Below are 115,343 nucleotides of genomic sequence, written 5' to 3' on the forward strand. Positions count from 1 at the left end.
CCACGGTGTAAACCGGTAACCCAAAGAAAGTGACAAAGAATGGAGCGATAATCGAGCCGCCGCCGATGCCGTAGATTCCTCCCACAATACCGACAATGAAGCTGAGGGCAAAGATGCCCCAGAATGAAACATCAAAAGATTCATCATAGAATGTGTACCCAAGTCGTTTTAAATTAAAATGGGTAACCTTGACGGTCGAGAAATCGGTATTCGTGAGTTCTTTATTGGCAATTTTTGTGCGCTGCCTGCGAACCATCTCTTGAAAACGACTCTCGCTGTTGGTTTTGTCAGTATTGTTTGATATTTTCTTAGCTAGATCCCTTACCATTTTGAAGCCGATATAGAACAGTACGGCTGCTGCAAATAATTTGAAGTATTCTGGGTTTGGCAGGTAGCTAACCCTTACGAAAGCACCAATGAACACCCCAGGTAAGGTTCCAGCCACCACCACCCAAGTGAGGGGCCAAACCATACGCCCTTCCCTCCAGTAGCGATAAACACCACTGGGAATGGCGACTATGTTAAACAGTTGATTGGTGGCACTCACCGAAGGGGACGTGTAACCCAGAAAAGTCATCTGGAAAGGTAATAGAAGGAAGGCGCCTGAGATCCCCCCCATAGAAGTGAAGAATGAAATCACGAAAGCGACCAGCGGTGGAATCCAGAGAGCGACTTCGATTCCTGCGGTTTGAAAGAACATACAACCCCCTTCCCGTGAGAGAGTAACTTGACGAGAGGTCACGAATATTATTATGTTCGTGACTGTATACCAGGGCGTACAAATAGGTGTCAAGATGATTTCGGGTGCTTAGCAGAGTGTGTATGCTAAAACAGTTTAATAAACAATTCTACGCCCCGGTAAACGGGAAAATAAGCCAGGATTAATGTTTTGGAGGTATCATGAGTGATGCTAAAAGCATGAAATCACGCTAAAACGTTTCTCATGTTCAACACGGAGCACGGATATCATTGTCAAAAAACAAAAACCACGGGCGCATCATCTCAACTCCTGACTTAGACCAATGTCTGGATGCCACTCAACTCAACCAGATGGAGCAATCATTTCGTGAATGGGTAGATGATTCATCTCGTGCCGATATTCGCTTTTCTCGTCAACGCATTTTGATAATTTTCCTCTTGATCCGCTACACTGGTGCTAAACTGAACGAGGTCTTGGTTCTGAATCCTTTTAAAGACATCGATTGGGTTCAACATACTGTATTTTTGCGTGGAAGCCCAACTGGTACGAACGCCAATCACAGAGAGGTGCAGATTTCAAAAACACTATCTATCGAGATACAGGGAACGTTAGCAGAGCTTTCTTTTAGGGAGTCGTTGGGGAATGTACTTGCTGTTGATCCTGGCTTTGTACGTCGTAAGTTTTACGAACGTGCCCAGGCATGTGGCTTTGACAAACGGCTAGGAGGTCCGGAGATAATTCGTAAGGCGCGGGCTGTAGAGCTAATGCAGAACAACATGCCGTTACCGGCAGTACAAATGATGTTGGGACATTCGACGCCTAACCTGACATCGTCTTATATTTCCTTTTCTAAAGATGAAATTCAGCAGGTCGCAAAGATTTTCCTTGAAAGGGAATCTATGCGCAAAACCAGTGCACGAAACTCTTTCTTTGGTAAAATTCAAAATATGCAGCGAGGCGATATACAGACAAGTGTAGACCTGACTACCATTGATGACCTTTCAATCTCCGCGGTGATTACCAACTATAGCGTAGAAAGGCTTGGCTTAAAGCACGGCAGGGTGATTACAGCCGAGGTAAAAGCACCATCTGTTATACTGCAAAGCGGCGACACAGAACCAATGTGTAGTGCTGAAAATCGGTTCAAAGGGATCATCGCGAGATTAACCAGAGGCAAGGTCAATACTGAGTGTGTTGTCCAAATTTCTGATGGGGTTGAGTTGTGTGCCATTGTTTCCACTGCTGGAGAGCGACACCTTAAACTAAAAGAAGGGGATAGCATTTGGGCGCTATTTAATTGTTTTTCCGTGGTACTGCATGTAGATTAATCGATTGTTATTTTGTGAAAAACGTAACGTTTTCTTATGGTTATTGAGAGTCATGATGATGCGGTAATATCCGGTTAGAAATCGTCGAGTTTTGATTTGCCAGAGTCTTTCGGTCTTCCCACTATTTTGCCGTTTTTTCTTGCCGGCGCTAATCTCAGCTTTGTCAGTTCTGCAATTGAATCGCGTTCTATCTCTGCAAATAGACCAAACATGGTAATCATTCTTTTGGTTTGAATATTCTGCTTGCCATTAATCTTAGTAGATTTCTTAACGGCGATGAGTCGAACGTGTTTCTTGATGAGTGCATCCGCGATTTGTATAAACTGTCCGACACTCCGGCCTAACCGATAATCCTCACTGACCAATAGCAAGTCTCCCGCTTATAAATTTTCTAGCATTTTATCAAATTTTTCGATCTTTTGTGGATTTTGACTGAATTTGAATTTCAACATTTAAAGCATTTATTGACTTCAATTCTCTCTACTTGCTGCTGGACACCATCAATACAATGTTGGAATAGAAACCCCTAAATTCTAGGCAACATCTTTTGGCGATATACCTTCCCTCAATAATATATTTTGCAGCTTCTAGATAGCTCAGATTACATGTGTTTTCTGGGGTATCAATATGTAAAGTAACAATTAGGTGAGTGATTGTGTTGATAGGTGGAGAAAAGGGGATACTACGATTTATAACATTGTCGAAGGGGATGGCCATTCCCATGGTCAAAACAGCTGGTGGAGGAGTTCAGGCTTCATTGTGCTGTTTTGACCAAGGAATAGGAGGAGGTTGTATACCTGTCAATTGCGGTCATCAATTAGACAGAACCTCATGGTATTGCTTTGTCATATCTGAGGGGGGCAGACTCCTCTCTGATATGTCAATATTCTGGAGCTGAAGCCAGAATGGGCAGTTATGGCCAGATCAGCCAGCAGTGAAAGTTAATTGCTTGTGGTCTTACTGCTCACTGGTCTGACCATAATATATTTTATCATGAGTCCAATGTCAAGAGTGATATTTGTCTTTCGGGTTTTTTGCCAATCTGCTATTGTGTATAAGATAAAATTCAGTTAGCACTCATTGCTAATTGAATGTTCGCTTAGCTGTGACTTGGTCAGACCAATAATGATTACCTGGTATTTATATGGACGCAGTGTTTAAAGAAGTAAAAGTTGAAAAGGTTTCGGACAAGATTGTCACTCAATTAATTGACCTTATCACTGAAGGCCGACTGTTGCCGGGCGAAAAACTCCCTAGTGAACGACGTTTGACTGAATTGTTTGGTGTCGGCAGGTCGTCGTTGCGCGAAGCGCTGAATACGCTTGAGACACTCGGCTTTATTGAGATCAAGAAACGCAAGGGCAACTACGTGAAAAACGTGGATGCGGCAGTGCCTCTCAGCCCGCTAAAAAAAATCATGCAGGTTGATCAGAAGCGGATTGTTGAATTGTATGAAGTTCGACGTAGTATCGAACAATCTTCTGCACGAGAAGCAGCAGAGATCAGAACTGAAGAGGATCTGGAGGCAATTTATCAGGCGCTTCAGAAGTTCAGGCTGGAAAGTGGGAAAACTGATTTTTCCTGGGAGAATGAGATAGCCTTCCATCTGGCTATTGCCCGGGCGTCTCATAATTTCCTGCGGCTGCACACCTTGAAATCCATTTTTGATTTTGCCCGTGAGTTTCTCCAACCCGTATTGCATAATTATATTTGCAGTGAAGAGCGAATGGCTGTTGTGCTTGAGCAGCATCAGCTTATCTATGAGGCTATCAGGGATCAGGATGCTGATTTGGCAAGGCAGTTGATGAGGGAACATCTTTTTGGGACAAATCAAAAACTGTCCGATTTCTTCGCGCGTACACAGCGAGGATAGCACACTTCTCAACACGAGAACGTCGCTGAAAGGTAAAGCTGTCACTATTGAGTGTCGCGATATGTTTAAGGACCTGCAAATGGATATTTGCAGGTCCTTTTTTTGTATCTTTAGAGATCTAACTCTTTTGTCAGCTCAAACACCAGGGGGTGTTTGCCGATACCTTTGGCTTTTCGTATTGCCGGGATGAATGTTATTTTTGTACCAAAGCTGCTTGGGCTTTTGAGTTTGAACCAGACAAGTCTGGGGCTTAGGTATGTGGCACCGTCGATTGCTTCTATTTCTGAGATGTCTATCTCTTCGGTTCTCAGGAAATTGGAGACCTGAATCGTTTTTTTTCCCATAGATACTTTTTTGACAGTACCTGTGGAAAAAAAGATAAAGACAGCGAATGAGGCCCATATGACTATGTACTGCAGCCATTTCGGATTATCGGGGCCATCAAGCAGAATTTCGTGGGTACCCAGCCCGAAGCCTACGATCCAGATAAGGATAAAGACAAACTTGTAAAAAAATGTGAATGGTGACGACAGTTCCTTCATGATTAGCATTCTCAGGTAAAATTAATATGATGCGCCTTCTGGTTGCCAGGGTGGGTGGTCTTTAGTGCCTGAACCCAAACTACCACATTATATCATAACTATCCCACCTTTTAGCGGCTGTGACACGAACTGTTATGCCTGGATTTTAAGAAAACTGTATCTGTTGCATTTTTCTGTTACATGTTTTCATATTATCTTCTCAGCACCGTGACGTGTTGTGTGAGTTGTCGTAACCTTTTAAAGGTTTGCTATTGTAAGAAGAAACGTAACTACGTATCAGGAAAGGGATGTAACAGTGCTTTCATCATTTTTACATGGAATGCGCCAGGCTATACCGATTGTTCTGGGGTATATTCCTGTCGGTTTTGCTTATGGTGTTCTGGCCCAAAAGAGTGGACTTGGCCTGCTTAATGCGGTGGCAATGTCCGTTATTGTTTTTGCGGGTAGTGCCCAGCTGATTGCTGCAGGTTTATTCGGTGCCGGTGCTGCTCCTCTGGCTATTATACTCACTACGTTTGTGGTGAATCTTCGTCATCTGTTGATGTCGGCAGCCCTTGCGCCTAAACTGAACGGTTGGAAGAAATGGCAGATTGCACTTTTCGGCTATGAACTCACTGATGAGACCTTTGCCCTGCATACTATGCGTATGGCAAAGTCTCAGCCACCCATTGCTGAGACATTCGGTGTTAATTTTACAGCACAAGCTTCATGGGTTATAGGCAGCCTGGCGGGATATCTGGCAGGTGGACAAATCGCGGATGTCAGACCGGTAGGACTTGATTACGCACTTCCAGCTATGTTTATAGCCCTTCTTGTGCCTCAGCTGGTAAAGCCGGTTTATCTTGTGATGGCGGTTCTGGCGGCAGTCATTTCTGTCACCTTGTGTCTGCTGGGTTTTAGTCAATCTCACGTAATTGCAGCCACGGTGATAGCTTCCACCGTAGGCCTTGGAGTGGAACAATGGATGAATCGCTCGTCTTTTTAACGCTACTGGGAATGGGGGCGGTTACCTACATTCCCAGACTGTTACCGATGTTACTGCTCTCCGGGAAAAATCTTGCACCCTGGATTGCACGCTGGCTAAGCTTTGTGCCGGCTACAGTGCTTGCGGCATTGCTAGCCCCTGGATTAGTCTGTAGTGAAGGCCGTCTAGATGTGAGCGTTCAGAACATCTATCTGCTTGCAGCCATTCCCACCTTTTTTGTTGCCTGGCGGTTTAAAAGCTTTTTTGGCACGGTTGCAACCGGAATGGTCTTGGTAGCACTAGTAAGGTATATCACTTAGAACTGCCATTTACCCCAAATCCTTCGTTTTTCCAGCATCATGCATAAACTGGCAGTGTGCGTTAGGACTTAGGTAAAAGGACTGAGTGTTTCAGAAACATAGTGCATTCTCAAAGCAATTTACTCAGTCCTAAACCCTTTAACCTCAGTCCTTTTGCTGTATTTTTAAGCACCCCACGTAATCTGTAAGGCTGATTTCCTGACTTAGGAATAATAGCCAGTTCTAGTCCATTGCCCTAGCCTGTTGCCTCAGTCCGAGCAAAGAGTGAAGTGTTAAGGCTCCAATCACAACAGAACCTCCGATAAGGGCAGCATCTGCAGGCCTTTCACCAATTATCCACCATATTAACAAAGGTCCCAGCACGGTCTCTAGCGGCATAAGCAGGCTGACTTCGGGGGCGGAAATATAGCGGGGCCCGAGGGTGAGCAGAGCAAAAGCTACTGAAAGTGTGAGGCTGAGGGTGACCAGCAGGAGTATAGTACGCATATCCAGCATGGTAAACTCAGCAGGGAAAAAGGCAAAAAGGGCAGTGAGCAGTCCGCTGATTGCTGTTGCAGGGATCATATTGCATGATCTGCTAAGCCGTGTGATTGTGAATGCCCCTGCCATAAACATCGAACACAATACTGCAAATATATCTCCGGTCAGTGTTCCTCCTCCTAGGCCGTCTGAGACAATATATCCGATAGAGGCGATAACGATGATCATGGTTATCATGGTTCGGAGTGGGATGTTCTCCTGCAGAAAGAGGCGACTGTAGAGTGCTGCAAACATTGAGGATGCGCTGATAATGATAAGTGTGTTGGCTACAGTGGTAAAATAAAGCGAGATAACGAAGCAGGTGGTGCTGAAGGAAAAAAGTATAGCAATCCACAATCCCGGTAGGCCAATCCTGCGGAACTGTTCCGGAGTGTTTTTCCCATGAATTATTGCGGTGAGCAGTGTGAGAAAGAGTGCCAGAGTAATCCCCCGGTAAAATAACAGGGACCATTTTTCAATAGCAAGAAGTCGTACGAGCAGTGTATCCGGTGAGATAGCCAGCACACCCGCTGTGGTAATAAGCAGCCCTTTGGCCTGGATGGAAAGTTTCAAAATAGTCCTGTCCTGAAGTGGATTAATGGAGCTGTTGAGTGCAGTCCTTTTTAGAGTCTTGACTAAAAATAGAAGTATCTTTTACGTCATTCAAGCTCTTGAGACATTAAAAAAATATCACTTCTTTTCCAGGTCAACGTAACATTCAGGTGTGAATCTCGGAGTGCAGAGAGCATAAAATATCAGGTCACTATCACCGATATTGGTGATGCGTTGGCGAACTTCAGAAGGGATTCTAACGACATCTCCATTGTTTACTTCGGTGGGTGGCAACGTGCCAACTTCTACCAGGCCTCTGCCTGAAAGAATGAGATACCTCTCTTCAACTCCTTTTAACAGATGCCAGGCTGTTGTAACTCCAGGCTCCACTCTTGCTCTGGCGATAGAAAGATTTTCATCATTGTGATCGTTTGATAATTCACTGATAAAGCATCGTTCTTCTGTAAAGAATTCAGCCGGATCAGTAGTGTGTTGTATTGACGTTTTCATGGTTTGTAAGAGAAATTTGAGTAATGCAGGTTAGGAGAGATATGGTTAGTTCACAACATCTGGCTAATATACCCTAAAAAAACTGAAAGGGCTGGTTTTGTCTGAGGGGCTATCGAGAGGTTGTTTCCATTCGATAGATCATTAGGAGGCTGTCTGAGAATGGCCTTATTCTCAAAATTCCTATTCCCGGAAAGCCTCCCCGATGGTTCATGATCCAGGCATGTTTTCGTTGTTTACCGAAGGATAAAAATTGAACACACAACGCTGATATTGAGCCAGTGGCGAGTTTTCGGTCAGGAACTATCAAGAAGGTCGGATACTTTTTATGGAAAGTAGTTGATAGAGCCAGGAAGGCTGAATTACACTGGTTCCTCCCTGGCTGTATGAGGTTAATCGGAGAGGAGTTTAAACGATAGCTGCATACGGGTTCTATAACAGAGCCCTTTTTCTCCTTCTATTTTCATGTCCAGTTTGGTGACTTCGGCGACGCGGAGGTCCCTTATGCTGAGTCCAGCAGATTCTACAGCGTTTTGAGCAGCTTCTTCCCAAGAAACAGGGCTGGTTCCTACCAGTTCAATCACTTTGTATACACTTGATGACATGAAGATTCCTCCTTTTACAGCTGTTTTCTGTGGTACCTGTTGCGGCATTCGTGTCGCAGGGACATGTGAAGGCTGTGTAGTGCCGAACAGGTTCATTTGCCGCGAGCTGGCGTGTTTAGCCTGCAAGGTGGTGCTGAATAAACTGACAAACATTTGGAGAACTATTTAATTATAGCGGTCTTGGTGATGAAAATGAAGATGAAAGGGAAGGCTATAGCGGATTGTTGCATTTGGGGCATGTGTTAGGTAGGGTTGGTGTCATATACAGGATGTATATGAAGCCTCCCGTCGGAAATATTGTGTCGACGGGAGGCTGCGGAGGAGATACATGCTACAGCGGATTTTTTATGACATTGTTAACACATCTTTTAATCTGAAACGCAAGTGCATCGTGAGTTACAGAGCGATCTCTACTGGTTGTCGTTCAGGCGCGGCCACAGAATTACTCAGCAGAGGTCTTTTGTTTTTTTAGAAACACAACTCCTTAAGAGGTACGCCTGCAAGTGTACTTGCCTGCTGCACGCCTTTAGGAAATAAATTGTAAAAATACTGCGGGGTACCTTTTTCAGCTCCATGCTTTTTGGCAATCTGGGCTGCAACAAGGCGTACCACAGGGTAGCGTTGACGCTCTTTGTAGGTAGCCCTGATATATTGCAGAGCGGTGTGGTGCTCATCCTGCAAGCTGATGTCTGCTTTTTCCGCTAACCAATTCAGGATGTCTCCGTCCCAGGCATCTATGTCCGAGAGTTGATTGTTGTTAGTGATTGTATACTCTTTGCCGTTGACTTCGATTGTGTACCTAGGGTCTTTCATTGCTGCCTCCTGTTTACTGAAAACTGCTTCGAAAAGCTTTACTTCAGAAAAAACGTTACAGATGTTACATGAAAATCCCTCCCTGAAGAGGGCGCCGAAAAACTGGTACTGATATTCATTGCTGCTATATCCTGACACGCTGTGGAGTGCTACTTACAGCATGTTATTTTCTTATGCACATTATTCGAATACCACTCCAAATGAGCAAATGCAAGAAAAAAACGACAAGGTACTACGCTGTGTAACCTATTATAATTCCGTGTAAAAATGGCACGACTGAGTGGTATGCTACGCTGTAATATTAACTGGAACAACTGTTAGGTATTGATGGCGAAACGGAGATGTCAGCGGTAGATTTGAGGTGTGGTGCCACCATCCGGTAAAGCTAAAAATCAGATAGGTGGCAGGCAGTTCACGGAGGGGAGCACAGTATAAAAACGATCAATTACGGAGTTGTTGCAAATATTTTTCAGCAATAGTGGGTGGAGAGGCATTTTCATACTCCTGGAGCGAAGAACTGCCTTCTGCATCTATTGTGTGTTCATATTCAACTCCCCAATCACGCATTTTAAGGAGAATCGGGATTAACTGAACACCCGGGGGTAATAAAGAGTATTCGACCTTTGGAGGGATTTCACGGTAAACTTCTCTATGAATCAATCCATCTTTTTCGAGTTCACGCAATTGGCGGGTGAGCATTCTCTCTGTCACGTCGGGAATTGAACGGCGGAGTTCACCAAATCGCATCACGTTTTCCAAAGCCAGCTGGTAAATAATGATCGGTTTCCATTTTCCGCCCATCACCTGCAGTGTAAGCTCAAAAAAACATCTGTATTCTTTTTCTCTATATTTCTTAACATTACAGGGTTTAACCATTGTACGAACCTCTATACTATACTTTTTGTCAGTACCTGCTAAAAATGACAGTACTTGTGGTGATTGATGACGGCTATTATATTCCCCCCGTATCTGAGTGCAAGAAACAAAACGGGTTCGAGTGGTATTGGATCAAAAAAAATCTAAATGGGTGAACAAATGTACGCATTAGCGATAAATGGAAGTCCACGTAAAGGTGGTAATACCGAAATATTATTGAAGTCCGCATTGGCACCACTCCAAGGTGCTGGTTGGGAAACAGAACTTGTACAGGTCGGCGGCAAGCCTGTTCGTGGATGTATTGCCTGTGGAAAATGCGGTGAGAGAAAAAATCTGAAGTGTGCCCTTGATAAAGATATTTTCAATGATGTGATGGCTAAAATGGTCAAGGCTGATGCGCTTATTCTTGGTTCGCCAACGTACTTCACAGACGTCAGTTCGGAGATGAAAGCGATTCTAGATCGTTCAGGCTATGTCGCTCTAGCCAACGGTAGCGCATTCAAAGGGAAAATCGGTGCAGCGGTTGTGGCAGTACGACGTGCGGGTGCAACACATGTTTATGACACCATTAATCATATGTTTTTGATAAATCAGATGATTGTGCCAGGTTCAACGTATTGGAATCTTGGAATCGGACGGGATAAAGGCGAGGTGGAGTCTGATGCGGAAGGATTACACAATATGGCTAACCTTGGCGAAGTCATCGCCTGGCTTGGTGCAGCAATACAGCCGCATAAAGAGACATTTCCTGAAACCAAATAGCAGATATCTGCAGTGAAAATTTCACATGCAGGTGTGTAAAATACAAGCGGCCACATCCAATACTGGACTGGCCGCTTTGGTGTTTAAATGACGTTGTAGCGCTGAGTCATGCAGCCGGCGGGATGCGTTTGTAATAATAGATGGTAAATGGTTCGGTTCCACCTGTATGGCGCTCTTTTGCGATTTCCTGAAAGTCATAATCTGAAAATTCAGGAAAATAGATATCTCCGTCTACAGCTCTGTCCAGAACTGTAAGGATAATATTGTCTGCAAAAGTGAGTGACTCTACAAAAATAGAATGGCCGCCAAGTATGAACACCTTTTCTTCGCTGCGAGCAATAGAAAGAGCAGACTCGAGTGAGGTCGCAGTGTCTGCACCTTCTATAGTGTAATCAGCGTTGTGACTGACAACGATATTTTGTCGTCCCGGCAATGGCTTCTTAATCGATTCGTAGGTAAGGCGTCCCATGATGACTGGATATCCCAAAGTTGTTCGTTTGAAAAATTTAAGTTCTTCAGGGATATGCCATGGTATGGTATTGTCGCGTCCAATGACCCGGTTGGTTGCCATAGCTGCGATAAGAATGACTTTCATATTTTCTTCATCTAACATGGTAGAGTTGAAAAAAATCTTGTAATTACTGAGTGTTCGGTTAAATATTACAACAACTATACATGCCGTAGAGGTTGTTTGTCAATACTGTCCGCAATTCCACGTGAGTGAGGTAGTTGAAGTTGTTGAGACATGCAACTTGCAGGTTCACTGATTAAACAGGTAAAAAAATCTGTCTCGATTAACTGTTATGTGATTTGAGCGTTGTCTCTTTAGGATACACTGGAGCAATGCGAAATGGTAGACCTATATCCCCCCTTTCCTGAATAAATGGTCGACGAATAGGTTGAGATGTTGTTCCAATACGTCGCTCAGTATGCAACCGACAGGTTGCATGCTATGACCGGTTTTCCGATGTAGCAGATATCTGTAAAAAGCAAGATTAGAAGATTGACAGCAGGTTGTTTATGCGCTGGGAGGAGTGTAATGAAGATGCAATGTCCCCATTGCGGGGTGAAAGGTTCGGTAGACGATTCCTACGAAGGCAAAAAGATGCGATGTCCCAAATGCACTGGGATATTCATAGCAGAAAAAGAACAGGCGCTGGTCGAAGACATTCTGCAGGAATTTACAGGCCATAACATCAAGCAACCTGTGAATCTGGTACAAACGTCTCCTGAGCAGGATGCCCAGGAAGAAGAAATTAATGACCTGTTGAATGAAGAAGCTATATCGGCAGAGATAGTGCAGGAGGGTATTTCTGTAGATGAGTCTGAGAATGCTGATGAACCTGAGATGGTTGAAGAGTCAATTGTTTTAGATGACCAGGATGATATCACAGAGCTTATGATGGAAAAAGACACCCTCACTGATGATGAGAGTGTTGAGGAAATATCCCTTAAAGAGCCTGCTGATTATGATCCTCCGCTGGCTAACTCTTTGCCGGATGAACCGATAGACAATTTTGACAGTTTTGAGGATGAGCAGGCACAGATAAATCTGACAGAACCACCAACATGCGGTCGTTGTGGTAAGGTAGCGGCAGGTAGAGAAGAATATCTTGAACTTGAAGGTAAGCTTTTCTGTCCCTTGTGTGCTCCGGAAGTTGAAGATGAACTGCTTACTGCCGCTCAGGCGGCAGGAGCTGTTGCGGGTAACGTTGGGACGCCGGTTGCAGGATTTTCCTCTGTAGCAGATTCAACCACCTCCGATGACTGGGAGAACTTTACAGTAGGTGAGGCACTGAGGCGTTCCTGGAAACTGACCAGTGGTGTTAAGTTGCCTATGTGGGGCAGTCTGCTGGTTATGACTCTTGTAATGATTGTGATCGGTCTTGGAATTGAGCTGGTTTCAAAGTTCGTCTCCTCTGATGTTGCGGGAGTTTTGGTGATAGTGGGGGAGATCGCCAACTACATAGTTTCTACCGTTCTCACCGCCGGCCTGATGTATATGGGAGTTAAGCGTGCAGCGCGCAGGCAGGTGGGATGGAAGGATGTATTCAGTGGTTTCAATGTTGCAGTGAAGATAACCATTGCTATGATTTTACAAACAATCCTTATCACTGTCGGTATGTTCCTGCTTATTTTGCCGGGTATTTATCTGATGGTAGGATATATGATGACTCTGCCGCTGATAATTGACCAAAACATGTCACCCTGGCAGGCAATGGAGACATCACGTAAGGCTATCCATAAGGTCTGGTGGAAAATTTCTGGCCTATATCTGGTGGTCAGCCTGATTGTCATGGTGTCAACAATACCTGCGGGTATTGGTCTTATCTGGACTATTCCTATGTCTATGGTTCTTGTAGGAGTTGTTTACCACTATCTTTTCGGCAAACAGAAAATAGCTGACTAAGCAACTAATAGATGCATAATAAAAAGAGGCGCAGGGAGTAGGCTGTATACTATTCCCAGCCTCTTTTTTTAGTTAGTGCTTGAATGAAAACCTGCAATTTTTTTCAAGTTCAAGACGGGCGATAATTTTAAGCGGAAGAATACACTAAGTATCTCGGAGTCTCGTGCCTCGCTTACCGGGAGTCTCGTGCCTCGCTTACCGGGAGTCTCGTGCCTCGCTTACTTAAGGGTTAAAATTTGAGACCAATGAAGAAATTGAGGGAAAATGGCTTTTTTTTGGTTGAGCATTAGTTAGACATGAGGAGAAAAAATGGATCTTAGTACACCAAGTTTATTCTGGTTTGTTGGCGGTATCGTTTTGTTTCTTCTTGAAATGTTTGTTCCTGGATTTGTGTTGTTTTTCTTTGGTACAGGAGCTTGCCTCACGGCACTTGTGACGTTAATTTTCGATCTGACCCTTAATGGTCAGATCCTGGTGTTTATCTTTGCCTCATTATTGTCGCTGGTTTTGCTTCGTCGTTATGTCAAAAACACCTTTATTGGTGATTCCGTGGCTTCAGGCAAAGATAGTGCGCTGGCTGCACATGGTACCAGAGTAGAGGTGATAGATGAAATTGTACCGCCAGCTGAAGGAAAAGTGAAATATTCAGGTTCAACCTGGCGGGCACGTGCTACAGAGAAAATCGAGGCTGGAGAGATTGTACAGATCATCGAACAGGATGGGCTGATCATGACTGTTAAAAAGCTGGAAGATGCATAGTTGAAAACCTTGCATTTCCTTGCAACACGGGGAGATTACCATGGAAGCAAATTTAATTGCTCTTGTAGTTCTATTAGTATTTGTAATTTTTGTACTTGTAAAGACTGCTGTGATAGTTCCTCAACGGACGGAAGTTGTTGTTGAGCGGCTTGGGAAATATCGAACAACATTGGATGCTGGGTTCCATATCCTCATTCCATTTATGGACAAAGTGGCATATCGACGGTCACTCAAAGAGGAACCGATTGATATTGCAGCTCAGACCTGCATCACTATGGATAACGTGACTCTTGAGGTTGATGGAATCCTCTATCTTCAGGTTGTGAATTCCAAAATGTCAGCATATGGAATTGAGGATTATCATTTTGCAGCATCTCAGCTGGCTCAGACCAGTCTGCGTTCAGCTATTGGTAAAATCACACTCGATTCAACTTTTGAGGCCCGCGAAACACTGAACGGCCAAGTTGTTAATGCACTTGACGAAGCGGCCTCAAACTGGGGCGTAAAAGTTCTGCGTTATGAGATTAAGGATATCCAGCCTCCACGTACTGTACTTGAGGCGATGGAAAAACAGATGAGGGCCGAACGTGAAAAACGGGCGGAGATTGCGCGATCTGAAGGTCAGAAGCAGGCAATCATTAATAAGGCTGAAGGTGATCGGGCAGAAGCTATCTCACTGTCTGAAGGTGAGAAAATGAAGCGAATCAATGAGGCGGAAGGTCGTGCTCAGGAGATTCTGCGGGTTGCAGAAGCTAACGCAGAGGGCATTCGCAGGATAGCCGAAGCATTGTCAGCTCCAGGTGGGCAGGAGGCTGCAAATCTTGATGTGGCCAAGAAGTATATCGAAGAGTTCGGTAAGTTGGCAAAAGAGAATAATACCATGATCGTTCCTGGTAATCTGACCGATATTAGCGGCATGGTTGCAACCGCAATGTCAACATTGAGTCATGTTAAAGGCACAGGAACAACAGGAACAACAGGAACCAGTCAAGGAGCTTGATGTACGTTATGCTTGAGGAGATTCAACGACCAGTTTTGGGGGAAATGTGCTGCATAGTAAGATAGGTAGAATTCATCCAAGGCCATTTATCCATCTCCTCATGGTTGTCAGTGCTATCCTCGTTTCCACATCGTTTACAGTTGGGGCTGCCATTGCCGCAAAGCTTGATCCGGCAGTCCTGACGTTGTTACGTTTTTCAATAGCAAGTGTTATTCTTGCTCCGCTCATCCACCATCGCTATTCTCTTCGTGTTTCCTGGTCAATGCTTGGCCGCTGTTCCCTTATCAGTGCCTGCCTGGTTATTTTTTTCTGGTGCATGTTTCTGGCTCTCAGATATACAACCGCCCTGAACACCAGCGTGATTTTTACGCTCGTGCCGACGATTTCATCGTTTTATGCTTTATTGCTGGTTGGTGAACGATTGCGAAAGTGGCAGGGGATTGCACTTTTGGTAGGGATGACCGGTGCGATATGGGTAATTTTTAAGGGAGATCTAGGCGCGCTACTCTCTATGGACTGGAACAGGGGTGATCTGATCTTTCTTGCAGGCTGCTTCTGTATGGGATTTTACACCCCCCTGGTCAAATGGCTGCACAGGGGGGAGTCGATGTTGCTTATGACTTTCTGGGTTCTTGTGACGGGTAGCGGATGGCTGGTGCTGTTTGGCGGCAGCCATCTTATCGCGGTGGACTGGGCATTGATTGAAGCGACAACCTGGGCAGGAATTCTCTATCTTGCCTTTTTTACAACGGTCATCACATTTTTCCTCACCCAGTACTGCATTCCGTATATCGGACCAACCAGATCAATGGCGTATTCGTATCTTTATCCGGGATTTGTGTTGTTGATTGATCTTGTGCTGGGAAATGGCCTGCCTCCATTGAACGTGCTGCCTGGGATCGGTGTTGTTCTTTTGGCAATGGTTGTTTTGCAGGTCCATTCCGGGGTGGCAGAGAACGAGTTGTAAGCCACTGCTCCGGATCACGTAAATTGTGCCTGAACGAAAACCTGCAAATTTTCTAAAGTTCAAGGCGGGCAATAATTTTAACTGCGAGAATATACTTCGTATCTCGGAGTCTCGTGCCTCGCTTACCGGGAGTCTCGTGCCTCGCTTACCGGGAGTCTCGTGCCTCGCTTACCTGAGCATTGAAATTTGAGACCAACGAAGAAATTGGGGAAGTTGGCGGTTTTCAGTCGGACACTAGAGAGAAAGTCGATTCTGAAGTGTGTGCAGCACCTTTGGCGGAAAGGGTGCTGCTGTATAGATGGAATCTGTCGACTGAAAAAGGCGGAGTCTCAAAAAGACTGTTTCCGGCAAGGAACTGTGTAACCCGTTTTATCGGGCTGTTTCTCAGTCTGGCAAGGGTTATGTGCGGGCTGAACTTCCTCGTATCTCTCGGAATGCCTATTTCCCAAAGTACTCTTTCTATATCATTTCTAAGTTTTATCGTCTCGATTACGGGATCAATCCCAACCCAGAGTACGCGTGGATTTCCTCGTGGAGGAAAATGACCGACATGTTTCAGGCATATCCTGAAAATGAGTTGGGAAACGGTTGCCAGTGCTTCATTGATATCCTCTATTAGACTGGTCTCCACATCACCTAAAAATTTCAGAGTAAGGTGGAGTTGATCTGTAGGGACCGTCCGTGAACCGGGAATAGAACTACCCATTCCGCAAATGAGCATGCGGATATCGTCGGGAATATCTATTGCAATAAAGAGCCGTTTCATGACTTGTCGGGTGTGAAAAGTGGTCCTGCTTCTGATGCGAGTTGCATAATGGCCTCGTTTGCCAGTGTCAGACCGAAAATACCGGTAACTGTGGGCAGGCTACCGAGTACGTTACGTTCCCGTCCTCTGTCTGAATGTGGTGTTTCACCAACCTGAACATCTTCGTTTGGCTGGGTGTAGTCAAAGTCAACCTTCTCAAATGAATAGACACAACTTATCCCGCGGTCAACCCCCCTTCGGCGAAGCCTCTTACGCACATGTTTTGCCAGGGGGCAATTGGTTGTAGAGAAAATATCGGCTATACGCACCTTTGTGGGATCTGTCCTAAGTGCCGCCCCCATTGAGGAAAGTGTCGGTATTTTTCGTTCATAGGCACCAACGAGCAACTGAACTTTCGGATTAAGTGAGTCGATGGCGTCTATGAGAAGATCAGGGGCTGGCTCAAGTATAGTATCAAGTGTTTCTTCTGCGGTGAAGATAGGAAGGGCTTCAACATTACAGGCTGGGTTGATAGCCAGTACCCGCTCTTTGGCAGCGACAGCCTTGAGCATTCCAAGAGTAGACTCAAGGGCAAGAATCTGCCTGTTTATATTGGTAGGCTGGATGGTGTCAAAATCAATCAGGCGAAGATTGCTGATACCGGCACGGGCAAGACCTTCGACAACATAGCCGCCGACAGCACCAAGGCCGACAACAGTAACAGTGCGGGATTGAAGTCGTTCAAATCGTTCCTGGCCAAGCAAGCGCTGAATTCGTGAAAAGCGTTCCATAAAATCACAATCGAATAAGAAAAATATAAAATATCGTGTTAACTGGTGTCTGGAGGTATGCTTCAGGCAAATACCGAACAGACATCTGTAAACTGTAAGGGTACAGGCCTATTCATTCCAGGAAAAAATCCGTGAGGCAATAAGCAGAAAGAGCAGGGTGGTAAGAGCAAGTACACTGCACTCCATCTGTACATCAGAAAATGTCGCCGCTTCGCTCATTACCTTTCTTGCTGCTTTAAGTAAATGGGTTAGCGGGAAAAGTTGAGAGAGGGTGTGAACCCATTCCGGCGACCCTTCCAGAGAAAACCACACCTCAGAAATAAACATCATTGGCAGGGATATAAAGTTTAATACACCACTTGTAAACTCTTCACTGGTTCCGCGTGCCGCGAGAATGAGTCCGATGGCCGAGAGGTTGAGTCCACCAAGGAAAAATATAAAAAAGAGTAGCGGGTACGAGCCGAGCATCTGGAAATCAAATATCATGTCGGCACCAATCCATACAACCACCAGCGTGAACATCAGAACAAATATCCGCGAGAGCATCAGGGCGGTAAGGTATTCGAAGGCAGTAAGAGGCGTTGCTTTCAGCCGTTTTAGTGTACCGTTTTTACGGTAACGTACAACAATATAGCCGACTCCCCATAGTGCGGAAAACATCATGTTCATGGCAAGAATACCAGGGAAAAGCCAATCGACATACCGTGTCTGCATGCCATCGATAACTTGTTTTTCTGCTACACTTTTGCCATCAAGAAACGAGACCAGAAAGAGTTTTTCGGCAAGGCCACCATTAGGCGAAGCATCATTTATCCAATACTTATGATCTGTTGAGTTACCGTCGAGAAGCAGGTCAATTTTATGTTTGCGCAACTTTTCGACTCCCTGTGCTTTATCGGCAATAGGGATAAACGTTATATGTCTGTCATCTTTGAAGGAATCAGGAACAGCTGTTTCTGCAAACGCAACGGATTCGCTTTGCTGCGGGAAAACACCTACTTTGAACTGCGTGTATTCTTTGCCTTCAAAAACAAGACCAATTCCGAGGATGAGCAGAAACGGAAAGGCAAAATTCCAGCCGAAAGCAGCTTTGTCCCTGAAAAATTCATGGTTCCTGGCAACGAAAATTGCCAGCATTCGTTTGATGGATGGAAGTTGCATGATCAGTCTCGCAATGTTTTTCCGGTGAGATGCAGGAAAACATCCTCAAGTGTCGGGGTGTGAATATTCATCCCGGAAAGTTGTATATTATTGCTGGTGAGCAGTTTGAGTGTGCGGTCGATGCTGTCTGTGTAGATAACGCCATTCCCGTCATGTACCTCCCAATGCAATTTAGCTGCTAATTCAGATGTGTTTTCGATACCATCAAAACTGTTGGCCGGGAGGGATAGCGTCGAGGTCTTGCAATGCGTTTCAATAAGTTCGCGGGGAGAACCCTGTGCGATTATCAGCCCACTGTCCATAATTGCAATTTCGTCGCATAAATGCTGCGCCTCTTCCATGGAATGCGTTGTCAGAATTATTGTTTTCCCTTCATCTTTAATCTGCTCAACGATCTGCCAGAGGTTATGGCGGGATTGCGGGTCGAGTCCGGTCGATGGTTCATCAAGAAAGATCAGGTCAGGATCATTTATCAGGGCAAGAGCGAGCATAAGGCGCTGCAGTTGCCCGCCTGATAGCTTGTCATTCTTTCTTTTCCTGAGTGAGCAGAGGTCACAACGCTTGATGAGTGGTTCAATATCGACAGGGTGTGCAAAGAGCTTGTGAAAACTTTTCAGGGTTTCCTCGACGCTGAGATAATTGAGCAGCGACGTATGCTGAAACTGAATTCCAATTTCCTCCCTGAATGAGGCAGTGCGTGGCGAACCTTTATAATAAATAGTCCCTGAGGTCGCAGGGATAATGTCTTCAACGATTTCTATGGTCGTTGTTTTTCCGGCACCGTTAGGGCCAAGCAATCCGAGACATACACCTCTGTCTACGCTAAACGAAACATCATGGACTGCAACGGTGTCCTTGTAGACTTTTTTAAGATTTCGAACATCAAGCAGAGGTACCATAACTGTAATGAATGTAGAGTGTTAGTAGCGAAAAAGCTTCTGTAGTTATTTCAATAATAGCAGATTTTTCAGTTTAATATACAGCCTGAATGTGAAGTTGGTAACATGGTAAATTTATATATGCAAGGAGTAGGTAGAAACAGTTAATGGGGCAAGGCAAGGTTGTGGGAATACAATCAAAGATATATTACGATTAAAAAAATATTGACTCGCAAACGATTCTCGTTTACATATAGTAATAATTATCAATAAGGGGATTCTATGCAGCTTCGAATGACCAACCAGCGGGAAATAATTCTCCGGGAACTGAAAAAGAGCCGAGAGCATCTTACTGCAGATGAGCTGTATGAGCGGGTTAAAAAGAGTATGCCCCGTATAAGTCTGGCAACAGTATACCGAAATCTGGAAATATTGTCTGAAGCTGGAATCATTGCAAAACTTGAAATGAGTGGTCGGCAGAAACGATTTGATTATGATGTTCGTGAGCATGACCACATTTATTGTATAAAATGCCAAAGGGTGGATAATCTTGAATTAGATCGAGATGCAATTCGCTCGGTAAACTATGAATCCGACAAAGGGTATTCAATTCAGGGGTATAGACTTGAGGTTGCCGGTATTTGTCCGGGATGTCAGCAAAAATTACGTTCAAAGGAGAACATGTCATGAGTTGTGGATGTGGAGCAAATACAGTTAGCGATGAGCAGAAGAAGATTCTTGAAGCATTAGTGAAAATTGACGGGCCGTGTGGAACCAAAGATGTCGTTGAAGAGACAGGTCTTGATAAAAAACTTGTCAGTGCGGCTATTACCAAAATGAAAAAGCAGGGTTTATGTGACAGTCCGGCTCGATGCAAACATGGTATCACTGATGATGGTCGTTCTGCTTTGAAGGCATAAGTATTGTAACTGGCAGTATGAATTACAAAAAGCCCCGGGAGTTTCTCCCGGGGCTTTTTGTCTTTACAGAGTGGTATAGATGATGCCGATACGGAGCTGATTATCCATCGGATTAAACAATTTGATCTATATGTCTGGTGCTCTATATTTGATACTTACTTCTTGTGAGCATTGTAAATGCGAACTTCATTCAAAGTAGACATGGTAAACTGCCGATATGCACGAATTGTCTTTACATGAAATCTCCCCCAAACTTGATGCACTGCCTACTTCGGGTATTGATACACTTTTCGAAAAAGGTACAGGTTTGCTTAACGAAGACGGTCAACTGGTAGGTGAACAGATTTATGGCGTTTTTGATGGTGCCACAAGTCTGAGTGGATCTATCTATGACGGACTTACTGGTGGGTATCTGGCATCACAGGCAGGGGTTGAAGTTTTTTCAGAAGACGACAGGTCGCTTACTGAGCTTGCTGCCTTAGCCAATACTACTATCTTTCATAAAATGGAGGGATATGGTGTTGATCTTGATCGAAAGGAAGAGCTATGGTCAACAAGTGCTGCTGTAGTTCGAACACAAGGTAACGAATTGGAGTGGTGTCAGGCGGGTGATTGCCGTATCCAGCTTATCTATACTGATGGATCAAGCCGCCAGCTTGTAGAACCACCCGATCATGATGCAGAGACTCTTGCGCTCTGGCAGAAAATAGCACCTGTCAGTCACCAGCCGATTCATGTTGCCCTCGCTGACAAAATTCTCGAAGTTCGCCGCAGGATGAATATCGACTATGGAGTGCTCAATGGAGAGCCTGATGCGCTTAAATTTGTACGTAGCGGCGTTGAGTCGCTAGATGATGTTTTCGCAGTTCTGCTTTACACTGACGGTTTGTATGTCCCTGATCTTTCATCCGGCAGATCCCACGCACAGGAAATCCTTTCACGCCTATTTATCATGGGTGGGCTTGAGGCTGTTCATCATCATATTAGATTACTGCAGGAAAGTGATCCTGATTGTCTTCTATATCCCCGCTTTAAAACCAGTGATGATATCAGTGCGATAGCACTATATCAATAATATTGAACACTATTTATAGTTAATTGCTGCTAATCCACCGATTTCGGTTGCGATTGGAGTGGTGTGCGCATTATAGTTTCAGGTTAAGAGCATTTGCCAGATGGTCGAAGTTGAACCCACTATTGAACGGCCATAAGCAGATAGGGAGTTTCCAGACAGCTTCTCGTGTCAGGAGCAAGTTGATAATCCGCAAATTCAATAACGATTCCGAGTGACCATGAAAAAGAAAGATGAAACGAAAGGTGGTGGACTGTTCAGAAAGATCAAAGCACGACTTTCCAATAGCGAGAAAGAAAAAATGAAGACCGTGCCTTTGGAGGAAGATTCTTCTGTTTCAGAAAACCTGCGAATGATGGAGGAATATTCATCTATCAAGCAAAACCCTGATCATATTACCGGATGGGATTTTGACCGGGCATTCGATTTTCTCGAGAACTATCCTGACTCTAGCTACGTTGCTAAGATAAAAGAAGATATGTATTCCACCAATAGCGAAACCTTGAAAGGATTGAGCTATCCGAGTGCCGTAAAAATACTCCAGCAAATGCCTGACCATCCTGGTGCTGCGTCTATTTTAAACGGTATGAGAAAGGTGGAGAAAGACTATATCCGCGAGTTGAAATCTGATACTATCGCCTTTATGCTCGAGGCTATTCCCGATCACCCGCTAAAGGTTGAACTGGCCACTGCACTTGCCACAAAGAACCTGACCAACGCTTACGACTTCATACAGAGCAATATCGATCACCCATGTACCAGAATCGTTATCCAGGCAATGTTTGAGCGCGATGCAAATATCGCGACACTGCTGTTGCATGAGAGTATGGATCACCCGCAGGTGGATGCAATATTCGAGGGTATGTATTCAATCAGCGAAGCAGCTGTTGCCAGGCTGATGCCTGACGCTATCATCTTCATTCTTGAGGTGGCATCTGATCATCCGTATGCCGATCAGCTTCTTGAAGCGCTTGTTGAAAAGAATTACATCAAGGCTTTCGACTTTGTTATCAGCAACCCGGATCACCAGCTTGCGGGTCAGCTCGCTGAGTTGATTGGTAAGAGAAAACCTGAACTCACAGCACTTCTGGAGAAAAACGCTAGCTAGTTTTTAACGCGCTAAACTAAAGCGCTTTAGAGCATGGGTTGAAAATAAAAATCCCCGACCATGAAATTCTGGTCGGGGATTTTTTTTGTTCCAATATCTATCACATGCTGAATGGTATGCGATAGATACAATGAAAGACAATTATTCTGCCATCATCTGTCGTAAGACAAATGGGAGGATTCCACCGTGTTCGAAATAGCTTACATCAACTTCGGTATCAAGTCGGGAGATAACGGTAAAAGAAACCTCTTTGCCATCTTGAGCGATGCTTCGTACCTTCAGCTCTTTTCGTGGAGCCATGTCTGCAAGGCCTTCTATAAAGAAGAGTTCATCCCCTTTGAGCCCCAGTGAACCAAGGGAGTCACCCGGGCTGAATACAAGCGGTAATACGCCCATACCTACAAGGTTGTTGCGGTGAATGCGCTCGTATGATTCGGCGATAACCGCTTTCACACCAAGCAGTGTACTGCCTTTAGCAGCCCAGTCACGCGACGAGCCTGTTCCGTATTCTTTGCCGGCCAGCACAATGAGCGGCACACCTTCCTGCTTGTATTTCATGGCGGCGTCGTAGTTGTACATCTCTGCACCCTCCGGGAACTTAAGAGTGAAGCTGCCCTCTTTTGGACTTACCATCAGGTTTTTTATCCTGATATTGCCAAACGTTCCGCGCATCATTACTTCATGGTTGCCACGCCGTGAGCCGTATGAGTTAAAATGAACCTGTTCCACACCCTGCTCGATCAGGTATTTACCAGCCGGATATTCGGGAGGAATGGCACCTGCAGGCGAGATATGATCGGTTGTAACGCTTTCGCCAAGCAGCAGAAATGCCCTGGCATCTTGCACATCGCCAGGCATAACCGGTTCCTGAGTGAAACCATCAAAGTACGGCGGCTTTTTGATATAGGTGGATTTTTCATCCCAGGTGTAGGTTGTACTCTGAGCTACATTCAGATTATCCCAGAATTGATCACCGGAGAAAATTTTACTGTACTGGAGAGCAAAGCTGCTCTTGGTTACATACTGTTTTACCAGCTTTTCAATATCTTCATGATCAGGCCAGAGCTCTTTTAGTAGCACGGGATTGCCGTTGGGATCGTAACCGACCGGTTCGGTGGTGAGATCAACATCAACTCTACCCGCCAGTGCAAAGGCCATTACCAGCATTGGGGATGCCAGATAGTTGGATTTTATTTTCTGATGGATACGTGCCTCAAAGTTCCTGTTACCGGAAAGCACCGCTGCGACGTTAAGGTCATGCTCACTGATTGCATCTTCAACTGCCGGATTGAGCGGGCCGCTGTTGCCTATGCAGGTGGTGCAGCCGAAGGCAGTAATATGAAAACCGAGTGCTTCATAGTACGGCATGAGCCCGGAGTCTTCGAGGTAGCTGCTCACGACGCGGGAGCCTGGGGCAAAAGAGGTTTTTACAAACCCCGGTACCTTTAATCCTCTTTTTACAGCTTCGCGGGCCATGAGTCCGGCCCCTACGAGAGCGTAAGGGTTAGATGTGTTGGTACATGAAGTGATGGCTGCGATGACAACACTGCCGTTACCAAGGTACTCCGGAGAGTTGTTCATGGTGATTTCGATAGCCTTGCCACGTGATGGAGGTGCTGTTGCATCAAGAATTGTGTTGAAGGCGGTTTTCATGCCTGAGAGCGCGATCCTGTCCTGAGGTCTTGCAGGTCCTGCGAGTGATGGTTCAACAGTGGAGAGGTCAATCTCAACCCGTGCAGTGTACTCTATCTCTTCTTCGCCATCATAAAACAGGCCGTTGGCTTTGTTGTAGATTTCAGTGAGTGCCGCCTGTTCTGATCGACCGGTTATCTCTAGATACTCAAGCGTCTTGTTGTCGACTGGGAAAAGGCCGAGAGTTGCACCATATTCAGGTGTCATATTCGAGACGGTTGCCCGATCAGGAATTGAGAGGTTTTGCAGGCCGGGTCCGAAAAATTCAACGAATTTCTCAACAACCTTGAACTCGCGCAGCATCTCTGTAATGGTCAGAACCATATCGGTTGCGGTAACGCCTGCGCGAAGACTACCGGTTAGGCGGACACCGATAACTTCTGGTATCGACATGTAATACGGCTGGCCAAGCATTACGGCTTCTGCCTCAATACCGCCAACTCCCCAGCCCATTACGCCGATTGCATTGATCATTGGTGTATGTGAATCAAGACCGACTACGGTATCGGGAAATGCAAGAGTCATGTCATCCATCTCATCAGCGATAACGACGCGCCCCAGATGTTCAAGGTTAACCTGATGACAAATACCTGAATTTGGTGGGACAACCTTGAAATTATCAAAACTTTTTTGAGCCCATTTCAAGAGGGTGTAGCGTTCGCTATTGCGTGAATATTCTTTTTCTACATTCTGGTCGAGGCTCTCTGTGGTACCTGAAAAGTCAACCTGAACAGAATGATCGACAACCAGTTCTACGGGGACCTGCGGATTGACCCTGGCCGGGTCGCCCCCGAGCTCCTTCACCGCATCACGCATGGCAGCAAGATCGACCACCGCCGGTACGCCGGTGAAGTCCTGCATCAGTACTCTGGCCGGGTGATAAGGAATTTCGAGCGGAGCATCGTAGCTTGTCTGCCAATTGGCGATGGCCTTTATGTCGTCTTCATTGACTATTTTGTCGTCATATTTTCGTAAGAGATTCTCGACAAGAATTCTGATGGAATAGGGCAGTCGCCCGATATTGCCAACGCCTTTGTTTGAGAGCTCGTGAATGTCGAAATAGGTATATTCTTTACCGTTGACCTGCAGTTTTTTTAGAAAATCGTTATGATTCATGGCAGTCCCCTTAGGTGAACCCGCTTCAGGTGGATGAGAGTCGAATGGATCGTGTTTTCAGAGAGAAACATGCTATAGTGATCATGATACTGAAAAACAGGCTGTAAGGCGAGTGGAATAGATAATTTCTTCAGGCGATTACCATGATTGATACCTTTATGAAGAGGATTGCCAGGGCGGCAGGTGATATCTGTATTCAGGAATCCCTTACTTTTGAAACTGACGATGTTGAGTATAAAGGTGTAACCGACCTTGTGACCCCTGTTGATCGAAAGGTTGAAGATTATTTACGTGATGAAATCACCAGGCACTATCCGGAACATACGATAATCGGTGAAGAGCGCGGCACATCACAAACTGGCAGTGACAGTTGCTGGATAATAGATCCGATAGATGGCACCACATCCTATGTACATGGACTGCCGGGATATACGGTTTCCATAGCCTTGCAGCAGGGAGGTGAGTTGGTTGCGGGGAGTGTCTATGCGCCGGTCCTCAACCAGATGTTTTTTGCGGAAAAGGGAAAAGGTGCAACTGTAAATGGTAATCCGATAGCTGTCTCAAGGCGACAGACCCTTATTCAGTCGGTGCTTACCACAGGCTTTGCCTGTATTCGTGACGGACAGGAAAAAAATAACCTCGAAGCCTTTAACAGGATTATGTTGAGGGTCCGGGATATCCGCCGTCATGGCTCTGCCGCACTCGACCTTGCCTGGGTCGCAGCCGGCAAGATGGATGGGTATTGGGAGCGGTGCCTGAATATCTACGATGTTGCTGCGGGGGTACTGCTTGTCAGGGAAGCGGGTGGGACTGTGTGTGATTTTTCCGGAGGCAAAGAATATCCAAAGAACGGTATTGTAGCAACAAACGGCCTGGTTCATTTAGAGCTTATGGAACTGCTCGCAAATGAGTAACGTTATTTAATTAAAGCGTATTTTATTAACAATTCGACATTAAAGTACTTCCGTAACGCTCAAATCGTGCTTACCAATATGTTCATGGGGAGGCAGGACAATTGCCTTGACTTTTAAGCTGCTGAAATTGTATTTAAAAAAAAGGCGCTCGCCTGTTGAAAACACATTAATTCACTTATGCCGGTTCTGGTAACCGCTCTTATCAAGGTTGCTGTTAGCCGGTTTTGCAGGGACAAGGAGAAAATACATGGATGAAAAACCGACTGTTTTGACCCCGGATGGCATCGATTCTCCCGAAGATGAGAAAACCGCAGAAGGATCAGACAAGTCATTAATGGTCTCGAAGGATCTGCTTCCGGAAAAACTCCTCATAATTCCGCTTCATGATCGTCCGATGTTCCCGAAGATGATGGGGCCGATTATCGTAGACGATCCAAAGGTTCAGGAAGCACTGATGGAGAGAGGAGAGCAGTCGGGTCCTCTGTATCTCGGTCTTTTACTGACTGTACCTACAGAGGATGCGATGCCTCGGCGACCGGAAGATCCCGACGATTTCTTTAATGTTGGTGTGGTAGTTAGAGTTGTTCAGGCTACTCCGCCCAGAGAGCCTGGCGAGCCGTTGCAGCTTATGGCGCAGGCGCTGGAGCGATTTGAAGTTCTGCATCTCTATCGTAAGGACACTGTTTTCTATGCCGAGGCTAATTATCTGTATAGTGAGAAGATTGAAAACACCGAAGAATTAAAAGCCTATTCAGTCGCGATCATCGACTGCATAAAAGAGCTGGTGGCGCTTAATCCACTCTTTAAAGAAGGCTTGTCTCTTCTTATTGAGCGAATAAATCTCAGTGATCCGAGTGCGCTTGCCGATTTTTCAGCGTCCATGACAACCTCATCCGGCTCGGATATCCAGAAAATTCTTGAGCTTGAGGATGTTCGAAAACGTATCGAAGCATCTCTTGTTCTGCTACGAAAAGAGCTTGAAATATCGAAGCTTAAGGCACAGATTTCCAAGCGAATTGAAGAGCAGCTTTCAAAGCAGCAACGTGAGTTTTTCCTCAAGCAGCAGCTGCAGGAGATCAAGAAAGAGCTCGGTATTGCAAAGGATGATACCCAGGCTGAGATTGAGAAATACGAAAAGCGTCTCAAAAAACTTGTCCTGAGTGAAGAAGCACGTGTCAAGGTCAAGGAAGAGATCGAAAAGCTCAGGCTGCTTGGACCGTCTTCTGCCGAATTCAACGTAAGTCGTGCGTATCTCGACTGGCTGACAGTTCTGCCATGGGGCGTATTTACCAAGGATAATTATAATCCAACCAAAGCCGAGAAAATCCTTGATAAGGATCATTACGGCCTTGATGATGTCAAAGAGCGCATTTTAGAATTGATTAATGTCGGTATTGTAAAAGGTGATCTTTCTGGTTCGATTATCCTGCTTGCAGGTCCTCCAGGTGTTGGTAAAACCTCTATCGGGCAATCAATTGCCAAAAGTCTTGGTCGTGAGTTTTACAGGTTTTCCCTTGGCGGCATGAGGGATGAAGCAGAGATTAAGGGACATCGCCGAACATATATCGGTGCTATGCCGGGTAAATTTGTTCAGGCGATTAAGACCTGCAAGACCTCTAATCCGGTGATCATGCTTGATGAGATTGATAAAATCGGTGCCAGTTTCCGTGGCGACCCTGCTTCGGCTCTGCTTGAAGTACTTGATCCTGAGCAGAACAAGGATTTCCTCGATCATTATCTTGATGTACGGTTTGACCTTTCCAAGGTGCTGTTTATCTGTACGGCGAACCAGCTGGATACCATCCCCGGGCCGCTGCTTGACCGTATGGAGATGATTCAGCTTCCCGGATATATCTTGAAAGAAAAGGTTGAGATTGCCAGCAGGCATCTGATTCCTAAGCAGATAAAGAATCACGGTCTTACAACCAAGCAGATAAAAATTCCGCGACCTGTTGTCACAGCGATCGTTGACGGCTGGGCGCGTGAAGCAGGTGTCCGTGGTCTTGAGAACTGCATCAAAAAGATCATCAGAAAGGCGGTCACCAGAATTGTCAAAAAACCTGATGAGGTTGTAAAGATCAAAAAGGAAGAGCTTGTTGATCTTCTTGGCAAGCAGGTCTTCACTGAAGGAAAGGCGTTTAAGAAGCCACGTGTCGGGGTAATTCAGGGTCTTGCGTATACATCAATGGGAGGTACGACTCTCTACATAGAATCTATTCCTGTTCCAACTGGTAGTCCGGGCTTTAAGCAGACCGGTCAGCTGGGTAAGGTAATGGTTGAGTCTTCCGAGATCGCATACAGTTATGTGCGTTCCATGTTGAAGGACAATAAGGAGGCTACAGAGTTCTTTAAAGAGAGCTTTGTTCATCTTCATGTGCCTGCCGGAGCAACACCAAAGGATGGGCCGTCAGCAGGTGTTACCATGGCGTGTTCACTCTATTCTCTGGCGATGAATAAACCAATTGTAGAAAAAACTGCAATGACTGGTGAGCTGACATTGAGCGGACTGGTTATGCCGATTGGTGGCGTGAAGGAAAAGATCATCGCTGCAAAACGTTCTGATGTTAAGCAGGTACTTTTACCAAAAGAAAACGAAGGCGACTTTGAACTGCTGCCTGACCATATCAAGGAGGGGATTGATGCTCATTTCGTATCCTCCTTCGATGAGGTGTTAAAGATTTGTTTTCCATAGAAACTGAGTAAACGAAAAACATAGTGGGGATGTAAGGTGTCCGCTGGAAGGCCGACAATCGTGAATACACGGTTGTCGGCCTTTTTTGTGTGGTGTGTACGTCATTGATGTTGCGAATTGACGTTCGAATAAAAAGTCCTTGTTTGACGACCACTATCTTGCTTAAATGATTAGAGGTGATTGTTGTTGTAAGACTACGTCATCAAGAATAACACGCTCCTTACGTTCTGAAAGGAGTTCTTTATTACGTACAGAAATATAAAAAAATCAACATGGCCGGTTGCTCCGGTCGTGTTTCAGGGTGGTTAATTATACGACCCTTTTCGCTTTTCCATATAGTTGTTAGCCGGTAAGGACGTGGAATTCATCCAACACTATGGAGGTGCTTGTGATCCATCAATTCGATACGGTTATAGTCGGCTCAGGTGGTGCAGGGCTTTATGCTGCACTTGAAGCCAGTAAGAAATCCAAAACTGCTGTTTTGTCAAAGTTGTACCCTGTTCGCAGTCATACCGGAGCTGCTCAGGGAGGAATCAGCGCAGCTCTTGGCAATGTTGAAGAAGACAAGGCCGAATGGCATGCCTTTGATACGGTAAAGGGTGGTGACTATCTCGTCGACCAGCAGGCGGCAAAGATTCTTACAGAAGAGGCTATACAGGCGGTTTACGATCTTGAGAACCGCGGCCTGCCGTTTAACCGCACTTTAGAAGAAAAGATAGATCAGCGGCGCTTCGGAGGCCATACCAGAAATTTCGGTGAAGGGCCGGTCAAACGTGCCTGTTATGCTGCGGATCGTACAGGACACATGATTTTGCAGACACTTTACCAGCAATGTATCAAAAACGACGTGTCATTTTTTGATGAATATCAGGTGCTCGATCTGATTTTGGAAAAGGATGTCTGCAAAGGCGTTGTAGTCGTTGAGTTGGCGACCGGAGAAATGCATATTTTTGCTGCTAAAGCGGTACTCTTTGCAACGGGTGGTTTTGGCCGGATGTTTAAAATCACCTCAAATGCCTATGCAAATACAGGGGATGGCCCTGCAGTTTGTGCAAGAAAAGGTATACCGATTCAGGATATGGAGTTTTTTCAATTTCATCCTACCGGCATAATGGGCCTTGGTATTCTGATATCAGAGGCAGTCCGTGGTGAAGGAGGCATACTGCGAAACAACAGTGGTGAGCGTTTTATGGAGCGCTATTCACCGACTCTGCTTGATTTAGCCCCGCGCGATATCGTTGCCCGATCAATAATGACCGAGGTTCTGGACGGTAAGGGAATTCGTGGAGACGGTAAAATAGATGACTATGTCTATCTTGATGCGACGCATCTCGGTAAAGAAGTCCTGATGAAGAAGCTTCCGGACATTACAGATTTCTGCAAGACCTACCTGGGGATTGATCCAGCGGATAAACCTATACCAGTATTACCGACAGCCCATTATGCGATGGGCGGCATTCCGACTGATGTTCATGGAAGAGTTCTAAAGGATAAAAATAATACGGTAGTCGAAGGATTATATGCGGCCGGTGAGTGCGCATGTGTATCTGTTCATGGTGCGAACCGGCTGGGGACCAACAGCTTACTCGATCTCGTAGTCTTCGGGCGGCGCGCAGGCCAGCATATTGCTGAATATGTGAAAAGTGCAACGCTATCAGAACCAGACGCATCCGCAGCGGATGCAGCAAAAGCTTGGATTGGCAGGATGACCGATGGCAGGGAAGGTCCACACGGCGGTCATATCACTGATGAGATGCAGACGACCATGATGGAAAAAGTGGGTATTTACCGCAATGAACAAAAAATGGAACAGGCGGTACAGGAGGTTCAGGAGCTGAGAAAACGCTATCTGAATGTGCGTGTGCAGGATAGTGCTAAAAGCTTCAATACCGATCTGCTTGAGATGATTGAATTAGGAAATCTACTGGATCTTTCACTTATAACCGCCACAGCGGCCTTGAAACGGCAGGAGAGCAGGGGAGCTCATAGCAGGGAGGATTACTCAGAACGTGACGATGATGGCTGGCTGGTGCATTCTCTGGCATACCTGGAAGGCGATTCAGTCCGTCTCGACTATAAACCGGTTGATACCTCGATCTGGGAACCCAAACCTCGTACGTACTGAGAATAAAGGAGCCGAGTATGAACATCATCCTTAAAATACAGCGATACAATCCTGATACCGACAAGGCACCATATTTTCAGGAATACACTGTTGAAGCAGGCCCGAATGAACGGCTTCTCGATGCGTTGATGACAGTAAAACGTTTTCAGGACGGCAGTCTCGGGTTTAGAAAGAGTTGCGCTCATGGTGTCTGCGGTTCTGATGCCATGCGGATTAATGGTAATGATGGGTTGGCCTGTAAAACGTTGATCAAAGAACTGGCGGAAAATGATGGTGATATGATCACTGTTGAGCCGCTTAGCCATCTTCCGGTTCAACGTGATCTTATTGTCGATCAGGATCAATTTTTTGAAAAGTACCGGGAGGTAAAGCCCTTTCTCATTAACGATGAAGAAGTGGATGGCCAGGAGCGGATTCAGTCGCGTGAAGAGCGTATGGTCTTTGATGATACAACCAATTGTATCCTTTGCGCCTCGTGTTATTCTGCATGCCCGGTGCTTGATGAGAATCCAAATTTTCTCGGGCCTGCAGCAATAGCCCAGGCCTTTCGCTTTAACGCCGACTCGCGTGATAACGGAATAGACGAACGCTTACAGATACTCGATACTCCAGATGGAGTCTGGTCATGCGATAACCACTTCAAATGCACCAAAGCGTGTCCAAGATCTATCCTGATAACAAAACGAATCAATCAAACGAAAAAGGTGATCAAGGATAAGCGTGGTGAGTAAAGGTGTGGATGCTTTTTGGGAGGATTGACACTTTAAAATTGGCTAATTTATTATTTATTTTTAGAAGGTTACAAGGCGAGATGCGACTATTGAACTAATGGGGTTGTTCTGCATAACGTATGGTTTGACCGTTAAAAGAGGTGACCTATGAAGTATCGTAATGTTTCGTGTTGTATTAGTATGTTTTCGTTTTTATTAGCAATATTTCCTGTTTTGGCAACTGCAGCAGATCATACTCCTGCGCCTTCTCATGAAATTACATACCCGGTCGGCTGGCAGAGTTGGGCTACGATAGCTGTGTCTCATCGAACAGATAATAAAACAATTCGTACTATCCTTGGTAACGATGTTGCTGTGCAGGCGGCACGAACTGGTAAAACTAATCCATGGCCTGACGGCGCAATACTCGGTAAAGTTGTCTGGAAGGATACGCAACTTGAAGATTGGGATGAAGCTACTGTTCCAGGGGAATTTGTTCATGCTGAGTTTATGTTCAAGGACTCAAAGAAATATGCCAAAGACTATGGATGGGGTTGGGCGCGTTGGCAAGGTCTGGAGCAGAAACCGTTTAACAAAGGTGCACAAGTTTGCGTTTCCTGTCATACACCTGTCGAGGAGCGGGATTGGGTATTCACAGATCCTGCGGTATTTCCTAAATAGGCTTCGGGTGGAAACTACGTAGCCAACAAGGAAATTCTATCACTGCATTTAGTGATGTGATATCAATAGGGGAGTCTCGGATGATGAGACTCCCTGGCATTTTTAATGCGGTGTTTCAAAGCTATCAAGCAACAGTTCGGCAGATTCAGGTTCGACTGCTTTAACTTCCGGATTACTGTTTAATATCCGTGCGCAGGAGTTCCAGCGCAAAACCGCTTCCTGGCTTTTCGGGTTGTCATTGCTGAGGACGTTGTCGAAGGCTTCCATCGCTTTAAGAAACCATTCATAGGCTGCTGTTCCAGCACCTGGCCCACCTTTTTTGAGATGGTATTTAGCGCAACGCTCATAAATAACACCAAGGTAATATGACTTGCTGTAACTTCCATCAAGTTTCGGAACAATTTCCTGCGCCTGTTCAAACGAAGGGGTAAGGCCTGAGTGTGGGAATTTATCGGTTAAGGCGAGGAGCAGAGTTATAAGTGCTTCCTGATTATCAGGAGTGGCCGCGAGTATGTCCAGGCAAATGGATTCTGCATCATCAGGCTCGTTGAGTAGTCTGTAACGTTGAGCTCTTTTGAGTGAAGATTCGATTGCACCAGGATCCAGAGCTTTTAATTCGAACATTTCTTCCTCCGTGGTAATACAGATGTTGTGACTGCAGTCGGTGGATAGGTATACTCGAATTATACGATCATGAGAGACAATTACAAGGGTCTCTAATAGATAAGTGATTCTACGAAGACCCTCATTATATAGGTTATTCCGGTAGTAAGTTGTAGAAAAAATTCAGGATGTCTGTGCGGGTAACGATGCCGATCACCTTGCCTTCATGTACCACAGGGAGATGTCCAATATTTTTTTCGAGCATTAACCTGCCGACCTGTGCCGGGATGGCATCAGGAGCAACGCTTTGCAGGTCTCTTGCCATATAGGCTTTAACCGGTTTGTCCCAGTGCTTATCGAACTTGAGTTTCTTGAAGTCCCACAGAACGACAATCCCATGTAATTCATCATTTTCCATAACCAGAACACCCCGTATCTTCTCTTTAGACATCAGGGCATGAACATCACGCATGGGTGTATCAGGCGTGACGGATTTAACAGGAAATGACATCAGGTCAGCAATGCGGGCTCCTTCCTGTTGTTCAGATTCAAGCAGATTAATTATTGCCTGTTTAACTTCTTCTGGGGATTGCTCATCAGTTTTAATGGTGACTGAGCCTGCGCCGGAATGACCGCCGCCGCCAAGTTGCACCATGATCCGACCGATATCAATAGATTCAACACCGCTTCTGCCGATAACAGTGGCACGTCCATTGGTTACGAAAATAACAAATATCGCGTCGACGTTAATGATGGAACGGTACATATTAACGATGCCCGACAGCGTTGTTACCTTGCCATCCAGAGGGACAATGTTAAAGCCGATCTCTTGATCAAGGATGGTACGCTTTTCAGTACCTTTCATCATCTCAAAGAGAATTTCCTTCTGCTTTTCCTCATATGGAGGATTGAGAAAGAATGCAGCGACATTGAGATCCGCGCCCTGCTCAAGCAGATATGCGGCAGCATAGGCATCTTCAGGAGTAGTTGAAGGAAACGTAAGGTGTCCTGTATCCTCGTAGAGCCCAAGCAGCATGACGGTGGACATCAGAGGATTGAGTTCTATCTCACGTTTTTTAAACTCTCTGATAAAGAGGGTTATGGTCGCGCCGATATCTTCCTGACATATCCAGTCCGCCTCAATGTTACCACCATGCATATGGTGGTCCCAGAGATGAATTTCGAGATCATCCCTTTTGCGCAGTTTGTCCATCCTGTCGAGACGTTGCCAGGCGGGGGTGTCGACTACAATAAGCCGTGAAACCTCATCGTGCTTCACCTCCTGTGGGAGGATCAGATTAAAGGCGGTCTTATGGGTTGATAGAAATCGACGTACATTGCGGCTTACTTCCTTTGGGACTACTCCGACGCTTCCGGGATAGATAAGCGTAGCTGCAACAATAGATGCAAGAGCATCGAAATCGGTTTGCTTGTGTGATGTGATAATCTGCATGGTTAAAGAGGTGGAACAAAAACGCGAGAAAGTATAGTTAAATGTTTAAGCTCAATGAATATCCTGAGCCTACCATACTTTCGTGTCGGGGCAAATGGATTCCGTAGATAAAGAGAGGGAGACCGGACATTCAACAAAAGGATATGGCTGAACGTCCGGTATATTCTATACGCATATGGGGTGCTGCTGAATGTTACAAATTAATTCAGCGGATAAATCGGCCTATCACCCTTCTGCAGATAATAGGGCATCATTTTGTCTGCAAGATTGTTAAGAGTTGATTGACGGTTCGTTGGAGAAGGATGGGTAGACATGAATTCGGGAGGTGTTGACCCACCGACTTTCGCCATCTTTTCCCAGAGTGTTGCTGCAGCGCGAGGATTGTAACCGGCGCGTGCGGCGAGTTCTATACCCATCAGGTCGGCTTCAGATTCAGATGTGCGGCTGTTTGGCAGGGTGATTGCCATGGCAGCTGCAAGAGCACTACCTGAAAGAGCTACACCGGCATATTCACTGTCACCGGCAACCATCGCCACACCCATCATACCCATCTGGGTTGCGAGCGCGACTGACATTCTTTCAGCGGTGTGATTTGCCAGAGCATGTGAGATTTCATGCCCCATTACCTGGGCAAGCTCATCATCCGTTGGCTTTACCTTGTCTAGCAACCCGGTATATACAGCCATTTTTCCACCAGCCATACACCATGCATTTACTGTATCGGGTTCATCGATAACCTTTACGCTCCATTCCCAATCACGGGTCTGTGGAAATTGTTGAATAGCCTGAGCAATGATTTTGCCTGTAATAATTTGTACACGGCGTGCGGTTGCTCGGTTTGAGTCAACTTTCCCTTCTTTTTGCAAAGGAAGAAGTGTCTGAACATATGCTTCACGGGATGCACTGATCGCCTGCTCCGGGCTGACGAGCATGAGTTGCGATCGGCCTGTGGGGCTGGTTGCACAGGCTGTGAGGGCAAGCAGAAGAATAGCGCATAGCCAGTTTTTCATTGTCTGTACTCCTTGTGATATGATGCTGAAAAATACAAAATGTTTGGAACATATAGAGTTAAATTGTTACCTAAACAACACAATAGAGGTTATGGGAATGTAAAATATTGAGAATGCCCTTTCCTCCCAGCCCTTTGTCATTTCGATAATAACAATGCTTTAAGGTAAACATAGGCTCCGATATCAACATATGTCTATTCCCGGACAGGCCTCCTTGGTATCACTTTTTTAGGTTACTGGAATTTCTGCCGTAACCGGCTTGTCATCTTTGACAAAAAAATAAGAGTGAATTGGTTGGTTGTCTATTGAGGTAATCTCAAAGAATATGACAAAGGGAAACCACTTCTGGTTTCCCTTTGTCATATTACTAAATAGTAAATCCTGAGGAGTAATCAGGAGTAGATCATCTCTTCTGTTACCATCTTGTCGATGAAATCGAGTACGAACTGGCGTTGCATAGGAGTCGCATGAGCGATGCAGGTGCAGTGCAGATTTGATTTGCTTCTAACCAGAAACTCAAAGCGAACAAGAGACCTTTCAACTTCTACAGCAAGATAAAAGGGGCCGTGATCTTCGTGTCCCTGCTGTGCTTCTGAGAGAAGGTCAGGTGGCAGAACAAACCAGTAGAGACCGACCATCGGTCCTGCAGTGAGAGTTCGCTTAAGGTATGAGTCAATGTTATCCCGCTCCATTGGTGAGAGATCGTCAATTACAAACTGGCGCATAGTGCTCTTTAAAAAGTAATATCAGCGCTGGGAGTTATACCGTGAAGGACCCTGATAGATTCTGCACGGCGCTGTACCGGTACCAGGCTAAAAGTTTTTATCGTCGCTCCGGATCGCGAAATTTCAATAGCATACAGTATAGATTATAGAAAATCAGCTGCTATAGAGGACAGCGGACTTCGTTCACTTTTACTTAAAGTAACATGGCCATAAATCGGCTGGCCTTTCAATTTTTCGACAGCATAGGATAAACCGTTTGAAGAGGAATCGAGATACGGATTATCTATCTGGTTCGGGTCGCCGGTAAGTACCATTTTAGTATTTTCACCGGCGCGACTGATGATTGTTTTCACTTCGTGAGGAGTGAGGTTCTGGGCCTCATCAACAATAACATATTGGTCAGGAATCGAACGACCGCGGATATAGGTGAGTGCCTCAAGTTCGATATGCTGTTCACGCAACAACTGATCAACTTTTCCCTGAACTGTCCCTTCTTCAAAGTTATGGTTCATTCGCATCAGGTAAATGAGGTTGTCGAAAATTGGTTGCATCCAGAGATTCAGCTTTTCATCTTTGGTGCCGGGGAGATATCCGATATCTTTGCCCATAGGAATGATAGGGCGCGAAACCAGGACCTTCTCATAGATTTCTTTTATCAAGACTGACTCAAGCCCTGCCGCAAGGGCAAGCAGTGTTTTTCCAGTACCGGCTCTACCAATAAGGGTAATGAGATTAATGTTTGGATCGAGCAATAAATCAAGCGCCATTCGCTGCTCTTTGGAGCGGGACCTGATATGCCAGGCTGTTTCAGTCTCTTTGTTTAACTGAACGATCGTATCGGCTCCGATGGCACGGCCCATTGCGGAATGTTTGGGGTTGGTTTCATCCTGAAGAAGAATGAATTCATTGGTAAGAAAATCAGAATTTTCGACAGTGATTTTTTTATCCTTATAAAACTGGTCGATGACATTGGAGGCAACTTCCTGTGATTGCCAGCCGGTATAGAGAGAATCAAAGTCGCATTTCTGCTTCTCGAAATCCATTACGGCTATGCCGAGAGCATCAGCCTTGAGGCGCGAGTTGATATCTTTAGATACAAAGATTACCTGTTCACCCTGATTTTTGAGTGAGTTGGCGACGGCGAGGATGCGGTTGTCCGGTACGGACATATCCATGAAGATACCGGGCATATCATGCTTTTCGACAGTGATTTTCAGGATGCCGCCGTTACTCATAACCACCCCGTCCCGAAGGTTACCTTTGGTCCGGAGTTTGTCGAGCCTTCGAATGACGTGCCTGGCACTGCGGCCGAGCTCGTCATTGTGACGTTTAAAACTATCGAGTTCTTCAATAACTGTCATTGGCAGCACAACCGTATTGTCTTCAAACGAGATTATTGACTCAGGGTTGTGCAGCAGGACATTGGTATCGAGTACAAAATATTTCGGTGGTTTTGGTATGGTCATAAATCAAGCCAGGTTGTATCGACATTAAGATCTTCGCAACCGTCTTTACGAACCACAACCATATTTTCCAGCCGGATTCCACCCCAGCCGGGAATGTAGATCCCGGGTTCAACGGTAACTATCATGCCCGCTTGTAATTTCTGACGGGCTCTTGGGGCGACGCGGGGCGCTTCATGCACGGCGAGTCCGACTCCGTGGCCGAGGCTATGACCGAAATATTCACCATATCCGGCTTCAGCGATGACATCACGGGCAGCCTTATCTACGTCAATTCCACAGACACCTGCCCGAACAGCTTTTATACCGGCTAACTGCGCTTTACGAACGATACGATGAATTTTTTTATACTTTTTATCTGCTTTACCCGGAACAAACGTGCGGGTCATATCCGAGCAGTACCCGTTTAACACCAAACCCATATCAATGGTGATTGGCCTGTTTTTTTGAATAAATGCACTTGATGGCACCGCATGGGGCAGGGCACTGTTATCACCGGATGCGACAATAGAATCAAAGCTTGCACCTTCAGCACCTTTTTTGCGCATGGCTGATTCAATAGCAAGCGCGATATCTATTTCTGTCTTTTTAGCATTGATGATAGGGTAGATTTCAAGAAAAACCTCTTCGTTTAATGCGACGGATTTACGAATGAGATCAATCTCTTCCTCATCCTTGATCAGTCGCATTTTCTCGATTAGGCCTGCAACGGGGACAAGAGTAATCCCAGGTTTGGCAAATGCCTTTTGCATAGTCTCATGGGTTGAATGCAGCATATAATCTGATTCAAACCCGAGCTTTTTCATCTCAAGCGAGGGCAGCAGCTTTTTAAGTAGTGCTGTAAGACCACGCTTATACAATTTTACCTTGAGGTGTTGTACTTCACGCTCGGCCTGCAACTTGAAACGAAAATCAGTCAGTAGCAGACCTTCGCCTCGTGCGGGGATGAGCAGCACGCCCGAACTTTCGCCGATATTGTGGTCTACTGCAGAGTATCCGCTCAGGTAACGGCGGTTGTGCGGTTCGGTTACAAGCAGTCCGTCCAGCTGTTTTTTTCGAAGTCGCTTCTGCAGTTTTGCAATGCGTTTGCTGTAATCCATAAAGAACCCTCAAGGTTGCGATGAAAAATTAAGCAGGGAATCATGCAAGGCCGAGTTGCTGCATGATCATGTCCTTTCTTTGGTCCATGGCCTGAATGTATTGACCGTTCAGGTCTTGGTGAACCTTGGACATTTCTTCATTGTATTTCGGGTGCATGCTGGCACGAATCTGAGACGGATCGACACCGCGTCCGGCATATTGCTGCTCAAGCTGACCGCGCATAGCCTCTTCGACCTGCTGGGTCACCTGGTCTTTATGCTGGTTGTACTGTTGCAGTATCTGCTGAAGTTCGGCACAGACCTGAGATACTTCAGCGGCATTGAGAGCCTGGGCAATGGTGATGATGCCATTAAGAGCACTGTCGCTACGTTCCTGGAGTCTTTCGTCGCGAGGGAGAAGCACGTTTCTAAGAAGAATCTTAGTGGCTCCGCTAAATACTGCCTTCTGGGCTTCGGGAGGATGCTGCCCGAGTTCCTGAGTAAGATCTGCAAGAGTATTGTCGAGATAGGCAGCGGCGGCTTTCATCCCGATTTTTTCATTATCTTCATCGTTATTAACGGGTTCTGCTGTGTTGGCGGTCATTCTCGCCATACGTTCCATTACCAGATCCATTGTACTTTTTATTTCTGCCATGGCACACCTATAGTGCTGATTGTTAGGGATATAATAAAAAAATAAACACGCAATGTACAACAGGCCCCCTGCGAGCGCAAAGAAAATCACAAGACAAGTGAGTAGCTGTACGAGGTATTTATTCTTCCTTTAGAGCAAATTATGATTTTCGTTGTAAACGCGCTGCAAAAAAACCGTCGATTGCTTCTGTCGGATGTGGATTAAAGAAACGGTCTTTTACAAAATCATGGGCGTTATCAGGTAACTGTTTGCTGCAATCAGTGATAACGAAATCATCGCGTCTATTTAAAAAAACTTCAATTACATGTTGATTTTCTTCAATCTCGAGGGAGCATGTCGCGTAAACCAGTATTCCCTGCGGGGAAACAAGCTCAGCTGCGTGTTCGAGAATGTTAATTTGTTCCAGTTGATATCGTTCGATATCATCAAGGCTGCGGTTCCAGCGGATATCGGGATGTCTTCCGGTTACACCGGTTCCTGAACAGGGAGCATCGACAATGATACCGTCGAATTGTAATCTGCTGGTACGGCAATAATCCTGGAGGTTTGAAGGTGACACAGTGAGGTGTTTTCCGGGAAAGAGCCGATCAATATTTTCTTTAAGCAATCGCTGGCGCTTTGGTTCCGGTTCAACAGCAACCACCCGTGCATCACGTTTGGCTACGAGCTCTATAATGTGGCTTGTTTTGCCGCCGAGTCCAGCGCATGCATCGAGATAATTACCTTTGTCTTTGAATGGTCCGAGCAACATTGAGGCGAGCTGAGCAGCTTCATCCTGGACCTGGAAAAGTCCCTCTTCATAGCCGGGCAGAGTAATTATAGAACCATTGAAATCCGGGAGCACAATGCTATACGGGCTGTATTTTCCGGGGGTGCTGGTAATATTTTTTTTGCGAAAACGCTCTAAAAGCTCATCCCTGTTAATTTGGGAACTGTTAACGCGCAGTACAAGCTGAGATTCGAGACTGTTTATTCTGCATATACGTTCCATCTCTTCCCGACCGAAGCGCCTGGCCCAGCGATCTGTCATCCAAATCGGGTGGTTAAGTAGCGGCCTTCCTGAAGGTAGAGGTGCGCCCGGAGCGGGTAATTGTTCACGTTGGCGAATCGCGCCTCGAAGGACTCCGTTGACAAAGCCGTGAAGATGTTTTTTGAGACGGGCGCTTTTAAGCGCATTTACCGTTTCGTTTACTGCGGCTGAGTCGGGCACTCTATCAAGACAAAACAGTTGGAAAAGTCCAATAGAGAGTGCACCATAAACGAACTGATCAAGTTTTTTCACAGGCCTGTTACATAATGTTTTAATGAGCAGATCGAGGTAATCTCTTTGCCGCAATACACCGTAGACAATGTTCATGGCCAATCCCCGTTCTGCACCGCTGATACCGCACTCTTCAGCAACGGTATCAAAGAGTGGTTTTACCGGGAACTTGGTACGCTGAAGACGGATGAGCGTTTCGATGGCGGCGAATCGAGATGTTTTTACGACTTTCTGGTTCACTATACAGATGTCCTGTTGATAGATTGTTGATTGTTTGATTGTAACGAATTGCCATCAATACCACAAATGGTGTTGGAATCCACCAGTCTAAATCATTGGCAACACGGGTGCGTAGTGAATGATGTGTACGAAGTAACAAAATATCAACATAAAACAGTAGGGTATAGTAATCAGATCGACATTCACACCTCGATAGAAATCCAAGAGCTATTGATACTGAAATGACCCTGTTAAAGTTTGTATTTGTTTGATATGGTGTGATGAATTACTGAACGTACTCAAGTCATCATGTGGTTTGGAAATATTCCTTGAACCACATGAATCGGCGTGTATGCAGAGCTTTACCCAGAATAACTATATTGGGATAACTCGATAATTCGTCTAGGTGGATTGATTCCTGTTTTGCAATTAATCGCTTTTAAAACGGGATTGCGCAGTATGAAAAATCAGGAGAATGGAATGAAGAGTTTTACCTCATCGCTTATAACAACAGCATTGCTATTACTGGTTTTTGCAGGTTTTGCAGATGCTGCTACCAGGGATGAGATATTGAAAAGAGATTATCTACTCTGCGGTGTATCGACCGGGATCCCTGGATTCTCAAGCGCGGATAGTAAGGGCAACTGGTCCGGTTTTGATGTGGAAATCTGCCGGGCAGTGGCGGTAGCCACTCTTGGGGATGCTTCAAAAGTAAAATTTGTGCCGGTGACAGCAAAAGAGCGCTTTACCGCGCTACAGTCAGGAGATGTTGATGTTCTTTCAAGAAACAGCACCTGGACCCTTACGCGTGACACCTCTCTAGGCCTCGATTTTACAGGTATAAGCTACTATGGTGATCAGGGATTTATGGTGTCGAAATCTCTTGGGGTAACAAAAGCACTGAGTCTTGATGGTGCCGCCATATGTGTGCAGTCAGGAACGACAACAGAACTTAATCTGGCTGATTTTTTCAAACAAAATCATATGACCTATAAGCCGATTATTTTTGACACATCGAATCAGACTGTAAAAGGCTTTGAGTCAGGACGCTGTAATGTGCTGAGTAGTGATCGGGCACAGTTGCTGGCGCTTCGCAGCACTTTTGCTCATCCTGAGGATGCCATTATCCTGCCTGAAATTATTTCAAAAGAGCCGCAGGGGCCTGTTGTTCGCCAGGGTGATGACGCCTGGTTCAATATTGTACGATGGGCGCTGTATGCAATGATTAATGGTGAAGAACTTGGTCTCACTTCAGAAAACATTGAGTCCTTGAAGGGGAGCGACAATCCGGCAATACAACGATTTATCGGTCTTGCAGGCATAAAGGGTGAAGGTCTCGGGATTGCAGATGACTGGGCATATCAGATCATAAGGCAGGTTGGTAATTACGGCGAGGTCTTTGAGCGGACAGTAGGGAGTAATTCACCATTCAAAATACGTCGTGGCCTCAATGGGCTATGGACAGATGGCGGCCTTCAGTATGCACCTCCTATCAGGTGATATGTTTCTTTCACTTCCCACTGCTATATTTACGCATATCTTTTTGACGGAGTTTCCAGACGTTATACCTTCGGTGTGTCATTTGTGATATTCCCGTATTATCAGGTAGTAGCGACCCGTTGAAAAAACTTCAGAGAGCACTATAATTACAATCCTGAGTGTCGAGAGTTAGTGTAGTCATAAATGTTTTTTTGGGGACATTTCCGCTTCTGTCGGTAGGGATGTAATACATGTAATATAGAGGATACTCTTATACGGCAAAGTATGAGAACTGCGAGAAATATGAAAAGAATGAGAAATAGAATCACCGTTTGTACAATGACAGTTACCGCTGCACTTGTGTTGATCTGCTGTCTGGCAAGTCCACTGTTTGCTGATAATACACCTGAAGCTGAGCCGGGTGCCTGGAAAAAGGCGGGGGAGGAAATCGGTGAAGCAGCACAGGCCGTGGGCGAGGCCTCGAAAGAGACCTGGAAGAAGACTAAAGATACGAGTGCCGAAGTCTGGGATAAAACCAAAGATACTTCTGGTGAAGCCTGGGACAAGACTAAGGAAACCTCCGAAAAGGTTTGGGATAAAACCAAGGACACCGGTTCTGATGTTGTCGAAGGCAGTGGTGATGTTGCTGACTCCGCCGTAGAAAAAACGAAAAGTGTCTGGGATAGAACCAAAGACGCCAGTAAAAAAATGTATGAAAAGGCTAAGGAAAAGGTGCATGAAGTGACATCTCCGAAACCTGAAAAATAAGTGCTAAACTGAATAGCTGGTAAAAAGGAGAGTTTTTAACTCTCCTTTTTTATGTAAAAAAAACGTTGTCGCTTGGATCGAGGTGCGTATGGCCGGAAAGGAAGGTGTAATTAAATTTACGCTCAACCACACTGAAAAAGCGTGTATCACTCCAGGTCAGGTTGTTGAAATTGATGGGTGGCGGCATATCATGCATCGGTTACAGCTGATTGGGCAGGATCCAGCAAGATATCAGGGCTATGGATTTGGCAATATCAGTATGCGATTGGAAGATAATCCAGAGAGCTTTATAATTACCGGAACCCAGACCGGTGGTCTGGATCATCTTCAGGCGAAAGATTATGCTCTTGTAACCGCCTGCAACGCCAAAACAAATACTATCACAGCCAGAGGCCGGACCAGGCCTTCCTCCGAAGCGCTGACCCATGGTCAACTCTACCAGCTTGATGCGAATATCAGGTGTGTATTGCATGTTCACTCACCTGATATCTGGAATAATGCAGAGAAGATGCGACTTCAGGCAACGCGTGCTGATGCAGCATATGGAACAGTCGAGATGGCAATGGCAGTAGAGCAGCTTTTTTCAGGCGATGTGGTTCGTAAAAGCAGAATCTTCTCAATGGGTGGTCATGAAGATGGTGTCGTCAGTTTTGGCAGCTGCATACATGAAGCCTGTAATATCATGATTGCGACCCTTGCCCGTACAGAGATGTGTAAGTGAAACCTTAGGGTGTTTAAATGCCACTAATTATCAAGGTCTTAGGAGGAGTGGAATGCTAAAAGTTATAACTCATAAGGTTTCATCGGCACTTCAGGAATGCGAACTCACATTTCTTGAGAGTGAACCAATTGACATCGTCAAAGCGGCAGAAGAGCATCGCAACTATTGTACAATGCTGAAAAAATGTGGCGCTAAGGTAATAACTCTGGATGAGAATGTTTTGTTGCCTGATAGCGTCTTTGTTGAAGATCCGATCATAGTTTTTGACGAAGTGGCGGTTTCAACATCCATGGGTGTGGAATCCCGACGTAGCGAGCGGGAAACTCTTGGAAAATTTTTCACTCAATATCGAAAGGTTGTACAAATCAATCTGCCTGCAAAAATTGAGGGTGGAGATGTCCTTAAGGTAGGAAAACAAATTTTTGTCGGTCAATCTCCACGGACAAATAAAGCAGGTGTTGATGCACTTACTGAAATTCTTAACCCATTTGGCTATGAAGTTATCCCGGTTAAAGTAAGTGGCTGTCTGCACTTGAAAACAGGTTGTACAGCCCTGGACAGTAGTACCATTTTGATCAATCCTGCCTGGGTTGATCCATCACCATTTACCGGCTTTACTATTATTGAAACACTCCCCGAAGAGCCGTTTGGTGCCAACGTCCTGCCAATAAACGAAACGCTCTGTATGAATGCTGCTTTCCCGCTCACCGCTGATCTTGTCAGGTCACGCGGGTATACGGTTGTAACAACAGATATAACTGAGTTTGTTAAAGCTGAAGCTGGTTTAACCTGCATGAGCGTTCCTTTTCAGTAAGATGTGAATTGCCCGTGATCGGCCATGCGAGACAGTCTTCTGATAGTGGTAACGGTACCGGATTATCCCCACAACGGTTATGAGGTAGAATGAGTATGCGAGAGTTCACATCCATGGGAATGGCCATTGACAATGGAAAACTAAAAATTCTTGATCAGACTCTGCTCCCTCATGAAAAGAAGTGGCTGAGTTGTGAAAATGTTGATGCCTTAATTGAGATGATTCAACGGTTGGCAATTCGTGGTGCGCCGGCAATAGGTATTTCATCATCGCTTCTTCTGGCTATTCTTGCAGAACATGGGCATAGCCGGGAACAACTTATAAAAGACGGAGTGCGGTTAAAAGAATCACGCCCTACAGCTGTAAACCTGATGAACAATATCGACAGAGTACTTAAGAAGGTGAGTGAAAACGACTATCCATCTTCGGTAATCAGAGAGGCGGAAAGCATATATCTGGAGGATGTAGGTCTGTGTAAAAAGATGTCCCGTCTCGGAGCGAATATCATTAAAAAGAATGAAAGCATTCTCACCCATTGCAACACTGGAGGACTTGCGACTGCAGGCATTGGTACTGCGATGGGAGTAATTCGTACAGCTCATGAAGACGGGAAGAACATTACTGTATTTGTTGATGAAACCCGTCCTCTGCTGCAGGGAGGACGTCTGACCTCCTGGGAGTGTGGAGAGTTGGGAATTTCTCACGTTGTTATCTGTGACAGTAGCGCGGCAATGCTGATGAAGGCAGGAAAGGTTGACCGAGTATTCGTAGGAAGCGACCGGATTGCTACCAATGGTGATTTTGCAAATAAAATAGGAACCTACTCATTAGCAGTGCTTGCACATTACCACGATGTACCATTTTACGTGGTGGCACCACGGACAACGATTGACCCTGAATGCTTTAGTGGTAAAGATATTCCTATTGAGGAGCGTGATGCTTCAGAGGTGCTCGGGATAACGGGCGGTTTGTGCTCATATACGTGGGCACCAGAAAAAAGTCCTGCCTATAATCCGGCCTTCGATGTTACGCCGGCTGAACTGGTAACAGGTTGGGTCCTGGATACCGGAGTGTTTACTTTCAATGATCTTCAACATGCCAACTGGTGGATGTGTTGAAGCCCTTATCTAAAAAGACCTGAATATTCGGAGATGATCTTTCGTCTCTCACGAACAATAGCATCTGTCATGTAACGCATCTCTTTAATTCATATTTCTTGTACAGGACTTGCCTGGCCCTTTTCCTTTGTTGTTCAACGAGGTGATTTTCAAAAAAACAAAAATGTTGACATGCCCTGAGCACATCTTAGAGTCACCTAATAAAGTTATGGGAATGGAAGTGGTTGTTGATAGTATATCTGTAAAAGTAGAGCCCACATTCTATTCTATTGCCATTTATCAGCTTTTTAGTAGGTGTGGTGTTATGCGTGAAATTTTTGTCATATCATTACGTGGTGTTTCTTTAGCAGTACTCCTGCTTCTCATTGCTACCGCTGCAAGTGCTGCAAGTGCTGCAGATTCTGAACCACCTTTCAGGCGGGGGGAAATTGTAGTGGCCGGTTCCCCTGAGGATATTTCAAGCAGTTTTAAGGTTATAAAATATCTCCCAAATGCAGATCTTACGGTCTATCAGGTCGAGCCGGGTCGAGAACTCGGAGTTGCTATGAGATATCTTCAGCAGGGGAGAAGGGCTGGTCTGAATTATCTGGCAACTGCCTCCCTGACAGTAAATGATAGCTATTTTGTGCCTTACCAGTGGAATTTTACTGCTGTGCAGAGTGAAGAGGCCTGGGATATTTCCACAGGAAGTGGAGTATACGTTGCAGTTCTCGATACAGGTTTGTCGGCAGGCGGCCCTGATGGGATTGGCTGTGTTGGCCCTTCATACGACATAGTAAACGGCGATGCTTTTCCTGACGATGGTAACGGTCATGGAACCCATGTTGCAGGGACTATAGGTCAGTCAACTAACAACAACAAGACCGGTGTGGCAGGACTTGCCTATGATGCGTGCATTATGCCGGTAAAAGTCCTTGATGATAATGGTTCAGGGAGCTTTGCTGATATCGCTGAAGGTGTCTATTGGGCGGTCGATAACGGGGCCCAGGTTATCAATATGAGCCTTGGGACTGATGCGCGGTTTAATATTCGTTCAGATTTTATCATGGATAAGGCACTTGAATATGCCTTTTCTAATGGCACGACGGTTGTCTGTGCTTCAGGTAATGAAGGCTCGAGAAAAAATGTCAGTTACCCTGCTATCTATCCGACAACTATAGCTGTTGGTGCAACTGACTATCTCGACAATGTCACTCGATATTCCAACAAGGGGATCGGGCTGGATATTGTTGCACCCGGTGGAGACACTTTGAAGGATCTTAATGGTGACGGCTATGGTGATGGGATTCTTCAGGAAACGTATCTTACGAACTGGAACTACTATTTCTTTGAAGGAACATCAATGGCAGCTCCGCATGTTGCTGCAGCAGCAGCTCTTGTAATTGCCGTTAATCCTAATATTTCTCCAGCTGCTGTTTTTGAAAAATTAACTTCTACTGCGCTGGATATCCATGAGGCAGGATATGATAAAACTTCAGGACACGGGTTGCTACAGGTCTACAATGCACTGGCAGGAACCACTGCTGGAGAAGTATCTGGCTCAGGAACAGACGTTGACAATGACGGGTGGTCTGTAGAACAAGGGGATTGCGATGACACCAATCCGGATATCTATCCGGGCCATCAGGATTCAAAAGGAAAGTGGGGTAGGGATAATATCGATAATGACTGCAATGGGATTATTGACGGCTGATCCGTTTTGTTATTCATCTATGTTCAGCTTGCAGTGCTGAGGTTGAACAATACAACCAAATTGTCGAGCAATAGAGTGTGAATTGCAGTTAACTCAAAATGTGATTACACGAGGTTGTTCACTACAGTTAAAATTCTAAGGGGTTGGGTCGTAATAGACTCAACCCCTTTTTTACAGGAAAGGCTCTAGAAAATGTGTCAGAGCCTTTCCTGCATACGATGTTCAAATGGCTGTTCTCACCTTTACCTGTCAGGCTGTTTGCTCGTTTAATGCCTGGTTTTCCTTTTCCTGCCGGCATTTCTCCCAGCTCTCTATGAGAGAATGCACTCCAGGAAGAACATACCCATGGGCAGGTATTCAATGCTCTTTATCCTGGCGGTGCGTTAGGCCATGTGTGTTGAGTGTTTCTGGAAAATAGATTTTACAGGTTGTTCCCGTGATAGTCCTGCTGCTTATATCAATATTCCCCCCCCCTTCAGTGATTTTGAATTGTTGAATTGTTGAATTGAATGTGTGCTGCACTTTTTATTTTTTACTTTTGAATTTCATATTGTCACAAATGACCTGTAACTCCAGCATTTTTATTGCTGGTCATAGCAACCATCGTTCTGGTATCCGGATTCAGCTTTGCTTTACTCGTTGATGTTGAAGGTATAATAATAGAGAGAGTAGTATAAAATGACCCTAAGGAGGCTGATATGAAAACTTGGATTTACCTACCCCTGGTGTTTCTGTTGTACGTATCAACTGCGGTTGCCGGCGACAATATGAAGGCATTCCCTCCAGCAGATCCGGGAATGGAGCGTTATGTTCTGAACCTATCGGAGCAGACTGATGAATCAGTTTTCAAAGTTGAACTGATTGTTGGCAGGACGGTTGAGGTTGATGAGCAGAACAGGTATTTTTTTGGAGGACAGATCCAGGCGGAAAATATAGCTGGCTGGGGTTTCACACGATACATCGTTAGAGAACTTGGCCCAATGGCGGGTACGATGATGGCAATTGATCCGAATACACCGAAAATGGAGCGTTTTATATCGCTCGGTGGAAGCCCTTATCTGTTGCGATATAACAGTCGGTTGCCTGTTGTGATCTATGTTCCGGAGGGTGTTGAGGTACGCTACCGAATTTGGTCAGCAGTGGAAGAAACCATGGTTGTTGGCAAAGGTTGATTGAAGACTCGAAAGAGAAGGGGCGATTGTGGCGTGGCGTATATGTCGGCCAGGTCTATTGATCTGCCCCTTTTGATTTTGAACCAGTTAATATTTTAGAGCGGATTCTGTCGTTGGTACCTTTTACGCATCACGTCTTGCAGTTGCTTTGCGAAATTACATGTATGCTTAGCTCAAGGCATGATGCCTGGAGGTGTAGGATTTAACTATGGTGCCATCAAGGTTAACATAATTCAACTGTATGATATCTATTTTACCTGGAAAATCAAAAAACTGAGTAAAGAGTGGCTTTAGTTGATCAAGAAAACGTTTTCGGAAAGAGGTTATGGTGTCGTGACAGGGTTTGTATTTATGGAGATAAGGCGAAAAGAAACAGAATCATAGCCTGCCTGTTCTATTTTGCGGTTTGAATAAACTGCAAAAATAGAACACGAGGGGGGAAAGAGTATATTCGGTGGTTACGCTTTACACGATTCCCTGGAAAATGAGGCTAAACATCCAGTGAATTGTTTAGGAGCTTTCCATCACTGGAAAGCACGGAAGTTAGCTTGCATTATGGAAATAGAACGCACTGTTTTGTAACCCTGAAGGGTGAGGCCCGAGTTAAGCCGGGAAGACTTTAACCTATAATGTACAATGTGCTATCTTGGGCTTGTTGAATTCGAGATGCATTACACAGTTTATCAGTTTCGTCATCATGGATGAAATTGAGGTGTTTTTCTACTGTATTCCTATAATGTTCCAATAGTTTACCGTAAGGCCACTTCTTCAGAATGATGGGCGAAAAATAGAGTTGTTCTTAGGCTACATAGCCAGTGATCCATTTTGTCTTTTGCGTTTTAAATACATTAAATAGATCTGGCAACCCGGAAGAGGAAAATGTCAAGCGTCAGGATGCAACAGTTCAAAATTCAGTAATAAATTTCTCTGGCTGCTGATTGATATGTACAATGTTTATCGTTTAAATCAATTGTTAGTTGGTGGATATGGATATTGTAATTTGCAAACTCAAAACAGCATGTATGAATATACCCTGTTAGCCTGTTAGTAGCAGGGTTTGTTGGTCTAATTGTTTATCTTGTTAATATTGCTAAGCGTATTTCAATATTCCGTCTTTTGGGAAAATATTATAAATGCTGGTATGTTATGATTTGATTTAAAGCTCTTTTGCGTAAGTAAATAAAGGAGCTGCTTTTGTGGTTTTTAATATTTTTCATATTAAAACGAACAGTTAAGTGGTGTAGCTATGTGGTTGATCTGTTGTGATTTTTGTAAGTTACTGTTTTTATTTGTTTTGCTAATATAATGTTGGAAGTAGTAAATAAAATTATTCCACATGTTATATATTTCGGTTATGTTTATGTTTAATAAAACATTAAGATGTGTAACATTAAAAAGTGAATTGGGCGATTTTGTTGTGCTAGGATAAAATATATAACTTTCGCATTAGAGTTATGTGTTAAATATCGTAAAAGTCGATGTGTTTTTAGCTATTTGTAATGCAATTTTTGTTGCAGCGTGAGAAGAGAGCAATAATTTTCATGGTTATGTAGTGTGGTGAGTTGCAGGGAACTATATGAAAAGTTTAAGGAAATTGATTGGTTTTTCGGAGACAGGGAAGTAATAAAAAATGTAATGTAATGATTGGATTATTAATCAATTTTCATGGTCCTCTTACAGTATTGTAATTCATGTTTGTCCATACTGATGAAGATAGCTAAACGGATGATTACCTTTTTCTCATTACTCTTATTGGTGTGTTAGCTTATGTTATTAAACATAAAACCAATGAGAAGGGATATAATTGCTGCTAGACGCATAGAATCTGTCATTTGTTTCAGTCGTTTGATTGAACAAAAAAAATATTTTGATGTTCCAACTCCTTACTACATTTCTAGAAATGCCTTACCTATGAATAGTAACGTGACTGTTCAGGCAATAGACCTTAGAAAAATCTCCTCGCATTACATTTTTCCCAGCAATAAATTGCTAAAATATCATTCCAATTTTTGGTTGCAACATCCAGGAAAAGAAACCTCTCCGATGTGTTTTTGCATTGGAGGTGTGGTGGGGGGGTAAGTACCTGTAATGGTTAGTGTTAAATCTATAATAACAGCAACAAAATAACGGAAAAACTGTTCGGTAATATTTTATTAAGCTGTCTACACTTATGAATTTTTAGCGAGATTATGAGGAATACTAAGCTTGATTTCAAAAATATTTCAAGATGGTGAGATCTATACTCTCATGCTGCCGCAGATAATATGTTTATCTGCTGATTTGAAGCAGAGTTCAAATAGATATATCCAGAGAACTGACTGTTATTCAAAGAATTATTAAATGGCATTGGCACCCAATGTGCTCAAATTTTAAACTTTATTTCGGGGTTGAATTATGAAAATAGTAACTAAATTGTTTTGTCTTAGCGCGTGTGTTTTGCTGCTCAATGGTTGTGATTGGTTTGATGATGATAGTGTTGATTCAAGCGGAGGGTCGGGTAGCTCAGCTTCAGTTGCGCAGACTGGTACAACATCTACCTCGAGTTCGGGTGCTTATCAAACCCGTTACCACCACACTCACACTGGTGGCAAAGACCCCGGTAAATCACTTGTTCTCTGCCCAGGGCAAAAAATATATTTCGAGAAATGCACCTCTAACGGTGTCAATATACCATTCCACGGATATGATCATGACTTGAGTGTTCCACGCATGACATATTGGAATATGTCGTATTCAGGCAAAGGCGACATCGTTTGTACGTTAAAGGGTAAAACGTACCGATACCCAGCTAATAGCACTCAGGTGAACGGAGACTGTTAGTAATCTCAATGTATTGCTTAAAGGTATGGGGGCAGTAAAACAAACTGGTTGTTGTCCCCATGCCATATGGCTCGCGACTCGTTCTTAAGGTGCCTGTCATATACGAGGTGTCACAGCTGTTTCCTGAGAATGTCAAAATGAGAAAACTGGATGCAAACCGCCCGGCATATAACTGGTCGGTAGCTTTATGAAAAAAGTGTCAACAATATTTAGTTCCGGCTATATATCCTAGGAGGCTGTCCGACAATGGCCTTTCGAAGTTTAGGCTATCAGCCCAAACTCTTCGGAATTTTCAAAAAACAATGCTCGCAGGTAGCGTAGACTCCGATATCATCTATATGGCTGTGCGTGTCTTTTGTAAATGTCTCGATTTTAACCAAAATTCCTATTCTCGGACAGCCTCCTAGCTGTCCTGCTATCGCTATCATAACCGAGTTGCTGTCAGGAAAAGCAAACCACATTCCTCCTGCGTCGTATATCTAGGGAGCCACTCTGCGGCCGCTTACCTGTACTCCGTTCTTTTCCAAACATTATCTCTTAATAATGCTCTTGCTATTGGTTAGTATTTCGTGTTAAATAATTGACTTAACATAGGATCGGTAACGGGTTGGTGCCTTCGGTTTCATCAGTTAATGACAATGCCGGACGCATACAAGGCATTTCACACGGATTCGCTAATACTCGCTGATGAACTTCCTGTTAAATATCAATAAATCAAGATCTTTCTAAATAGAGAGGGGAATAGATGAAAGAAAAGAGTGGGATTTTTATCATTATCCTTAAGTTTATTGGGAAGTTGATCCCTGGAACTTACTTGAAAACATTTGTGTATCTCAACATCATATACGCACCACGAAAATTCTTACGCAAAAGTATTGGTGGCTTTTATCGCATAGATCACATTTACGATGTAATCAAAGAATTCAGGAATCACTATAAAGGTAATTTTTCTATCTTGGAATTTGGTGTGGCCGATGGCTATTCTTTTACCAAGAAGCTCTATGCTGTTCGTTATCTGAAGATGGATGACCGTACTATGGTTCATGGGTTCGATACCTTTGAAGGTCTGCCAAATATAACGAATTCAGCAGATAACAGTTTGGTCTCCGGTCGTGAGTGGACCGAAAATCACTTCAAGGGAAGATATGACAACTTGATGGACTACTGTCGAGGCAAGTATAAGAATTTCAAATTACATAAAGGACTTTTCGAGGAAACTATTACAGATGAATTCCTTGAAACCCTAAAAGAGCAGCCACCGATCTTGATTTGGATTGATTGTGACTACTACTCGTCCACCAAGGCGGTCTTTGAACGCCTTATCCCATATATACCTACAGGATGTGTCATTTACTTTGATGATATTTACTTCAATTTCAGCTCCAGATTTACAGGAGAAATGAAAGCAGTCTGGGAGATTAACAACGGGAAATTTGGTGAAGGGATTGAACTAGTTCTCGATACCTCACTCAGTTGGGATTCCAATAGGGCGTATCGTTTTATTAACATAAACCAGGAAAATGGCTATGATCTGATAACCCCTGATGTCAAGGAAGATCCGGTGCGACTTCGTCGAGATGACTCGCCACTTCCTTAGGCCTGAGGATAGTCGTAGTGTACAATGGTAATGGTGCTGATTGTTGTAACAGTGTGGTGCAGAAGTGGTCCTAAAAGCGGGACCACTTCTCAAATGGGTGTACAGCCATGAAATACGCGTTTATTTCATGAGGCAAAATATGTAATTTCCTGACCTGTTGTCCAAGTGGTGGCTGGTTCTAATTGTTGCCGAAATTACAGAAGATGTTTTTTCGTAGTATATTAATCCGATCTAAAAGAACTCCTACAGGTGAAAACAGGATTTTCAGAACCATTTTACGCGTATGTTCACCACGAAGCAGGGTGAATAGGCTATAAAACAATTCACTTCTTTTTGCCTTTGTGGTGGGAGGAGGAAAGTCAAATGAGTATTGAGGTGTGGCTTCTCCCTTAATACCTCTTTTGTGCAGCCTTACAAAGGCTCGATTCTTCTTTCCCTGTGACATCTGCAAAATTCTTTTAGACATACGATCTTCAGGCAGAGGGTGTGAAATTATAGCCCCATCTGTTTCAGCCTCACGTAAGAGCTCTAAGCCTTTGGGGGTACGCTGGGAAATTAGAGTACATCTTTCAAGTTCCTGAAACTTGTCCGGGTAATCAAATGTCCAGAAATCACCGAAGCTTAAATCAGCATATTCAGCTAAAGCATCAACGCAAAGTCCACATCGATCAGCTCCGTAAAGTCTGAACATAACATTCATGACGTTCTTGATGTTTATGGTATGTAGCGGAATAGTGCTGCCGTCTTTTCTGGTAACAAAAAATCCTCCAGGCCATCCGCCACCACGGAAGTCGAAACGGGCAACATCAGAAAGGGATATGCCACACGCTTCAATTGCCTCAATAGGTCCGCGCGGATTAAGATTGCAATTGCAGTAAAGTCCTAATATGTATTCTAGTTTTGCGGATAAAGCCGAATCTACTTCAGCCATTTTTCGTAATCCGTGTATCTGGCAGGGAAGACCGACTACAGCGAATTTGCCTTTAGATTTTCTAATTTGCTGCAATGCTTCCATAGAAGGTGTTATAGAATATTTTGATTGAGCAGCATCTCTGATTTCTTGTACTGTCGTTGCCAAAACGCCTAAACTTCTATAGGGAGTTTCGGGGTTCATCCCAACAACAAGTGCCCCGTTAATTTTCCCTTTTTCCAGCAGATACTCAAGTAATGCGGTGACAATTCCACCACTTGCCCCTCTCAAGCGACATTCCTGGTTCGTTGGATGGCAGACATAACGGTTTTCAGTATATCCCTCTAATGTATCCGGGCTATATGATGCACCAAAAACTGTTTCTGACAATCGGGAAAAATCAACTTCACCCCCTGGACAGCATTTCGTGCAAAAACCACATTCGGTGCAATCACCTGTCAGTAGCGGATATGCATCTTCATCAAAACCGATCACCTGCACCGGACATATTCCTTTACATATACCACATCGAGCACAAAGCCCTTTTCCGATTACATTCTGGTATAATTCAGAAAAACTCATAGTAGATTTTACCTGTTTGCATAAAACATGATTGTGTGAGTCTTAGCCTTGACTGGAAAACACGTATTTGTGAACGATAAAGTTGCTCTGATCAAACGTGTTTCAGGGTACACACGACTCGATATCCTGATGAAGCTCAGGTTTTTTTCTATAACGGAGAACCTTGAATGGTTGTCCAACTACAATTGCCCATGGAGGAACTTCTCTATCCACAATAGAGTGGGCCCCGACTATAGATTCTTTTCTTACAGTGACTCCTGAATAGACCTCTGTCCTTACCCCCAGCCAGCATCCATATTCAACCACCGTTGCGGCAGATTGAACAGTGTCGGAAAGGTTTTTTCCTGTTTTGTCAGAATGTTCAGGGGGATGTGTTCCAATATTGCAATACGCAGCGAACAAAACATGTTTACCGACATAAACAGGAACATCCGCTGTTATAGTGCAACTGCTGCCGATATTGGTTCCTGATTGCATGGAAATGGAATTTCTTTTGGCGAATAAACGAGTGCCTGAGCCAAGGAATACATTGTTTTCAATGCGTATCTCAGGTGTTTTGCCATCGGATCCGCTTGCATCCAGAGTGACATCGTTACTTATAATTACGCGGTCTCCAATGAATATTCTTTGGGGATGGACAAGTTTAACAAATCGCCCAATCAATACTCCTTTGCCACAGCCTCCTAATAGACGCGGGTAGATTTTTTGACGTAATACCAGACCGAAAGCTCCCGGGCACCATTGTAAAAATCCATACAATACTTGACTCATTCAAACCACCATGAATTAACCGCAGACTTGAGCGGGTGTCCCAGCGACCAGGCTGTGCGGGGGAACGTCTTTGTTGACAAGAGAGTAGTCCGCTATTGTACTATTTTCACCAATATGTACACCTTCCAGGATAGTGACATGTTCGCCGATTCGGACGTTGTCTTCAATTATTGTAGGACCTTTTGATATTATAGATTGTTGTATTATCGGTTTGTCTAAACCCGAATAGGTATGGCTGGCACCAGATATACAGGTGAATTGTCCAATATTGCAGAAGCTCCCTACAGTAAGCTCTTTCAACGAACCAAGGCGACAATCGTTTGCTATTCTGGTTCCTTTTCCGATCATAACAACAGCGCCGGTACAATTAAAGATTGTACGGTCACCTACACTGACATTATCGCTTAAAACGATGCGTTCACCGTCTGGTTTGATGCCAAAGGTGACCTTATCACCAACGGTAACATTGTTTCCAAGATAAAGTTTATGGGGTTGTAATATGAAGTTATCCCGGCCTATTGTTACTGATTTACCAATTTGCGCGGAGACAATCGGTAAGCCTAATCGACGTAACATTACACCTGCTTTTCCACTAGCCGGGATGCAAAAAAGAGTAAACATCTCATAGAGTATGAGATCCTTAATGCTGCTTCTTCCAATTACGGAATACTGATACTTTTTGAGCGGATTCCCAGAATGTGACAGCTGGTTTTGGATGGCGCCGTTAATTTTCTCGGGCATCAAACGTATCTCTCTGGGTATGTAACTAATTGAATGTGGAAAAGCATATTATGCCGACAGTGACTGAAAGTAATCTTTGAGGTTTTCCTTTGCTACTTCAGGTTGTTGCTGCGAAAAATTTATTCTGTACCAGATCTCAAGATTAATTAGACTCCAAATTCTGTTACCATTATTCATACGCTTTGCAGCATGATCTGCAAGTAATGAGTTGATATATTTTTGATTAAAAAGATTATCCTTCACAAGGAGTGAGTTTTGTAGAAGATCACGGGAAAAGTCTTTCAACTCCCCTCGGAGCCATTCGTTTATTGGAGATCCAAATCCCTGTTTTGGAAGTTTGATTATTTCGGCGGGGAGATATTTTTTTGCAAGCTGTTTTAGCAGATATTTACGTTTGCCATTTTTTAATTTTAGCTTGGCCGGGATAGTTGCTGCAAATTCTACGAGTTCATGGTCAAGAAATGGGTTTCGTGCTTCGAGGCCATGCATCATTGAAATGCGATCGACTTTAACGTTGGAATATTCAGGGACCCGAATCATCAGGTCACAAAACATCATTTTATTCAGGGAATCCATAATCTGGTCATCTGCGTACCTGGATAAGATTCCATCCATTGAGTTCATTCCCTTTACGCGTTGCTGAAAATCGTGTGTATAGAGCTGATCTTTTTGTTCATTTTCAAAAGAGAAGAAGCTTATTCCACGAGGGTAGCATTCATTTTCCGGCATCATGGACATTGTGTTGAACCAGCGTAAGGTCTGGCGCCAACTTTTGCGGGCAGTCTTTTCTTCAAAAAGGTTGAGAAATGCCGGAATGAATTTTTTCCTCAGCGTGTGGGGTAAACATCTATACTTTGTAAGCATCTGATTGGCTATGTAGCGATCATAACCAGCAAAGGACTCATCACCACCATCACCTGTGAGAACAACGGTGACATGTTCCCTAGCAAGTTTTGCAACATAGTACATTGGTAAGGCCGGAACATCGGCAAAAGGTCCATCCAGATGATAAATCAAGTCAGGAAGAATCTTTATAGCTTCAGGATGAACTACCAGTTCCCTGTGGTCAGTTTTGAAGGCATCAGCGATTTTTCTTGCATCCGGAAGCTCATTGAACCCCTCAGTCTGGTCGCCAATAGAAAAGCTGTTAACAGGACTTGATGAAAACTGACTCATTAAAGCCACTACCATCCCGGAATCCAAACCGCTGCTCAGGAAGGCTCCAATGGGAACATCGCTGATCATTCTTGATTTGACTGCCCTGGAGAGAACTTCTTCACTTTTTGCGAGTGCCTCTTCCTCGCTCATAGATGTGTCTGTTTTGTAGGTAAGATTCCAATAGGACTCTATCCGAACCTTTCCCTCGTTTACCGTCAGGTAGGAGGCCGGGGGCAATTTACAGATACCCTTAAACAGATCTTCCTGTTGAGGTATGAACTTAAAGGAGAGGAAGTCGTGTAAAGCAGATGGATTCAACTCTCGTCTTATCCTGTTGTCACAGAATAACGCCTTAATTTCTGATGCAAAGAGAAACGATTTTTCATGCTGGGTGTAAAACAGGGGTTTTTTTCCTAAACGATCACGTCCAAGCATTAAACGTCGTTTTTTCTCGTCCCAAAGAGCGAAGGAGAACATACCTTTCAGCTGTTTGATACATTCGACGCCTTCGTCCTCGTATAGATGGACAATAACCTCGGTATCCGAGGATGTGGTGAAGGTATGTCCACGACGAAGTAGTTGCTCCCGAAGAGCTTGGTAGTTATAGATCTCACCGTTTAAAACGATCCATACGGTGCCATCCTCGTTGGAAAGTGGCTGATGACCTGTTTGGAGGTCTATTATACTGAGACGGCGCTGGCCAAACCCTATCATCTGGTTGACATAATGACCTTCGTCATCAGGGCCGCGATGCGCCAATGAATCACTCATCCGCTTGATCAGATCAGCATCTACAGTGTATCCATATCTGTTTCCTACTTCGCCACAAATACCACACATATAGTGTTATTACCTTTGTACTTGGTTACTAAACTTACCTATCAGCCAGGAGGCTGCCCGACAATGCCCTTTTCACCCAGATCTTCGTTAAACTCGAAAATTATCCTCGGAATATCGATTATATGCCTCCGGTAATTTTGCGAGTTTGCCTAGATCTGAACGAAATGTCTAATCTGGGACACTCTCCCAGGTCTCGGAATATATTGATATGTATCAATTTTCATACCAACTACACGATAGGATGATTGTCTCTGGATTTTCATTTCCGCTGAGAAAGCCTAACTCATTAGTGGTTCCCATGCAACTTTTTTATACTTATCAATATATTGTCTTGATAAGCATAAAAAACGATTCCTAAGATAACACGGGCCGCATTTGAAGGGTGACTCTATAAATACGTGTATGCCCACTTCAAAGTCTTCTGCCTATCCTGCACGTGGTACCTCAAGAGCCTATGTGATACTCATGAAATTTCAGGCTATATTTTGGCGTCGCAGGAGTGGTTTAACCTTTCGTAATTAAATGGTTTATATGGTTTGCAGTCTCACGGTTATGAGAGCCTGTCAGGACACTCATTTGTTATGTTGTTTTTAGTATGATTAACTTGCCGTAAATGTACAGAAAAAGAGTAGCATTGAGGGTTCTAATAGGTTAGGATTCTCTCAGTTTTATGTAGCCGATTGTCGGCAAACCTTTGTTCGATCTGTCTAAAGAGACAATTTCTTATCACCTACACACGAAATATACATTTACTATGCCGGAGACGACCTTTAAACAGAACCGCATCAGGGAAATCCTGATAAAGGGTGCAATGTCGTTGTTCCTAATGGGATTGCTGACATTAGTCCTTCTTGTGGCCGCCGAATTTTTTCTTCGTCTGTACTATAATGATGTTCTGTCCACCGCTGATGGAAGGTCGTTATTGTCACGAAAAAATGCTGCCTTATTCAACTCAGAAAGAAATCCGTATGGATTGCGCGGGAAAACTGTTCCCGTCAACCATGACGGAAGGTACAGAGTTGTTGTGCAGGGTGACTCTTTTACGTATGGGCAGGGGGTATACCCGGCAGATAAGAGGTTTACCGAGATTCTGGAGAGCCGGCTGATTCAGGATCAATTCAAGCAGGGAGTCGTGGTGGCCAATAGTGGCATCTGCGGGTTCAATCTTCGGCATCATGTGAAACACCTTTCATTTATTGAGGATATTCATCCGGATTTTGTTTTGTACCAGTGGTATATCAATGATATGGACAGTAAACCTGACTATCGAAAGGTAAAAACTCCACCATTGGTTTCGAACAAGAAACTCGACAAATTCTTATGGGAACATTCCATACTCTACTATCTTATCCAGCAGAGGTATGGATTGCTCCGGACTGTCGCTGGAAAGCAGATTCCTTACACGGATTATCTTGTAAAACGTTTCGAAGATCCTGAAAGTTCATATTCTAAAATTGCAGATAAGCTGCTTGAAAAGCTGTTCCAGGGCTATGAAAGCCGAGGAATAGATTATGGTGTTGTGCTGTTTCCCAGTTTTGCAGAACATTTTAGCAACTATCAATTGGATTTTCTCCATGAACGGGTCCTCGAACACTGCAGTAAACATAACGTGAAGTGTCTTGATTTACGCGAAGAGTACAGGGGAATAGATGATAACAAAAGCCTTTGGGCTAACGTATTTGATGCACATCCGGGTGAATTGGCGCATGAACTTGCCGCAGAAGCAATATACGATCATTTTAGCGAATATTGGAAAGAAAAAGATCAATTACGAATTGAACGCGCTGAGTCTATAGTCAGCCAATCGCAAGACGGTGGAAATAATGAGTGATACATTCAAACAGGGGTTGGTATCGAAGGTTGTATGGCAATGGGTGGAAAAGGCAGCACAGCCTGGTCCCCAAAAACCATCTATGATTTTCAGTCTTGTAACTCTGGGAATCGGACTTGGTATTGGTGCACTTTTCTATGCGTATTTCAAACCCGTTATGGCAATAATAGTATGGGTAATTTCATCCTGTATTTTTCTTTTGTCCAGGTTTGCACCCGGAATGTATGGCGCTATAGAAAGAGGGTTTGCAATTCTTTCCCGTTATATAGGTATTGTTCTTACATGGCTGCTTTTGACCCCGTTTTATTATGTCTGCTTCGGATTCGGGAGGTTGATGCAGAAAATTACCGGCAAGGACCCAATGACCCGCAGGTTCGATGACGAGGCAGATACGTATTGGCAAGATAAGGTTGCGGAGTTGGACGAAGAGCGCTACAGGAGGCAGTTCTAATGAATATTCTTGGAATAAGTGGTTATTACCACGACTCCGCTGCTGTTCTGGTGCAGGACGGTAAAATCATCGCAGCTGCCCAGGAAGAGCGGTTTACACGGATCAAACATGACCATGATTTCCCGATCAATGCGGTCCGGTATTGTCTTGCAGAGGGTGGTATCGAAGGCGGAGAAATCGATGCGGTAGCTTTCTATGATAAGCCTATAACGAAATTTGTCCGGTTGATGGAAACCTATTTTTCGGTAGCTCCCAGAGGCTTGAATTCATTTATGATGGCTGTACCTCTGTGGTTAAAACAGAAGCTGTGGATTCCTTACCAGATCGAAAAAAGCCTGAACTCCTGCGGGGTCAAAGCTAATAACGTATATTTCCCGGAACACCATGAATCTCACGGTGCCTCGACCTACTATCCCTCTCCTTTTGAAGAGGCGGCTATTCTTACAATGGACGGTGTCGGAGAGTGGGCTACCTCTACTATTGGTGTGGGACGAGGAAACAGCATAGAAATATTCAAAGAGCTCAGGTTTCCCCACTCTCTGGGACTCCTCTATTCAGCTTTTACCTATTTTACGGGATTCAGGGTGAATTCAGGTGAGTACAAGCTGATGGGGTTAGCTCCTTACGGAAAGCCCAAGTATGTTAAGTTGATCTATGACCACCTGCTTGACATTCGGGATGACGGCTCATTCAGGCTGAATATGGATTATTTCGGCTATCTTGAGGGGTTGCGCATGACCGGGCCGAAATTTGACGGTCTTTTCGACGGGCCACCCCGTAAGCCGGAAAGTGCAATCACACAAAGGGAAATGGATATTGCCGCATCCATACAGGTGGTGACAGAGGATATCGTACTTCGCATGGCCCGTTATGCCCGGAAAATCACCGGAATGAAAAACCTCTGCCTTTCCGGTGGTGTGGCACTCAACTGTGTTGCAAACGGAAAGCTGCTAAGAGAAAATGTTTTCGATGACATCTATGTCCAACCCGCTTCGGGTGATGCAGGTGGAGCCCTGGGAGCAGCTCTGCTGGTCTGGCATCAGGTGGATGGCAATGCCAGACATGCTGACGGTGTAAAAGACTCGATGCAAGGCGCCTATCTTGGTCCGCAATTCTCAGATGATGAAATCGGCGCATATTTAGACACACATGGTTATGCAGCAAGAAAACTTGAGAGTGCTGACTGGTCGGGAGAGATCGCACGACTCATCGCTTCAGAAAAAGTGGTTGGGTTATTTCAGGGTAGGATGGAATTCGGCCCTAGAGCACTGGGAAACCGTTCCATTATCGGGGATGCACGTTCCACCACAATGCAGTCGGTGATGAACCTCAAGATTAAGTACCGCGAATCCTTTCGACCGTTTGCCCCGTCGTGTCTTGAGGAGCATGTGTCCGACTATTTTGATATAGACAGGCCTTCCCCGTATATGCTGATGGTAGCTGATGTCAGGAGTGATAGGCTCGTTGCTCATGAGGCGCAGGAGTTTGAATTCGGTGACATGATCAACCAGGTTCGCTCTGATATCCCGGCAATAACACACGTGGATAATTCCGCCAGGATCCAGACAGTATCAAAGGAAACGAACAAACCGTATCACGATATAATCAAGGCATTTCACGACATCACTGGTTACGGTGTGATTATCAACACTTCTTTCAATGTGAGAGGTGAACCCATAGTTTGTACCCCGGAGGATGCTTACCGGTGTTTTATGCGAACGGAAATGGACTATCTTGTTCTTGGCTCCTACCTTCTTGGGAAGGAGGATCAAAAGGCGTTCAACGATGATGAAAACTGGCGTGAAAGCTATCAACTTGACTAGATTTTACGCAAGTGCCATATCTTTTACCTCAAAGCCCGGCATGTCGGATGGGAGGAGTTTCTCTGAGAACGAAGAGGTTGGAGAAAATGGACGTATCCAGCCAGCCTATACATAGGTTTCAAAACAGATACTGGAAAATAAAGCTAAAGAGGCAGAGAAGAGGAAATGAATTTCATAAAGCATTTAATATCGCTGTTCAAGGAGCTGTTCCAATTTGCTGTAAAAAACAAAACCTGGTGGATTGTTCCCCTGGTTGTTGTCTTTTTGGGTATCGGTTTATTAATTGTTGTAGGTGAGACTTCGGCACCATTTATTTACACGCTATTTTAGGAATTTTTCGCATTAAAGCTGAGCATATTGATCAAAGTCGAGGGGTAAGATTTTTTAAAGTAGTTTGCTTATACCTCAGACTGAAGCGGAGGTAAAAGTCAGCATTGCTAATAGGCCTCATATCAATCCTTGTCGGAAATGCTGACTTTTGCTGGAGCGTGTAACGATATTCTACTTAACCTCTTTTTTTCTTCGCACATAAGCTCTACTTCCTCATCTGTAAATCCTCCTTCCCTGATCAGGTGAAGGTGCAGAAGAGCAAAGGCGTGCTCCATTGTTTTGCCTGTTGAGTATCTGACCAGCCTTTCTCGTTATCTTTTAAATTACAAATTCAAATGTTTGATTGTAAAAAAATCCACCACGAATGGTGGGCTTTTTTCGCACCTGAAGCGTTACAAACCACTTGCGGTAATTTACTACACCGCATGGCTTATGCCTCTACCTGCGAAAAAAGTGTATCAATGAGAAATCAGGGCTAATAGTTATTACCAAATCTTTGTGCCGGTAGCGGGAACCCAAAGGGAAAACATGAACCTCAATCTGCTGGTAAACCGTGGCTGGATAAGTAAGCAACATGACTAATGCTGGCAAGGAAATGAGACATCTCGTCCTGAAAAAATGGGGAGAGTTTCTCAGAGCCAAGGTGGTTGAGGTGATTGTCATCGTAATACAGAGTCTGCTCTTCATTGTCGAATACACTGGTGATGTATTTACCAGGATCGAAATAATAGAGATAACGATTGTCTTGAGGTAACTTGCTGTATAATTTAAAAGTCTTGGAGATTTTTTCGTTACTGAACTCCTTATCTATTTCACAGGAAGGAGTAATGTTGAGAAGAGATGATAACAGGGTAATGTTTCTTGTCATGCACTTCTGTGGTTGCTCACGTAATATTGGAACCTGTTCAAGGATAATGACCTTCTTGCCGGAATCAAGCAGCGTATTAACCGTGTCAGCAAGTGCATCAGTCAGTATATCCGAATAATCATATGTATCGGTTAATTGTGAGGCTGCACGATTGTTGAATATGCTTTTCGGATGTTCTACGTAAAATTCCGCCCTGAATGCGAGAAATACGAATTGGATTTGAGGATTCTCAATTGCTTGGTTAATAGTCGTCTTATGGCGTTGCATGCAGGAATAATATTGCTTTTTTAATAGAGAATTACCATCAGGTTTAGGTTCATCATGGAAAATAGGTGGACAGGCTGGCTGAGCAATAATTTTGAGTGAAAGATCGTGGCTTTCACTCCACTCATATACAGATTGAGCATAGTTTGCTGCATGAGAATCACCCATAAGGATCACCTCTGGACTATCTGTTTGGGGAATCTGCTTGATATCCGTATAACGGACAGTGTGGAACATAGCCCCAGCTTTTTCATCATTAAGAAATCTCCAGAATGAGTGACTGGAAAAACCCAGTCGCATTGACAGGATTAAGGTAATAACAATAAATGTAGCTCCTGCAGATAAGGTAGCTTCAGGAAATCGTTGTCTGCGCATCAGGTTGACAGTAAGGATAACCAAAACCGAAACACAAAGAAGTATGCAGAAAAGTAAAAACATTTCGTAATATTTATAAAAATTGTCAGCTAGGAGGAGTGTGTGGGGATCCTTGCCCGTGGCGGTCAAGTGAACACCGTTAGCAGACGATTGTGCTGTGAGGTTGTGGGCACTGTCGTTATATTGTTCTGTTATGCTGGATAGATTGAGATATCTTGAAATCTGAAGTACGTCGCTGGTAATTTTGCAACTACGTATCCAAACTTCCCCTTTATCTACAAGAGGATCTATTCTGACCCTATTAATCTGGCTGAGAGCTGGTACATGGAATGTAAACCTGTACTGTGTATCATTGAGCTGGTAGGTGGGCCTATAGCGTAGATGTTTAGAATTTTTTTCTGAAAAAGGCTGAGAGGAGTCAGACCAGTAGACCGCTATCATTTCTGTTTCTGGATTGAAATTTTCAGGTTTAACTTCTACGTCGATAGTAAGTGTTGTTGCCGAGTGGTTTGCATCGATTTTGGTGGAGTAATTGATGGCACTTACAGCGAGTAAGGGAATAAATATAAGGGCGACAATGACTAAAAAGTATCTTTGTATCAGGCTGGTATGAAGTTTTTTGTCGGTTATGTATGCGGTGAGCGTCTCAGGCAGTTTGCCGTAGCGGCACGGACGTTCAATAAGGAAAAAGGATGCTATAGAGAGTGTAAGGGTGGCAGCAAAGATACAACTTCCAGAGAAAAAGGTGATTTCGGCACCAGTCGTGGCCTTGTAGAAAACGATTATTGGCCAGTGCCAGAGATAAAGAGAGTAGGATATAACGCCTATAGCGACAAATGGACGTAATGAAAGTAAACGGTACCCTATAGAATTATTCGAAAGACCTCCAGAATAAATAAGTAGAGCTACACCCAAAACAGAGAGTATTGCATTACGTCCGGGAAACGGGACTGAACTGCTTAAGGTAAACATCGGAAGAAGAACACATACCAGGCCTAAAAAAGAAAGGGAGTTGATTGCTTTTGGGGACTTTAGAGCAGGTAATTGACCTAGCGCAAGAATGCCTCCAACACCTAATTCCCAGGCTCTTGAGTGAAGCATAAAAAAAGCGGACTGAGGTGAATGTGTGCTGAGATAGTCACTGTAGGCAAGGGAAGAGATAGTGATTATTGTGAGAATTGGCCATAATCGGATACCTTTGAGGCGACTTACGGTGATAAGCAGGAGCGGCCAGATCAAATAAAATTGCTCTTCTACACCAAGGGACCAGGTGTGAAGCAGCGGTGATAATTCTGCAGACGGATCAAAATACCCTCTTTCCTGGGCGAACATGAAGTTGGAGATCTGTAAAGCGGCTGAATTGAATTCACTAAAAAAGCGTGTGTACATCTCTGGACTGAGAGAGATTACAGCAAATCCCGCAGAAAGGAAAAGCATTGTAAAGAGAGCAGGAAATATCCTGCGCATTCTACGTGCATAAAATCTCGCCATCGAGAATGACTCATTTCGAATCTCAGTGACAATTATCCGGGTGATGAGAAACCCTGAAATGACAAAAAATATGTCTACGCCAGTATAGCCACCCGGTAATAGGTGGTTATTGAGATGAAATAAAAACACACTCAATACAGCTAAACATCTCATCCCATTAATATCAGAACGGTAATTCAAGCCTAGGTCCTCTTCGTAAGAATGACTGTCAGAATAGTCTGGTTTCCATCCGAAAACGCTGCTTTCCATCTAACTCGTCGTTGCTCTTAAAATTTAATCCTCGCAATATCAGATGCATGGCTGTGGTAAAATTTATCGAGCGCCTCGATTTAGATGAAAACCCCTCGTTTCGGGATGAAAACTGGTCTAATATCCTGCCAGCTGTACATCTCGAGTTTTGAAAATCACGTTAATGAGAAAACAACGAATAACTACAGATCATGTACTCGAAATTTACAGGATGGTAACGGTATAATAAAACATATAAAGGTATAAAAAAAGCGGCATCCTATCCTGTAGATTGATTTGATAATAACAGAGGATTATTGAACTTCACAACGAAAAAACATAGGTAATGAAAAGATGAAGCACTTAGGGGTGAAGTAAGAATATAAGCAGAATAGGTAGTCGTAAATTCTAGCGAGTTTGTGGAGAAAGTTAGCCTGTCAATACACCTTGTATTTGGCCATCAATTCCGGAAGGGGGCACGATTTCAGGACCACCACCTATTGTTTTTGGGGTTACCTTCAACGATACCGCTGCATCCGTAACCTTTTTGCGAGAAATCGGCTGATTATTGGAGATAGTTAGTTAGTCTGATTTGTCATTCTGTGGTACCTTTCGTTGTTGCATAAGATAGACTTTACAAATTAATCAATGCACGTTTCTGGCAAGGCGGACTTGACTCTGTATTACGAGTTGTGGCGTTCTCCAAACCAATAGCCTCCTAGGAGGCTGTCCGACAATAATTAAAGAGAATAGTTAAATTGTTTTTATCGTAGCTGAATTTCCTAGCAAATGGCAAACAGGTTGAGATGGAATGCTTATATATAACAGCATGATAAGCTGCATATTCTTGTTTTTTGTGTTAATTTGTATTCAATAAAACAAGAGAGGTTTCCTTATGTCACCCCCATTCAAAAATCTGCCATTAGAATTCAAACAACGGCAAATGTTTCCGAGCAATATCTTTGATCTGCTCCCTGACAATCATGAATGTTATCTGTATAACGATATTTTTCAGCAGCTTGACACCTCAAGTATTGAAAAACAGTATAGCATGCAAGGACAGCGTGCCTATCATCCCAAGTTGATTATCTCGATTCTCATATACGCATACAGTCATGGCCTTTTCAGCTCAAGACAGATAGAAGGACGGTGCCATGTAGACCTTGCTTATATGTATATATCAGGGATGTCATGCCCAAATTTCCGAGTGTTAAGTGACTTTAGGAAAAATAATGCTGAATTTTTTCATGAATGTTTCAAGCAGAGTGTCCTGATAGCCATGCAATTGGGACTTGCGTCTCTTGGCCATGTAAGCTTAGACGGTTCAAAATTTAAGGCTGACACTTCTAAGCATAAGGCCATGAGTTACAAGAGACTCAAAGAAAAAGAACATGAATTACTAGCGGAAATTGAGAGCCTTATAGCGAAAGCAAAAAACTGCGATGAAGAAGAGGACAGGGAGTATAAGGAACCTACCGGATATGGTATTCCCGAAGATTTACAGTTCAAAGAAAAGCGATTAGCAAAAATACAGGCAGCCAAAAAAGCCTTAGAACAACGGGAGCAAGAACTACACCCCGGCAAAACCATTGAGGACAAAAAGCAAATTAGCTTTGCAGATACGGATGCCCGTATTATGGGAAAAAATAACGTCTTTGATTATCAGTACAATGGGCAAATATGTGTAGATGAGGATAAGCAAGTGATTGTTGCCCAACATCTGAGTCTAAATGCAAATGACAAGAACGAGGTTGAACCTGCGTTAGAAAATATACGGGAAACGACTGGCAGTTTTCCTTCAAAGATGAGCTTTGATAATGGTTACATGTCAGGTGATAATCTTGAGGCAATAAGATCGGCAAAACTCGATGCTTATGTAGCAACAGATAAAGCTGAGAAGAGAAGTGAAATTCCGTTAAATGATTCGGACCGCAAGCTCATAAAGGCTGATTTTATTTACAACGAGCGGGGTGATTTTTTCACCTGTCCTGGAGACCAATCCCTCGTTTTAATACGTACATCAAAATCGGGCAGGAAAACATATCAAGGCGACTCTGATGTGTGTGTTGAGTGCGATTATAAAAGCAGATGTTGCAAATCAACTCAGGGTAATGCTCGAACAATTAACACGGATGACAAAGAGCCCTTACGGCAACAGATGAATGAGAAAATGGAGAGGGTAAGCTCTAAAGAAATATATGGAAGACGAAAAGTTATCGTTGAACCAGTATTCGGACAGATAAAAAATATCGGTTTCAGAAGATTCAGTGTCAGAGGGTATGAGAAAGCAAGTGGTGAATTTTCCCTTGCATGCACTGCTCACAACATGAGGAAGTTACTGAGAGCGATCATAAATGGGGTAGTACGTTCAGAGGACGGCAAATTGTTGGCAAATCCTGCATAGTAATGATGGAGAGCCCTGATTCTCAGTATAATTGCATTATTCAGGCGTTTTTCAGGTGCATATTATAAGATTTACCTTTGCGCAGAGATATAAAGCTCCAGCGATTGCTAGGCTTTATGATTTGTCCGATTTAAAATTCCTGTTCTCGGACAGCCTCCTAGGAGGCTGTCCGACAATGGTCTTTCGAAGTCTACGCTATCTGCCCAAACTCTTCGTTATTATCGAAAAACAATGCTCACAATATCATTTATATGGCTTGCGCTTGTTTTTTGAAAAAGCCTCGATTTTGGCCCAAATTTCTTTGCTAACAGTTTGACGGGATAAGCGATTTGACTGGTTTCGCCTTAGCGGATGTTCTATTGAGTTAGTTCTCATCTAGAAACTAATTATCCATTTGCACTCTTTTTAATCGCTCCTGACATTGTGAAGTTCCTTTGAACTCATTATCATATCTCGATGATGCTCATAAATGTTTCCTGATATTTTAAATATTTAAAAGAGAAGGTATGAAAACATTCCTGAATGAAATGCTGCATGATGCCGGGCTTCGTTGTATTCCTTTCCTCGACTGGATTGGTGAATTAAAAAATCCCGCGATTCTGAAAGCGGATATACTTGCCGGGATAACTGTTGCTCTGGTGCTCATTCCTCAGTCTATGGCCTATGCACAACTTGCCGGATTGCCGCCACACTATGGGCTGTATGCCTCGTTTCTCATACCAATAGTTGCAGCAATTTTTGGGTCTTCAAGGCAGTTGCAGAACGGGCCTGTGGCGATTATTTCCCTGATGACTGCAGCCGCTCTAGCGCCACTTGGTTTGAATGTTGAACAGACAGTTATGTATGCTGCCTTACTGGCTTTAATGGCTGGCACTATCCAGGTAATTCTCGGCTTTTTACGTTTGGGAGTGATGGTTGATTTCTTGTCGCACCCGGTCGTCATCGGGTTTACCAACGCTGCTGCCCTTGTGATTGCCAGTATGCAACTGGGTAATATGTTCGGCATCACAATAGATAGGGGTAATCACTTGCATGAAGCACTCTTGAATCTGGCCATTGCGATACCTGAGGATACTCACCTGGCAACGATGTTCATGGGGATTTTCGCGATTGTACTGCTTGTCGCATTCAAACGATTCACGCCGAAATTGCCGGGTATTCTTTTTACAGTATTAATTACAACACTTGTCAGCTGGTTTTTTGGGTATGGAAATCTGGGTGGGGCGGTTGTTGGTCATGTGCCCGCAGGTTTACCTTCGTTTGCCTGGCCTGAATATAATTCTGCTCATATAAAAGATCTTCTTTTGCCTGCTGGTATGATCGCATTTTTAAGTTTTGTTGAGGCGTTTTCTATCGCTAAGGCGGTTGCCTCAAAAACCCGCCAACGACTTTCTGCAGATCAGGAAATGGTGGGTAAGGGGTTGGCTAATCTCGTTGCAGGGATAATGCAGGGGTATCCGGTATCCGGTTCATTTTCACGGACAGCGGTAGCTTTTGATGCGGGCGCTAAAACCGGTTTTGCTGCGGTTGTTTCGGGTATCATTGTTGGCATAACGCTGCTGTTTTTAACACCACTTATGTATCACTTACCCATTGCAACTCTTGCGGCCGTTATCATTGTGGCAGTTGCGGGATTGTTTCAGATAGAACCTCTGGTGCATTCATGGAAAGTAACTCCGCATGATACGGTTGTGGCCTTTGTTGTATTTAACAGTACCATCTACTTTGCCCCGCATTTGGAAAAAGGCGTCTATATAGGGATAGCTCTATCTCTGGCCTTTTACATCTACAGGACAATGCGTCCTCACTTTGCTGAAGTCGCCATGCATGAAGATGGCACCTGGCGGGACGCCCATCTGTTTGGTATGCATACCAGCGACACCCTGGCATTTTTTCGTTATGACGGTGATTTGTATTTTGTTAACGCTGGTTATCTGGAAAAGCGGCTGCTTAACGCTGTCGCAGATAAGCCACTATTAAAAGTAGCAATACTTGATATTGAGGCGGTGGATCAGATCGACACAACAGGTGAAGAGATGCTTGCCCACATGTCCGAGTGGTTCAGGGAAGCAGGTATTGAATTCTATATTACACGGCCGAAGTTCAAGATAACTGACACGCTTAAGCGCACCGGGTTGTATTATAAAATAGGTGAAGAGCATATCTTCAGTAAGCGTCAGGACGCGCTCAAAGCAATTAAACACAAATATGGGGATACGGTCGACATCAAACACTTACAGAGTCATATGCCTGTTAATAGTTCTAAAGAGTGGTTTGAGCAGATTAGCTAGCTCTTACCTTTTGCCTGGGAGGCAGTGGGAATGTGAATAGAATCTACTCAGAAAGAAAGGCGAATCTATCCATCTTTTTAAAATTATTGGGAATAGTCTAATCTTCTAAGCAGCCGCACGATTGGCGAATGATTAACTTCGTGTTGAGAACTACTTCACGATTAGAACGTTTTGGATCCTGAATCCTTTTGATAAGCATTTCAGCAGCGGTTCGGCCTATTTCATAGGTGGGTTGCTCAATAACTGTAAGCGCCGGATCTAAAAGTTTGCCCCATGTTGTATCATCGAAACTGGCGAAGGCAATATCCCCCGGGATTGTCATCGTATTTTCTCTGATCGCCAGAAGCACGCCTGCGGCCAACAAGCTGTTACTGGTAAAAATCGCGTCGGGTCGTTCCTGGGTTTGAAACATTTTCATGGCGGTGTTGAAGCCGTCTTCTTCTCTGGCGTTGGTGTATTTTATTAAGTCCGGTATTGGTTTGATATCATGATCTTTTAACGCACGCACAAAGCCTTCACGCCGTTCACGCCCGGTGGTGCTCCCTATTCCGAATATTCCTGCGATTCGTTTATAGCCGTGCTCAATCAGATGACTTGTGATTGTATGGGCGGATTTCACATTATCAATAACCACATTATCAACATCAAGATCGCTCACATGCCGATCGATAATAACCATGGGCATATCCAGAAACGATGTGTCTGCAAGATTGTTAATAGCCTGCCTGGTCGGTGATAAAATGACTCCTGCTACGTTTTCATCGCGTAGGAAATTCAGGCAGATCTTTTCTTTTTCGGGATTTTCATCTGTATTATAAAGCAGCACGCTGTACCCAAGTTCATGCGCTGCATCATCAACTGCTCTGCTCACCCGCTGAAAAAACGGGTTTTCAATATCGGAAATAATCAGCGCGATAATCTTTGAACTGTTGGATCGAAGGTTTTGAGCAACCCGGTTAGGGCGGTAGCCCAGTGACTCCACCACTTCCATGACACGTTTCTTTACTTCAGGTCGAACATGCGGTTTGTCGGCTAATACTCTCGAAACTGTTGCTGTCGATACACCTGCTGCATCTGCAACGTCTTTAATTTTTACCATTTGAATACCATTCTCCTCATTGGGTGACGTGTAATACCAATACAGGTGTAAACGTTTACACCTTTTGTGTCAAATGAATTTGTTTTTGATGGTTTGCAAATGAGCGGAGTTCTCGCTTAACGCAACTATATCAACCCTTTTACGTTGTGTTGATTCTGCTCCTTAAGTGACTTGAACAGCACGACATAATGGTCAGGGTTGTGACTGGATTGAAATGCTGTTTGAAAATGATGAAAGGAGTGAACCGCTGTTGATACCGTATTGGTATTTATCGAAATGACATATAGCATCGTTTTGGTCAAGCAACGTCTTACGCGACCTGTTTATGATTTCAAAACTGAAAACGTTTACTGTGTTGTTCATGAGGATTTTGCGTTTTTCAGGAGTGTAAACCAGAATTGGTATATTTTGTTATTTGCCTGATAAGAAGGTTAGTGGTATGAAATTATGAGTTAAAGTTCTTCCTGGTTCTGATTTGAAACCACAACCAGTAAAAAAACATTGACAGGTAATCCTGTAAACGATTACAAGAAAAGAAATGCTTTTGACCTTCCGTACTTTTTGAATGAAGGGGCCATATGAATTACCCTTTAGGATGTAAGCGTTTGGCCATTTCACACTAACCAGTCAATTGAAAGGAGAGCCTGAAATGAAAGAAGGAATACAGCGGTTAGGTGGTTTTATGGCCGGAATGATAGCCCCAAGCCCCGGCGCATTTATCGCCTGGGGTTTGACTATGGATAATTTAACAACCGTATAACTAGAGGGGGATGGTTATGTCAGCTAAAGCTTTGAAAGTAGGTGTCCAGTCATTTGGAAGGTTCTTGAGTGGTATGGTAATGCCCAACATTGGTGCATTTATCGCCTGGGGGTTGATCACAGCATTATTTATACCAACCGGTTGGTTACCTAATGAAACATTAGCGTCACTTGTTGGTCCTATGATCACGTATTTACTGCCCCTTTTGATTGGTTACACCGGTGGTAAGATGGTTGGTGGAGAGCGTGGTGCCGTAGCCGGAGCCGTTACAACGATGGGAGTCATTGTTGGTGCTGGTATTCCAATGTTTCTGGGAGCCATGATTGCCGGTCCACTGGGAGGTTTAGCCATAAAGAAATTTGACGAGCAGGTTCACGGTAAAATCAAACCTGGATTTGAGATGCTGGTCAACAATTTCTCACTGGGCATTATCTCAATGCTGATTGCCTTAATTGCTTACGTGGTAATTGGCCCGCTCGTTTCTGTAATTACAAAGGGACTGGCATCTGGTGTGGGTTGGATTGTGGATATGTCTCTTTTGCCTCTGGTCTCAATAATTGTCGAGCCTGCGAAAATCCTCTTCTTGAACAATGCGATAAATCATGGTGTGTTCACTCCTCTTGGCGCAGAGCAGGCAGCTAATGTGGGAGCTTCCATTTATTATCTGATTGAAACCAATCCCGGTCCTGGCATGGGCATCCTCCTCGCGTATATGTTGGTAGGTAAAGGTACGGCACAAAAGTCGGCTTATGGCGCATCCATCATTCATTTCCTCGGTGGTATTCATGAAATATATTTTCCGTATATCTTAATGAAGCCGAGATTAATTATTGCTGTTATCGCGGGTGGTATGGCAGGTGTTGCTTTTAACATGATCACCGGTAATGCTTTGGTTGGTCCTCCATCTCCTGGTTCTGTTTTTGCGTTAACCCTTATGTCCACAAAAGGAATGGGAATTGTCCTGACTTTGGCTTCCATTGCAATTTCTGCAACCACTTCATTTGTCATTGGCGCAGTAATTATTCGTAAGGACGCTTCAGAGGTTGATGACATTGAAGCCGCAACAGCTGCTGTGGCAGCAAGTAAGGCTGAAGCAAAAGGGTTTGCCGTACCTGTTGCAGCCAGAAGTGTTCGGTCTATTGTAGTGGCTTGCGATGCAGGTATGGGATCTTCAGCCATGGGTGCAACTGTATTGCGCGGCAAAGTTAACGATGCCGGCTTAAATATTGAGGTTACCAACGCGGCTATTAATGATCTGAAAGACGCTGATATTGTCATTACTCAAAATGAATTGACTGATCGTGCCAGAATTAAATTACCTCAGGCACAGCATATGAGTATCAGTAATTTTATGGACGCAGGTTTTTATGACGACCTGGTAGCTAAACTGGTTTAGCCGCTCTGTCATGAATTACGGGAACCTTGAAAAATCTCCGGATTTTTTCAAGGTTCTCGTGGTGTGGCTGGGCAAAATATTGGTAGTAAAGCGGCAGGCGGAGGGTCTGTTCGAAGATCGATATATTTTTTAAGGAGATCGTGATGTCTTTTTTTAAAAAATTGCTCGGTGGTCAAAAGAAATCTGAGATCACTGAGAAGCCCGAAGTATCCGAAAAAGCTGTTCAGGCATCCGCGCCGCAAGACAATAAGGATATCGTGGAAAGAGCTCTGACGGTTAGTCCACAGCAAATACTGTTAAATGCTCAGGTAACGACTAAAGAAGATGTTCTTGAACTCATAGCTCAAAACTTGTCCACCCTAGGCCTCGTCAGCGGCAACTATCTGGAAGCATTGCTCGGGCGTGAAGAAAAAGTCAGTACTTACCTGATTAATGGCGTAGCGATCCCTCACGGTGTAAACGAAGCAAAAGAGCAGGTAATTAAGACTGGCGTTTTTATTGTGCAGGTGCCAGAAGGTGTCGTCTGGAATGACAAGGGAGATGTGGCTCGCCTGATCGTTGGTATTGCTGCCAGGGGTAAGGATCATTTGAGCTTGCTTCAGCGTCTGACAGAGGTGGTTATGGATGAGGGCCTGGCCGAGCAGCTGGCAACCACATCCGACAAAAGCGATATATTAAATGCCCTGAATGATGCGGAGCAGACCGAGTCCGAGCAACTGGAAGACTATTCAGTTAGAGCGGAAGCAAAGGTCGTCGATATGCAAGGGATGCATGCCCGCCCAGCCAGCTTAATTTCAGAAAAGGCTGCAACATTTTCAGGAACAGATATCCGCATTCGAAACGATCAGAAGACCGCAACTGCGAAATCCATGGCATCACTTTTGACGATGGGCGCAAGTCTTGGTGATGTTTTGATCATTTCTGCCGAAGGGCCCGAGGCGAAACACGCCGTTCAGGTTCTGTCAGAAATGATCAGTCAGGGATTGGACGATGACGAGGAGCAGGATAATGCGTCGTATCAGCCTTTAGCAGTACTCTCTGCTTTGACAGATGTTCAGTGTCGTATGAAAATCAGTGGCTCCGCAGCATCTCCCGGTATTACCATGGCACCTGCCTTTCGATTGCAAGCGGGAAAGATACGTTATGAAGAAAATGCAGAAGATCCTCAAATGGAAGCCAGGCTTTTCAGCACTGCACTGAAGGAAGCTGCACAGCAACTGGATGAACTCAAAGCCGACCTGCAGAGAATGGCTCCAAATGAAGCAGCCATTTTGCACGCTCAAAAACAGTTGTTGCAGGATGAACTGGTACTAACCGACAGTGAGAAATTCATTGTAAATGGCAAAACTGCTGCATGGTCGTTTCATCAAGCCATTGATAAGCAAGTTGAGTCATTAAAAAAAGTTGATAACGAGCGCCTGAGAGCAAGGATCGCAGATCTCATTGATGTACGTGATCGGGTATTGGCTCTGATGGTGCCCGCTGTTTCAGCAGTTGATTATCCGCAAACAGATTTCATTTTGATGGCAAAGGATCTCACACCTTCACAAACAGCCGGATTAAATGGTCTAAAAGTCCGTGGTATTTGTACGGAACTTGGCGGACCCAACAGTCATATGGCGATCCTTGCCCGTGCTTTGGGTATTCCCGCAGTGGTCGGTCTGGGGGAGGGCGAGCTGAAACATATTGAGGATGGCGAATTAATTATCGTCGATCCGCAGGCTTCGTCCGTTTACATCGATCCGGATGAAGCAACGCAGAAGCAGGGACTGGAGTGGATAGCTCAGTGGAATCAGATCCGCAAAGCAGAAGGTGCGCAAAAACATAAACCCGCTGAGACCCTTGATGGTCACCACGTTGATGTCGTATGCAATATTGCCAAGCCGGAAGACGCGAAATCTGTTTTGGAAAACGGTGGCGAAGGTGTCGGATTGTTACGAACAGAGTTTCTTTTTGAATCTTCTACTTCAGAACCAACGGTGGAAGAGCAATATGAGAGTTTAAAAGCAATTGCCGCAGAACTCGGCGGTCACCAGCTGATAGTACGTACGGCGGATATAGGTGGAGACAAACCGGTATCCTGGATGCATATTCCCCATGAAGATAACCCTTTTCTGGGTATGCGGGGCATTCGCCTCTCGTTCAAATATGAAGATATGTTCAGGCGTCAGCTTGAAGCCATTTACACGACAGCGATCTGGCAGAAAGAGGAATGCGGATCAACAGGTCTGCACATTATGTTTCCAATGATCGGCAGAATGTCGGAGTGGAATAAAGCACGAGACATCGCTGAAAGTATACGCTCACAATTAGACGCTCCCAAGTTGCCATTGGGCATCATGATCGAGGTTCCATCAGCGGTAATGATTGCCGATCATCTGGCCAAAGAAGTGGATTTTTTCTCCATTGGCTCAAATGATTTAACACAATATACCCTGGCTATAGATCGCGGGCATCCAGATCTCTGCTGTGAGGCAGACAGTTATCATCCTGCCCTGGTTAAAATGATTGAAATGACGGTGAAAGCAGCACAGACTCATGGTAAATGGGTCGGTGTGTGCGGCAATGCGGCAGCGAGCCCTAATCTTGCGACACTACTGGTCGGGTTAGGTGTGACTGAACTGTCAGTAAGTCCAGCCAATGTGGCAGCGGTTAAAAATATTATCCGCGCTGTCAACTACAGTAAATTACAGGAAAAAGCAAAGAAGGCATTGCAGCTGGAAAGTTCAGAAGCTGTTATGGAGTTGTATAAAAGCAACGACGATCTGTTGTAGCACCTACCCTGAATTCTTCATGAGCCCAGGAGGCAATCATGACATCACAATATAAAAAATATCACTCACCGGAGATTACCGTACCAGAAGAAGGATTGGTCTGGAATATGTACGGTGCAGGTGAAGAGAATATAGGAAAAGACGGACAACCAGAGCTGTTGCCGATACCAAAACCGGCTGCCAACCAGATGCTGGTGCGTATTGACTCGGTGGGGCTCTGTTTTTCTGATGTAAAGCTGATCAACATGGGTGGAAGTCATCCCAAACTGTATAACCGGGATCTGTCAAAAGAGCCCGGCAGGCTTGGCCACGAAGCTTCATTAACTGTCGTTGAAGTAGGCGAAGAACTTAAGGGTAGATATCACCCCGGTCAGCGGCTTGCAGTGCAACCCGATATTTATCAGGACGGTAAAAGTACCGCTTACGGCTACACCATCCCCGGTGGCCTGATCCAGTACCACCTTATCGGCCCGGAAATGCTTGAGACGGATGAAGGTGAGTGTCTACTGCCGGTTGATGATTCCATGGGCTATGCAGAGGCATCGCTTCTGGAGCCTTGGGGTTGCGTCCTCGCTTCGTATACCCAGCGTCGTCGACTGGATCCAAAAGAAGGCGGTGTTATGTGGATCATCGGAAATCCGACTGACAATGCGGAGTATACCTTTTCAAAAGGGCTGGAATATCCGGCTACCATAATTCTTTCTGATGTGCCGGAGGCGATTGCCGAACTCGCAGGGAAAACCTCAGCTAAGATCGTCGTGCGTAACGGTGTCACCCCTGATCAATATGACGATTTTGCCAAGGAATATACAGACGGCAACGGCTTTGATGATATCGTCATGCTCGACCCGCGTTCCGCCGATGTTGTCGGGAAGGTAGCAAAATACATTGCCCGCAGAGGCACCATGAACATGGTTGGCAAGACAGCTCTTGACGGGTTGGTTGATACCGATGTCGGAAGGCTCCATTACGATTATACCGCGTATATCGGCAACCAGGGGCCGGATATCGCAGCGTCATACGGAGAGCAGCGTAACCGATGTGAGCTGTACCCGAAGGGAACAACTGTTTTTGTCGGAGCTGGCGGACCCATGGGACAGATGCACGTCCAGCGTGCCCTCGAACTTCCGGACGGGCCGACAACGGTTATCGCTACTGAGGTGAGTGACCTGCGGCTGGACTCCATCAAGGAACGTTTTGCATCGCTGGCTGAAAAAAATGGTAGAAAATTACTGACCTTCAATCCCCAGACCAGTGAGAAATCACTTCATGATTTCGTGATGGAAGTAACGGATGGTAAAGGCGCCGATGATGTCGTCGTGAGCGTACCTATCGCAGATGTCATGGCCGAAGGCGACACGCTTATGAACGAAAACGGTATGCTGGTCTTTTTTGCAGGCGTTCCCAATGGCACTATGGCCGACATGAACCTGAGCAATGTCTACCTTGCTAACGCCCAGTATACAGGAACTTCAGGACTCACTCTGGACGATCAGCGCCAGGTGCTCAGCCAGGCTTCGCAAGGATCTCTTTCACCGGGCCGCAGTGTTGGTGCCATCGGCGGGATGAATGTTGCGAAAGAAGGTATCCAGGCAGTTATTGAAGGAAAGTTCGCCGGAAAGATTGTTATTTTTCCACAGATTGAAGATTTGCCACTCATAGGTCTCGATGACCTTCATGACCTTCATCCTGAGATTGCCGAAAAGCTAGAACCCGGCAACATGTGGACTGCTGAAGCTGAAGAAGCCCTTTTTGAAAAATACTGGAAGGAGTGAAAGATGATATTCACCGTTACACTCAATCCGGCAGTTGATCGGGAAATGACCGTTGATGCCATTTCCTTCGATACTGTCCTGCGAGCCTCGGATTGGCGGGTAGACTGCGGTGGGAAGGGCTTTAATGTTGCCCGCATGCTCAAGTCCCTCGGGATTTCGAGTGTGGCACTGGGGTTTGCTGCAGGAAAGAGTGGCGAAATGCTGAATGATAAGCTCCAGTCCCTTGGCATTGAGACTGATTTTGTCTGGGTCGGGGGAGAAACCCGCACCAATGTGTCTATTGTCAGCTCTGAGAATGGTCAGTATGTGAAAGTCAATGAGCCGGGCCCCACCATCACCGGAGCAGATCTTACACAACTTGCAAAGAAGATTGGCGACCGGGTTAAGGAAGGAGACTGGTGGGTGCTTGCCGGCAGTTTGCCTCCCGGGGTGCCGCCGACCTACTATACAGAGCTGATCAGCATCATTCAGTCTACAGGAGCAAAGGTATTCCTCGACACAAGTGATGAAGCGTTGCGTCAGAACTGCGCAGCTAAACCGTTGCTGGTTAAGCCTAATGATGAAGAAGCGCATGGGCTGACCGGTCTTCCTGTCGGAACGAAGGAAGAGATAGCGGTTGTCGGTGCAGCAATTTCTGAGATGGGACCGCGTAACGTGATTATCTCGCTAGGAAAAGAGGGGGCCGTACTGGTTGATAACGGCAAGGCGTGGTTGGCTGCCAGTCCTGAAATTACAGCTGCCAACCCTATCGGTGCCGGTGATTCCATGGTTGCAGGGGTTGTCTGGGGACTGAGCCGGGGAGACAGCATGCAGGATGCTCTCTGTAAAGGGATTGCCTGTGGCGCTGCCACTGCCAGTCAGAAAGGGACATCGGTTGGCTCTCTCGAACAGGTGAATCAGTTGTTAGAGAAGGTTAAACTCAAAGAAATCTAATGATTTTATGAATTCGTAAAATCCGATCTACTTCGTTGTAGGTCTTAAGCGGCAATTCGTCGTACTATGTACTGCAGAATTTCCGCTTAAGACACTACGCCTCGTATATCAAACTTTTCCAGAGCCCATTCCTGAAAGTGTTTCGACTTTTTAATAGAATATCAAAACTTTAGTACAAATAAATCCGTGCCAACCAGACTTACGCACATACTACGGAGATGTATGATGGCTGATTCTTTTCCATACGAAAAACTTGGGTTAGTGAACACCAAAGCGATGTTTAATAAGGCAATGGAAGATAAATACGCCATTCCAGCCTACAACTTTAATAATATGGAACAGCTGCAGGCCATCGTGACCGGTTGTGTGCAGTCTGATTCTCCGGTTATCTTGCAGGTGTCCGGCAGTGCCAGGACATACGCCGATGCTGTGATGATGCCGCATATGGTGCAAGGTGCGGTGGCCATGGCGCGGAAAATGGGCAGCAACATTCCTATAGCCCTGCATTTAGACCATGGTAACAGTTTTGAGCTGGCCAAAGAGTGTATAGATAGTGGTTTTTCTTCTGTCATGATTGACGGCTCACATCATTCCTTTAAGGAAAATATCCGGCTCACTGCGGAAGTAGTGGAGTATGCCCATAAACACGGTGTAACTGTTGAAGGAGAGTTGGGTGTTCTGGCAGGTGTTGAGGATGAGGTTTCTTCTGAGGTGAGTCACTATACCCAGCCTGAAGAGGTGGAAGAATTTGTCGCAAAAACCGGGGTGGACAGCCTTGCTATATCTATCGGAACCTCCCACGGTGCCCATAAATTTAAATTGAAGCCGGGCGAGGAACCACCAACCTTGCGTTTTGATATATTAGAGGAAATCGAAAAACGTCTTCCGGGGTATCCAATAGTGTTGCACGGTGCATCTTCTGTATCGCCTGAGCATGTTGCCATGATCAATCAATATGGCGGCAACCTGGAAAGCGCTGTGGGTATCCCCGCAGAACAACTGCGTCGGGCGGCACAATCAGCGGTGTGCAAAATTAACATCGACAGCGATGGCCGTCTTGCCATGACCGCTATGATCAGGAAAGTTTTTGCGGAGAAGCCAGCAGAATTTGATCCACGGAAGTATCTCGGCCCGGCACGAGCTGAACTTATCGAATTGATAAAATTAAAAAATGAGGACGTGCTCGGCAGTGCCGGAAAGGCCTGATCCGACCTCTCTCCCAGGAGGCTGTCCGAGAATTAGAGTTTTGGTCAAAATCGAGAAGTTTTTAGAAAATAGGCACAGCCATATACTTAATATTGCGAGCATTATTTTTTTAAAAATCCGAAGATTTTGGGAAAAAGTCATTACCGGACAGCCTCCTGGCCCGTACTTCAATACACATCATCTAGTAAATATAAATACATATACTTGGAGAAAATATTATGCTTAAAGTTGCTATCAATGGTTTCGGTAGAATAGGAAGACTATCATTTCGAGAACTTGCTGGAGACAATCGTTTTGAAGTTGTGGCAATTAACGATTTAACAGATCCAAAGATGCTTGCTCATCTTCTGAAGTATGATAGTGTTCAGGGCCGTTTTGCAGGACATACTGTCGAAAGTGATGAGGATTCTCTCATCATTGATGGAAAGAAAATCAGAGTCTACAAAGATCCGGAACCGAAGAATCTCCCTTGGGGTGAACTTGGGGTGGACATTGTTTTAGAATGTACCGGCTTTTTCTGCTCAAAAGCCAAAAGCCAGGCGCATATTGATGCAGGTGCAAAGAGAGTTCTTATTTCAGCTCCTGCAGGCAGTGACCTTCCAACCATTGTTTATGGCGTAAATCATCAGATACTGAAAAGTGATGATCTCATTGTCTCTGGTGCATCATGTACAACCAACTGCCTTGCTCCTATGGCAAAGGCATTGAATGATTATCGTGAGTTACGAACAGGTTTCATGACAACGATCCATGCATATACGGGTGACCAGAATATTATTGATGGGCCGCATCGTAAAGGTGATTTTCGTCGTGCAAGAGCTGGAGCAATTAACATTGTCCCGAATTCGACCGGTGCTGCGAAAGCGATCGGTCTTGTCATTCCTGAACTTGACGGAAAACTTATTGGGTCAGCACAACGCGTTCCAGTTGCTACTGGTTCCATCACTATTCTTGATGCTACATTAAAAGATGAAACTGACTCTGTAAGTGTTGAGGGGCTCAATGAAGCAATGAAAAAGGCTTCAGATGAATCCTTTGGGTATTCTGATGAAGAGCTGGTGTCAAGCGATACAATTGGTATGAGCTATGGTTCACTTTTCGATTCCACCCAAACACTTGCGCAACGTTGTGGAACCAATATTTATGAGGTTAGAGTTGTAGCCTGGTACGACAATGAAATGAGCTATGTTTGCCAATTAATCAGGACATTAAACCATTTGGGAAGTTTGATGGCGTAAGCACAGATTTATCAATTAAAAAAGAGATCCCCGGTTAAAACGGGGGATCTCTTTTACGTTTCGTCTCCATCCAAAGTTGACGCCGGAATTCAGATATTACCTCAAAAGGTGGGAAATAATTATGTCAGATATCAGTAAGATTATAGGCCGGGAAGTAATGGATTCACGGGGTAACCCCACTGTTGAAGCGGACGTATACCTTGAATCAGGTGCCTGGGGCAGGGCGTGTGCTCCATCAGGAGCCTCGACGGGTTCCCGGGAGGCACTTGAATTGCGGGATGGTGATAAAAGTCGCTACTTGGGCAAAGGTGTACTAAAGGCCGTTGCAGCTGTAAATGAAACCATTCGTCCCGGCCTGATTGGGCACAGCGCTTATGATCAGCAAGGGGTCGATCAGATAATGATTGATCTGGATGGAACAGACAATAAAGATAAACTCGGTGCCAATGCGATTCTGGCAGTTTCTTTAGCCAATGCAAAAGCTGCTGCAATGGATAAAAAAATTCCTTTGTATCAGCACATTTCCGAATTAAACGGAACCCCCGGTGCCTATTTGATGCCGGTCCCGATGATGAACATCATCAACGGCGGGGAGCATGCGGATAACAATGTTGATATCCAGGAGTTCATGATCCAGCCTGTGGGTGCTGAAAATTTCAGGGAAGCGCTGCGGATGGGTGCGGAAATTTTCCATAACCTGAAAAAAGTGCTGAGCAGCAAAGGTTTGAGCACGGCTGTAGGCGATGAAGGTGGTTTTGCACCAAACCTGTCTTCAAACGAAGAGGCACTGGCAGTTATAGTCCAGGCGGTAGAGGCAGCGGGGTATCAGATGGATAAGGATGTTACCCTGGCCCTCGACTGCGCAGCGTCTGAATTCTATGTCGATGGAAATTACGACCTCAAAGGTGAGGGGAAAATCTTTGATTCTGAAAAATTCGGAGATTACCTGGCTGAACTGAGCGAAAAATATCCTATTATTTCAATTGAGGATGGCCTCGATGAAAGTGATTGGGACGGATGGGCAAGCCTGACCAAAAAGATTGGAGAGCGCATTCAGCTTGTTGGCGATGACCTCTTTGTGACAAATACAAAAATTTTGAAGAAGGGAATTGACACCGGGGTGGCTAATTCAATTTTGATTAAGTTCAACCAGATCGGATCATTAACAGAGACATTGAATGCTATTCGTATGGCTAAAGATGCCGGTTATACAGCCGTTATTTCCCATAGAAGTGGTGAGACGGAAGACGCGACTATCGCTGATCTTGCAGTGGGTACAGCGGCAGGTCAGATTAAAACCGGTTCTCTGTGTCGTTCCGATAGAGTTGCTAAATATAATCAACTGCTTCGTATAGAAGAAGAGTTGGAGGGCAAAGTGAGTTACCCGGGGCGCAAAGCAATAAAGGGTCAATAAATTCTCGGACTGCCTCCTGGAAATGCATTTGACATGCTCTGTCGGTCAATTTCTTTACCTGTTCATTCAAAACAATTTTACAGTAATTTTAAGAGAAAAATATGTGCGGAATAGTTGGTTATTGTGGTCCCAAAAGAGTGTTGCCGGTAATTTTAGAAGGGCTGAAACGCCTTGAATACAGAGGATATGACTCAGCCGGGGTAGTGTATCTTGAAGACGGAAAGCTGGTCAAGCACAGATCGAAGGGGAAACTTTCCAACCTCGAAGCCATAATAGATGACGCAATAATTACTCCGTCTCACATTGGCCTTGGTCACACGCGGTGGGCGACTCATGGCGCACCAACAACAGAAAATGCCCATCCGCACAGCGATTGTACAGGGGATATTGTTGTGGTCCATAATGGGATCATTGAAAACTATCATTCTTTGCGGGAAGAGCTGAAGGCAAAAGGGCATACGTTCACCTCCGAAACTGATACCGAGGTACTCGCCCATCTTATAGAAGATAATCTTGAGAACGATCTTGTTGAAGCTGTAAAGAAGGCTGTTGCCTTGCTCGATGGCTCGTTTGCAATCGGTGTTCTCTGGGCAGGAATGCCGGACACACTTATAGCAGTAAGAAACCAGAGTCCCTTAGTGCTTGGCGTGAGCGCCGCTTCAGGAACCTTTCTCGCATCCGACATCCCTGCACTGCTACCCTATACAAATGAAGTCATTTTCTTAAATGATATGGAAATGGCAGTGCTCACCAGTGAAAGTCAGGACATATTCTCGTTGGTTGATGGCAAGACCATAGAAAAGAAGATCGAGACCATAAAGTGGAATGCTGCAATGGCAGAAAAAGCTGGCTACAAACACTTTATGCTGAAGGAAATCTATGAGCAGCCGCAGGCGATTACCAATACTGTGAGCGGCAGGATCAATCCGGAAACCGGAGAGGTAAATCTCCCGGAATTGAACCTCTCAGCCTCAGATCTTGAAAACATTGATCGTATAATATTTGTGGCCTGCGGCACTTCTTTGCATTCTGCACTGGTGGCAAAATACTGGATAGAAAAGTATGCACATATTCCGGTTGAGGTTGATATTGCCTCCGAGTTCAGATACCGACATTTGCTTATAAATGAAAGAGTGCTGACTGTTTCCCTTTCTCAATCAGGAGAAACCGCAGATACTCTTGCAGGAATGCGCATAGCAAAAGGGCTTGGTTCTAAGGTTATCACTATCTGTAACGTTGTCGGTTCAACAATGACCCGAGAAGCAGATGGCACCATCTACACCCATGCAGGGCCTGAGATAGGTGTTGCTTCAACAAAGGCATTTACCTCTCAGCTTGCGGCATTGTTTTTACTCACCCTTTTTCTGGCAGAGCAGAGGAATACACTGTCTGGCGAAGAGCGCCTCAAGTTAGGGAAAGATCTGATTGATATTGCAGGCGTAATAGAAAAAGAGATCCCAAGACTCCAGGAAGAGATCGGAACATTGATTGAAAGCTATTACGACGCCCGCGACTTCTTATTTATCGGCCGTGGACTCAACTTCCCCATTGCTCTTGAAGGTGCGTTGAAACTCAAGGAAATTTCATACATTCATGCAGAAGGGTATGCTTCCGGAGAATTAAAGCATGGCCCGATAGCACTTATTGATAAGGATATGCCGGTGCTTGCTTTAGTACCGCAGGATGATGTGTATCAAAAATCCATTTCCAACGTAGAAGAAATACGAGCACGGCAGGGCAGAATAATACTCATCGGCACTGAAGGGGATGCACATCTGTCAAACATAACCGAAGATGTTATCTATTTACCGAAAGTTGCAGATGTGATGAATCCGATCCTCTATACGATACCAGCTCAGTTACTCTCGTATGAGATTGCCTCGCGACGTGGTTGTGATGTGGATCAGCCAAGAAATCTCGCAAAAAGTGTAACGGTTGAATAGCTTGCGTTACATTTAGGGCGAGTTGTGTCGTGTGAAAAAATCAATAACATTTAAGGTATGTATTAGTATGTCATTGATTTGGGTATGAATTGAAAAGGGTCAATCGGAAGATTGGCCCTTTTTTATTGGTCAATAGTATGATTATGGTGAAGTAACTTTTGAGTTAATTTATGGAAGGGATCTTAACTGATGTCTGTCCTTTGCTTCGATTCGTAATCAGTGGTAAACGAAACGTGATTACTTGTGCCAGTAGTTAAACTTCGCGTGGATTCCTTCAGATTGAGCTGTGTGATAACAAGACGAGTCTTCTTCTCCCAACCCGTTTATCTTCTCTGGAGTGAGTAAATACGCGTCCTTTTCCTCTATTACTTCCCAACCGTCGGACGTAAGAAAACGAAGTGCGATAACCCTTGCTTCTTCTATATCTGTTGATAACAGCCATATATGGACAATTGCTCTGGGGACGTGGGCACCCAAGGGGTTTTCAAGCTGTGGCTTGACTTCAAGAATAAAGTAATATGTATTCATACGAGACCTTAAATATATTTTTTGCTCTCAGTGTACAGCAAGGCATTGTGATTGATGTTACATGCATCTTACCAAGGACGGGATTTTTGAATACCAGAAAAAATCGACCAAGGAGTCTGTCGGATCCTAGACAAGTTAGAGGACCTTCCAAATCCCTTCAGCAGTGGCAATGAGCTGCTGGCCACATCGTAATTCGCCCTGCATGAAAACCAGGGAGCGTGTTTTTCTAAGGACTTTGGCTGTCCCCAGCAGTAAATCACCCGTTTTAGAAGCGGAGATAAATTTGACATCGAAGGAAATTGTTGCTGCTCTTGCGTTATTACTGAGTACCCGATGAGCAGCTGTCCCCATTCCTGAATCCATCAGACTCATGATGAAGCCACCATGAGTAATACCACCTGGATTCAAATGAATGTCCTGTATTCTTGCTCTGAATTGGTACTCAGATTCAGAAAGTGTTCTAAATTCTAAACCGCCATTGTGTTTCATAAAGCCAACAAGGCTTATTTGTTGAAATGTATCGTTCATATAGTTTGTGCTGAAATGCTTTTTACAATGCAGAAAATGTTATAGACCTGAGTGTATTAGAGGGAAGGGTTCAAGTCCGTTATGACTGTATTGAGCAGTCAACAGACAGTCTAGATAATCCAGAGACATCTTGCCAGGTTTATAGGAGATATTTTGACTAAACCACAGTAGACATCCTGGGACATTAGATGAAATGTAGAGTGGGATTGGCAGGAAAATACAAGCCCTATTCCCGTTGACTGACCAAAATCCGAAATGGCTTAACGTACTTTTTGAACGTTATATATTAAAAATATTATGGAAAAATGAGAATACTGCTTTTTACAGATGGAAGCGTGAATACAAAGACAAGAATTGGCTATGGTGCGTATTTGGCCTTGTCAGAAGGTCAAATACATTTGGCCAGTCACATAAAATTAAAGCAATTCGTAGACACCTCTTCCACAAAATTGGAACTACAGACATTGTTGTGGGCATTGTCAGAAATATCCGCAACTGAAGTTATCTCATATACAGATTCTCAAAATATTGTAGGGCTGAACTCACGTAGAAAAAGAATGGAGGAAAATGAGTATCATGCTAAAAATGGAAAACTGCTGAGAAATCATGAACTTTATAAGCAGTTTTACAAACGTATTGATACTGTAAATATTTCTTTTACCCAAATACGAGGTCATGCACCTTCCAAAAAAAAGAGTGATGTCGATCTGATTTTTTCCTTAGTTGACCGTGCCTCTCGAAATGCTCTGCGGGCTTACTCCACCGGATGCAATCTAGATGAAAATAGGTGAACAAAAATCCATAACTTGTGTCATGTCATGTGTCAGATGTCGTAATAATGCGACGCTTTTTTCTCTTCCTGCAAGGCACGAATGATAGAGCATAGCAGCGCTATGTAACAGAAAGAGTAACGAAGTCAGGAAGTGAAAAGGGCGAGCAGAATTAGACATCTGAGGCATGACAGGACACTCGATTGAATCTATAAATCGTTTAGAAAAGACGATTGAGGTTGAAATAAACCAACTGTTTGAATTGCGTGGAATGATTGTCTATAAGTGGTCGGTATTGATAACACATTGCCTGTGGAATGATAGAGCACGCAAGGGCAAGCGCCTATATTTTGCACTCGCCCTGCATGGCTGAAAGTAGGTCTTAAGTGGTTATCTACCTGATAAGATGCTGGAACGACTAACGGCGTTCCGGAATCTGGTACGTGTGAATAAACTCGATGACGCTTAAGTCATCATCTGCGTGTTGGGTAAAGCCGAGGATATTGGTTGTCGCCTCATCGTAAACAAGGGATCCATCAGCATTGACACTCATCAAGTTAATGTTGTCAAATATTGTTGTTCCATTCATCTGTGCACCTGCGATACCCACTGTAGTCTCCGTCCAGTTATCGGAAGAGATCTGTAAAACGTTTACAGATCCAGTATAGGTTGAGCTTGCTTGGTCAGGCTTCCCCCCTTCTTTTAACACTTCACCACGCATGCTGAATATTGTGCCTCTGTTCTCGTTTACGACGCCTTCAAAATTGAAGTAAACTGGACTAACACTATAATCAATGGCGCCATCTGTAGGGGTTCCATCTACTTCATACTCGCTGAAGCCAAGTACCTTGTTAATTCCCAGGATCGAATTAAGGTACACAACCATATCAACAGTTATATGACCGGTTTTGTCTGCGGCTGCCGCTAAGAAGGCTGCTGCGAATTTGAAATCTTCAGATGTTTTTGGATCAGAGAAATCGGTCTCAATACCAGTAAAAGGCCCCTCACAGGCATACTCCATGAATTCGCCATTGCTATCGATAACTTGAGGGCAATCTGTCTCAGGAGTAGTAGTTGTTAATAGTATTCGGTCAATAGCATCAGGGTTAGCTACCCATTCACCAGCAATTTCCGGCTGCGTTGGATCTGGGTCCCATTCCATGCAATCCACCTCAGTGCCATTTATATTGGTGCAGTCATAGTATGTATAATATGGTGGTAGTGGCGTCGTAACCACAAGATCACCAAGACCCCAATTTTTCATTTTGGCGATATCAATGGTTGGACGCAAAACTGCATCGGCAGGCCCATCTTCAAGTTCGAGCAACTTCCAGAGAGGTATCCCGCCATTTTTTGAACGGTCAATGGGGGCCCGTTCGTCTCCAGGGGTAACCAGATGTCCGTCTTGCATCAGCTTTACGTACAGAGCAAGGTTTTCAAGAGGAGAGTCGATCGCCTTTTTGACTGTAATTGGATTGCCGTCTAGGTCAGTCACTGGAAGTGGTGTGCCGGTATCGGGATCAACCAAAAATTCATCATAGACGTTTTTAGTCATCAGGAGTCGTCCTGATGCATCAATCTCGATGGCGATAGTATCGTCACTGTTGATTGTGTTAATTGCTTCATCAAAGGCTGCTTGCAATACGGCTTCTGGTGAGCGACTTAGATTAAGTCGCCCGAAGTGGACCTCTCCAATAAGTTCTGTCCAGAGGACACCATCGGGATAGGTGACCAGGCCGTTTTTCGGATCTGTCCATTGGCATTTTTCAGTAACTTCAACTGTGCCGTCAGTGTTCTTCTCACATGGTTCAACGAAATATTCGTTGATGGGAATTGTAAGCTCGCCATCATTCTGATTGACTGTTACAGGACCGTTGATTTGTCCGACTTCGCACTCACTGCGACCCCAGGTGGCGTCATATGTGATTACAAGTGGCAACCGATTTTTGGTTAGACCGGTCTCGTCATTAATATTCCCCCAGCGTTCGTAACTTGCCACCGGCTGAACGCATAGGGCGGGATAGTCAGACTGCTGAACTTCATATATAGGGTTTTCGTTTGCGTCTTCCCCGATTTCAGCAGCATACCAGCCGTAATCTAGTTTGTTTACGTCAACAAAAATTTCGCCATCAGTGCCATTAGTTGGAGGATCAACCACTGTTAGAACAGGTTCTCCGCCGACCACCGTAGAAGAAACTACGAGCGACCCATCCTCGTTTGGGACTAATTTTTTATCTTCAGCCCCTCCCATCTGACGCAGTATGACATACAGGTCGCCAAATAATTTTCCAGCATCTGACATATTGTCGTTATTCGGGCCGTCAACAGTGTCAGGTACACCTCCATCACCTCCATCATCTCCGGTGTCTGCCGGCTCTTCAGCGACAACGACATCGCCCCTACCGCCCATATACCCTTTTGCCATAATGCTCAAAGGATATAGCATACACATGACACCCGTACATAAACAGATACTCCATAGCCTTTTTTTCATAGTTCCCCCTGTGTACGTATTGCTGGATTCAAACAAATGAATATCTGCATACATCTGCTTGAATTAAAGGCAATGCCTGCATGTGCCTGCATTGCCGATATACGTAAGTTTACATCTATCAAAAATGGCAAGCCCCTGATCCACTTCCCGGACCGGGCAGTAGCTATGTATTCAAAATGTTATCTCAACGTATGAACAAACGGTTTTGGCTTCTCGGTTTCACTGAGAATCAAATGACTATTATCCAGACTATGGACCTGATTGTCGTCCGAAAGATTGTTCTTTCGTATTAAGATCAAAAATGTTTTTGAGTAATGTATGGTTCCAGGGCTTGACCTCAGTCAATTGGGAAAGGTGTACCTCGGTTACTGGATACTCTTTATGTGTAAGGACAAATATGGAGATATCACCGGGGACGATGGTGTCCCCGGTGATAATGTAAGGACTGACCGACAGGTTATGAACTGTGGTGGACACACGTTCATTCGTTAAATCGTGGTTTACTCCAAATTATGTAGAGTATAATCCCGATACTGTCGGTAACGTTGCGTATACTGTATACTACAGGCAACGTATTCATTTGCCTCCCCCCCCTTACGAAGCAACTGATGAGACCGCTTTCCACCATTTCGCCTTCCCCTCTGCAGGCGAGTGGTGGAAGATCAATTCTTGCGATCTTTCTAATCAACCCTAACCAAAAATATACATCGACAGGGTGCTGAAAAATAGTGGGAATTCCCTACTTATTAGGTGCTAAAAACCTTTACTCGGGAAACTTTTGAAATTTTGATGGGATAATATAGTAATCTCTAACGCAAGGCTTGACGTGCGATTTCCTTGTAAACCATCCATCTTGCAGCATCTGTGGAAAACCGTGTGTCGCAGGGGGGGAATGTCAGTAAGCAGCCTGTGCAATATCAAAACTGCCCTTCTGAAACCACATACCAGTTCTGAGGTATTGCTGTAGTGTTATGCAATACTCATCGCAGTAAAGCATATCTTATTGTTCATCATGTATTTTTGTTTGATAAAATAGTATCAATGGCTTTAGCCAGATCGTGTACGTTGATCGGTTTCATCAAAAAACCAGTAATACCGTAATAGCTGGCTGACTGTTCGGTTACAGTTTCGCTGTAGCCGGTACAGAGGATGATAGGTATGCTTTGGTTGATTGTACGTATTTCCTGTATAAGTTGAACCCCTGTCATGTCCGGCATGGTTTGATCTGTTATCACAAGATCATAATTATCTGGATTCTCCCTGAATATTTTCAGAGTGTCGACACTGCTCTGACTTGCAGTTACCTGATATCCGAGGAGTTTGAGGCTATCTACAACAACCTCCAGGAAATAGGCCTCATCGTCGACAATGAGCACTCGTTCTCCATTTCCTACAGGAAGATAATTCTCAGGAGAGCTGTTTCCTTGGGCTACTGCTGCCTCGGTAAGGGGGAGAAATATATCAAAATGTGTTCCTTTACCTAATGTGGTGTCAATCTCTATCAAGCCCCTGTGGCTCTTGATAATACCTTTAACGACAGCCATACCGAGGCCAGTTCCTTCATTCACTTTTTTGGTAGTGAAATATGGCTCAAAGATGCGCTCCAGAACTGATGGAGTTATTCCTGAACCTGTATCAGAAATTCGTAGCTGCAGGTATTTGCCAGGTGGAATGATCATGGACATGTACTGTTTCGAATCTGTGAGCATCACCTTTTCCAGGGTAATTGTCATCACTCCACCGTTTTCACGCATGGCATGGTAAGCATTCGTGGCAAGGTTCATAACGACCTGATGAATCTGTGTGGAATCACCAATAATCCTGTCGCTATCTATATCCACCTGTTCCTTGATCTGTATAGTTGTTGGTAATGTCGAGCGGAGTAGGGCAGCAGCTTCTTTGATCACAGGAATAAGCTGCATAGGCTCCATCACTGAATTGCTGCTTCTGCTGAAACGAAGTATCTGCTGAACAAGTTCTTTGGCCCGGTAGCCTCCCTCAAGAACGCGTTCGAGATAATTGCGCATTCCAGCCTCAACAGCTGAAGGGTCTTTGTGAAGAGCCAATTCTGTGTAGCCTATAATGCCGCCAAGTATATTATTGAAGTCGTGCGCAATGCCACCAGCCAGAGTGCCGATCGCTTCACTTTTTTGGGATTGGATCACCTGTTTCTCCAACGTGGCCTTTTCCTCTGCCAGGACCACCTCTCTGCTCAAGTCATGTATGAAAACACCGAGGTAGAGAGGGATGCTCTCTTCATCCACAACCAGCCACCCCCGGATCGAAACAGGCACATTGTCACCATTTTTAGTATGGTAATAGATTTGCAAGGGGTCTTTTTGAGATATACCTGACCTGAGAGCCATGATGGTTTGGACCAGCATGCTTTGGTATTTTTCAGGGACAAATTTTTTAAAATCTTTACGGACACATTCAGTAAGCACAAAGCCGCTTTTTTTCAGAAAGGCCTTGTTAACATCAATGATACGCCCTTTAAAATCCAGAAGGACAATCCCCTCCGGGTTGCTGTTATAAAAAGAGCGAAAACGAAATTCACTTTCCCTTAAGGCCCGTTCTGTATTTTTTCGGTCAGTTATGTCACGAATGATTGCCTGAATGAACTTTTCGCCGGAAAGTTCTATGGTATTCAAACTGACATCAGCATAAAAGAGGGTTCCGTCAGGACGAGACTGCAGCCACTCAAATTGCCTGGATACGCCTTTTAAAGCCTCGGCCAGATAATATTCCCCTCTTTCAGTAAAGGTATTGCCGTCGGGCTGTTGCAATGCAGAAAGGTCAGCAGGCGATCGGCCAATGATCTCCTGTTGTGTACACCTGAACATTTCCAGGGTTTTCGCGTTGCAATCAGTAATGAGACCGTTCTGGATAATAAGGATTGCGTCACTGGCAGCCTCAAACAGTGTTCTGTAGCGTTTTTCGTTTTCTATAAGGGCAATTTCTGCGGTTTTACGCTGAGAAATATCGGTAATAGTGCCTGCAAGTAAAAGCGGCCTACCCGCAGCATCGCGTTGCATCACTTTGCCACGGTTAAGTATCCATACCCACTCTCCATTACGATGCCGCATCCTTAATTCGTTGTTGAAGGCGCTGTCGGAAGAGGTGGTTAAAACGTATCGAAAAATATTTCCTGAATGGTGAAATTCATCAGGATAACAGAGCCTTTTCCATGCCTCTATGTTCATCGGAAATTCCTGGTCGGCATACCCCAGCATTTCATACCAGCGGGGGCTGAAATAGGTGGAATCATCTTCAGGATACCATTCCCATATAGCATCTGAGGTGGCACTTATGGCAAAAGAAAGACGATTTTGACTGCGTAGTAATGCCGCTTCTGCTTTTTTCTGCGAGGTAATGTCCTGAATGGCCACAGCAACGCCCACACCGATATCATCGGAGTTAAGTGGTGCTGAAAATAGTGAGACGTTACGCAGGGAACCGTCTTTATGCCTGAACAATGTTTCTACATAATTCCGGCCGGTCACGGCCAGTTTTCCATAGAGGGCTGTGCCTACACGATCAAATTCTGCTTCGCTCTCGTATAGCCTGCGAGATGTTTGATTGAGAAGATCGGATGCTTCATAACCTGTTATCTCACAGAGCCGTTCATTTACTGAACGAAAGGTGCGTCCTTCTATTATAGTCAACCCTACAGGAACAGCCTGGAAAAGACTCTGCATTTTGGCTTCACTTTGCTGAAGTTTCCTCTCCATTTCCTTTCGTTCTGTAATGTCAACAAACATGCTCACTGCACAGAGTTCCTTCCCCGATTTAAAGGTAGCAGCTGAATAGATGGCATGGCCTGGTGTACCGTCCTTTTTCACGACTGCAGCTTCCTGAGTGTTGATCCATCCAGTCTTCAATAAAGCTTGAGCAATCTTATAGCTTTTTTCCTGCTCTGAGGCTGGAAGTAAAGATACAGATGATTTACCTATGACCTCAGCAGCCTGTCTGCCGCTAGACTTTTCGTATGCAGGATTAACATCAAGAAAGACCCCATCGGACATACGGTTGATAGCAATACCAAATGGGGCCCGATCGAAAATTGCCCGCCATAACGACTCTCGTTCTTTGAGTGCGCGTTTACTTCGGTTTTGCTCTGTAATATCACGAAAAACTGCTTGAAAACTGGATTGTCCTATCAGTTCAATTCTGCTCAGGCATACCTCTGTCTCCAATACTTCGCCATCCGGCAAGCAAAAATGCCATTCAAAGCTCTCCTCCCCAGCCTGTTCAGCCACGAATCTGCATAGTTCTGTATCAAATGACACTAAATGGCCATCCTGCTGCCGGGTAAATGAAAGACTGGAAGTCGAGGTGCCGACCAATTCCTGCCGGGATCGCTTGAAAAGCTGCAATGCCTTGTCGTTACATTGGACTATGTTATCATTAACAATAATGAGAATGGCGGCATGAGCTCCTTCGAATAATGCTCGATAACGCTGTTCGCTCTCCCGCAGTTTTTCTTCTGCCTGCACACGATGAGTAATATCAAAAATGATCCCTCGTGCTCCGTTTATTACCCCATCGGAATACATTGGCCGTGAAACAACAAGCGCTGAAAACACACTGCCGTCTTTACGCATTAATGTATATTCTTCAGGGTCCAATATCTCACCAGCGAAAAGGCGCATAAGGCGATCCGAAGCTTTAGGGCGATCTTCAGGTGTGACAAAGGCGGAATAATCGATCGAATTTTCGATTTCTTGCGGAGTGCAGCCAAAGGTCTTAGACGTCGATACATTAGCGTAGACGATCATTCCCTGCAGGTCAGTTTCGAAAATGACCTGAGGCAGGGAATTGATCATGTTACGATACCGATCCTCACTCTTTTTCAGTTGCATATGGGCATGTCTTTCCTGGAGAACATTCCGCCCCATTTCATTGATTAAGTCGACGAAGAGTTCCAGCTGGCTGGCGGTCTGCTGTACCATTTCCTCAGAGAAAGTGGGTATGTTTGCTGAAGTTCCTGGATAGGTGGTATGGTCAGTACCCTTGCCCTCGGCAAGGTTTTTTTGTATTTCGATATCGGCCGAGGAGTAATAAAAAAAGCCTAGAAAAATACTGGCAACCTGTAATCCATCGATAACAATGGGTGCACCGACACTACTCATGCCGCTCTTACAGGTGAAAATAATGGACTTGTCACCACTGTGAAGTTTTCCTTCAAAGAAATTCTCCACCTCAATACAACTATGTGAAACAGAATGATCTGATATCCCATCATCGTTTTTGCAGAGACATTGCCAATTTTCCTCAATAACGGCTTGGCCCTCAGAATTAGTAATGATGCATCCTACGTGCATAGATTTACAGAACTTTTGAAAAGCAGGTTTTAGCCTCTCCAAGGGTATTAATTGATCAAGGTGTTTGTAGTCTTTTTTCATAGTTGTATCATCTTGTGGTGATGGATCTGCAGAATTCGCCGAGAGCAATGCTTAAACCACAATAAGCACGTGTTCGTTTAAACAACAGCCGGTGCTACCAGTTCATTTAGGGATGAAAACGAGTGTGTCCTGTCATGGAATACCTTTACAGGTTTAACCTTTCTCGTCTTTTTTTATGAGCGAGCCCTCTATGCAAGCTTAAAATGTGCAATGATATTTCGTAATTGTTCAGACAACGCATAAAGGCCTTTGGCTCTTTGTCCAACAACCTCACTGCCTGATAGGACGTGTGAGGTTAATTGATTGACGTGGCCGATATCCTGTGAAATCGTTGCGGCAACATTTGAGGTCTGACTTACATTCTCATTAACCTCTTGAATACCTTCAGATACCTGAGCAATATTTAAGGTGATTTCTGTTGTAGCACTTGACTGTTCTTCAACAGCGGTAGCCATTGTATTGATTATTTCACTGACGTTATTGATAACCTGGACGACACCGTTTATTTGAGTTACGGTCGATTTTGTCGTTCCCTGCATGTCTTGAATCTTGTCTTTGATGTTCATCGTTGCGCCGGCAGTCTGCTTTGCCAGTTCCTTAATCTCATTTGCAACAACAGCAAACCCTTTACCCGCATCCCCGGCTCTCGCAGCTTCAATTGTTGCATTAAGGGCCAGTAGGTTGGTCTGTTCTGAGATTTCGGTAATGACAGCTATTACACTACTGATTTCGTTAGCAGCGTTTCCGAGATTGCTCATGGCTTCTGTGGCTGAAGCTGCTTGATTCACAGCTGTGCCCGAGATTGAACGTGCTCTTTCGGCATTTTCAGCAATCTCATTGATCGTCGCAGACATCTCTTCTGTAGCAGTAGCAACCATTGAAACATTAGTAGCCGACTGTTCCATGGCTGCGGCGATGGCACCGATACTTGAACTCATCTCCTCTGCTGAAACAGAAACTGATTCAGAGCGACCTGTTGTCTCCTGGCTGTCAGCTGTCAACTTGCTCGAAATATCTGTTAAATCTGTAGATGAATGTTTCATTGTTTCGACGCTGTTAACAACTGTCTCAATGGTGCTTCTTAATTGTTGAGACATCTCATCCATAGCTCTCAGAAAATCGCCAATTTCATCACCACGGGCAGTTGTTATTGTATTACTCAAATCACCTGCAGCTATTTTCTTTGCAAATGCTACTGCTTCAGCAACCGGTTTACTGATCATCCAGCTCAGAGTGGCACCGATTACGATGCTTATTACTACACCGAGTAGGATGAAGATGCCGATTCCTGTTCGTGTTTTTTCCCCTGAAACGATCAATAGATCAGTAGCGTTATCAATCATCTTTTCTGCTTCACTGGCCAGCAGAGAAACACCTTCTTCAAAGAGATAGATATTTTCTTTATTGGAGTTCATCCTTTTATTAGCATCTTGAGGCATGATGTCCTGAGCGACAAGAACCTCATCGGCAACTGCCAAAAATCCTGATATATAAAGATTATATGCTTGTCTGGCTTTTCGAATAGCCGTTTTTGTATCCTCGGGTATGTGATCTTCACCGTCAGCAATGGTAATAGCTTCATCAAGGGCTTTAATGGTGTGTTCTGATACTTCATTAAATTTACGAAGATACTCCCGTTGCTTTTCGGGTTTACCGATGTTCAGAAACACATCTTTTTCATAACGCCGAAGGGTCAGAGCCATTACTTCTAAGCCTTCTGCTGTCTTTAGTAAGTGCAAATCGTTGTTCACCACATCTTCGACCGAATGTATCGATGTTGTAATAGACAAAAAGCCCATGCCCCCGACAATCAGGGTAATGAGGGATGTTATCAAAAATCCACCAAGAATTTTTTTCATTAAGGACATGTTACCAAGTATTGAACGCATACATTTCTCTCTTGTAGTGTTTTTCTATGTAAAAAATAGTTTTTTTACCGTTTGAGTTAATCAATGAAATACGTTCGGTTGCATGCCTGCGACATGATCATCCTGGGATTGACTTCACCGTCCAAACTCAATTGATATAAGAGACACTGCCAGATGTGTGCCAGAATAGTGTGTTGATCACATGCGCAATTAATTCTGCATATTGCGTAATCAGTACGAAGAGGAAAAGTGAAAAATCAATAGCGGGAATACTGCAAAATAGGACAAAGGGTGTGTGTAGTCTTACTTTTTGGGACTGAAATCATTTCCGGCATGGAGAGAATGAATTTTTAATAAGCCATATAATCGAGACCGGCTTAGCCCGGACAACGTGCATGCAGATGTGATATTTCCATTAGTCACCGCCATTAACCTCTGCAGATATTGCTTCTCTATACTGTTCAGTTGCAGGCGGCGATACTCTTTAAAAGACTGTAGTGTTTGAGAATGTGTTGTGTAGCCTGGTGCTTGATGTGGAGTGTCATCTTTGAATTGCTCATTTCTTTTTATAACTTTGGAGCGGATGCTGCACAAACGGATTTCCTGTGGAAGGTGTATTGGGTATAACACTGGAGCCATCGGGTCAGAGATTATCGCTTTGTCCAGAGTATTCTCCAATTCACGGACATTTCCAGGCCAGGGATACGAGGCTAACGCTTCAAGAGTTTCCGGGGCGACGCCTTTAATAGGCAGCCGATTACGGCGACAGATCGAAAAAACACAACTCATGGTAAGTTTCTCGATATCTTCTCCTCGCTCCCGGAGTGGTGGTAGATGGATATTGAAGGTATTCAGACGGAAGAACAAATCACTACGAAACATGTCCTGTCGAACCATGGCCTCCAGATCCCGGTTTGTAGCAGCAACAAGTCTGAAATTACTTGTATGTTCCTTATCTTTGCCTACTGGCCGATAAACCCGCTCCTGCAGGAGGCGAAGGAAACTTTTCTGGGTTTCAAGCGGCAATTCGCCAGCCTCATCGAGGAAAAGTGTGCCGCCATTAGCCTGCTCGACCAAACCTTTCCTGTCGCTGTTAGCCCCCGTAAAGGCACCTTTGGCATGACCGAAAAGGATACTCTCCACAAGATTCTCAGGCAAACTCGCGCAATCAACCACAACGAACGGGTGCTTGTTGCGAGAACTGTTGACGTGGATTGCCCTGGCAAACAACTCTTTACCTGTGCCTGTCTCACCGGTGATCAACACTCCGCTATCGGTTTCTGCACAATGGGCAACCTGATCAAGACAGAGGTGAAGTGCTTTGCTTTCGCCCACAATCTCGTCACGTTTAAGATTGACATGAGATGAGCGTTGTATCTTTTTTTGATGATACTCAAGTGCTCTTCGTACATGGAGGATAATTTCCTGCCTGGATAGAGGCTTTTGCAGATAGTCCCAGGCCCCGTTTTTAATTGCCATTTCCGCACCGTGGGCATCGCCCATCCCGGTGATTATGATGACCTCTGGAGAAGAAGGGTGTTCTTGAATATACGGCAGCAATTCTAGTCCGTTACCGTCGGGCAAACGCACATCAAGAAAAACCAGATCGGTTTCCCGGTTACCCAGCAGGATTTTTCCTTCTTCAAGGCTACCGGCTAAAGCGGTCTCATGTCCTAAGAGTTCACAGTGCTCTGAAAGAAGACTTCTAAACGTTGAATCGTCGTCAATAATTACCACATATGCCATAGATCAAGATCTCTTTTTTAGGCCAACTCGCTTGAATCATGAATGTATTATTGGTCACTGCTGCCCTGGGAGATTGTCCGAGAATGCTCTTTCTCCCCAACTCTTCGTCATTTTACTAATGATAATGCTATAAATATTAGCCACATAAATCCGCTTGCTATTGTCAAAATTCCTCGATTTGAGAAGAAATTCCTAATATCGGACACCCTCATGGACTGATGCTCTTTAGGGGGGTGGCAAAACTTCTAGGGAAAGGAGGGTGCGCGGTATTCCTCTTTCAATTCTTCTACCATACATATTTCATTGTCAAGGATGGGGCCGATTATCGGTAAAGGTAAACTTGAAATTGTATAATACATCCAGCAATACAATGACTGACTAACCGAATCAGTAAGATTACGCTGCTCTTTCAAAAGCAGGTCAATACGAAAAACAACTACGTCAAAATAGATGTATTCTTTGAGCATAATAGCATCCTGCAGTTTCCCTGACTCTTGGCAATTAAGGGCTTACGGTCATGTATATTGCGAGCGTTAATTTTTCGACGGTAACACCGAGTTGAGCAGGTAAGTAAAGACTCCGTAGAAAGGTATTCTGCTACTTTTTGAGATTTCGAAAAATTTGCACTTGAGTGAATTTACACCGAGGTGGCGCCCGGCATGATGGCGAGCGCAATAACATCTTTAAGCTCTTGACGGTTATAGGGTTTTTTTAAGAAGAATTGTGGACGATCTGGAGGATTGTTTTCCATCACATGTTCTTTTGTGTGGCCACTGGTAAGTATCATTACAGTATCCGGGTCTATCTTTCGCATTTGATGAAATGTTTCCAGGCCGTTCATCTTGGGCATGGCAAAATCACTCAGTACAAACCGGATGTCATCCTTATGACGCCGAAAGACTTCAATGGCGTCCAGACCGTCTACTGCGGTGAGTACAGTAAACCCCATTCTTTCCATTAAAATACTTGTTATCTCAAGCACAATCATATCATCTTCAGCAACCAGCACAGTACCTTCCCAGCGCATTTCAGGTGTGTTTTTTACTGATGGGAGAAGTGGCAGAGTATGCTCTTTTGATAGAGGGAAATAGGCACGAAAAGTACTGCCGGAACCAGGTGCACTCTTTACTGTGATAGCACCGCCATGTGCCTTAACAAGTCCCCTGACCACAGGGAGCCCCAGCCCGCGGCCAGTAAATTTTGTGGAATAGAATGGGTCGAAGATTTCATCGATTTCATTTTCCGTAAGTCCGCAACCGTTGTCTTTAATTTCAATACAGGCGTAGGATTCATCACTTGCATGCCAGTTGGTAGGGACTCTATGTTGTGAAGATATTTCTGTTGAGGCAACGACATTGACGCTCAGACGAATACGCCCGGGCTTATCATCAGCTATTGACTCGCAGGCATTGCTAACAGTTTTTATGAGGATCTGACAGATCTCGTCTGCGTTTGTGTTGATGACAGGACCAGGTGTATGTAGATGAGTTTCCAGCTTCAGTCCCTGCCGCATGAAGGGCTGGAATGTAGGGAGGCATTCCCGGCAGGCCTCGACAAGATCGAGTGGTTCTTTCCTGCCTTGAGTATGCCCGAGATAGACAAGCATCAACTTACTTACTTCTGATGCCTGGGTAGCTGCTTCCAGAGCCGATACGATGTTGTAATGTGCTGCATCTGTTTGGTGCAGGGTCTCCGTGGCTAATTCAAGATAACCCATAATTACGTGAAGTTTGTTATTGAAGTGATGAGCTATTGCACCGGCCATGCGGTTCAAACTTGCCGCTTTTTTAATCTGCCGCTCTTTTTCCTGCTGTTGAAATTGTTGCTCCTCTACATGTTTATTCTTGGTTATTTCTCTGAAACTGCCCCGGCAGCCGGACCATATTCCTTCATCATTAAATACTGCAGAACATGAGTGACTGAGCCAGCGAATCTTTCCATCCGGAGTAAGTATACGAAATTCAAGACCTGTGTTCGCTGCACTGCCAGCATGATGATCTGTTGAAAAATGTTTGATCACTTTTGGCCGATCTTCGGGATGGGCAATGTGTTCAAAAAGTTTTGGGTCGTTGAGAAAAGCATCTCTTGTGTAGCCGGTTATACGCTTGCAGGCTGGTGAAATATAAACATAGGCACCATCTGGTTTTCGCCATGTTTCCATTGCATATGTAAAGTTCGCGACAGTGCGATACTTTTCTTCACTGCTACGCAATTTTTCCTCAGCCTGTCGTCGACGTATTGCTAAGGCAAGATTGTCGGATATTCTTTCCAGATGAAGGAGATGTTCAGGGCTGAAACGGCCGGGGCAATGATCGTTGAATTGTAATAATCCAAGAATGCAATGATCAATACGCATGGGAATAAGTGCAATCGACTCATATCCTTCTCTATAGCATCTACTGTGGGCGGAAGACTGCCCCACATTGGCCCAGATGCTCGGTGGTAGTATTGAAGCATTGTTGGTCCAAAAACTCCCGTGAGTGGTGAAAAAAGGTTTAGAGGGGTCGACTCGGCCGGAGAGAACATTTCCACACATACACTCGAGTACGGGGCTGCCACTGTCGTCACGTTGTAATTCTCCGTCTGGCCCAGTGATGCAGAGCAACCTTTCTGCTTCGACAAATGATATTGGTAAGCCCCGGGTTTCATAATACGGATAGTCTTCTCCATCACGTAGCCGGATACCAACAGCCTCGCAACCTGACCATTTCTGCAGAGACAATGTTAGTGAAGGCATGCATTCATGCAAATCAACACATGTATTTACCTGGTTAACGAGATGAGCCGTTAACTCACGTTCTTTCTCTATCTTAGCAAGAGCCGCATTATCATCAAAAATGAAATAGCAGACTGCTTCACCCTCATCGTGGGAGAGAGCTGTTTTAAACTGTACCGGAAAAACTGTCCTGTCTGCTTTCAGCATCCTCAATGTGCCAATCTGTGGTTCACCAGAATTGAACAATTGCTGATGATAGTGGCTGTAAAGATCCTGATCCTCATCATGAATGAACCTGGGGATAGACAGCTCGATGAGCGTATCGTGTGCCACATTGAGCATACATGAAGCGTAAGAGTTGGCATCGACTATCATTCCTTTTGCATTCACACTGAGACAACCTAACGGGATCATATTGTAGAGATCGAAATACCTGGTCTTTTCGGCATCAAGAAGCTCCTGCCTTCTCTCCAGTTCGTCGTTTTGTCTCTCAATCCTGGCTTCGTGCCTCTGGAGTTGATGAAGCAACTCCAGTTGTTTTTTTTCTGAGAGTGGTTCGAAATCGGCTAACAATTGTTGAGTATCTATTCGGGAACTTCTATTATCCAACCGTGTTAGATTTGAAGTTTGCTTCTCGTGGATGTTATCGTTTCCCATTAGTAGACATGAACACGTTTAAGGGGGGGATCGCATTAGCGCCGTTCAGTGATATATCACAAAATTTATGTAGAGCAACTGAGTGAACCGCAATGTTTTAAGAGGTTAACTTAGGGGGCAAATTCAACACTTCCAATATATCACCAGAAATTGTATAAATCAATATGCTGAACGTGTTGGATAGGCTGGGGGTGGTAATCTTTATACCGAATTTGAATATGTGCAATTAGACGGTAGGACTTGGAACAGAATAATAAAATGTCACATTTCTTCCTGAAATCATGAGCATTAATTCGAAATTGTGTATACAACACAATACAAAGAACACGCGGAATAGTTTTCGGTGAGACGGATATTCTAGCAATTCGATACAGTAACCGACAGAAATGTATAGTGAAATACTCGCCTTGTAATGATCATGTATGATGATAGCCTCTATTAACACTCTCGTTGTATGCGCTTAAACCCTGGATTGAATGTCCGGTGACTAATAATGCCTGAACTACTCGATGCGAAACTAAATCTTTAGCTCCCCAAAAGAAGATTCGTATATACTTTCCCGGCAGCATCCCTTAATAGCTTTCGATGATGTTTAATGACAGATAATAACACAACACATAAAGACAAGTTTTTTAGCTTGAGGAAGAGAGCTGAGATGTGGCTCTCTGGTTCAGAGCATTTGCCTTCCTCCTCGCTAACTATGGAGGAAACCCAGAAACTGGTTCATGAGCTTCATACCCACCAGATTGAGCTGGAACTCCAGAATGAAGATCTCCGTCTCGCCCAGCAAGAGCTTGAGAAATCCCGTCGAAAGTATACAGATCTCTATGAATTTGCACCAGTCGGTTTCTTTACGATTCAGGAAAATGGACTGATTGAGGAGTGTAATTTAACTGCGGCAACAATGCTGGGATATTCAAAATTACAGCTTCTGGGGCGCTCTTTTACAACATTAATTCAGCGTGATAGCCAAGATGTGTATTCTCACTTTCGTAAACGTCTCCTCATATCCAGTAAAAAACAGACATGCGAGTTACCGCTGATTAAAGAGGACAAATCTGTCATATACGCCTTGCTCGAAAGCAGAGTACGGCTCGATATTGACGGTAATGCTGGGGACTTATGGATAACAATATCTGATATTTCAGACAGAAAAGCTCTCGAAGACTCTTTGAGGCAGAGCACGGAAGAATGGGCAATAACTTTTGACTCGATCTCTGATTCTATAACCATAATAGACCGTGATTTTCGAATTGTTAAAGCGAATAAAGCCGCATATGAAATGTTTCTATCCGATTTTGGGAATGAGAGCGTTGAGGGCAGAAATTGCTATGAAATGTTTCCCGGGATAGATTCTGCCTGCCAGGGCTGTCTGGGAGTGCAATGTTTTCAGGATCTTTCAACCCACACCAGAGAAATACATAACGAAAAATCGAAAAAAATATATCAGGTTACATGTTCTCCTATGCGGAAGGGAAACGGTATTACCACCCATATTGTTCACATTGTCAGGGATATCACTGAACAGAAGACAATGGAGGTGAAACGTTTACAAACGCAAAAAATGGAGGTGATTGGCACATTGGCTGGAGGTATATCTCATGATTTCAATAACATTTTAACTGCTATTTTGGGCCATGCTGAAATTGTCCACGAAGCCATGCCGAAATCAAATCCATCCAGAGAATATCTTGGTCACATCGTTAATGCAGCAAACCGTGCCAAAGAACTTGTCAGACAAATTCTTACCTTCAGCCGCAAAGAGCAGGAGGCTAGATTGCTGGTTGAAGTTGCTCCAATTGTTGAGGAAGTACTCAACCTCATTCGCGCCGCGACACCGTCATGCATTAAAATTGTTGAAAAACTCGATCCTGACGCCGGCCCAATTCTCGTAAACCCTGTCAAGGTTCATCAGGTTCTTATGAATCTCTGCACAAATGCCATACATGCTATGGGGAAGAAAAAGGGTGTTTTAACAATAGAAGTACATCAGGTGATGCTTGATGATACGAGTGTGGTTGATACATCCGATATTCATGCAGGTCCTTTTGTGGAACTTATGGTGAAAGATACAGGACATGGTATAGACCAGGAAACACTGGATCACATGTTCAATCCCTACTTTTCGACAAAGCCGGGCGGCAAAGGCAGTGGACTGGGTCTTACAATCGTCCAGGGGATTGTTAAAAGTTGCGGGGGAGCCATTCACGTTGAAAGTCAGCCCGGCCGTGGAACCATATTCAGGGTGTATTTCCCGGTTAGTAAAGAAAAGGCTACTAGACCAGCTCTTTTTTCTGATCCATTTCTTGCAGCAGGCAGGAAACATATCTGTATTATCGATGCCGATAAGGCAATCATCAATATGTTCACCGTTTATCTTGAGGCGTTAGGCTGTACAGTAAAAGGGTTTAATTGTATCGAAACAGCATGGGAGTATCTGAGCACCTCTTTGGGCAAGTTTGATCTCATCATTGTTGATCAGGCTATAGAATCCCTTACAGACACTGAATTTATTCCAAAGGTGCTCAAAATTCGTCCAGATCTGCCAATCATTCTCTGCATAGACAAGGAAAGCCAAAGCGCTGAAACCCTGGCAGGTATGTATGGTGTCAAGGCCTGTATGGAAAAGCCTGTCAGCAGTTCTGTATTGGTAAGTAGTGTAAAAAGCGTATTGGATACAGTAGATCTATCGCGGAAACGCAGTGCAGTTGGAGGCGCTGCTGATGATAGTGATACAAGCCCTGCAGCAACGTAAGAAGGGTTGCTGATGAAGAGAGAAGGAAACACGTTTTTCTTAACGACGACAGAGAAGACTTAACCTCACCAGGAGGCTGTCCGAGAATGGCTTTTTCTCAAACTCTTCGGAATTTTCAAAAAAATAATGCTCGCAATATCGACTATATGGCTGTGCTTATTTTTTGAAAATGTCTCGATTTTGAACAAAACCCTTATTCTCGGACAGCACTCCTCGTGCATACCAACATATCTCAGTAAGTATTTTTGGGTTTCTATTATGAAATGAGCATGATACATTTCAACACATCTTTTCAGGTCCTTCTATAATGATTCTTTTACAAGTATCTATAGATAGTTAAGGGATATAAAATTTCCTCTCAAAACTCCATATACTTCAAGGCGGCCTAAAATAATGACACCAGTTAGTACCAATGGAAATTCCGGCACGCTACCATCTTCTTGTGATTCCAGCTCTGCTGACTTTCCGATTGTCGGGATAGGAGCATCTGCAGGTGGACTGATTGCGCTTGAAAATTTCTTTTCGGCAATGCCGGGTGACAGCGGAATTGCCTTTGTCGTGGTTTCGCATCTTTCTCCGGATCATATCAGTCTGCTGCCAAGCCTGATTGGACGAAAAAGTTCAATGCCGGTCCTGCAAGTTGAAGAAGGCCTGGAGGTGCTTCCCAATCATGTGTATATCATTCCTCCCGGTAGAGAGATGACTATATCCGAAGGCAGGCTGCATGTATCTGTCTTTCATGATCATATCACTACCGGAAACCTTATCGACGGTTTTATGCGTGCCCTTGCTGAAGATATCAGCAGTAAGGCAATCAGTATCATACTCTCAGGCACAGGCTCAGACGGAACTTTGGGGGTACGAGCTATAAAAGCTGAAGGCGGAATGGTTATGGTACAGGATCCCGAATCGGCAGATTATGAGGGCATGCCCAAAAGTGCTATTGCTACCGGACTTGCCGATTATGTAATGCCTCCCGACAAAATGCCACCCCAGTTGCTAAACTATGTTAAGCATCAGGGGAGGGAGACCAATATCCTGCCAATTCCTGCTCAGGAGAATTATGAAAACTCTCTCAAAGAGATCTTTCAGATTCTGAGGACTGAAACAACCAATGATTTTTCATTGTATAAGACGAACACCATCAACCGCAGAATTGAGCGGCGCATGCATGTTCATCATCTGGATAGCCTGCATGAATATGTACAGCTGCTTCAGAACTCTAAGCATGAGATTTCAGTCCTGTTTAGAGAATTGCTTATTGGTGTGACCAATTTTTTCAGAGAACCAGAGGTATTTGAACTTCTGAAAAAAACATATTTGCCGGAGTTGCTCAAAAATAAGACTGATGATAATCAGATACGTATCTGGGTACCTGGATGCAGTACAGGAGAAGAGGCATATTCTTTAGCGATAGTATTGACAGAATGTATGGAAATGCTGGGGCGCCATCCGGAAGTGCAGATTTTTGCCACCGATCTCGATGAGATTGCCATAAATACTGCCAGGAAAGGGGTGTATCCTGAAAGTATCTCCGCAGATATCTCACACGAGCGCCTGGCTCGTTTTTTTACTAAGGTTGACCATCAATATATGGTCAAGAAAACCATCAGAGAAATGGTTACCTTTGCCCAGCAGAATATCATCAGAGATCCTCCATTTACCAAACTGGATATCCTTTCCTGTCGAAATCTTCTTATTTATTTTGGTTCGAAGTTACAAAAAAAGCTTATTCCACTGTTCCATTATAGTTTGAAACAACCGGGACTTCTACTTATAGGTTCATCTGAAACAATTGGTAATTTTAATGATTTATTTGATCCGGTTGATAAAAAATATAAGCTTTTCAGACGTGTTGTATCTGAAACGTCTTCACAATCATTACTGCAGTTTCCACATTCGAGACCCTTTGTTAAAATGCCTGCCCCCAAAATTGAAAAACAACGAAAAGTCCTGAGTGATATGAGTAATGCTAAATTACTCAAGACAATACTTGCGCAAAGTGAAATCCCATCCTGTGTCATTATAGATGATACTGCTGATATCCTCTATATTCATGGGCGTACCGGGCGTTATCTGGAACCCGCTGAAGGAAAGGCCAGCTTGAATCTGCTGAAGATGGCACGACCCAGTATAGAAACAGAGATAGCCAAAGCTTTCCACAAGACCAAAGATGAGGGAGTTGAAACACGTATCGACAAGATCAGCTTGAATGAAAACGGAGACTATGGCGATATAAATATCATTGTCAGGCCTCTGTCAGATTTCGAATTTGGAAGAGGAATGATGTTAATCATTTTCGAAGCTGTTCCCGATCAAAAAGCTGACAAACCAGGTACTAAGATACAGCGTAAACGAAAAAAGCAGGTTGATGAGATAAAAAAACTTGAAGAAAAACTGAACTACACCCGCGAAAATCTGCAATCAACCATCGAAGAATTGGAATCCTCAAACGAAGAACTCAAATCGACGAACGAGGAATTGCAGTCAACCAACGAAGAATTGCAGAGCACCAATGAGGAACTGGAAACCTCAAAAGAAGAACTGCAGTCTTTGCATGAAGAGTCTTCTACTGTGAATGCCGAGCTGCAAAGTCGTATTGATGAACTGGTTGCAGCCAATGATGATATTAAGAATCTGCTCGAAGCAACTGAGATCGCAACTATATTTCTTGATATAGACTTCAATATCAGGAGATTTACTACCAGAGTGACGGACATCTTCCCCTTGTCTCCGATTGATACGGGAAGACCTATAAGCCATTTTGCCTCTCAGTTAAAGGACGTCGATATACAGCAATATGCCGAAAGAGTTCTGACGAATCTTGAGAAAATGTCTGTTGAGGTGTCAGATAAAAAAGGATGTTTTTATCGCATGCAGTTACGGCCATATCGTACCACGACCAACGTTATTGATGGAGTGGTCATTACCTTTGAAGATATAACAGAGTTGAAACATCTCCTCGATAAAGCCAAACGTCTGGCGACGGTAGTCCAGGATTCAAATGATGCTATTACGCTGCAGGATCTGCAAGGTAATATTTTGGCCTGGAACAAAGGGGCTGAGTTACTGTACGGGTTTTCGGAGGCTGAAGCACTTAAAATGAATATGCATGATTTGGTCCCATCACACTGTCATGATGATTTAAACCTCTTGTATAACTCATTACTTACCAAAGATATCGAATCGTATCAAACAGAGCGTGTTGATAAAGCAGGAAAGATTATTCAGGTATGGCTGACTATTACCCGATTATTTGATGAAATGGGGAAGCCTGAGTTTATCGCAACGACAGAAAGAGATCTCGATAAATTGAAGACTCCGAAGTAGACAGCGGTCGTTTGCATTCGAATATTTGAGGGGGTTGTTGGTTTTAGAATATATAAACAACTCGCTTATCCGATATTTATGAAATGGTCGGGTTACACAACTGCTTACTGCTGTTTATACCATGTTCTTCCCCGTGTCTGCTCGGAAAAGAGCATGGTGTCGGCCTAACTCAAAATAGCATCAGTATTAGTTGTGCTTTGCTGCAGATTGAATAGCCTGCTACGTTCTTCCTTCCTACCCTGTAGCTCTTGCATACCTGTTGTTTCTCCTTAAAATTTTTTAGAAGTGAGTCAGTAAACCACAAGCAATGGCGAATGTGCAGCCAGCTGTATCATTTTAGCCGTCTGCCCCGAATTCATTGGCAGGACAAAATTGCAGAGGATTTGAGCGGGAGAGTCATCAATATTGCTTAAGAACGAGGAGAGGAGCCAGCCCGAACATTTCATGGAGAGTGGTCCAGAGAACTGTTTATGTATGTTGTATATGTGCTCGTATTCTTTGGCGTCAGTGTAGTGTTACGCCTTATGCCTTTTTTAAGCGGGCAGGACCAGCAGAAATGTGAAATATTCGGGCTAATGGAGCGGCATATATGGAATCTTCTGAGAAAACAGCCTGGTTGTCTATTGTAACTAACCTGATATTGGTATGCATCAAAACTGCAGTCGCGTTTATCTCTGGCAGTCTGGCTGTTACAGCTGATGCTATCCACTCCTTGTCTGATGTTGTTGCTTCTGCAATAACCCTGATTGGAATTAAAATATCTGAGCGACCGGCTCGTGGTTTTCCTTATGGACTGTATAAGGTTGAAAATCTGGTTGCACTGGTGACCTCAGTTTTGATTCTTTTTGCAGGATACGAAATTATCAAGGCTGTGTTTATTGATCAAGAGAGACCTTTACCTCAACACATTCCCCTATCCATAACAGGTATTACCGCGACTATAGTTATTACCTGGATGTTCTCAAGATATGAGTTGAGAAAAGGAAAGGAGACAGGTTCTCCCAGTTTAATTGCCGATGCTCGCCACATCTGGACTGATATGTTGTCTTCACTGGTAATTCTTGCTGCATTGGTGGGTAGTGCCATCGGCCTGGTTCTTGATAAATATGCTGCTGTAATAGTGGTTGTTTTTGTAGCTCGATCTGCTTTTGTCATTTTGCTCGATGCTGTTCGGGTCCTTCTTGATGCTTCTTTGGACTATTCCAGTCTCTCCCGTATCCGCGAAATCGTCCTTTCGGATTCACGTGTAATCGAGATAAACAACATGTGGGCAAGGAACGCAGGCCGTTATAAATTTGTCGAATTAGATGTAACGCTCAGAGTAAAGGACCTTGAAACGGGTCATCGAATCTCAGAAGAAATTGAAAATCGGGTGAAGATGGAGATTGCCCAAGTGGACAGAGTTCACATTCATTATCAACCTCAAATTAAAGACATATATGTTGTTGGAATACCTCTTGCCGGGGATAGACAGACCATTTCAGAACACTTTGGCGAAGCACCGTATTTTCGTCTTTTCTGGATTCACTGCTCAGAAAATGAAATCATGGAGGAACGCGTACTTAAAAATCCTTACCTCGAAGAACATAAAGGTAAGGGGATTAAGGTAGCCACGTGGTTGCTGAAGAACGGCCTTGATATACTTATTTCACGACATGATCAATCAGGTAAAGGGCCCGGTTTTGTTCTGGGAAATGCAGGGGCGGAGGTTCTTTTAACGAGTAAATCTCATGCTGAAGATGCATTGACAGTGATACTGAACGAGTTGAGAAATACAAATCAAAAGCCGCCTCAGCAGTCTGTAAACGACCGAGTAAAGGACGTTCGAATCAGGATTGTCTGATGACGCACACTTGAGAGATGCTTGTATCACCTTCATTTCGTAGCGTCGAGTGTCAAAATCACTTCCAGGAAGTGTAAACCAGAAATAGTAGAACTCAAGGAAATTCATAACTTTTTTGATATCGTGAAATAGAAACTTGCACCGATCCTGCCATCAGACCAACCCCATGTTTCTCCGTTATGCAGTTGAACCAATTCACTGATTATAGCTAGACCTAGTCCGGCACCTTCCACCGTGGTGTCAGTAGGGCTCCTTTTAAAATGAGCAAAAAGCTTTTGACAATCATCTGGCGGTATAGCATTGCCATCATTCAAAACACAAATAGTATGAAAGTCGTCTGTTTCCTGATAAGTTATCTCAATTCGACTAAGAGACTCGCCGCCATATTTTAGAGCATTATCAATAAAGTTTCTAATAATCCGCAGAAGAGCAATTCTATCTGCTCGGATTATTGATACCTGAGATGGATTTGACCAGTGTATATTTCTAGTCTGTAGCTGGCTGGTGTATTCATTCCTGACTGTTTGACACAATTGCAGGAAATCTAATTCTTCTATCACCAAAGGGTGTTCTTTAGCTGAAATATATACATTTATTTGCTCAACAAAATTTTCAATTTCAGCCGCTGATTGTGTTATTTTATCGCAGTAATTCAATCCTTTATCATTGAGGGTGTCCTTGTATTGTCTTTTTAACAGCTTCGTCAATCCATGTATGGCAATAACCGGGTTTTTCAAATCGTGGGCAACTGAATACGCAAACAGTTTGATTTTCTCACTCTCTTCCCGAAGATTTTTGGCTGCATCTACTTGTTCAAATATTCGTTTTCTACTTCGATGATATATGAAAAAAATGACACCAAATCCAGAGAATAAGAAAAATGTGTGACTGATCTGTAGTTTTTGAATAGATCTTTTTTCCATTTCACGATATGGCGCAAGAGATACGGACACACTCAATCCACCACGGACATCTCCTAAATTATAGCCTTGATGGGCATGACATTTTAAACAGCCAGGCTGTGTATACATCACTCTCATGAATCTTAGAAACTGCTGCCCTTCAATCTGTTGGACTTCAGCATATTCGTTATTGCCATTGTTGAATGTATGGAGTGCCTTAACTTCCCATTCATCCGGCGTATTTATAGGATTAAGTGCTTTCAGACTGGTAATGTTGCAATTTGCTGAATAAAGGTTTGAATAATGATTCATGACCTGTCGTAGCATATATGCCGGGTTCATCAAAGTGAGCTGTTTTCCGCTTGGAGTCACAATATCTCGTTCGGGAATATGACTGAGATATGTGTTTGGCGGAGTCTCTTCGGTTACAGGCACATAAAAGCCTTCATGGTCGGTAGCCCAGAAACGAAGGGCCTGGTCTTTGTCTAGAATTGTTAAGGCTTCTTTTTGCGCGAGTTGGAGGGTTTTTTCTTTTTCTGTTGTGATATTCCAATATGCTGAAATACAACATAGTACAGCCCAAATCAGTGCAATTACCAAGTATCTCCCTTCCAGTACGCCGGGCTTATATGTGTCAGGCAAGTGCTATCCTCCAATATTTGAAATATTGAGCTATATTTCTTAGAAAATATATCGCAGGACATTCATCGTTTTTATGCGTGATATCCGTACGTAGCCAATCCTAAAGATGATGGAGCATGGAAAATTGCGTAATAGTATTGATGTTCGTGGATTGTTTAATCTGGAAATTTGCGTTCCGTGCCAGTATGAACTGCAATGGATACTAATATCCATTGCTAAGGTTGCCACCGAAACTCAGCCTGTAAAAAAACAGGTTTTAAAGGTAGTGTATTCCTCCCTTCCTAACACCTGCCTTTAAAACCTGCTGATGATTAGGAGTAATTGGATCGATCAAACTCAATTTAGCTTTGAGGGATGAGGATTGACTTCTCAATGCACGATGAATAGTATTCAATTTTAAACCCAATTTCAATGGGGCTATTGAAAATACTAGTTATTTTTGATTATCCAGGTAGGGGTAGTTACTTATTACCTGAATCCAGCGACCTGTATTATATTCACTTTTTCTATGTCCAGTTAGTATAAGGAGTAGATATGTGGAGAAATAATCGTAGGTTAACAGGGGATGTCTCGTATTTTGTCAATAATCTGGCATCTTACACGCATGTAGACGTAGGTTTCATCCATAAAGCTCTCGCTCTTGTAAAGAGCAACGATTCTGAAAATGTTTCGGCGATCAACAGGATTACCCAAATCCTTGTTGACCAGCAGGTTGATGCGGTCATCGTAATTTCTTTCCTGTTTGCTCCTATACTATGGGAGCAATCTATATCCTGCAGAGATATTAATAATTCTCAGGCACCATGTTTTGAAAAGTATTCAGAAAAATATTTTGCTGTAGCAGTAGAGGCTGCCAATGTATCAGTTCTGGGTGATTTTCGCCTAACAATCATGTTGATTGCATTTGTTTTGCTTGATCTTGAATCAACGCCAAACTGTGAGCACTCATGCAACATTAAAAGAGCTGATGAAATTTTATGTTATGTAGTTCGCATCGGGCTCAGATCAATTGTTCATACTGTTCCCGAGTGCTATGGAATGTTAGGTATCCTGCGCGGTCATTTCCATCCGGTACTGCAGCACATTGGCAGTATAAATGGAGAAAGGGAGTTCTGGCGGTAGGTTAGCAATTCCAAAGTAATTGAGAAGGCAGTGAATTAGTCAAAAAGTATTTTGCATCAGGCAAAGTGAATGTATTTTTTCAACTGCTTAGACAACAATTAAATAACGAAATATTACTAGTGTAATCGTTGAACCATCTGCTGACGTTTCGGATGGGAACTAACCAAAAGATTTCTGTATCAGCCATTGTGTAAAAGAGCGTTTAACGGAGGTTATTGGCATGTATATAGCTCAAGTTGCACCACTACATGAAAGTATTCCACCACAATTGTATGGAGGCACAGAGCGAGTTGTATCGTATCTTACGGAGGAGTTGGTTAAGAGAGGCCATGATGTGACCCTCTATGCGAGTGGAGATTCGCGTACCAGCGCAAAACTTATTCCTTTGATCGATAAATCATTCAGGCTGAATCCTGTTTTTGGCAATATTCTGGCGCTGAATGTTCTGCAGCTTGAACTGCTTTTGCAAGATGCTGATGTGTATAATTATGACATCATTCACTTTCACACCGACTATCTGCATTTCCCTCTTTCAAGACGAGTTCCGGGCAATCAGGTAACAACGTTACATGGCAGGCTCGATCTTCCTGAGCTTACCATGATATTTAATGAGTATAAGGAAATACCTGTTGTATCAATTTCAGACAATCAACGTCTGCCTCTGCCAATGGCAAACTGGCAGGGCACTGTATACAACGGCATTGATGCGACCCCGTATACATTCCAACCACATCGCGGTCGCTATTTGGCTTTCCTGGGTAGAATTTCCCAAGAGAAGGGTGTGGAAGAGGCTATTGAGATAGCACTTCGCTGCGGTATGGAGTTACGAATAGCCGCCAAGATAGATTCTATCGATAAAGCCTATTGTAAAGAACGGATTGAACCTTTTTTTAAACACCCCCTCATTTCGTATATAGGTGAGATCAACGAGTTGGAAAAATCTACTTTTTTAGGAAATGCAGCAGCTTTGCTCTTCCCTATTCGATGGCCTGAGCCGTTTGGTCTGGTAATGATTGAGTCGCTGGTTTGCGGTACGCCGGTGATCGCCTTTAATAAAGGGTCTGTTCCTGAAATACTTGAGAATTTTGTTAATGGTTTTATCGTCAATTCAGTCGATGAAGCTGTAGCGGCCGTTGGCAGGTTGGGGCTCATAAGTCGCCATCGTTGCCGTGAAACGTTTGATAAGCGCTTCAGTGTTTCAAAAATGGTAGATGGCTACCTTGAGGTGTATCATAACCTGCTGTCAAACACATATATCCCTTCTGACGAAGTAGTCTATCAACACGTTTGAGAATTGCTATGGAAGAAGTCATACGAATTAACGATGACTGGTATGTCAAAGCAGGTTCCTCCAGGTCTGACCTGCAGACACGTATTCTCAAAGATGGAGAGGCCTTTGCTATTTTTGATAGATTTGGTGACATCCAGTCTATAGGGTTAGGTGAACAAGGTATATTTTTTGAAGGAACACGATACCTGTCACAACTTGAGATGCTGATTAATGAACGGCGGCCAATGCTTCTGAATTCATCCACTTCTCATGATAATACCTTGCTCGCAATCGACCTGACGACTCCGGATATGTACGATGCCGGACAGCTCTATCTCGGGAAAGGCAAACTGCATATCTTTCGTTCGAAATTGCTCTGGAATGACCAGTATTACGAGAATATTCGTTTCACAAATTATGATCAGGTGAACTTCTCGTTTAATATCAGCTTCTTTGTGGATTCGGATTATGTAGATATTTTCGAAATTCGTGGGGTTGAGAGAGCAAAAAGAGGTGTCATGCAGGAGTTGGAGTCGCAGAAGTGTCAGATTACGCTGGGCTATACAGGGCTTGATAGCATCCTGTATCAAACACATGTTGAATTTGATCCGGCACCGGCACGTATCAAAAAGAATCTGGCAACCTACTCGTTATCGCTCAATGCTCAGGAGTCTAAAGAGATTTGTTTGCGTGTATCATGTAGTAAACAACAGGAAGTAAAGAAAACAGTCACATTTACAGAGTCATATGAGAGTTGTTGTAAAAAAGCCATTGCCACACGAACAGCTTTTGTAGATGTATTTACTTCCAATGAACAGTTTAACGACTGGTTGGGAAGGTCTGCCGCAGATCTGCGACTGTTGATATCTGATACAGGTAACGGCCTGTACCCCTATGCCGGTATACCCTGGTTCTGTACTCCCTTCGGTAGAGATGGGATAATTACAGCCCTCCAGAGTCTGTGGATATATCCGGATCTTGCACGGGGGGTATTGCAATATCTTGCCTATCATCAGGCCACGGAATGTTTGCCTGACAGTGATGCTGAGCCGGGAAAAATTCTGCACGAAACCCGCAAGGGCGAAATGGCTGCATTACAGGAAATTCCATTTGCACACTACTATGGAAGTGTTGATTCTACCCCGTTGTTCCTTGTGCTTGCAGGGAGATATTTTGATAGAACGAGCGACATTGAGTTCATAAAGAAGCTCTGGCCAAACCTTCTTGCGGCCCTTGAGTGGATCGAAAAATATGGTGATTTGGATAATGACGGTTTTGTTGAATATGAGCGAAAGTGTGCTCGCGGAATTTTACAACAGGGCTGGAAGGATTCGAATGATTCTATTTTTCATGAAGATGGCTCAAATGTAACGGGTTCTGTAGCACTCTGTGAGGTTCAGGGATATGTGTATGATGCCAAAATACAGATGTCACGATTGGCTGGTTTATTAAATTATTCTGATATGTCCACAAAACTGGAGCTCGAAGCAGCAGCCCTGAAGGAAAAATTTCATGAGCACTTCTGGCTTGATGATCTTCAAACCTATGCTATAGCCCTGGATGGTGATAAAAATCAGTGCAGGGTCCGTTCATCCAATGCAGGACACACGCTTTTTTCTAATATTGCCCGGGAGGATGTGGCGAAAACAGTAGTACAAACGTTATTGTCGCCAAATTCTTTCAGTGACTGGGGTATCAGAACTATCGCTGCAGGAGAGTCCCGTTACAATCCCATGTCCTATCATAATGGTTCAGTCTGGCCGCATGACAACGCACTCATTGCATTGGGAATGGCGCAGTATGGATTTATGACCGAAGCTTCACTTATCCTGACAGGGCTTTTCAACACAGCCATTGCTGTTGACCTGCAACGGTTGCCTGAACTTTTTTGTGGATTTCATAAGCGCCATGATCAGGCTCCCACTCTTTACCCCGTTGCATGTGCACCCCAGGCCTGGGCCAGTGGTGCTATATTTATGATGTTACAGGCTACTCTTGGTTTGACGTTTTCTCATCGGAAACCTGAAATCAGATTTAAGCGCCCCTTTTTACCAGACTATATGGATTCTATTCGAATATCGAATCTGAAGGTCAGTAGCGGTGAAGTAGATCTTCTTAT

General features: G+C 44.3%; 86 protein-coding genes and 1 pseudogene (2 of these 87 running past the window's edge). 50 read left to right on the plus strand and 37 right to left on the minus strand.

The genetic code is table 11. The features are described from left to right. Window positions 1-700: the 5' portion of a sulfite exporter TauE/SafE family protein gene (locus tag FCL46_RS26925; protein ID WP_136808573.1), read on the minus strand. 260 nt of this gene lie to the left of the window's left edge; 700 of the gene's 960 nt are visible here — the first part of the coding sequence; its start codon is at window positions 698-700; its stop codon lies beyond the left edge, outside the window. 269 nt (window positions 701-969) lie between these two features. Here FCL46_RS26925 and FCL46_RS26930 point away from each other — a divergent pair, with 269 nt between their 5' ends. After that, window positions 970-2,028: a TOBE domain-containing protein gene (locus FCL46_RS26930; protein ID WP_228723293.1), complete on the plus strand. Its 1,059-nt coding sequence runs from the start codon at window positions 970-972 to the stop codon at window positions 2,026-2,028. A gap of 74 nt (window positions 2,029-2,102) precedes the next feature. Here the strand turns inward: FCL46_RS26930 and FCL46_RS26935 are convergent, their stop codons facing one another. After that, window positions 2,103-2,393 carry a recombinase family protein gene (locus tag FCL46_RS26935; RefSeq protein WP_167505941.1) on the minus strand — a complete coding sequence of 97 codons (291 nt, stop codon included), beginning with the start codon at window positions 2,391-2,393 and terminating at the stop codon, window positions 2,103-2,105. A 779-nt stretch (window positions 2,394-3,172) separates the two neighbouring features. On the opposite strand from FCL46_RS26935, the gene FCL46_RS26940 reads away from it, so the two are divergent. After that, the gene (locus FCL46_RS26940) at window positions 3,173-3,901 is read left to right on the plus strand and encodes a FadR/GntR family transcriptional regulator (protein WP_136808571.1); all 729 of its coding nucleotides are present in this window, start codon (window positions 3,173-3,175) and stop codon (window positions 3,899-3,901) included. 110 nt (window positions 3,902-4,011) lie between these two features. Here the strand turns inward: FCL46_RS26940 and FCL46_RS26945 are convergent, their stop codons facing one another. Then, on the minus strand, window positions 4,012-4,443 hold the full coding sequence (locus FCL46_RS26945; protein WP_136808570.1) for a hypothetical protein: 432 nt from the start codon (window positions 4,441-4,443) through the stop codon (window positions 4,012-4,014). Between the two features lie 295 nt (window positions 4,444-4,738). Here FCL46_RS26945 and FCL46_RS26950 point away from each other — a divergent pair, with 295 nt between their 5' ends. Further along, window positions 4,739-5,428, plus strand: coding sequence for an AzlC family ABC transporter permease (locus FCL46_RS26950; RefSeq protein WP_228723294.1), 690 nt, complete (start codon window positions 4,739-4,741; stop codon window positions 5,426-5,428). Further along, a complete protein-coding gene (locus FCL46_RS26955) occupies window positions 5,404-5,727 on the plus strand; it encodes an AzlD domain-containing protein (RefSeq protein WP_136808569.1) in 324 nt (107 codons plus the stop codon). Before FCL46_RS26950 ends, FCL46_RS26955 begins: the two co-directional genes overlap by 25 nt. A gap of 222 nt (window positions 5,728-5,949) precedes the next feature. Here the strand turns inward: FCL46_RS26955 and FCL46_RS26960 are convergent, their stop codons facing one another. The 5 genes from FCL46_RS26960 to FCL46_RS26980 form a co-directional block, all read right to left on the minus strand. Then, on the minus strand, window positions 5,950-6,819 hold the full coding sequence (locus tag FCL46_RS26960; RefSeq protein WP_136808568.1) for a DMT family transporter: 870 nt from the start codon (window positions 6,817-6,819) through the stop codon (window positions 5,950-5,952). Window positions 6,820-6,936: 117 nt separating this feature from the next. After that, window positions 6,937-7,308, minus strand: a complete 372-nt coding sequence (locus FCL46_RS26965) for a cupin domain-containing protein (protein ID WP_136808567.1) — start codon at window positions 7,306-7,308, stop codon at window positions 6,937-6,939. 389 nt (window positions 7,309-7,697) lie between these two features. Further along, window positions 7,698-7,910, minus strand: a complete 213-nt coding sequence (locus FCL46_RS26970) for a dodecin family protein (RefSeq protein WP_136808566.1) — start codon at window positions 7,908-7,910, stop codon at window positions 7,698-7,700. Window positions 7,911-8,378: 468 nt separating this feature from the next. Next, window positions 8,379-8,723, minus strand: coding sequence for a TusE/DsrC/DsvC family sulfur relay protein (locus tag FCL46_RS26975; protein ID WP_136808565.1), 345 nt, complete (start codon window positions 8,721-8,723; stop codon window positions 8,379-8,381). Window positions 8,724-9,164: 441 nt separating this feature from the next. Continuing rightward, window positions 9,165-9,599, minus strand: coding sequence for a winged helix-turn-helix transcriptional regulator (locus tag FCL46_RS26980; protein WP_136808564.1), 435 nt, complete (start codon window positions 9,597-9,599; stop codon window positions 9,165-9,167). A 159-nt stretch (window positions 9,600-9,758) separates the two neighbouring features. Between FCL46_RS26980 and FCL46_RS26985 the strand changes: the two genes are divergently transcribed. Then, complete coding sequence (locus FCL46_RS26985) at window positions 9,759-10,361, plus strand: flavodoxin family protein (protein WP_136808563.1); 603 nt, start codon at window positions 9,759-9,761, stop codon at window positions 10,359-10,361. Window positions 10,362-10,467: 106 nt separating this feature from the next. On the opposite strand, the gene FCL46_RS26990 is transcribed toward FCL46_RS26985, so the two are convergent. Further along, complete coding sequence (locus FCL46_RS26990) at window positions 10,468-10,956, minus strand: dihydrofolate reductase (protein ID WP_136808562.1); 489 nt, start codon at window positions 10,954-10,956, stop codon at window positions 10,468-10,470. Window positions 10,957-11,400: 444 nt separating this feature from the next. On the opposite strand from FCL46_RS26990, the gene FCL46_RS26995 reads away from it, so the two are divergent. The 4 genes from FCL46_RS26995 (at window position 11,401) to FCL46_RS27010 (ending at window position 15,497) form a co-directional block, all read left to right on the plus strand. Beyond that, the gene (locus tag FCL46_RS26995) at window positions 11,401-12,771 is read left to right on the plus strand and encodes a hypothetical protein (RefSeq protein ID WP_136808561.1); all 1,371 of its coding nucleotides are present in this window, start codon (window positions 11,401-11,403) and stop codon (window positions 12,769-12,771) included. 309 nt (window positions 12,772-13,080) lie between these two features. Further along, on the plus strand, window positions 13,081-13,530 hold the full coding sequence (locus FCL46_RS27000; protein ID WP_136808560.1) for an NfeD family protein: 450 nt from the start codon (window positions 13,081-13,083) through the stop codon (window positions 13,528-13,530). A 40-nt stretch (window positions 13,531-13,570) separates the two neighbouring features. Continuing rightward, window positions 13,571-14,530, plus strand: coding sequence for an SPFH domain-containing protein (locus FCL46_RS27005; RefSeq protein ID WP_136808559.1), 960 nt, complete (start codon window positions 13,571-13,573; stop codon window positions 14,528-14,530). A 46-nt stretch (window positions 14,531-14,576) separates the two neighbouring features. After that, on the plus strand, window positions 14,577-15,497 hold the full coding sequence (locus tag FCL46_RS27010; protein ID WP_136808558.1) for a DMT family transporter: 921 nt from the start codon (window positions 14,577-14,579) through the stop codon (window positions 15,495-15,497). A gap of 223 nt (window positions 15,498-15,720) precedes the next feature. On the opposite strand, the gene thpR is transcribed toward FCL46_RS27010, so the two are convergent. The 4 genes from thpR to FCL46_RS27030 all read right to left on the minus strand — a co-directional run bounded on the left by thpR (window position 15,721) and on the right by FCL46_RS27030 (window position 19,093). Continuing rightward, window positions 15,721-16,263, minus strand: a complete 543-nt coding sequence (gene thpR / locus FCL46_RS27015; RefSeq protein WP_136808557.1) for an RNA 2',3'-cyclic phosphodiesterase — start codon at window positions 16,261-16,263, stop codon at window positions 15,721-15,723. Beyond that, the gene (locus FCL46_RS27020) at window positions 16,260-17,033 is read right to left on the minus strand and encodes a tRNA threonylcarbamoyladenosine dehydratase (RefSeq protein WP_136808556.1); all 774 of its coding nucleotides are present in this window, start codon (window positions 17,031-17,033) and stop codon (window positions 16,260-16,262) included. Before FCL46_RS27020 ends, thpR begins: the two co-directional genes overlap by 4 nt. A gap of 108 nt (window positions 17,034-17,141) precedes the next feature. Next, a complete protein-coding gene (locus FCL46_RS27025) occupies window positions 17,142-18,194 on the minus strand; it encodes an ABC transporter permease (protein ID WP_136808555.1) in 1,053 nt (350 codons plus the stop codon). A 2-nt stretch (window positions 18,195-18,196) separates the two neighbouring features. Next, a complete protein-coding gene (locus tag FCL46_RS27030) occupies window positions 18,197-19,093 on the minus strand; it encodes an ABC transporter ATP-binding protein (RefSeq protein ID WP_176371628.1) in 897 nt (298 codons plus the stop codon). A gap of 261 nt (window positions 19,094-19,354) precedes the next feature. On the opposite strand from FCL46_RS27030, the gene FCL46_RS28380 reads away from it, so the two are divergent. The 4 genes from FCL46_RS28380 (at window position 19,355) to FCL46_RS27050 (ending at window position 22,172) form a co-directional block, all read left to right on the plus strand. After that, a complete protein-coding gene (locus tag FCL46_RS28380) occupies window positions 19,355-19,762 on the plus strand; it encodes a Fur family transcriptional regulator (RefSeq protein ID WP_167505940.1) in 408 nt (135 codons plus the stop codon). Further along, a complete protein-coding gene (locus FCL46_RS28385; protein WP_167505939.1) occupies window positions 19,759-19,992 on the plus strand; it encodes an ArsR family transcriptional regulator in 234 nt (77 codons plus the stop codon). Before FCL46_RS28380 ends, FCL46_RS28385 begins: the two co-directional genes overlap by 4 nt. A 217-nt stretch (window positions 19,993-20,209) precedes the next feature. Beyond that, a complete protein-coding gene (locus tag FCL46_RS27045) occupies window positions 20,210-21,067 on the plus strand; it encodes a hypothetical protein (protein WP_136808554.1) in 858 nt (285 codons plus the stop codon). A gap of 217 nt (window positions 21,068-21,284) precedes the next feature. Further along, window positions 21,285-22,172, plus strand: a complete 888-nt coding sequence (locus FCL46_RS27050) for a hypothetical protein (protein WP_136808553.1) — start codon at window positions 21,285-21,287, stop codon at window positions 22,170-22,172. Between the two features lie 141 nt (window positions 22,173-22,313). Here the strand turns inward: FCL46_RS27050 and acnA are convergent, their stop codons facing one another. Continuing rightward, window positions 22,314-24,980, minus strand: coding sequence for an aconitate hydratase AcnA (acnA, locus tag FCL46_RS27055; protein ID WP_136808552.1), 2,667 nt, complete (start codon window positions 24,978-24,980; stop codon window positions 22,314-22,316). A 143-nt stretch (window positions 24,981-25,123) separates the two neighbouring features. Here acnA and FCL46_RS27060 point away from each other — a divergent pair, with 143 nt between their 5' ends. The 5 genes and pseudogenes from FCL46_RS27060 to FCL46_RS27080 all read left to right on the plus strand — a co-directional run. Further along, entirely contained in the window at window positions 25,124-25,894 is a 771-nt protein-coding gene (locus tag FCL46_RS27060; RefSeq protein WP_228723295.1) for an inositol monophosphatase family protein, read from the plus strand. A gap of 247 nt (window positions 25,895-26,141) precedes the next feature. Continuing rightward, a complete protein-coding gene (gene lon / locus FCL46_RS27065; protein WP_136808551.1) occupies window positions 26,142-28,586 on the plus strand; it encodes an endopeptidase La in 2,445 nt (814 codons plus the stop codon). 376 nt (window positions 28,587-28,962) lie between these two features. Beyond that, window positions 28,963-30,711, plus strand: a complete 1,749-nt coding sequence (gene sdhA, locus FCL46_RS27070; protein ID WP_136808550.1) for a succinate dehydrogenase flavoprotein subunit — start codon at window positions 28,963-28,965, stop codon at window positions 30,709-30,711. Between the two features lie 17 nt (window positions 30,712-30,728). Next, complete coding sequence (locus FCL46_RS27075) at window positions 30,729-31,442, plus strand: succinate dehydrogenase iron-sulfur subunit (protein WP_136808549.1); 714 nt, start codon at window positions 30,729-30,731, stop codon at window positions 31,440-31,442. Window positions 31,443-31,622: 180 nt separating this feature from the next. Next, window positions 31,623-32,018: pseudogene (locus FCL46_RS27080) on the plus strand (cytochrome P460 family protein); the annotation flags it as partial. A 186-nt stretch (window positions 32,019-32,204) separates the two neighbouring features. Here the strand turns inward: FCL46_RS27080 and FCL46_RS27085 are convergent. From FCL46_RS27085 to rsmB, 8 genes are all read right to left on the minus strand, one after another. Continuing rightward, on the minus strand, window positions 32,205-32,726 hold the full coding sequence (locus FCL46_RS27085; RefSeq protein WP_136808548.1) for a hypothetical protein: 522 nt from the start codon (window positions 32,724-32,726) through the stop codon (window positions 32,205-32,207). A 133-nt stretch (window positions 32,727-32,859) separates the two neighbouring features. Next, window positions 32,860-34,158, minus strand: coding sequence for a CBS domain-containing protein (locus tag FCL46_RS27090; RefSeq protein ID WP_136808547.1), 1,299 nt, complete (start codon window positions 34,156-34,158; stop codon window positions 32,860-32,862). Between the two features lie 200 nt (window positions 34,159-34,358). Beyond that, window positions 34,359-35,168: a M48 family metallopeptidase gene (locus FCL46_RS27095; protein ID WP_136808546.1), complete on the minus strand. Its 810-nt coding sequence runs from the start codon at window positions 35,166-35,168 to the stop codon at window positions 34,359-34,361. A gap of 392 nt (window positions 35,169-35,560) precedes the next feature. Beyond that, complete coding sequence (locus tag FCL46_RS27100) at window positions 35,561-35,893, minus strand: hypothetical protein (protein WP_136808545.1); 333 nt, start codon at window positions 35,891-35,893, stop codon at window positions 35,561-35,563. A gap of 143 nt (window positions 35,894-36,036) precedes the next feature. Further along, on the minus strand, window positions 36,037-37,359 hold the full coding sequence (locus tag FCL46_RS27105) for a PhoH family protein (RefSeq protein ID WP_136808544.1): 1,323 nt from the start codon (window positions 37,357-37,359) through the stop codon (window positions 36,037-36,039). After that, window positions 37,356-38,456 (minus strand): M24 family metallopeptidase, encoded by a 1,101-nt coding sequence (locus FCL46_RS27110; RefSeq protein ID WP_136808543.1) that lies wholly within the window; start codon window positions 38,454-38,456, stop codon window positions 37,356-37,358. The genes FCL46_RS27105 and FCL46_RS27110 overlap by 4 nt, the downstream gene beginning before the upstream one ends. A gap of 40 nt (window positions 38,457-38,496) precedes the next feature. Beyond that, entirely contained in the window at window positions 38,497-39,090 is a 594-nt protein-coding gene (locus FCL46_RS27115) for a hypothetical protein (RefSeq protein WP_136808542.1), read from the minus strand. A gap of 139 nt (window positions 39,091-39,229) precedes the next feature. Next, the gene (rsmB, locus tag FCL46_RS27120) at window positions 39,230-40,591 is read right to left on the minus strand and encodes a 16S rRNA (cytosine(967)-C(5))-methyltransferase RsmB (protein WP_167505938.1); all 1,362 of its coding nucleotides are present in this window, start codon (window positions 40,589-40,591) and stop codon (window positions 39,230-39,232) included. A gap of 459 nt (window positions 40,592-41,050) precedes the next feature. Between rsmB and FCL46_RS27125 the strand changes: the two genes are divergently transcribed. From FCL46_RS27125 to FCL46_RS27165, 9 genes are all read left to right on the plus strand, one after another. After that, the gene (locus tag FCL46_RS27125) at window positions 41,051-42,070 is read left to right on the plus strand and encodes an amino acid ABC transporter substrate-binding protein (protein ID WP_136808540.1); all 1,020 of its coding nucleotides are present in this window, start codon (window positions 41,051-41,053) and stop codon (window positions 42,068-42,070) included. A 282-nt stretch (window positions 42,071-42,352) separates the two neighbouring features. After that, window positions 42,353-42,817, plus strand: a complete 465-nt coding sequence (locus tag FCL46_RS27130; RefSeq protein ID WP_136808539.1) for an endoglucanase — start codon at window positions 42,353-42,355, stop codon at window positions 42,815-42,817. An 88-nt stretch (window positions 42,818-42,905) separates the two neighbouring features. Continuing rightward, the gene (locus tag FCL46_RS27135) at window positions 42,906-43,538 is read left to right on the plus strand and encodes a class II aldolase/adducin family protein (RefSeq protein WP_136808538.1); all 633 of its coding nucleotides are present in this window, start codon (window positions 42,906-42,908) and stop codon (window positions 43,536-43,538) included. Window positions 43,539-43,590: 52 nt separating this feature from the next. Next, window positions 43,591-44,352, plus strand: coding sequence for a dimethylarginine dimethylaminohydrolase family protein (locus tag FCL46_RS27140; protein ID WP_136808537.1), 762 nt, complete (start codon window positions 43,591-43,593; stop codon window positions 44,350-44,352). Between the two features lie 95 nt (window positions 44,353-44,447). After that, window positions 44,448-45,470 carry an S-methyl-5-thioribose-1-phosphate isomerase gene (gene mtnA, locus FCL46_RS27145; protein WP_136808797.1) on the plus strand — a complete coding sequence of 341 codons (1,023 nt, stop codon included), beginning with the start codon at window positions 44,448-44,450 and terminating at the stop codon, window positions 45,468-45,470. 304 nt (window positions 45,471-45,774) lie between these two features. Beyond that, complete coding sequence (locus FCL46_RS27150; protein ID WP_136808536.1) at window positions 45,775-47,163, plus strand: S8 family serine peptidase; 1,389 nt, start codon at window positions 45,775-45,777, stop codon at window positions 47,161-47,163. A gap of 698 nt (window positions 47,164-47,861) precedes the next feature. Continuing rightward, window positions 47,862-48,335 carry an ecotin gene (locus FCL46_RS27155; protein WP_136808535.1) on the plus strand — a complete coding sequence of 158 codons (474 nt, stop codon included), beginning with the start codon at window positions 47,862-47,864 and terminating at the stop codon, window positions 48,333-48,335. Window positions 48,336-50,729: 2,394 nt separating this feature from the next. Beyond that, the gene (locus tag FCL46_RS27160; RefSeq protein ID WP_136808534.1) at window positions 50,730-51,155 is read left to right on the plus strand and encodes a hypothetical protein; all 426 of its coding nucleotides are present in this window, start codon (window positions 50,730-50,732) and stop codon (window positions 51,153-51,155) included. A 745-nt stretch (window positions 51,156-51,900) separates the two neighbouring features. Next, window positions 51,901-52,752, plus strand: coding sequence for a class I SAM-dependent methyltransferase (locus FCL46_RS27165; RefSeq protein WP_136808533.1), 852 nt, complete (start codon window positions 51,901-51,903; stop codon window positions 52,750-52,752). Window positions 52,753-52,930: 178 nt separating this feature from the next. On the opposite strand, the gene FCL46_RS27170 is transcribed toward FCL46_RS27165, so the two are convergent. The 4 genes from FCL46_RS27170 to asnB all read right to left on the minus strand — a co-directional run bounded on the left by FCL46_RS27170 (window position 52,931) and on the right by asnB (window position 57,754). Continuing rightward, on the minus strand, window positions 52,931-54,244 hold the full coding sequence (locus FCL46_RS27170; RefSeq protein WP_136808532.1) for a Coenzyme F420 hydrogenase/dehydrogenase, beta subunit C-terminal domain: 1,314 nt from the start codon (window positions 54,242-54,244) through the stop codon (window positions 52,931-52,933). A gap of 102 nt (window positions 54,245-54,346) precedes the next feature. Further along, a complete protein-coding gene (locus FCL46_RS27175; RefSeq protein WP_136808531.1) occupies window positions 54,347-55,015 on the minus strand; it encodes an LbetaH domain-containing protein in 669 nt (222 codons plus the stop codon). Between the two features lie 15 nt (window positions 55,016-55,030). Further along, a complete protein-coding gene (locus FCL46_RS27180; RefSeq protein ID WP_136808530.1) occupies window positions 55,031-55,756 on the minus strand; it encodes an acyltransferase in 726 nt (241 codons plus the stop codon). Window positions 55,757-55,804: 48 nt separating this feature from the next. Then, the gene (asnB, locus tag FCL46_RS27185; RefSeq protein ID WP_136808529.1) at window positions 55,805-57,754 is read right to left on the minus strand and encodes an asparagine synthase (glutamine-hydrolyzing); all 1,950 of its coding nucleotides are present in this window, start codon (window positions 57,752-57,754) and stop codon (window positions 55,805-55,807) included. Between the two features lie 754 nt (window positions 57,755-58,508). Between asnB and FCL46_RS27190 the strand changes: the two genes are divergently transcribed. The 4 genes from FCL46_RS27190 (at window position 58,509) to FCL46_RS28390 (ending at window position 62,189) form a co-directional block, all read left to right on the plus strand. After that, window positions 58,509-59,585 carry an SGNH/GDSL hydrolase family protein gene (locus FCL46_RS27190; protein WP_136808528.1) on the plus strand — a complete coding sequence of 359 codons (1,077 nt, stop codon included), beginning with the start codon at window positions 58,509-58,511 and terminating at the stop codon, window positions 59,583-59,585. Beyond that, window positions 59,578-60,036 (plus strand): hypothetical protein, encoded by a 459-nt coding sequence (locus FCL46_RS27195; RefSeq protein ID WP_136808527.1) that lies wholly within the window; start codon window positions 59,578-59,580, stop codon window positions 60,034-60,036. The genes FCL46_RS27190 and FCL46_RS27195 overlap by 8 nt, the downstream gene beginning before the upstream one ends. Continuing rightward, the gene (locus FCL46_RS27200; protein WP_136808526.1) at window positions 60,036-61,859 is read left to right on the plus strand and encodes a carbamoyltransferase family protein; all 1,824 of its coding nucleotides are present in this window, start codon (window positions 60,036-60,038) and stop codon (window positions 61,857-61,859) included. The genes FCL46_RS27195 and FCL46_RS27200 overlap by 1 nt, the downstream gene beginning before the upstream one ends. Before the next feature lie 165 nt (window positions 61,860-62,024). Continuing rightward, complete coding sequence (locus FCL46_RS28390; protein ID WP_228723297.1) at window positions 62,025-62,189, plus strand: DUF5989 family protein; 165 nt, start codon at window positions 62,025-62,027, stop codon at window positions 62,187-62,189. Between the two features lie 535 nt (window positions 62,190-62,724). On the opposite strand, the gene FCL46_RS27205 is transcribed toward FCL46_RS28390, so the two are convergent. Continuing rightward, window positions 62,725-65,436: an acyltransferase family protein gene (locus tag FCL46_RS27205; protein ID WP_136808525.1), complete on the minus strand. Its 2,712-nt coding sequence runs from the start codon at window positions 65,434-65,436 to the stop codon at window positions 62,725-62,727. An 874-nt stretch (window positions 65,437-66,310) separates the two neighbouring features. Between FCL46_RS27205 and FCL46_RS27210 the strand changes: the two genes are divergently transcribed. Together FCL46_RS27210 and FCL46_RS27215 are read left to right on the plus strand one after the other, a co-directional pair. Then, window positions 66,311-67,819: an IS1182 family transposase gene (locus FCL46_RS27210; RefSeq protein WP_136810870.1), complete on the plus strand. Its 1,509-nt coding sequence runs from the start codon at window positions 66,311-66,313 to the stop codon at window positions 67,817-67,819. A gap of 506 nt (window positions 67,820-68,325) precedes the next feature. Continuing rightward, entirely contained in the window at window positions 68,326-70,110 is a 1,785-nt protein-coding gene (locus FCL46_RS27215; protein WP_217909534.1) for a SulP family inorganic anion transporter, read from the plus strand. A 97-nt stretch (window positions 70,111-70,207) separates the two neighbouring features. Here FCL46_RS27215 and FCL46_RS27220 read toward each other — a convergent pair whose 3' ends face one another. Then, the gene (locus FCL46_RS27220) at window positions 70,208-71,209 is read right to left on the minus strand and encodes a LacI family DNA-binding transcriptional regulator (protein ID WP_136808209.1); all 1,002 of its coding nucleotides are present in this window, start codon (window positions 71,207-71,209) and stop codon (window positions 70,208-70,210) included. A 770-nt stretch (window positions 71,210-71,979) separates the two neighbouring features. Between FCL46_RS27220 and FCL46_RS27225 the strand changes: the two genes are divergently transcribed. From FCL46_RS27225 to glmS, 8 genes are all read left to right on the plus strand, one after another. Beyond that, window positions 71,980-73,365: a PTS mannitol transporter subunit IIBC gene (locus FCL46_RS27225; RefSeq protein WP_420811251.1), complete on the plus strand. Its 1,386-nt coding sequence runs from the start codon at window positions 71,980-71,982 to the stop codon at window positions 73,363-73,365. 143 nt (window positions 73,366-73,508) lie between these two features. Then, complete coding sequence (gene ptsP / locus FCL46_RS27230; protein WP_136808207.1) at window positions 73,509-76,139, plus strand: phosphoenolpyruvate--protein phosphotransferase; 2,631 nt, start codon at window positions 73,509-73,511, stop codon at window positions 76,137-76,139. Window positions 76,140-76,177: 38 nt separating this feature from the next. Next, window positions 76,178-77,914 (plus strand): alcohol dehydrogenase catalytic domain-containing protein, encoded by a 1,737-nt coding sequence (locus FCL46_RS27235; RefSeq protein ID WP_136808206.1) that lies wholly within the window; start codon window positions 76,178-76,180, stop codon window positions 77,912-77,914. 3 nt (window positions 77,915-77,917) lie between these two features. After that, window positions 77,918-78,847 (plus strand): 1-phosphofructokinase, encoded by a 930-nt coding sequence (pfkB, locus tag FCL46_RS27240; protein WP_136808205.1) that lies wholly within the window; start codon window positions 77,918-77,920, stop codon window positions 78,845-78,847. A gap of 225 nt (window positions 78,848-79,072) precedes the next feature. Next, window positions 79,073-80,053, plus strand: coding sequence for a class II fructose-bisphosphate aldolase (locus tag FCL46_RS27245; RefSeq protein ID WP_136808220.1), 981 nt, complete (start codon window positions 79,073-79,075; stop codon window positions 80,051-80,053). Window positions 80,054-80,271: 218 nt separating this feature from the next. After that, window positions 80,272-81,291 (plus strand): type I glyceraldehyde-3-phosphate dehydrogenase, encoded by a 1,020-nt coding sequence (gene gap / locus FCL46_RS27250; RefSeq protein ID WP_176371629.1) that lies wholly within the window; start codon window positions 80,272-80,274, stop codon window positions 81,289-81,291. Window positions 81,292-81,412: 121 nt separating this feature from the next. Next, a complete protein-coding gene (gene eno / locus FCL46_RS27255; RefSeq protein WP_136808203.1) occupies window positions 81,413-82,705 on the plus strand; it encodes a phosphopyruvate hydratase in 1,293 nt (430 codons plus the stop codon). A 101-nt stretch (window positions 82,706-82,806) separates the two neighbouring features. Further along, window positions 82,807-84,648, plus strand: a complete 1,842-nt coding sequence (gene glmS, locus FCL46_RS27260) for a glutamine--fructose-6-phosphate transaminase (isomerizing) (RefSeq protein ID WP_136808202.1) — start codon at window positions 82,807-82,809, stop codon at window positions 84,646-84,648. 237 nt (window positions 84,649-84,885) lie between these two features. Here the strand turns inward: glmS and FCL46_RS27265 are convergent, their stop codons facing one another. Together FCL46_RS27265 and FCL46_RS27270 are read right to left on the minus strand one after the other, a co-directional pair. Beyond that, window positions 84,886-85,176, minus strand: a complete 291-nt coding sequence (locus tag FCL46_RS27265; RefSeq protein WP_136808201.1) for a hypothetical protein — start codon at window positions 85,174-85,176, stop codon at window positions 84,886-84,888. Window positions 85,177-85,311: 135 nt separating this feature from the next. Further along, window positions 85,312-85,704, minus strand: coding sequence for a PaaI family thioesterase (locus tag FCL46_RS27270; protein ID WP_136808200.1), 393 nt, complete (start codon window positions 85,702-85,704; stop codon window positions 85,312-85,314). A 305-nt stretch (window positions 85,705-86,009) separates the two neighbouring features. On the opposite strand from FCL46_RS27270, the gene FCL46_RS27275 reads away from it, so the two are divergent. Beyond that, window positions 86,010-86,495 (plus strand): ribonuclease HI, encoded by a 486-nt coding sequence (locus tag FCL46_RS27275; protein ID WP_136808199.1) that lies wholly within the window; start codon window positions 86,010-86,012, stop codon window positions 86,493-86,495. A gap of 397 nt (window positions 86,496-86,892) precedes the next feature. On the opposite strand, the gene FCL46_RS27280 is transcribed toward FCL46_RS27275, so the two are convergent. Next, entirely contained in the window at window positions 86,893-88,920 is a 2,028-nt protein-coding gene (locus FCL46_RS27280; protein WP_136808198.1) for a hypothetical protein, read from the minus strand. Between the two features lie 84 nt (window positions 88,921-89,004). Here FCL46_RS27280 and FCL46_RS27285 point away from each other — a divergent pair, with 84 nt between their 5' ends. Together FCL46_RS27285 and FCL46_RS27290 are read left to right on the plus strand one after the other, a co-directional pair. Next, window positions 89,005-89,163 carry a hypothetical protein gene (locus tag FCL46_RS27285; RefSeq protein WP_153307128.1) on the plus strand — a complete coding sequence of 53 codons (159 nt, stop codon included), beginning with the start codon at window positions 89,005-89,007 and terminating at the stop codon, window positions 89,161-89,163. A 123-nt stretch (window positions 89,164-89,286) separates the two neighbouring features. After that, a complete protein-coding gene (locus FCL46_RS27290; RefSeq protein WP_153307127.1) occupies window positions 89,287-89,460 on the plus strand; it encodes a hypothetical protein in 174 nt (57 codons plus the stop codon). A 518-nt stretch (window positions 89,461-89,978) separates the two neighbouring features. On the opposite strand, the gene FCL46_RS27295 is transcribed toward FCL46_RS27290, so the two are convergent. From FCL46_RS27295 to FCL46_RS27315, 5 genes are all read right to left on the minus strand, one after another. After that, window positions 89,979-94,373, minus strand: a complete 4,395-nt coding sequence (locus FCL46_RS27295) for a PAS domain S-box protein (RefSeq protein ID WP_136808197.1) — start codon at window positions 94,371-94,373, stop codon at window positions 89,979-89,981. 188 nt (window positions 94,374-94,561) lie between these two features. After that, window positions 94,562-96,262 (minus strand): methyl-accepting chemotaxis protein, encoded by a 1,701-nt coding sequence (locus FCL46_RS27300; protein WP_136808196.1) that lies wholly within the window; start codon window positions 96,260-96,262, stop codon window positions 94,562-94,564. Window positions 96,263-96,544: 282 nt separating this feature from the next. Next, the gene (locus FCL46_RS27305) at window positions 96,545-97,987 is read right to left on the minus strand and encodes a sigma-54-dependent transcriptional regulator (protein WP_136808195.1); all 1,443 of its coding nucleotides are present in this window, start codon (window positions 97,985-97,987) and stop codon (window positions 96,545-96,547) included. 245 nt (window positions 97,988-98,232) lie between these two features. Next, entirely contained in the window at window positions 98,233-98,454 is a 222-nt protein-coding gene (locus FCL46_RS27310) for a hypothetical protein (RefSeq protein ID WP_136808194.1), read from the minus strand. Between the two features lie 170 nt (window positions 98,455-98,624). After that, window positions 98,625-101,360 carry an ATP-binding protein gene (locus FCL46_RS27315; RefSeq protein WP_136808193.1) on the minus strand — a complete coding sequence of 912 codons (2,736 nt, stop codon included), beginning with the start codon at window positions 101,358-101,360 and terminating at the stop codon, window positions 98,625-98,627. 595 nt (window positions 101,361-101,955) lie between these two features. Between FCL46_RS27315 and FCL46_RS27320 the strand changes: the two genes are divergently transcribed. The 3 genes from FCL46_RS27320 (at window position 101,956) to FCL46_RS27330 (ending at window position 109,288) form a co-directional block, all read left to right on the plus strand. Next, on the plus strand, window positions 101,956-104,115 hold the full coding sequence (locus FCL46_RS27320; RefSeq protein ID WP_136808192.1) for a hybrid sensor histidine kinase/response regulator: 2,160 nt from the start codon (window positions 101,956-101,958) through the stop codon (window positions 104,113-104,115). A 393-nt stretch (window positions 104,116-104,508) separates the two neighbouring features. Next, entirely contained in the window at window positions 104,509-107,445 is a 2,937-nt protein-coding gene (locus FCL46_RS27325; protein ID WP_136808191.1) for a chemotaxis protein CheB, read from the plus strand. A gap of 589 nt (window positions 107,446-108,034) precedes the next feature. Further along, the gene (locus FCL46_RS27330) at window positions 108,035-109,288 is read left to right on the plus strand and encodes a cation diffusion facilitator family transporter (protein ID WP_136808190.1); all 1,254 of its coding nucleotides are present in this window, start codon (window positions 108,035-108,037) and stop codon (window positions 109,286-109,288) included. Window positions 109,289-109,392: 104 nt separating this feature from the next. Here the strand turns inward: FCL46_RS27330 and FCL46_RS27335 are convergent, their stop codons facing one another. Next, window positions 109,393-110,790, minus strand: a complete 1,398-nt coding sequence (locus FCL46_RS27335) for an ATP-binding protein (protein WP_167505912.1) — start codon at window positions 110,788-110,790, stop codon at window positions 109,393-109,395. Window positions 110,791-111,366: 576 nt separating this feature from the next. Between FCL46_RS27335 and FCL46_RS27340 the strand changes: the two genes are divergently transcribed. The 3 genes from FCL46_RS27340 to FCL46_RS27350 all read left to right on the plus strand — a co-directional run. Then, complete coding sequence (locus FCL46_RS27340) at window positions 111,367-111,954, plus strand: hypothetical protein (protein WP_136808188.1); 588 nt, start codon at window positions 111,367-111,369, stop codon at window positions 111,952-111,954. A gap of 220 nt (window positions 111,955-112,174) precedes the next feature. Next, window positions 112,175-113,245 carry a glycosyltransferase family 4 protein gene (locus FCL46_RS27345; protein WP_136808187.1) on the plus strand — a complete coding sequence of 357 codons (1,071 nt, stop codon included), beginning with the start codon at window positions 112,175-112,177 and terminating at the stop codon, window positions 113,243-113,245. Between the two features lie 8 nt (window positions 113,246-113,253). Next, window positions 113,254-115,343 carry the 5' portion of an amylo-alpha-1,6-glucosidase gene (locus tag FCL46_RS27350; protein ID WP_176371630.1) on the plus strand. It continues 76 nt past the right edge of the window, so only the first 2,090 of its 2,166 coding nucleotides appear in the window; its start codon is at window positions 113,254-113,256; its stop codon lies beyond the right edge, outside the window.

Source organism: Desulfosediminicola flagellatus, from assembly GCF_005116655.2.
Classification (GTDB): Bacteria; Desulfobacterota; Desulfobulbia; order Desulfobulbales; family Desulfocapsaceae; genus Desulfopila; species Desulfopila flagellata.

What these genes read in the sequence shown, in the direction of transcription:
- FCL46_RS26990 (WP_136808562.1), bottom strand. Translation starts at nt 10,956, where the DNA reads ATGAAAGTCATTCTTATCGCAGCTATGGCAACCAACCGGGTCATTGGA.
- FCL46_RS27110 (WP_136808543.1), bottom strand. Translation starts at nt 38,456, where the DNA reads ATGGATTACAGCAAACGCATTGCAAAACTGCAGAAGCGACTTCGAAAA.
- FCL46_RS28385 (WP_167505939.1), top strand. Translation starts at nt 19,759, where the DNA reads ATGAGTTGTGGATGTGGAGCAAATACAGTTAGCGATGAGCAGAAGAAG.
- FCL46_RS27125 (WP_136808540.1), top strand. Translation starts at nt 41,051, where the DNA reads ATGAAGAGTTTTACCTCATCGCTTATAACAACAGCATTGCTATTACTG.
- sdhA (WP_136808550.1), top strand. Translation starts at nt 28,963, where the DNA reads ATGGAGGTGCTTGTGATCCATCAATTCGATACGGTTATAGTCGGCTCA.
- FCL46_RS27180 (WP_136808530.1), bottom strand. Translation starts at nt 55,756, where the DNA reads ATGCCCGAGAAAATTAACGGCGCCATCCAAAACCAGCTGTCACATTCT.
- FCL46_RS26975 (WP_136808565.1), bottom strand. Translation starts at nt 8,723, where the DNA reads ATGAAAGACCCTAGGTACACAATCGAAGTCAACGGCAAAGAGTATACA.
- FCL46_RS28390 (WP_228723297.1), top strand. Translation starts at nt 62,025, where the DNA reads ATGAATTTCATAAAGCATTTAATATCGCTGTTCAAGGAGCTGTTCCAA.
- FCL46_RS26970 (WP_136808566.1), bottom strand. Translation starts at nt 7,910, where the DNA reads ATGTCATCAAGTGTATACAAAGTGATTGAACTGGTAGGAACCAGCCCT.
- FCL46_RS27175 (WP_136808531.1), bottom strand. Translation starts at nt 55,015, where the DNA reads ATGAGTCAAGTATTGTATGGATTTTTACAATGGTGCCCGGGAGCTTTC.
- FCL46_RS27280 (WP_136808198.1), bottom strand. Translation starts at nt 88,920, where the DNA reads ATGCTATATCCTTTGAGCATTATGGCAAAAGGGTATATGGGCGGTAGG.
- FCL46_RS27200 (WP_136808526.1), top strand. Translation starts at nt 60,036, where the DNA reads ATGAATATTCTTGGAATAAGTGGTTATTACCACGACTCCGCTGCTGTT.
- FCL46_RS26985 (WP_136808563.1), top strand. Translation starts at nt 9,759, where the DNA reads ATGTACGCATTAGCGATAAATGGAAGTCCACGTAAAGGTGGTAATACC.
- FCL46_RS27195 (WP_136808527.1), top strand. Translation starts at nt 59,578, where the DNA reads ATGAGTGATACATTCAAACAGGGGTTGGTATCGAAGGTTGTATGGCAA.
- FCL46_RS27140 (WP_136808537.1), top strand. Translation starts at nt 43,591, where the DNA reads ATGCTAAAAGTTATAACTCATAAGGTTTCATCGGCACTTCAGGAATGC.
- FCL46_RS27130 (WP_136808539.1), top strand. Translation starts at nt 42,353, where the DNA reads ATGAAAAGAATGAGAAATAGAATCACCGTTTGTACAATGACAGTTACC.
- FCL46_RS26980 (WP_136808564.1), bottom strand. Translation starts at nt 9,599, where the DNA reads ATGGTTAAACCCTGTAATGTTAAGAAATATAGAGAAAAAGAATACAGA.
- lon (WP_136808551.1), top strand. Translation starts at nt 26,142, where the DNA reads ATGGATGAAAAACCGACTGTTTTGACCCCGGATGGCATCGATTCTCCC.
- FCL46_RS26995 (WP_136808561.1), top strand. Translation starts at nt 11,401, where the DNA reads ATGAAGATGCAATGTCCCCATTGCGGGGTGAAAGGTTCGGTAGACGAT.
- FCL46_RS27290 (WP_153307127.1), top strand. Translation starts at nt 89,287, where the DNA reads ATGGTTCCAGGGCTTGACCTCAGTCAATTGGGAAAGGTGTACCTCGGT.
- acnA (WP_136808552.1), bottom strand. Translation starts at nt 24,980, where the DNA reads ATGAATCATAACGATTTTCTAAAAAAACTGCAGGTCAACGGTAAAGAA.
- FCL46_RS27210 (WP_136810870.1), top strand. Translation starts at nt 66,311, where the DNA reads ATGTCACCCCCATTCAAAAATCTGCCATTAGAATTCAAACAACGGCAA.
- FCL46_RS27305 (WP_136808195.1), bottom strand. Translation starts at nt 97,987, where the DNA reads ATGGCATATGTGGTAATTATTGACGACGATTCAACGTTTAGAAGTCTT.
- FCL46_RS28380 (WP_167505940.1), top strand. Translation starts at nt 19,355, where the DNA reads ATGCAGCTTCGAATGACCAACCAGCGGGAAATAATTCTCCGGGAACTG.
- FCL46_RS26955 (WP_136808569.1), top strand. Translation starts at nt 5,404, where the DNA reads ATGGATGAATCGCTCGTCTTTTTAACGCTACTGGGAATGGGGGCGGTT.
- FCL46_RS27135 (WP_136808538.1), top strand. Translation starts at nt 42,906, where the DNA reads ATGGCCGGAAAGGAAGGTGTAATTAAATTTACGCTCAACCACACTGAA.
- FCL46_RS27220 (WP_136808209.1), bottom strand. Translation starts at nt 71,209, where the DNA reads ATGGTAAAAATTAAAGACGTTGCAGATGCAGCAGGTGTATCGACAGCA.
- FCL46_RS27235 (WP_136808206.1), top strand. Translation starts at nt 76,178, where the DNA reads ATGACATCACAATATAAAAAATATCACTCACCGGAGATTACCGTACCA.
- FCL46_RS27000 (WP_136808560.1), top strand. Translation starts at nt 13,081, where the DNA reads ATGGATCTTAGTACACCAAGTTTATTCTGGTTTGTTGGCGGTATCGTT.
- FCL46_RS27150 (WP_136808536.1), top strand. Translation starts at nt 45,775, where the DNA reads ATGCGTGAAATTTTTGTCATATCATTACGTGGTGTTTCTTTAGCAGTA.
- FCL46_RS27100 (WP_136808545.1), bottom strand. Translation starts at nt 35,893, where the DNA reads ATGCGCCAGTTTGTAATTGACGATCTCTCACCAATGGAGCGGGATAAC.
- FCL46_RS27170 (WP_136808532.1), bottom strand. Translation starts at nt 54,244, where the DNA reads ATGAGTTTTTCTGAATTATACCAGAATGTAATCGGAAAAGGGCTTTGT.
- FCL46_RS27265 (WP_136808201.1), bottom strand. Translation starts at nt 85,176, where the DNA reads ATGAATACATATTACTTTATTCTTGAAGTCAAGCCACAGCTTGAAAAC.
- FCL46_RS27270 (WP_136808200.1), bottom strand. Translation starts at nt 85,704, where the DNA reads ATGAACGATACATTTCAACAAATAAGCCTTGTTGGCTTTATGAAACAC.
- FCL46_RS26940 (WP_136808571.1), top strand. Translation starts at nt 3,173, where the DNA reads ATGGACGCAGTGTTTAAAGAAGTAAAAGTTGAAAAGGTTTCGGACAAG.
- FCL46_RS27005 (WP_136808559.1), top strand. Translation starts at nt 13,571, where the DNA reads ATGGAAGCAAATTTAATTGCTCTTGTAGTTCTATTAGTATTTGTAATT.
- FCL46_RS27225 (WP_420811251.1), top strand. Translation starts at nt 71,980, where the DNA reads ATGGTTATGTCAGCTAAAGCTTTGAAAGTAGGTGTCCAGTCATTTGGA.
- FCL46_RS27160 (WP_136808534.1), top strand. Translation starts at nt 50,730, where the DNA reads ATGAAAATAGTAACTAAATTGTTTTGTCTTAGCGCGTGTGTTTTGCTG.
- FCL46_RS27325 (WP_136808191.1), top strand. Translation starts at nt 104,509, where the DNA reads ATGACACCAGTTAGTACCAATGGAAATTCCGGCACGCTACCATCTTCT.
- FCL46_RS27025 (WP_136808555.1), bottom strand. Translation starts at nt 18,194, where the DNA reads ATGCAACTTCCATCCATCAAACGAATGCTGGCAATTTTCGTTGCCAGG.
- gap (WP_176371629.1), top strand. Translation starts at nt 80,272, where the DNA reads ATGCTTAAAGTTGCTATCAATGGTTTCGGTAGAATAGGAAGACTATCA.
- FCL46_RS27245 (WP_136808220.1), top strand. Translation starts at nt 79,073, where the DNA reads ATGGCTGATTCTTTTCCATACGAAAAACTTGGGTTAGTGAACACCAAA.
- FCL46_RS27155 (WP_136808535.1), top strand. Translation starts at nt 47,862, where the DNA reads ATGAAAACTTGGATTTACCTACCCCTGGTGTTTCTGTTGTACGTATCA.
- FCL46_RS27285 (WP_153307128.1), top strand. Translation starts at nt 89,005, where the DNA reads ATGAATATCTGCATACATCTGCTTGAATTAAAGGCAATGCCTGCATGT.
- FCL46_RS27165 (WP_136808533.1), top strand. Translation starts at nt 51,901, where the DNA reads ATGAAAGAAAAGAGTGGGATTTTTATCATTATCCTTAAGTTTATTGGG.
- FCL46_RS27190 (WP_136808528.1), top strand. Translation starts at nt 58,509, where the DNA reads ATGCCGGAGACGACCTTTAAACAGAACCGCATCAGGGAAATCCTGATA.
- FCL46_RS27315 (WP_136808193.1), bottom strand. Translation starts at nt 101,360, where the DNA reads ATGGGAAACGATAACATCCACGAGAAGCAAACTTCAAATCTAACACGG.
- FCL46_RS27115 (WP_136808542.1), bottom strand. Translation starts at nt 39,090, where the DNA reads ATGGCAGAAATAAAAAGTACAATGGATCTGGTAATGGAACGTATGGCG.
- FCL46_RS27085 (WP_136808548.1), bottom strand. Translation starts at nt 32,726, where the DNA reads ATGTTCGAATTAAAAGCTCTGGATCCTGGTGCAATCGAATCTTCACTC.
- FCL46_RS27340 (WP_136808188.1), top strand. Translation starts at nt 111,367, where the DNA reads ATGTGGAGAAATAATCGTAGGTTAACAGGGGATGTCTCGTATTTTGTC.
- FCL46_RS26945 (WP_136808570.1), bottom strand. Translation starts at nt 4,443, where the DNA reads ATGAAGGAACTGTCGTCACCATTCACATTTTTTTACAAGTTTGTCTTT.
- pfkB (WP_136808205.1), top strand. Translation starts at nt 77,918, where the DNA reads ATGATATTCACCGTTACACTCAATCCGGCAGTTGATCGGGAAATGACC.
- asnB (WP_136808529.1), bottom strand. Translation starts at nt 57,754, where the DNA reads ATGTGTGGTATTTGTGGCGAAGTAGGAAACAGATATGGATACACTGTA.
- FCL46_RS27330 (WP_136808190.1), top strand. Translation starts at nt 108,035, where the DNA reads ATGGAATCTTCTGAGAAAACAGCCTGGTTGTCTATTGTAACTAACCTG.
- FCL46_RS27320 (WP_136808192.1), top strand. Translation starts at nt 101,956, where the DNA reads ATGACAGATAATAACACAACACATAAAGACAAGTTTTTTAGCTTGAGG.
- FCL46_RS27310 (WP_136808194.1), bottom strand. Translation starts at nt 98,454, where the DNA reads ATGCTCAAAGAATACATCTATTTTGACGTAGTTGTTTTTCGTATTGAC.
- mtnA (WP_136808797.1), top strand. Translation starts at nt 44,448, where the DNA reads ATGCGAGAGTTCACATCCATGGGAATGGCCATTGACAATGGAAAACTA.
- thpR (WP_136808557.1), bottom strand. Translation starts at nt 16,263, where the DNA reads ATGAAACGGCTCTTTATTGCAATAGATATTCCCGACGATATCCGCATG.
- FCL46_RS27295 (WP_136808197.1), bottom strand. Translation starts at nt 94,373, where the DNA reads ATGAAAAAAGACTACAAACACCTTGATCAATTAATACCCTTGGAGAGG.
- FCL46_RS27045 (WP_136808554.1), top strand. Translation starts at nt 20,210, where the DNA reads ATGCACGAATTGTCTTTACATGAAATCTCCCCCAAACTTGATGCACTG.
- FCL46_RS27095 (WP_136808546.1), bottom strand. Translation starts at nt 35,168, where the DNA reads ATGAAAAACTGGCTATGCGCTATTCTTCTGCTTGCCCTCACAGCCTGT.
- FCL46_RS27020 (WP_136808556.1), bottom strand. Translation starts at nt 17,033, where the DNA reads ATGGAACGCTTTTCACGAATTCAGCGCTTGCTTGGCCAGGAACGATTT.
- glmS (WP_136808202.1), top strand. Translation starts at nt 82,807, where the DNA reads ATGTGCGGAATAGTTGGTTATTGTGGTCCCAAAAGAGTGTTGCCGGTA.
- FCL46_RS27060 (WP_228723295.1), top strand. Translation starts at nt 25,124, where the DNA reads ATGATTGATACCTTTATGAAGAGGATTGCCAGGGCGGCAGGTGATATC.
- FCL46_RS27075 (WP_136808549.1), top strand. Translation starts at nt 30,729, where the DNA reads ATGAACATCATCCTTAAAATACAGCGATACAATCCTGATACCGACAAG.
- FCL46_RS27050 (WP_136808553.1), top strand. Translation starts at nt 21,285, where the DNA reads ATGAAAAAGAAAGATGAAACGAAAGGTGGTGGACTGTTCAGAAAGATC.
- FCL46_RS27300 (WP_136808196.1), bottom strand. Translation starts at nt 96,262, where the DNA reads ATGCGTTCAATACTTGGTAACATGTCCTTAATGAAAAAAATTCTTGGT.
- FCL46_RS27345 (WP_136808187.1), top strand. Translation starts at nt 112,175, where the DNA reads ATGTATATAGCTCAAGTTGCACCACTACATGAAAGTATTCCACCACAA.
- FCL46_RS26965 (WP_136808567.1), bottom strand. Translation starts at nt 7,308, where the DNA reads ATGAAAACGTCAATACAACACACTACTGATCCGGCTGAATTCTTTACA.
- FCL46_RS27215 (WP_217909534.1), top strand. Translation starts at nt 68,326, where the DNA reads ATGAAAACATTCCTGAATGAAATGCTGCATGATGCCGGGCTTCGTTGT.
- ptsP (WP_136808207.1), top strand. Translation starts at nt 73,509, where the DNA reads ATGTCTTTTTTTAAAAAATTGCTCGGTGGTCAAAAGAAATCTGAGATC.
- eno (WP_136808203.1), top strand. Translation starts at nt 81,413, where the DNA reads ATGTCAGATATCAGTAAGATTATAGGCCGGGAAGTAATGGATTCACGG.
- FCL46_RS27205 (WP_136808525.1), bottom strand. Translation starts at nt 65,436, where the DNA reads ATGGAAAGCAGCGTTTTCGGATGGAAACCAGACTATTCTGACAGTCAT.
- FCL46_RS27090 (WP_136808547.1), bottom strand. Translation starts at nt 34,158, where the DNA reads ATGCAGATTATCACATCACACAAGCAAACCGATTTCGATGCTCTTGCA.
- FCL46_RS27275 (WP_136808199.1), top strand. Translation starts at nt 86,010, where the DNA reads ATGAGAATACTGCTTTTTACAGATGGAAGCGTGAATACAAAGACAAGA.
- FCL46_RS27030 (WP_176371628.1), bottom strand. Translation starts at nt 19,093, where the DNA reads ATGGTACCTCTGCTTGATGTTCGAAATCTTAAAAAAGTCTACAAGGAC.
- FCL46_RS27105 (WP_136808544.1), bottom strand. Translation starts at nt 37,359, where the DNA reads ATGACCATACCAAAACCACCGAAATATTTTGTACTCGATACCAATGTC.